This is a genomic window from Pantoea sp. X-Soil-ISGK-421 (genome assembly GCF_059730785.1).
In genome coordinates this window covers 1,436,286-1,550,019 of record NZ_AP035979.1, presented here as the reverse complement: position 1 = coordinate 1,550,019, position 113,734 = coordinate 1,436,286, and the positions used below count along the sequence as shown (strand labels likewise).

General features: G+C 53.7%; 109 protein-coding genes, 5 tRNA genes and 3 pseudogenes (2 of these 117 only partly in view). 48 read left to right on the top strand and 69 right to left on the bottom strand.

Going from position 1 to position 113,734, the window contains the following annotated elements; genetic code table 11:
- From AC6I8K_RS07185 to AC6I8K_RS07100, 18 genes are all read right to left on the bottom strand, one after another.
- Positions 1-364, bottom strand: partial view of a beta-ketoacyl-[acyl-carrier-protein] synthase family protein gene (locus tag AC6I8K_RS07185; RefSeq protein WP_497826456.1) — the start only. Its footprint begins 794 nt before the window's first position; the window shows 364 of its 1,158 coding nt (coding positions 1-364); the start codon lies at positions 362-364; the stop codon falls past the left edge of the window.
- The gene (locus tag AC6I8K_RS07180; protein WP_483817159.1) at positions 361-933 is read right to left on the bottom strand and encodes a DUF3261 domain-containing protein; all 573 of its coding nucleotides are present in this window, start codon (positions 931-933) and stop codon (positions 361-363) included. Before AC6I8K_RS07180 ends, AC6I8K_RS07185 begins: the two co-directional genes overlap by 4 nt.
- A complete protein-coding gene (locus tag AC6I8K_RS07175) occupies positions 930-3,251 on the bottom strand; it encodes an MMPL family transporter (RefSeq protein WP_497826455.1) in 2,322 nt (773 codons plus the stop codon). The genes AC6I8K_RS07180 and AC6I8K_RS07175 overlap by 4 nt, the downstream gene beginning before the upstream one ends.
- Positions 3,217-3,795, bottom strand: a complete 579-nt coding sequence (locus AC6I8K_RS07170) for an outer membrane lipoprotein carrier protein LolA (protein ID WP_483817874.1) — start codon at positions 3,793-3,795, stop codon at positions 3,217-3,219. The genes AC6I8K_RS07175 and AC6I8K_RS07170 overlap by 35 nt, the downstream gene beginning before the upstream one ends.
- Before the next feature lie 29 nt (positions 3,796-3,824).
- Complete coding sequence (locus AC6I8K_RS07165; protein ID WP_483817157.1) at positions 3,825-4,241, bottom strand: acyl-CoA thioesterase; 417 nt, start codon at positions 4,239-4,241, stop codon at positions 3,825-3,827.
- Complete coding sequence (locus AC6I8K_RS07160; protein WP_497826454.1) at positions 4,234-5,928, bottom strand: glycosyltransferase family 2 protein; 1,695 nt, start codon at positions 5,926-5,928, stop codon at positions 4,234-4,236. The genes AC6I8K_RS07165 and AC6I8K_RS07160 overlap by 8 nt, the downstream gene beginning before the upstream one ends.
- Positions 5,922-6,269: an ApeI family dehydratase gene (locus tag AC6I8K_RS07155; protein WP_064740826.1), complete on the bottom strand. Its 348-nt coding sequence runs from the start codon at positions 6,267-6,269 to the stop codon at positions 5,922-5,924. The genes AC6I8K_RS07160 and AC6I8K_RS07155 overlap by 7 nt, the downstream gene beginning before the upstream one ends.
- Positions 6,256-7,584 (bottom strand): AMP-binding protein, encoded by a 1,329-nt coding sequence (locus AC6I8K_RS07150; RefSeq protein WP_497826453.1) that lies wholly within the window; start codon positions 7,582-7,584, stop codon positions 6,256-6,258. The genes AC6I8K_RS07155 and AC6I8K_RS07150 overlap by 14 nt, the downstream gene beginning before the upstream one ends.
- Positions 7,581-8,135, bottom strand: coding sequence for a COG4648 family protein (locus AC6I8K_RS07145; RefSeq protein WP_497826452.1), 555 nt, complete (start codon positions 8,133-8,135; stop codon positions 7,581-7,583). The genes AC6I8K_RS07150 and AC6I8K_RS07145 overlap by 4 nt, the downstream gene beginning before the upstream one ends.
- Positions 8,136-8,139: 4 nt before the next feature.
- Positions 8,140-8,394, bottom strand: coding sequence for an acyl carrier protein (locus AC6I8K_RS07140; RefSeq protein WP_064740823.1), 255 nt, complete (start codon positions 8,392-8,394; stop codon positions 8,140-8,142).
- Positions 8,395-8,405: 11 nt separating this feature from the next.
- Positions 8,406-8,663: a phosphopantetheine-binding protein gene (locus AC6I8K_RS07135; RefSeq protein WP_007887282.1), complete on the bottom strand. Its 258-nt coding sequence runs from the start codon at positions 8,661-8,663 to the stop codon at positions 8,406-8,408.
- A 3-nt stretch (positions 8,664-8,666) separates the two neighbouring features.
- Positions 8,667-9,464, bottom strand: a complete 798-nt coding sequence (locus AC6I8K_RS07130; protein ID WP_497826451.1) for a lysophospholipid acyltransferase family protein — start codon at positions 9,462-9,464, stop codon at positions 8,667-8,669.
- A complete protein-coding gene (locus AC6I8K_RS07125) occupies positions 9,454-10,191 on the bottom strand; it encodes a beta-ketoacyl synthase chain length factor (RefSeq protein ID WP_483817153.1) in 738 nt (245 codons plus the stop codon). The genes AC6I8K_RS07130 and AC6I8K_RS07125 overlap by 11 nt, the downstream gene beginning before the upstream one ends.
- A 189-nt stretch (positions 10,192-10,380) precedes the next feature.
- Complete coding sequence (locus AC6I8K_RS07120) at positions 10,381-10,770, bottom strand: hypothetical protein (RefSeq protein ID WP_497827227.1); 390 nt, start codon at positions 10,768-10,770, stop codon at positions 10,381-10,383.
- A 234-nt stretch (positions 10,771-11,004) separates the two neighbouring features.
- Complete coding sequence (locus AC6I8K_RS07115) at positions 11,005-12,375, bottom strand: efflux transporter outer membrane subunit (RefSeq protein ID WP_483817152.1); 1,371 nt, start codon at positions 12,373-12,375, stop codon at positions 11,005-11,007.
- Positions 12,372-13,463 (bottom strand): HlyD family secretion protein, encoded by a 1,092-nt coding sequence (locus tag AC6I8K_RS07110; protein WP_064740818.1) that lies wholly within the window; start codon positions 13,461-13,463, stop codon positions 12,372-12,374. The genes AC6I8K_RS07115 and AC6I8K_RS07110 overlap by 4 nt, the downstream gene beginning before the upstream one ends.
- Complete coding sequence (locus AC6I8K_RS07105) at positions 13,460-15,130, bottom strand: MFS transporter (protein ID WP_483817150.1); 1,671 nt, start codon at positions 15,128-15,130, stop codon at positions 13,460-13,462. The genes AC6I8K_RS07110 and AC6I8K_RS07105 overlap by 4 nt, the downstream gene beginning before the upstream one ends.
- 2 nt (positions 15,131-15,132) lie before the next feature.
- Positions 15,133-15,564, bottom strand: coding sequence for a MarR family winged helix-turn-helix transcriptional regulator (locus AC6I8K_RS07100; protein ID WP_064740816.1), 432 nt, complete (start codon positions 15,562-15,564; stop codon positions 15,133-15,135).
- A gap of 485 nt (positions 15,565-16,049) precedes the next feature.
- On the opposite strand from AC6I8K_RS07100, the gene AC6I8K_RS07095 reads away from it, so the two are divergent.
- From AC6I8K_RS07095 to AC6I8K_RS07080, 4 genes are all read left to right on the top strand, one after another.
- Positions 16,050-16,307: a biofilm/acid-resistance regulator YmgB/AriR gene (locus tag AC6I8K_RS07095; protein WP_483817149.1), complete on the top strand. Its 258-nt coding sequence runs from the start codon at positions 16,050-16,052 to the stop codon at positions 16,305-16,307.
- Between the two features lie 152 nt (positions 16,308-16,459).
- Entirely contained in the window at positions 16,460-17,959 is a 1,500-nt protein-coding gene (locus AC6I8K_RS07090; protein WP_497826450.1) for a SulP family inorganic anion transporter, read from the top strand.
- Between the two features lie 166 nt (positions 17,960-18,125).
- Entirely contained in the window at positions 18,126-18,296 is a 171-nt protein-coding gene (locus tag AC6I8K_RS07085; RefSeq protein WP_196762369.1) for a hypothetical protein, read from the top strand.
- Between the two features lie 354 nt (positions 18,297-18,650).
- Positions 18,651-19,406: a DUF6602 domain-containing protein gene (locus AC6I8K_RS07080; protein WP_497826449.1), complete on the top strand. Its 756-nt coding sequence runs from the start codon at positions 18,651-18,653 to the stop codon at positions 19,404-19,406.
- 76 nt (positions 19,407-19,482) lie between these two features.
- Here the strand turns inward: AC6I8K_RS07080 and AC6I8K_RS07075 are convergent, their stop codons facing one another.
- The 3 genes and pseudogenes from AC6I8K_RS07075 to umuC all read right to left on the bottom strand — a co-directional run.
- The gene (locus AC6I8K_RS07075; protein ID WP_497826448.1) at positions 19,483-19,623 is read right to left on the bottom strand and encodes a hypothetical protein; all 141 of its coding nucleotides are present in this window, start codon (positions 19,621-19,623) and stop codon (positions 19,483-19,485) included.
- A 3-nt stretch (positions 19,624-19,626) separates the two neighbouring features.
- Entirely contained in the window at positions 19,627-19,773 is a 147-nt protein-coding gene (locus tag AC6I8K_RS07070) for a hypothetical protein (RefSeq protein WP_497826447.1), read from the bottom strand.
- 5 nt (positions 19,774-19,778) lie between these two features.
- A pseudogene (gene umuC / locus AC6I8K_RS07065) lies at positions 19,779-20,597 on the bottom strand (translesion error-prone DNA polymerase V subunit UmuC); the annotation flags it as partial.
- Between umuC and AC6I8K_RS07060 the strand changes: the two are divergent.
- The 5 genes from AC6I8K_RS07060 to AC6I8K_RS07040 all read left to right on the top strand — a co-directional run bounded on the left by AC6I8K_RS07060 (position 20,589) and on the right by AC6I8K_RS07040 (position 23,542).
- Complete coding sequence (locus AC6I8K_RS07060; protein ID WP_497826446.1) at positions 20,589-21,131, top strand: replication protein P; 543 nt, start codon at positions 20,589-20,591, stop codon at positions 21,129-21,131. The pseudogene umuC and the gene AC6I8K_RS07060 sit on opposite strands and share 9 nt — an antisense overlap.
- Before the next feature lie 542 nt (positions 21,132-21,673).
- The gene (locus AC6I8K_RS07055) at positions 21,674-21,811 is read left to right on the top strand and encodes a hypothetical protein (RefSeq protein WP_196762332.1); all 138 of its coding nucleotides are present in this window, start codon (positions 21,674-21,676) and stop codon (positions 21,809-21,811) included.
- A 55-nt stretch (positions 21,812-21,866) separates the two neighbouring features.
- Complete coding sequence (locus AC6I8K_RS07050; protein WP_497826445.1) at positions 21,867-22,325, top strand: YbcN family protein; 459 nt, start codon at positions 21,867-21,869, stop codon at positions 22,323-22,325.
- Between the two features lie 185 nt (positions 22,326-22,510).
- The gene (locus AC6I8K_RS07045; RefSeq protein ID WP_497826444.1) at positions 22,511-22,819 is read left to right on the top strand and encodes a transcriptional antitermination N peptide; all 309 of its coding nucleotides are present in this window, start codon (positions 22,511-22,513) and stop codon (positions 22,817-22,819) included.
- A gap of 138 nt (positions 22,820-22,957) precedes the next feature.
- Positions 22,958-23,542 (top strand): hypothetical protein, encoded by a 585-nt coding sequence (locus tag AC6I8K_RS07040; protein WP_497826443.1) that lies wholly within the window; start codon positions 22,958-22,960, stop codon positions 23,540-23,542.
- Positions 23,543-23,650: 108 nt separating this feature from the next.
- On the opposite strand, the gene AC6I8K_RS07035 is transcribed toward AC6I8K_RS07040, so the two are convergent.
- Together AC6I8K_RS07035 and AC6I8K_RS07030 are read right to left on the bottom strand one after the other, a co-directional pair.
- Positions 23,651-23,776 carry a DUF2256 domain-containing protein gene (locus AC6I8K_RS07035; protein ID WP_497826442.1) on the bottom strand — a complete coding sequence of 42 codons (126 nt, stop codon included), beginning with the start codon at positions 23,774-23,776 and terminating at the stop codon, positions 23,651-23,653.
- A gap of 123 nt (positions 23,777-23,899) precedes the next feature.
- Positions 23,900-24,166 (bottom strand): hypothetical protein, encoded by a 267-nt coding sequence (locus tag AC6I8K_RS07030; RefSeq protein WP_497826441.1) that lies wholly within the window; start codon positions 24,164-24,166, stop codon positions 23,900-23,902.
- 119 nt (positions 24,167-24,285) lie between these two features.
- Here AC6I8K_RS07030 and AC6I8K_RS07025 point away from each other — a divergent pair.
- The 3 genes and pseudogenes from AC6I8K_RS07025 to AC6I8K_RS07015 form a co-directional block, all read left to right on the top strand.
- Positions 24,286-25,289 (top strand): annotated as a pseudogene (locus AC6I8K_RS07025) (hypothetical protein).
- A 33-nt stretch (positions 25,290-25,322) separates the two neighbouring features.
- The gene (locus AC6I8K_RS07020; protein ID WP_497826440.1) at positions 25,323-25,463 is read left to right on the top strand and encodes a protease FtsH-inhibitory lysogeny factor CIII; all 141 of its coding nucleotides are present in this window, start codon (positions 25,323-25,325) and stop codon (positions 25,461-25,463) included.
- Positions 25,464-25,718: 255 nt separating this feature from the next.
- Positions 25,719-26,366: pseudogene (locus tag AC6I8K_RS07015) on the top strand (tyrosine-type recombinase/integrase); the annotation flags it as partial.
- Positions 26,367-26,467: 101 nt separating this feature from the next.
- Here AC6I8K_RS07015 and AC6I8K_RS07010 read toward each other — a convergent pair.
- The 6 genes from AC6I8K_RS07010 to uvrY all read right to left on the bottom strand — a co-directional run bounded on the left by AC6I8K_RS07010 (position 26,468) and on the right by uvrY (position 30,129).
- Positions 26,468-26,553, bottom strand: a tRNA-Leu gene (locus AC6I8K_RS07010).
- Positions 26,554-26,564: 11 nt separating this feature from the next.
- Positions 26,565-26,638 (bottom strand) — tRNA-Cys (locus tag AC6I8K_RS07005).
- Between the two features lie 42 nt (positions 26,639-26,680).
- Positions 26,681-26,756 (bottom strand) — tRNA-Gly (locus AC6I8K_RS07000).
- 271 nt (positions 26,757-27,027) lie between these two features.
- On the bottom strand, positions 27,028-27,576 hold the full coding sequence (gene pgsA / locus AC6I8K_RS06995) for a CDP-diacylglycerol--glycerol-3-phosphate 3-phosphatidyltransferase (RefSeq protein WP_008102316.1): 549 nt from the start codon (positions 27,574-27,576) through the stop codon (positions 27,028-27,030).
- A gap of 68 nt (positions 27,577-27,644) precedes the next feature.
- On the bottom strand, positions 27,645-29,477 hold the full coding sequence (uvrC, locus tag AC6I8K_RS06990; protein ID WP_497826439.1) for an excinuclease ABC subunit UvrC: 1,833 nt from the start codon (positions 29,475-29,477) through the stop codon (positions 27,645-27,647).
- Positions 29,470-30,129 carry a UvrY/SirA/GacA family response regulator transcription factor gene (gene uvrY, locus AC6I8K_RS06985; protein ID WP_064740812.1) on the bottom strand — a complete coding sequence of 220 codons (660 nt, stop codon included), beginning with the start codon at positions 30,127-30,129 and terminating at the stop codon, positions 29,470-29,472. Before uvrY ends, uvrC begins: the two co-directional genes overlap by 8 nt.
- A 430-nt stretch (positions 30,130-30,559) precedes the next feature.
- Here uvrY and AC6I8K_RS06980 point away from each other — a divergent pair, with 430 nt between their 5' ends.
- Complete coding sequence (locus AC6I8K_RS06980; RefSeq protein ID WP_007887303.1) at positions 30,560-30,787, top strand: DUF2594 family protein; 228 nt, start codon at positions 30,560-30,562, stop codon at positions 30,785-30,787.
- A gap of 32 nt (positions 30,788-30,819) precedes the next feature.
- Here the strand turns inward: AC6I8K_RS06980 and AC6I8K_RS06975 are convergent, their stop codons facing one another.
- Both AC6I8K_RS06975 and AC6I8K_RS06970 read right to left on the bottom strand, forming a co-directional pair.
- Entirely contained in the window at positions 30,820-31,431 is a 612-nt protein-coding gene (locus AC6I8K_RS06975; RefSeq protein ID WP_483817872.1) for an acyl-homoserine-lactone synthase, read from the bottom strand.
- Positions 31,432-31,552: 121 nt separating this feature from the next.
- Positions 31,553-32,275 carry an autoinducer binding domain-containing protein gene (locus tag AC6I8K_RS06970; protein WP_497826438.1) on the bottom strand — a complete coding sequence of 241 codons (723 nt, stop codon included), beginning with the start codon at positions 32,273-32,275 and terminating at the stop codon, positions 31,553-31,555.
- 564 nt (positions 32,276-32,839) lie between these two features.
- On the opposite strand from AC6I8K_RS06970, the gene AC6I8K_RS06965 reads away from it, so the two are divergent.
- Positions 32,840-33,514: a DUF4396 domain-containing protein gene (locus AC6I8K_RS06965; protein WP_483817145.1), complete on the top strand. Its 675-nt coding sequence runs from the start codon at positions 32,840-32,842 to the stop codon at positions 33,512-33,514.
- Here AC6I8K_RS06965 and AC6I8K_RS06960 read toward each other — a convergent pair whose 3' ends face one another.
- The gene (locus AC6I8K_RS06960; RefSeq protein ID WP_497826437.1) at positions 33,515-34,213 is read right to left on the bottom strand and encodes an extensin-like domain-containing protein; all 699 of its coding nucleotides are present in this window, start codon (positions 34,211-34,213) and stop codon (positions 33,515-33,517) included.
- 285 nt (positions 34,214-34,498) lie between these two features.
- Between AC6I8K_RS06960 and cycA the strand changes: the two genes are divergently transcribed.
- Complete coding sequence (gene cycA, locus AC6I8K_RS06955; RefSeq protein ID WP_064740807.1) at positions 34,499-35,890, top strand: D-serine/D-alanine/glycine transporter; 1,392 nt, start codon at positions 34,499-34,501, stop codon at positions 35,888-35,890.
- A gap of 37 nt (positions 35,891-35,927) precedes the next feature.
- Here the strand turns inward: cycA and AC6I8K_RS06950 are convergent, their stop codons facing one another.
- Together AC6I8K_RS06950 and rutR are read right to left on the bottom strand one after the other, a co-directional pair.
- Positions 35,928-36,902, bottom strand: a complete 975-nt coding sequence (locus AC6I8K_RS06950; RefSeq protein ID WP_483817144.1) for a metal-dependent hydrolase — start codon at positions 36,900-36,902, stop codon at positions 35,928-35,930.
- Between the two features lie 24 nt (positions 36,903-36,926).
- Positions 36,927-37,562 (bottom strand): HTH-type transcriptional regulator RutR, encoded by a 636-nt coding sequence (rutR, locus tag AC6I8K_RS06945; RefSeq protein ID WP_064740805.1) that lies wholly within the window; start codon positions 37,560-37,562, stop codon positions 36,927-36,929.
- Between the two features lie 307 nt (positions 37,563-37,869).
- On the opposite strand from rutR, the gene rutA reads away from it, so the two are divergent.
- From rutA to rutG, 6 genes are read left to right on the top strand one after another with little or no spacing between them, the layout of a single operon-like run.
- Positions 37,870-38,961, top strand: a complete 1,092-nt coding sequence (rutA, locus tag AC6I8K_RS06940; protein WP_064741207.1) for a pyrimidine utilization protein A — start codon at positions 37,870-37,872, stop codon at positions 38,959-38,961.
- On the top strand, positions 38,961-39,671 hold the full coding sequence (gene rutB / locus AC6I8K_RS06935) for a pyrimidine utilization protein B (RefSeq protein ID WP_064740804.1): 711 nt from the start codon (positions 38,961-38,963) through the stop codon (positions 39,669-39,671). Before rutA ends, rutB begins: the two co-directional genes overlap by 1 nt.
- 41 nt (positions 39,672-39,712) lie before the next feature.
- Complete coding sequence (gene rutC / locus AC6I8K_RS06930) at positions 39,713-40,108, top strand: pyrimidine utilization protein C (protein ID WP_483817143.1); 396 nt, start codon at positions 39,713-39,715, stop codon at positions 40,106-40,108.
- A complete protein-coding gene (rutD, locus tag AC6I8K_RS06925; protein ID WP_483817142.1) occupies positions 40,108-40,911 on the top strand; it encodes a pyrimidine utilization protein D in 804 nt (267 codons plus the stop codon). Before rutC ends, rutD begins: the two co-directional genes overlap by 1 nt.
- A gap of 15 nt (positions 40,912-40,926) precedes the next feature.
- Positions 40,927-41,448 carry an NADH-dependent FMN reductase RutF gene (gene rutF / locus AC6I8K_RS06920; RefSeq protein ID WP_483817141.1) on the top strand — a complete coding sequence of 174 codons (522 nt, stop codon included), beginning with the start codon at positions 40,927-40,929 and terminating at the stop codon, positions 41,446-41,448.
- A 45-nt stretch (positions 41,449-41,493) separates the two neighbouring features.
- Positions 41,494-42,819: a pyrimidine utilization transport protein G gene (gene rutG / locus AC6I8K_RS06915; protein WP_064740800.1), complete on the top strand. Its 1,326-nt coding sequence runs from the start codon at positions 41,494-41,496 to the stop codon at positions 42,817-42,819.
- Here rutG and AC6I8K_RS06910 read toward each other — a convergent pair.
- Together AC6I8K_RS06910 and AC6I8K_RS06905 are read right to left on the bottom strand one after the other, a co-directional pair.
- Positions 42,816-43,730 (bottom strand): DMT family transporter, encoded by a 915-nt coding sequence (locus AC6I8K_RS06910; RefSeq protein ID WP_497826436.1) that lies wholly within the window; start codon positions 43,728-43,730, stop codon positions 42,816-42,818. The two genes, rutG and AC6I8K_RS06910, sit on opposite strands and share 4 nt — an antisense overlap.
- 110 nt (positions 43,731-43,840) lie before the next feature.
- Positions 43,841-44,005, bottom strand: a complete 165-nt coding sequence (locus AC6I8K_RS06905; RefSeq protein WP_071845623.1) for a con-10 family general stress protein — start codon at positions 44,003-44,005, stop codon at positions 43,841-43,843.
- 298 nt (positions 44,006-44,303) lie between these two features.
- Between AC6I8K_RS06905 and wrbA the strand changes: the two genes are divergently transcribed.
- The 4 genes from wrbA (at position 44,304) to AC6I8K_RS06885 (ending at position 50,475) form a co-directional block, all read left to right on the top strand.
- Positions 44,304-44,903 carry an NAD(P)H:quinone oxidoreductase gene (gene wrbA / locus AC6I8K_RS06900; RefSeq protein WP_064740798.1) on the top strand — a complete coding sequence of 200 codons (600 nt, stop codon included), beginning with the start codon at positions 44,304-44,306 and terminating at the stop codon, positions 44,901-44,903.
- 21 nt (positions 44,904-44,924) lie between these two features.
- On the top strand, positions 44,925-45,155 hold the full coding sequence (locus tag AC6I8K_RS06895) for a YccJ family protein (protein WP_007887329.1): 231 nt from the start codon (positions 44,925-44,927) through the stop codon (positions 45,153-45,155).
- Positions 45,156-45,210: 55 nt separating this feature from the next.
- Positions 45,211-46,584: an NAD-dependent succinate-semialdehyde dehydrogenase gene (locus tag AC6I8K_RS06890; protein WP_497826435.1), complete on the top strand. Its 1,374-nt coding sequence runs from the start codon at positions 45,211-45,213 to the stop codon at positions 46,582-46,584.
- 345 nt (positions 46,585-46,929) lie between these two features.
- Positions 46,930-50,475, top strand: a complete 3,546-nt coding sequence (locus tag AC6I8K_RS06885; RefSeq protein WP_497826434.1) for an Ig-like domain-containing protein — start codon at positions 46,930-46,932, stop codon at positions 50,473-50,475.
- A gap of 135 nt (positions 50,476-50,610) precedes the next feature.
- Here the strand turns inward: AC6I8K_RS06885 and agp are convergent, their stop codons facing one another.
- From agp to AC6I8K_RS06870, 3 genes are all read right to left on the bottom strand, one after another.
- Entirely contained in the window at positions 50,611-52,227 is a 1,617-nt protein-coding gene (gene agp, locus AC6I8K_RS06880) for a bifunctional glucose-1-phosphatase/inositol phosphatase (protein ID WP_497826433.1), read from the bottom strand.
- A 256-nt stretch (positions 52,228-52,483) separates the two neighbouring features.
- Positions 52,484-52,571 (bottom strand) — tRNA-Ser (locus tag AC6I8K_RS06875).
- Between the two features lie 35 nt (positions 52,572-52,606).
- Positions 52,607-52,694: transfer RNA gene (locus tag AC6I8K_RS06870), tRNA-Ser, on the bottom strand.
- 222 nt (positions 52,695-52,916) lie between these two features.
- Here AC6I8K_RS06870 and yccA point away from each other — a divergent pair.
- A complete protein-coding gene (gene yccA, locus AC6I8K_RS06865; RefSeq protein WP_007887332.1) occupies positions 52,917-53,570 on the top strand; it encodes an FtsH protease modulator YccA in 654 nt (217 codons plus the stop codon).
- A gap of 98 nt (positions 53,571-53,668) precedes the next feature.
- Positions 53,669-53,995 carry a sulfurtransferase TusE gene (gene tusE / locus AC6I8K_RS06860; protein WP_483817136.1) on the top strand — a complete coding sequence of 109 codons (327 nt, stop codon included), beginning with the start codon at positions 53,669-53,671 and terminating at the stop codon, positions 53,993-53,995.
- Here the strand turns inward: tusE and yccX are convergent, their stop codons facing one another.
- The gene (gene yccX / locus AC6I8K_RS06855; RefSeq protein WP_483817135.1) at positions 53,996-54,274 is read right to left on the bottom strand and encodes an acylphosphatase; all 279 of its coding nucleotides are present in this window, start codon (positions 54,272-54,274) and stop codon (positions 53,996-53,998) included.
- An 85-nt stretch (positions 54,275-54,359) separates the two neighbouring features.
- Here yccX and rlmI point away from each other — a divergent pair, with 85 nt between their 5' ends.
- Both rlmI and hspQ read left to right on the top strand, forming a co-directional pair.
- Positions 54,360-55,550, top strand: coding sequence for a 23S rRNA (cytosine(1962)-C(5))-methyltransferase RlmI (rlmI, locus tag AC6I8K_RS06850; RefSeq protein WP_064740791.1), 1,191 nt, complete (start codon positions 54,360-54,362; stop codon positions 55,548-55,550).
- Positions 55,551-55,609: 59 nt separating this feature from the next.
- On the top strand, positions 55,610-55,927 hold the full coding sequence (gene hspQ / locus AC6I8K_RS06845; protein WP_064740790.1) for a heat shock protein HspQ: 318 nt from the start codon (positions 55,610-55,612) through the stop codon (positions 55,925-55,927).
- Between the two features lie 32 nt (positions 55,928-55,959).
- Here the strand turns inward: hspQ and AC6I8K_RS06840 are convergent, their stop codons facing one another.
- Positions 55,960-56,373, bottom strand: coding sequence for a CoA-binding protein (locus AC6I8K_RS06840; protein ID WP_064740789.1), 414 nt, complete (start codon positions 56,371-56,373; stop codon positions 55,960-55,962).
- Between the two features lie 177 nt (positions 56,374-56,550).
- Between AC6I8K_RS06840 and AC6I8K_RS06835 the strand changes: the two genes are divergently transcribed.
- Both AC6I8K_RS06835 and AC6I8K_RS06830 read left to right on the top strand, forming a co-directional pair.
- Positions 56,551-57,177, top strand: a complete 627-nt coding sequence (locus AC6I8K_RS06835; RefSeq protein WP_497826432.1) for a YccT family protein — start codon at positions 56,551-56,553, stop codon at positions 57,175-57,177.
- A 68-nt stretch (positions 57,178-57,245) separates the two neighbouring features.
- A complete protein-coding gene (locus AC6I8K_RS06830; RefSeq protein WP_497826431.1) occupies positions 57,246-57,707 on the top strand; it encodes a methylglyoxal synthase in 462 nt (153 codons plus the stop codon).
- A gap of 3 nt (positions 57,708-57,710) precedes the next feature.
- On the opposite strand, the gene helD is transcribed toward AC6I8K_RS06830, so the two are convergent.
- Positions 57,711-59,765 carry a DNA helicase IV gene (gene helD / locus AC6I8K_RS06825; protein WP_497826430.1) on the bottom strand — a complete coding sequence of 685 codons (2,055 nt, stop codon included), beginning with the start codon at positions 59,763-59,765 and terminating at the stop codon, positions 57,711-57,713.
- 123 nt (positions 59,766-59,888) lie between these two features.
- Between helD and AC6I8K_RS06820 the strand changes: the two genes are divergently transcribed.
- Both AC6I8K_RS06820 and yccS read left to right on the top strand, forming a co-directional pair.
- The gene (locus AC6I8K_RS06820; protein WP_064740785.1) at positions 59,889-60,332 is read left to right on the top strand and encodes a YccF domain-containing protein; all 444 of its coding nucleotides are present in this window, start codon (positions 59,889-59,891) and stop codon (positions 60,330-60,332) included.
- A 9-nt stretch (positions 60,333-60,341) separates the two neighbouring features.
- Complete coding sequence (yccS, locus tag AC6I8K_RS06815) at positions 60,342-62,480, top strand: YccS family putative transporter (RefSeq protein ID WP_497826429.1); 2,139 nt, start codon at positions 60,342-60,344, stop codon at positions 62,478-62,480.
- Here the strand turns inward: yccS and AC6I8K_RS06810 are convergent.
- Positions 62,477-63,106 carry a TfoX/Sxy family DNA transformation protein gene (locus AC6I8K_RS06810; protein WP_064740783.1) on the bottom strand — a complete coding sequence of 210 codons (630 nt, stop codon included), beginning with the start codon at positions 63,104-63,106 and terminating at the stop codon, positions 62,477-62,479. The genes yccS and AC6I8K_RS06810 overlap by 4 nt on opposite strands.
- Positions 63,107-63,328: 222 nt before the next feature.
- On the opposite strand from AC6I8K_RS06810, the gene sulA reads away from it, so the two are divergent.
- Positions 63,329-63,820 (top strand): SOS-induced cell division inhibitor SulA, encoded by a 492-nt coding sequence (gene sulA / locus AC6I8K_RS06805; protein ID WP_064740782.1) that lies wholly within the window; start codon positions 63,329-63,331, stop codon positions 63,818-63,820.
- Between the two features lie 349 nt (positions 63,821-64,169).
- Positions 64,170-65,237 carry a porin OmpA gene (ompA, locus tag AC6I8K_RS06800; protein WP_064740781.1) on the top strand — a complete coding sequence of 356 codons (1,068 nt, stop codon included), beginning with the start codon at positions 64,170-64,172 and terminating at the stop codon, positions 65,235-65,237.
- A gap of 73 nt (positions 65,238-65,310) precedes the next feature.
- On the opposite strand, the gene matP is transcribed toward ompA, so the two are convergent.
- Complete coding sequence (gene matP, locus AC6I8K_RS06795; RefSeq protein ID WP_155726421.1) at positions 65,311-65,778, bottom strand: macrodomain Ter protein MatP; 468 nt, start codon at positions 65,776-65,778, stop codon at positions 65,311-65,313.
- A gap of 53 nt (positions 65,779-65,831) precedes the next feature.
- Here matP and AC6I8K_RS06790 point away from each other — a divergent pair, with 53 nt between their 5' ends.
- The gene (locus tag AC6I8K_RS06790) at positions 65,832-67,694 is read left to right on the top strand and encodes an AAA family ATPase (protein WP_497826428.1); all 1,863 of its coding nucleotides are present in this window, start codon (positions 65,832-65,834) and stop codon (positions 67,692-67,694) included.
- Positions 67,695-67,761: 67 nt separating this feature from the next.
- Positions 67,762-68,280, top strand: coding sequence for a bifunctional 3-hydroxydecanoyl-ACP dehydratase/trans-2-decenoyl-ACP isomerase (gene fabA, locus AC6I8K_RS06785; protein WP_007887361.1), 519 nt, complete (start codon positions 67,762-67,764; stop codon positions 68,278-68,280).
- A gap of 66 nt (positions 68,281-68,346) precedes the next feature.
- On the opposite strand, the gene rmf is transcribed toward fabA, so the two are convergent.
- The 6 genes from rmf to rlmKL form a co-directional block, all read right to left on the bottom strand.
- Positions 68,347-68,514 (bottom strand): ribosome modulation factor, encoded by a 168-nt coding sequence (gene rmf / locus AC6I8K_RS06780; protein WP_007887362.1) that lies wholly within the window; start codon positions 68,512-68,514, stop codon positions 68,347-68,349.
- 269 nt (positions 68,515-68,783) lie between these two features.
- Positions 68,784-69,350: a membrane integrity-associated transporter subunit PqiC gene (gene pqiC, locus AC6I8K_RS06775; RefSeq protein WP_064740778.1), complete on the bottom strand. Its 567-nt coding sequence runs from the start codon at positions 69,348-69,350 to the stop codon at positions 68,784-68,786.
- Complete coding sequence (pqiB, locus tag AC6I8K_RS06770) at positions 69,347-70,990, bottom strand: intermembrane transport protein PqiB (protein ID WP_064740777.1); 1,644 nt, start codon at positions 70,988-70,990, stop codon at positions 69,347-69,349. Before pqiB ends, pqiC begins: the two co-directional genes overlap by 4 nt.
- Complete coding sequence (gene pqiA, locus AC6I8K_RS06765) at positions 70,962-72,245, bottom strand: membrane integrity-associated transporter subunit PqiA (protein WP_064740776.1); 1,284 nt, start codon at positions 72,243-72,245, stop codon at positions 70,962-70,964. The genes pqiB and pqiA overlap by 29 nt, the downstream gene beginning before the upstream one ends.
- 16 nt (positions 72,246-72,261) lie before the next feature.
- The gene (locus tag AC6I8K_RS06760; RefSeq protein WP_483817129.1) at positions 72,262-74,172 is read right to left on the bottom strand and encodes an ABC transporter ATP-binding protein; all 1,911 of its coding nucleotides are present in this window, start codon (positions 74,170-74,172) and stop codon (positions 72,262-72,264) included.
- Between the two features lie 5 nt (positions 74,173-74,177).
- Positions 74,178-76,295 (bottom strand): bifunctional 23S rRNA (guanine(2069)-N(7))-methyltransferase RlmK/23S rRNA (guanine(2445)-N(2))-methyltransferase RlmL, encoded by a 2,118-nt coding sequence (gene rlmKL / locus AC6I8K_RS06755; protein ID WP_497826427.1) that lies wholly within the window; start codon positions 76,293-76,295, stop codon positions 74,178-74,180.
- A gap of 108 nt (positions 76,296-76,403) precedes the next feature.
- On the opposite strand from rlmKL, the gene AC6I8K_RS06750 reads away from it, so the two are divergent.
- Positions 76,404-77,513, top strand: coding sequence for a YcbX family protein (locus tag AC6I8K_RS06750; protein ID WP_064740773.1), 1,110 nt, complete (start codon positions 76,404-76,406; stop codon positions 77,511-77,513).
- A 5-nt stretch (positions 77,514-77,518) separates the two neighbouring features.
- On the opposite strand, the gene AC6I8K_RS06745 is transcribed toward AC6I8K_RS06750, so the two are convergent.
- The 5 genes from AC6I8K_RS06745 to AC6I8K_RS06725 all read right to left on the bottom strand — a co-directional run bounded on the left by AC6I8K_RS06745 (position 77,519) and on the right by AC6I8K_RS06725 (position 82,838).
- A complete protein-coding gene (locus tag AC6I8K_RS06745; RefSeq protein WP_064740772.1) occupies positions 77,519-78,061 on the bottom strand; it encodes a cell division protein ZapC in 543 nt (180 codons plus the stop codon).
- 148 nt (positions 78,062-78,209) lie between these two features.
- Complete coding sequence (gene pyrD / locus AC6I8K_RS06740) at positions 78,210-79,220, bottom strand: quinone-dependent dihydroorotate dehydrogenase (RefSeq protein WP_064740771.1); 1,011 nt, start codon at positions 79,218-79,220, stop codon at positions 78,210-78,212.
- Between the two features lie 119 nt (positions 79,221-79,339).
- On the bottom strand, positions 79,340-80,341 hold the full coding sequence (locus AC6I8K_RS06735) for a glycosyltransferase family 2 protein (protein ID WP_497826426.1): 1,002 nt from the start codon (positions 80,339-80,341) through the stop codon (positions 79,340-79,342).
- 2 nt (positions 80,342-80,343) lie between these two features.
- Positions 80,344-81,861, bottom strand: a complete 1,518-nt coding sequence (locus tag AC6I8K_RS06730) for a lipopolysaccharide biosynthesis protein (RefSeq protein ID WP_483817126.1) — start codon at positions 81,859-81,861, stop codon at positions 80,344-80,346.
- A gap of 98 nt (positions 81,862-81,959) precedes the next feature.
- Positions 81,960-82,838 carry a hypothetical protein gene (locus AC6I8K_RS06725; RefSeq protein ID WP_497826425.1) on the bottom strand — a complete coding sequence of 293 codons (879 nt, stop codon included), beginning with the start codon at positions 82,836-82,838 and terminating at the stop codon, positions 81,960-81,962.
- Positions 82,839-83,542: 704 nt separating this feature from the next.
- On the opposite strand from AC6I8K_RS06725, the gene ssuE reads away from it, so the two are divergent.
- Genes ssuE through ssuB form a run of 5 tightly spaced genes read left to right on the top strand, consistent with a single transcriptional unit; the run spans position 83,543 to position 87,809 of the window.
- Positions 83,543-84,094: an NADPH-dependent FMN reductase gene (gene ssuE, locus AC6I8K_RS06720; RefSeq protein WP_497826424.1), complete on the top strand. Its 552-nt coding sequence runs from the start codon at positions 83,543-83,545 to the stop codon at positions 84,092-84,094.
- Between the two features lie 55 nt (positions 84,095-84,149).
- The gene (locus tag AC6I8K_RS06715) at positions 84,150-85,073 is read left to right on the top strand and encodes a sulfonate ABC transporter substrate-binding protein (RefSeq protein ID WP_483817870.1); all 924 of its coding nucleotides are present in this window, start codon (positions 84,150-84,152) and stop codon (positions 85,071-85,073) included.
- Between the two features lie 2 nt (positions 85,074-85,075).
- Complete coding sequence (ssuD, locus tag AC6I8K_RS06710) at positions 85,076-86,221, top strand: FMNH2-dependent alkanesulfonate monooxygenase (protein ID WP_497826423.1); 1,146 nt, start codon at positions 85,076-85,078, stop codon at positions 86,219-86,221.
- 11 nt (positions 86,222-86,232) lie between these two features.
- The gene (gene ssuC, locus AC6I8K_RS06705; RefSeq protein ID WP_064740765.1) at positions 86,233-87,021 is read left to right on the top strand and encodes an aliphatic sulfonate ABC transporter permease SsuC; all 789 of its coding nucleotides are present in this window, start codon (positions 86,233-86,235) and stop codon (positions 87,019-87,021) included.
- Entirely contained in the window at positions 87,018-87,809 is a 792-nt protein-coding gene (gene ssuB, locus AC6I8K_RS06700) for an aliphatic sulfonates ABC transporter ATP-binding protein (RefSeq protein WP_064740764.1), read from the top strand. Before ssuC ends, ssuB begins: the two co-directional genes overlap by 4 nt.
- Positions 87,810-87,877: 68 nt before the next feature.
- Here the strand turns inward: ssuB and pepN are convergent, their stop codons facing one another.
- A complete protein-coding gene (gene pepN, locus AC6I8K_RS06695; RefSeq protein WP_497826422.1) occupies positions 87,878-90,493 on the bottom strand; it encodes an aminopeptidase N in 2,616 nt (871 codons plus the stop codon).
- 253 nt (positions 90,494-90,746) lie between these two features.
- Here pepN and pncB point away from each other — a divergent pair, with 253 nt between their 5' ends.
- From pncB to AC6I8K_RS06675, 4 genes are all read left to right on the top strand, one after another.
- The gene (pncB, locus tag AC6I8K_RS06690; RefSeq protein WP_064741206.1) at positions 90,747-91,952 is read left to right on the top strand and encodes a nicotinate phosphoribosyltransferase; all 1,206 of its coding nucleotides are present in this window, start codon (positions 90,747-90,749) and stop codon (positions 91,950-91,952) included.
- Positions 91,953-92,099: 147 nt separating this feature from the next.
- Positions 92,100-93,500: an asparagine--tRNA ligase gene (gene asnS, locus AC6I8K_RS06685; RefSeq protein ID WP_497826421.1), complete on the top strand. Its 1,401-nt coding sequence runs from the start codon at positions 92,100-92,102 to the stop codon at positions 93,498-93,500.
- Between the two features lie 299 nt (positions 93,501-93,799).
- Positions 93,800-94,900, top strand: coding sequence for a porin OmpC (gene ompC, locus AC6I8K_RS06680; RefSeq protein WP_497826420.1), 1,101 nt, complete (start codon positions 93,800-93,802; stop codon positions 94,898-94,900).
- 199 nt (positions 94,901-95,099) lie between these two features.
- Positions 95,100-96,290: an amino acid aminotransferase gene (locus AC6I8K_RS06675; RefSeq protein ID WP_497826419.1), complete on the top strand. Its 1,191-nt coding sequence runs from the start codon at positions 95,100-95,102 to the stop codon at positions 96,288-96,290.
- Positions 96,291-96,333: 43 nt separating this feature from the next.
- On the opposite strand, the gene AC6I8K_RS06670 is transcribed toward AC6I8K_RS06675, so the two are convergent.
- The 7 genes from AC6I8K_RS06670 to cmoM all read right to left on the bottom strand — a co-directional run bounded on the left by AC6I8K_RS06670 (position 96,334) and on the right by cmoM (position 107,007).
- Entirely contained in the window at positions 96,334-96,966 is a 633-nt protein-coding gene (locus AC6I8K_RS06670) for an MBL fold metallo-hydrolase (protein ID WP_497826418.1), read from the bottom strand.
- A gap of 36 nt (positions 96,967-97,002) precedes the next feature.
- Positions 97,003-97,554 carry a peptidoglycan L,D-endopeptidase MepK gene (mepK, locus tag AC6I8K_RS06665; protein WP_008102370.1) on the bottom strand — a complete coding sequence of 184 codons (552 nt, stop codon included), beginning with the start codon at positions 97,552-97,554 and terminating at the stop codon, positions 97,003-97,005.
- A 187-nt stretch (positions 97,555-97,741) separates the two neighbouring features.
- Entirely contained in the window at positions 97,742-99,568 is a 1,827-nt protein-coding gene (gene ldtD, locus AC6I8K_RS06660) for a L,D-transpeptidase (RefSeq protein ID WP_483817120.1), read from the bottom strand.
- A 156-nt stretch (positions 99,569-99,724) separates the two neighbouring features.
- Positions 99,725-104,191, bottom strand: a complete 4,467-nt coding sequence (gene mukB / locus AC6I8K_RS06655) for a chromosome partition protein MukB (protein WP_497826417.1) — start codon at positions 104,189-104,191, stop codon at positions 99,725-99,727.
- A complete protein-coding gene (gene mukE, locus AC6I8K_RS06650) occupies positions 104,188-104,922 on the bottom strand; it encodes a chromosome partition protein MukE (RefSeq protein WP_483817118.1) in 735 nt (244 codons plus the stop codon). The genes mukB and mukE overlap by 4 nt, the downstream gene beginning before the upstream one ends.
- Positions 104,903-106,225 carry a chromosome partition protein MukF gene (gene mukF, locus AC6I8K_RS06645; RefSeq protein ID WP_064740755.1) on the bottom strand — a complete coding sequence of 441 codons (1,323 nt, stop codon included), beginning with the start codon at positions 106,223-106,225 and terminating at the stop codon, positions 104,903-104,905. Before mukF ends, mukE begins: the two co-directional genes overlap by 20 nt.
- On the bottom strand, positions 106,222-107,007 hold the full coding sequence (cmoM, locus tag AC6I8K_RS06640; RefSeq protein ID WP_483817117.1) for a tRNA uridine 5-oxyacetic acid(34) methyltransferase CmoM: 786 nt from the start codon (positions 107,005-107,007) through the stop codon (positions 106,222-106,224). Before cmoM ends, mukF begins: the two co-directional genes overlap by 4 nt.
- 124 nt (positions 107,008-107,131) lie before the next feature.
- Here cmoM and elyC point away from each other — a divergent pair, with 124 nt between their 5' ends.
- The gene (elyC, locus tag AC6I8K_RS06635; protein WP_483817116.1) at positions 107,132-107,917 is read left to right on the top strand and encodes an envelope biogenesis factor ElyC; all 786 of its coding nucleotides are present in this window, start codon (positions 107,132-107,134) and stop codon (positions 107,915-107,917) included.
- Here elyC and AC6I8K_RS06630 read toward each other — a convergent pair.
- The 6 genes from AC6I8K_RS06630 to msbA form a co-directional block, all read right to left on the bottom strand.
- Positions 107,897-108,790, bottom strand: coding sequence for a YcbJ family phosphotransferase (locus AC6I8K_RS06630; RefSeq protein WP_064740752.1), 894 nt, complete (start codon positions 108,788-108,790; stop codon positions 107,897-107,899). The two genes, elyC and AC6I8K_RS06630, sit on opposite strands and share 21 nt — an antisense overlap.
- 105 nt (positions 108,791-108,895) lie before the next feature.
- Positions 108,896-109,645: a 3-deoxy-manno-octulosonate cytidylyltransferase gene (kdsB, locus tag AC6I8K_RS06625; RefSeq protein ID WP_049851021.1), complete on the bottom strand. Its 750-nt coding sequence runs from the start codon at positions 109,643-109,645 to the stop codon at positions 108,896-108,898.
- On the bottom strand, positions 109,642-109,824 hold the full coding sequence (locus AC6I8K_RS06620; protein WP_007887424.1) for a Trm112 family protein: 183 nt from the start codon (positions 109,822-109,824) through the stop codon (positions 109,642-109,644). The genes kdsB and AC6I8K_RS06620 overlap by 4 nt, the downstream gene beginning before the upstream one ends.
- A gap of 90 nt (positions 109,825-109,914) precedes the next feature.
- Entirely contained in the window at positions 109,915-111,132 is a 1,218-nt protein-coding gene (locus tag AC6I8K_RS06615) for a winged helix-turn-helix domain-containing protein (RefSeq protein WP_483817114.1), read from the bottom strand.
- A 22-nt stretch (positions 111,133-111,154) separates the two neighbouring features.
- A complete protein-coding gene (gene lpxK, locus AC6I8K_RS06610; protein WP_483817113.1) occupies positions 111,155-112,156 on the bottom strand; it encodes a tetraacyldisaccharide 4'-kinase in 1,002 nt (333 codons plus the stop codon).
- On the bottom strand, positions 112,153-113,734 hold the 3' portion of the coding sequence (gene msbA, locus AC6I8K_RS06605) for a lipid A ABC transporter ATP-binding protein/permease MsbA (protein WP_064740748.1). Its footprint extends 167 nt past the window's final position; 1,582 of the gene's 1,749 nt are visible here — the last part of the coding sequence; the start codon falls outside the window, past its right edge; its stop codon occupies positions 112,153-112,155. The genes lpxK and msbA overlap by 4 nt, the downstream gene beginning before the upstream one ends.

Sequence of the window (113,734 nt, the reverse complement as noted above, 5' to 3'; positions counted from 1 at the left end):
AATCGTAACCCGGTAGATCGCCGTCCACCTGACGATCGCCTTCATCAACGCCGGACGTGCTGGTGCCGAGCACAATTGCCACCCGCTCACGCCCATATTGGGCGATGGCCGCATCCAGGGCCGGGCGCATCTGCGCCAGCGCGGCCAGCAGTAGCTGATTATTGCGCGTGTTATGCGCCGCCAGCGCGGCAGGAATCACCGGTAATTCACCCAGTACCTCGCCCAGCCAGCAGCGTTTGCCGTCTTGCAGCCAGCCCTCGCGCGGCTGCATACCGGGCGCGTGACCCGCTTGCAGCTGCGTGGCAATGTGCGCCAGATTGTTGCCCAGCGCATTCACCATGCCAAAGGCGGAAATGTAAATCATGATGACGCATCCAGATGTTGGATTTGAATCTGATAGCCAAAGGCGCGTTGATCGATGCTGATCGGTTCACGCCGTTCGCCGCGCTGCAGATAGCGAATCAGCGTTATTACCTTGCCGGACGGATCGCGCAGCTCTCGGCGATCCTCGATGTCGGTCAGCGTCCAGCCACGCGGCAGCTGCGGCTGCCACGCGCTGATCGGCCAGTGGCTCAGCATCACATCAGCCAGCACCTGACTGACTGGCGGCATTTCCGGCAGCGCCATCATCTGCTGTGTGTGAATGCCGGTGTTATCATAGGTGACGCGGAACAGGCGAATGCCAAGCGATGACAAACCGGCGAGACTCAGCTGTTGCGAATCGGCGCTCAACAGCACCAGCAGCGACTGGGTTTTGCCTTTAGCGTGACCGGTCAGCAACTGCTGTTGCTGAAACGCGGGCGAGATGCCCGGTGCCGGCAACGTGACGCGCACGCCGGGTTTCAACCACGCGCTCGGCCGGTTGAGGTCACTGTCATGCTGCGCGCAGCCGCCCACGAGCAGGCTCAACAGCAGCAAAATACCCCTTTTCATCGTTGCTTCCTTTTCCCCGGGGCCAGCGCCAGCGGCGCCAGCAAGAATGCACAAAAAATCCCGCTGCACAGCACGGTACCAAAACCGCTGATGGCGGCGGTACTGCTGAACACCAGCATGCCGAGCGTTAACAGCGTGGTCATCATCGCCAGCGTCACCGCCAGCATCGAGGTTAACGGCGTGCCGCGCGGATTGCTGAAGAACAGCGTGTAGTTGATGCCGATGCCCAGCACCAGAATCAGCGCCAACAGGGCAAACAGATTAAGGCTGGCGCCGATCCAGCCCAGCGTCGCCAGCGCCGCCGCCAGCGAAAGCCACGACGGCAGCGCGCTGCGCATCCCGGCTTTCACGCCGAGCCGCAGCATGTAGCTGGCGGTAATCAGCAGTAGCGCCAGCGCCAGCAATCCGCTCAGCAACGTGCGCCAGAAGCGGAACAGTTCATCATAGCTGGCCTTACGATCAACCCAACTGACGCCCGCCTGCTGGGATGCCAGCTGTTGCAGCGCGGCGCTGTTTTTTACGCCACCGATTGGCACCAGTACGCTGCTACGCCCGTCCGGTAGCGACAGCCAAAGCAGCCGCCAGCCTTCACTGAGCGGGCTCGCCAGCCAGTCGCCGACGGTGACCGGCATGGCGCTGAGATCCGCCTTCGCCACCGTGATGCCCGCCTGCTTCAATCGCTCCAGAATAGTCGGCGCAGCCTGTTGCAGTAGCGCCACATCCTGCTGCTGCTGCGCCAGTGAACTGAGCGGCAGCACGCGATAATGAGCAAACCATCCTTGCTGCTGCGCCTGTTGCAGCGTCGGCGTGAGCGCGCTGAGCCGCTGCAGCGCCTGCTGTTCATCATCGCCCCACACCACAAACCAGGTTTGATCGGCCTGCTGACCGGTAAGCTGCGCTAACTGGCGGTCCTGCGCTAATAATTTCGCTGGGGCACTTTGCAGATGGGCAATATCGTCATCGACATGCAACTGCAGCATGCCGCTAACCGCATAGATCGCTACCAGCGCCGGTAATCCGCGCTTCAACCAATTATTGCGACGCCACGCGGCTAGCCAGCGCGCCAGCCACACCATGGCCGGAATCGGACGTACCGGTAAGCCGCGCACCAGCCACGGATAAAAGCAGATCACCGTCAGGCAGGACGCGCTCAATCCACTGGCGGCAAACACCGCTAACTGGCGTAAACCGGGGAACGGCGCCAGCAACATCAGCAGCCAGGCTATCGCCGTGGTGCCCAATGCCAGTAGCAGCGTGCCGCGCACCTTGTGCAGGCTTTGCCACGGCGTCGCGTCTTCGCCGTGCACCATGCGTTCCGTTAGGTAGTACAGGGTATAATCGGCCGAGATCCCGACAATGCTGAGGCTCATGACTAAAGTAGTGAGATGCAGCTCACCAAAACAGAGCAATGTCAGTACCGTGCCCGCCATCGCGCCGATGGCGACCGACAGCGCACACAGCGCCAGCGGTCGCAGCGAACGGAAGACCAGCCACACCAGCAGCAGCAATCCCGCTAAGGTGACGCTGCCGAGGGTTTCGACATCATGCTGCGCACGCTGGCTGGCATCGTCGCTAAACAACACCGTGCCACGCGTCAGCAGTTGCGCATCTGGCCAGCGGGTTTTGAACTGTAATTCCAGCTGGTTGAGCGCGGTCACCAGCTGATGGCTCTCTTTAATACTGAAAGCATTGCTCGCCAGTTCTCCGTGCAGGAAATACCAGCGGCGCTGCTGCGCATCGTTTACCGTCAGCCAGCCGTTATGCAGCAGCATCTTGTTGGCGTTTTGCTGTAATGCCAGCTGCGCGCCACGCACCAACAGCAGCGGATCGTTGCCGATCTCTTTGCTGCCCACGCCGGCAAATGCTGAGAACAGCTGCGCCAGAATCCAGTCGGCCTGTGCGCCGCCGCCGTTTTGCAAGCGTGCGCGCGTCGCCGCATCGATCAAGCCGTTACGATGCTGAAATGCGTACGCGCCCCAGCGCTGCATCTGATCGTCATTCAGCTCGCCGCTCACCTGTTTCAACATCGGCAAAGCGTGCAGTTGCGCTTGCCACCAGGCTGCGGCCGCCTCGCCCTCTTGATCGTTGGCGCTTACCAGCCACACCAACTGGCGATCGAGGCGCTGCATAAACCCGTGCTGAATTTCCGCCGGTGCCTGGCCGAGGTTCTGCTGGGGTAACAACGCCAGTACGCTGCTGTTCAGCTGGCTGCGCGGCAGCAACACCGCCAGTGCCACCGCTAACGCCAGGCACACCGCCAGCCACAGCAGCGCAACGGTTTTTTCACTGCGCTGGGGCAAAACGGGCTCGCTCTTCATCAGTTAACTGTGTAGGTTCGGTTCGGGTATCGCTTAGCGTGATCTCGGTTTTATCGCCCTGCTTGTCGTCTAGCGTGATGCGATTGAGAAACGCATCGCCCTGCAGATCGATACGGCTAAAAATTCTATTCAGCGGCGCGGCTTTCGGCGTCAGGCCAAGCTGCCAGCGGTTGTTGCCGCGATCGTGGAAATCGAGCTCAAAATTCTCACGCAGCACTTTTTCATCCGCCTGGAACAGCGCGCGCAGCAGATGGTTGAACTGGAACATCTGCGGATTGCTCTCGGCGGTGATCACCTGCGGCGGCTGGCCGCTCATGCTCTGCACCATGCGCTTATCGTCGAGGATGAGCATCAGCGGAAACGGCGTGACTTGCTGCCACCACAAGCCCTGCTGCTGGGCAATGAGCAACTGACCGCGCGACACCAGCGGTTGCGCCATACCTTCAATAGTGCGCACCTGGACAAAATTGGCGCGGATCACCGGTTGGCTGGCAAAGCGCTGCTGCAACTGTTCGAGCGTGACCGCGCTGGCGTTGGCACACATCACCAGCAGTAACAGACAAAGGGTTCTGATCACGGTTTCACTCCGAGGCGTTCAAACAGAATGTCAGGCGAGACAAAACACATCTCCTGCGTGGCGGCATTCACCGCGACCTGCAGCGTGTGCGCTTTGGTGGTTACCTGCCCCGCCGCGTTGCGAATCACGTAATCGATACGCAAACGGTTTTCATATTCGCTAATGCTGGCGGCAATACGCACCACCTCTTCACAGCGCAGCGGCTGGCGATATTTCACGTGGGTATCCACTACCGGCCAAACGTAGCCGCTGGCAGCCATTTCGCCGTAGCTGTAATTGACGCTGCGCAGCAAGGCTTCGCGCGCCACTTCAAAAAAGCGGAAATAGTTGCCGTGCCACACCACGCCCATTGGATCGCAGTCGTGAAACGACACCGTAATCTCCACCTCAGCGCGGTAGATGCTTTCACTCATCGCGGCTTTTCTCCTCGGACAACGTCCAGAAATCGTAAAAGTTAAACCAGTCGAGCGGCGCCAGTAACGCATGCTGTTGTAGTCGTTCGGCGTAGCGATCCACGGTGTCCTGCAACGCCTGCTGGCGCTGCGCACGTGGCAGCAGCAGCGGATCGGCAAAGGCTTCGCAATGCACGCTCAGCTTGCCCTGCTCGCGCAGCGCGAACATCAGCAGTACCGGACAGCGTAACGCCGCCGCCAGCACAAATGGCCCCTGCGGAAACGGCGCAGGATGGCCCATAAATTCGCTCCACACCACTCGCCGTTCGCCGCCACGTTGGCGATGAACGGCGGTGCGATCGCCGACAATCGCCACCCATTCGCCGGCATCGAGTTTTTGCTGCAGCAGAATGGCCGTATCGGGCCCGATATCGGTGACCGGCATCAGATTGACGCCCGCCTGCGGCGCAATGCTCTCCAGCACCTCGCGAAAGCGTTGTGCATTATCGGTAAACACCAGCGCGTTAATCACCAGACCGCTGACCTGTTTCGCCATCGCACGGCAGGCTTCGATATCACCCAGATGCGACGCCAGAATCAGATGGCCTTGCCCTTCGGCGGCGCGAACGGTGGCTTCGGCACCGGGCGCAAAATCGATATCGCGTCCCCATTGCAGGTCGCCACGCCAGCTGGCGACTTTATCCAGCATGCTGTAGCCGAAACGCAGGAAGTGACGATAGCTGTTCACCGGCGCAGGCAGCGCGATATTTTGCTGTTGCGCCACCGTTTGCACCCGCGTCAGCCACTGCTGCGAGGCAGCGCGCGCGGTGCGGCCCGTGAGCCAATAGACAGCCACTACCGGCCACAGTAACAGCACAAACGGCAAGCGTCCGGCGCGGCGATAGAGCCACAGCATAAAGCGCAAACCGCTCTGCCCGCGACGTTCCGGCGTGGCAGACCAGTGTTGCGCATCGCCACGCTGGCGCAGCAATTGCGGTATGCGCGGCAGCATGCCGAAGAACAGGCGCGTGTGCATCCATGAGATGCGCAGGTTGTCACGCAGCGCGTCAAAATGCGATACACCGCTTTCCGGATAGGTCACACGCGTGGCGAGAAAGCGGCTTGGCGTGCCCTGCCAATAGAGGCGCACCATGATTTCGGTGTCGAAATCCATGCGCTGACCAATCGGATGCCGATCGCACAACGTCAGTGAAGGCGCGAGTGGATAGACGCGGAAGCCGCACATGCTGTCTGTCAGCGAGAACGAAAGGGTTTCGACCCATACCCAAAAATGGGTGATGTAACGACCATACAGGCGCGATTTGGGAATGGATGCGTCGTAAAGCGGCCGACCGGAGATCAGGCAATGCGGATAACGCTGCGCTTCGGCCAGCATGCGAGGCGTGTCTTCCACCTGATGCTGGCCATCGGCATCGAGTTGTAGCGCGTGGGTATAACCCGCCGCCGCCGCCGCGCGCATGCCGGCAATCACCGCCGCGCCTTTGCCCTGATTGTAGGCCAGCGTGAGTACCTGCAACTGCGGCGCATTCAGCGCCGCAATCTGCTGTTTAGTCGTTGCATCGCTGCCGTCATCCACCAGGATTACCGGCAAATTGAACGGTGCCAGTCGCGCCAGTACCGACGCCAGCATCGCGCCGTGGTTATAGCAGGGAATCAATACGCAGGGCGTGAAGTGAGCGTTCAACACAAGCGGATCTTCCCGCTGCTGGCCACCGTCGCCAGCGCGCCATTGATCACGCTGTAGCTGAAACTGAGCAGCGATTTTTCTGCCTGCCAGTGCAGTTGCAATTCGAGTTCGGCATCCGGCGGTACCGGCTGCTGGAACTTGATATTGTCAATCGCGGCGAAGGATTTACCGATGGCTAAACGCGTCAGGCCGTAATGCAGTGCCCAATCGAGTTGCGCTACACCGGGCAGAATCGGCAACGTCGGGAAATGGCCGCGGAACCAAAGCAGATCGGCGGCGGCGCGCAGGCGCAATGTTAGAGCATCGCCCTGCTGCTGGGCATGCAATTCAACCGGCAACATCAAACAACTCCTCAATTTGTGGCCAGGCGCGCTTGCTTTGTGCCGTGACCGGAATCGACGTCACCACGCGCCAGTAGCGCGGCATCGCCAACGGCTCCAGCCAGGGTTGCAGCGCGCGTTTCCACGCAATTTTTAGCTGGTGCAGCGTAACCGCATCCACCCTGTCGGGCAGCGCCAGCACCACGCCAATGGCGTGTCGGCTGTGACGCTGAATCACCAGCGCGGCGGCATCTTCCACGCCGGGCAACGCCAGCAAGCGGCGTTCAATTTCACTCAGCGAGACGCGCTTATCTTCAATCTTCACCACGCGATCCTGGCGACCCGCCAGCTGAAATTGGCCCGACGACTGCAGCACAATGCGATCGTCGAGCGCGCAACCGTCATCGGTTTCCAGCAGGGCGGAAAATACCCGCCAGCGCCCAGCGTCTTCCTCGCACAAGGTGATATGCGGAAAACCGTGCCACAGCGCGTTCTCTTCTGTGGCGCAGCGCCAGCCAATCACGCCAGTTTCGGTGCTGCCATAAATTTCATCGACGGTGCAGCTCAGCGCCTGTTGTGCATGCTGCGCGGCTGTCCACGGCAACGCGCCACCGGCGGACACAATCAGTTCACAGCGCGGTCCGGTCAGCGCAGGATCCAGCCGACGCAGAAACGCCGGGCTGCTGATAAAGACGTAGCGACGATCGGCCGATTGGTCGGCCAGCTGTTCGCTGTAGAAAATTTGCTGCGCGGCAAAGGGTAACCCGAGCGCCATCGGCAAGATGATGCGGAAACTCAGGCCATACAGATGTTGATGGCTGACGGAGGCAATCACATGGCAATCGCGTAATCGTGCGCCCCACAAGGTATTGAGCCAGCAGGCTTCAAGTTCCAGCGCGCGCAGCGACTTCACCACGCGACGCGGCGTGCCGGTCGAACCGGAGGTGAACAGCACCAGCGTGGCGTCGGCGGCGATCGCGGGCAACGTTCCGCTCGCCATGGCGCCATCCCAGCGCAGCTGCGTCAGAGATAGCGCCAGCGGCATATCGCTGATTACCCCATCGAGACTGTCGGCCATCTCTTCCAGCTGGGCCGCGCGGCAATGTCCAGGCATTACCGGCGTTTTTCCGGCGTGCCACAGCGCCAGCAGCGCGGCTGTAAACGCATAGCTATTGTCAAAACACAGCGCCCAATGTTGGCCCGGCTGGTGTTGCAGCCGATCGACCAGCGCCTGCACCTGCTGACGCAAGGTGTGCAGCGTATATTGCTGCTGGCCATGCCAGGCAACAATGCGATCTGGCGCGGTGAGCCACTCGCGGAGGCTATGTGGGTTCATGCCTGTTTCCTTATGCGCTGACGCAGCAGCCATTCGCCAGCCATCAGCGTCCCCATCAGCAGATAGCTGATGCCCCCATTCCAGAGGGTCCAAAGCGTGACATCATTGAGCAGACAGGTGACAAGCGCCACGCTGCCATTGAAGATGAAAAAGCCGCACCACACTTGCGTCACGCGACGGGTATAACGCACCGCGCGCGGCGGCAGATGCGGTTCGCGCAGCCGCGCCAGCCTTTCCACCAGTGGCATGGGGCTCCACAACGACGCAGCAAACAGCAGCAGCATCAGTGCGTTGACCACCAGCGGATACCACAACAGCAGATGTTGCGATCGCAGCAGCAGGCTGGCGAGACATAACGCGGTGCCCACCACCGCCAGCAGCAGCATCACGCGCCCCATCGGGCCGGCTGCACGACGTAAACGCCAGACGCGCAGCACAAACAGCAGCGCCAGCAAGCCCGTCACAGCGCGCCACTGTGGCTGGGTGATGGTCAGCCACACCAGAAACGGCCACGCCAGCAGCGCCAGTCCATTTAACAGCCGCAACAGCATGCGATCAGGCTTCGTCGCGCATCAGCTGGTCGACGGCGTCAACCACGTCCTGCACGGTTCGCACCGCGCGAAAGGTTTCCGGCTTGATCTTACGACCGGTACGCTTTTGCAGGTGCACCACCATATCGACCGCATCGATGCTATCCAGCTCAAGGTCTTCATAGAGGCGAGCCTCGGGATGAATATCCTGCGGCTCAATTTCAAACAGCGAGGTGAGCAGCGAAGCCACTTCCTGGTAAATTTCAGTTTTGTTCATCATGTTGACTGCTCTCAGGCTTGCTGTTGTTCAACAAACGCGGCCAGTGTTGCCACGGAAAAAAAGTGCGCGCGCAGCGTTTCGCTCTCGGCAGAGAGCTGTACGCCGAAGCGATTTTTCACCGCCAGTCCCAGTTCCAGCGCATCGATTGAATCGAGGCCTAGCCCCTCGCCAAACAGCGGCGCGTCGGTTTCAATGTCGTCAGGGCTGATATCTTCCAGATTCAGCGTGTCGATAATCATCTGTTTGATGTCGTTAATCAGTACTTGCATAACTTAGTTGGTCTCGTCAGGCACCAGCGCCTGTTGCAGATGTCGCGTCAGGCGACGTGCGGCCAGCGGCTGCGCATCCTCTTCCGCTTCACTAAAGGCGTGGCTAGCAATTCGCGATTGGACGCGTACAGTAAAAATCGGTTTAACCAGCGGAATCTGATACCAACGGCTTTGCTTATCGAGCATGCGCTCGGTGCAGCTGATATGCACCACACGCAAATCGCATCCAGCACGCACCGCAATATTCGCGGCACCGCGCTGCAGCTTGAGCGGTTCACCATAGCGCGTGCGCGTGCCTTCCGGGAAAATCAGGAGGGTATCGCCGCGCGCCAGCCGCTGTTGGCTATCCGGCAGCAGCGTATCGGCTTCGCTGTTAATCAGGTAATCGGCGGCGCGAATCACGCCACGAAAGAAAATATTGTGCTGCAGCTCGGCTTTGACCAGACAATCCATCTCCGGCAGCACTGAAGCAATCATCACGTAATCGATTAACGACGGATGATTGGCGACGATGAGACAGCCGCGATCCTGACGCAGCTGTTCAGCGCCAATAATCTGGTAATCGTACACACCGACAAAACGGCAGAATCGCAGGAAGCAGCGGAAACTCCAGGCAATGCTACTGCGGGCGATTTGGCGACGGCGCAGGCCATCGCGCTGCACTAAAAGCAGCAAATTGAACCAGATTAGCGACAGCAACAGACCGCCCACGCTGAACAGCGTAAAGCTGACGCCAGTCATCACCAGTCGCCAGTAATAGTTGAAACCGGGACGCGCCTCGGTTAGCGAATTATCCACCATCGTTACGCTCCCAGATCCACTGATGGCGCTCGCCGGCAATGCTAAAGCCTGGCGTGTCACGCAGTACGGCCGCGAGAAGTTGCAGACTTTGCGGCAGATCGTTGTGCGGCTCTGCGGGTTTGCCGGCCCGCGCCTCGCAGCACCACTCATCGCCAGCACGCAGCAGCAGCGCCACCGCATACGGCGCATTGAAGCGATCGATTTCCGGCAGCCAGGGACGATAGTAATCTGGCACCACGCCGTCAAAATCCACCAGCAACACCTGCGCGTATCCCGCCTGTTGCAGCGCCGCCACTTCAATCAGTCCTTGCTGGAAACTATCGATGCCGGCCGAAATCGAGGATGACACCAGCGGCTGACGCGCAGCGATGGTTAAGCTACCCACTGCAGAGTTGTGAACCGACATGGCGAAATCGGTTGGCGACAGCGCTTGCTGTTCCGCCAGCGCGGTGAGAATGCGCAGGTTACGTTCCAACTCGCCGTGGCGACTGGTGAAGACGATGGCATCCACGCGTTGCCGCGCCAGCAGCGCCAGCCCGCACTCAACGGCAGCACGGCTACCGGCGCTGAGACGACGCGCGGTCATCATCGGCAAAAATTGGGGTTTCGCGATAGGTTGCGTGGCATCCAACGCCGGCGCCTGTTGCGCCCAGCGTTGCCACTGTTCTGCGGTGCTGTTGCCCGGCGCGATGGCGTGCCAGTCAACAAGGGAGTAAGCGAGTTTCATACCTGTATTCTTTCTTCAGCCTCAGGGATGGTCAGATTTTCGCTGCACGGCATCCCTTCCTTGCTCTCTTTACCCGTCATCCCATGCGGATGTCGCCGATTAACAAGGCGGGCACAAGGCCCGCCTGTTTCTATTTCGGCAGCGTTGCGGCTAACTTTACAACATTATGTCAGCCATCTCGCTTCGCGCTTATTTAACGGCTTCAACCGCGAGGCGCGTTTGGATGCCCTGGCTCAGGTTCTGAATCCAGCGGTTGTAGTTGCGGTGAATCTGACCGCTACCTGCTTTCAGATTCTGGCTGCTGACATACTGAATTTGATAGCTGTTCGCAGTGTAGTTCACACGGATATCCGCCGTGTGACCGCGCTCGGCCAGGTGACCATTCATCACGCCGGGACCTGCTGGCGTCATCACCCAATGGTTAGCGGCACCCGCCTGCACGATCGCTTGCTTCATTTGATCATCTGAGTAGCCTTGACCTACGGTCTGGCTAACATTCTGGATGGGTGCCGTACGCGGTGCGCAGCCGGTTAACAGGGCCGCTGTTACCCACAACGCTAAACCGATTTTTTTGTTCATCATTTCCTTTTCTTCCCCTGTCTCTGCAAGCCGCTTAGGCTTACGACCGCGCCGGTAAACTTACCAACACTGTTCCGTTCAGACTGTGTAAAGCGGGCGGATAATAACATTATTTGTAAAGACAAGTAAAAAGAAGCATGAATCACTTAATAACGATTTACGTCCGATTTAAAACCAGCTGCAGACCGATATACGGCGGAACTTCTACCGAAAAATGGCCTTGTAGCATGATGTTTAACCCTGCCAGCCGCCGCCGAGTGAGCGGTAGAGATCAATCTGGGCTAACAGCAGCGTATTTTTTACTGACACAATATTTAGCTGGGTGCTGAATAGCGTGCGCTGCGCGTCCAGCTCATCCAGATAAGATGCGTAGCCGTTTTGATAGCGGTTATGCGCAATGCGATAGGCTTCCGCCACATAACTCTCCTGCTTCTGCAACTCCGTCAGCTGCTCCTGACTGCGGCGAATCGCATCCAGCGCGTTATCCACATCGGAAAAGGCATTACGCACCACTTTCTCATAACCGTACAGCGCCTGATTCCGCGTCGCCATTGCCACATCCACCTGAGCCGTGAGCGCTTCACGATTCAGCAGCGGAGCCAAAATGCTGCCGCCAATGCTCCACAAGCGGAACGGATTATCTAACAGCTGATGCAGTTCGCTGCTTTGCAAGGTGCCGCTGGCGGTGAGATTCAGCGATGGCAACAGTTTGGCCTGCGTTGACGCCAGCGAAGCATCGGCAGCCAGCAGCTGGCGCTGTGCCTGCACGATATCCGGCCGGCGATTCAGCAACTGCGACGGTAGCAGCGAGGGCAATGTCTGCGGCTTGATATGATCAAACTGGCTACTGCGCGCAATTTCACGCGGATTCATGCCCACCAGCACGCTGAGCGCGTTCTCCTGCTGCTCGATTTGATGCTGCAACTGCGGGATCTGCGCTTTAGCGGTTTGGTATTCCGATGCTGCCTGCATCCACTCGAGGCGCGAGGTGTAGCCGGTTTCAAACTGACGTTGTGCGAGGTTGAGGGCGTTCTCACGCGTCGCCAGTGTGGCTTCGGTGACGCGCAGTTGTTCGTCCAGCGCGCACAGGCTGAGATAGCCCGAGGCCACCGAACTGGCAACGGTTAACTCGGCGGCAGAGGCGGCGGCACGCTGCGCATCCAGCGAAGCTTCTGCGGCGCGAATGCTGTTACTGCGGCTGCCCCATAAATCCACTTCATAGTTGGCCTGCAGCAATCCCTGAAATACCGCGCTTTCATACGGTTGACCGGTCGCCGCCGACAGCGCACGCTGATGCGTGGCCGCCACGCCCGCGGACAGCGTGGGGAAATTATCACCCTGCGCAGCACGCAACTCGGCGCGATATTGATCCACACGCGAACGCGCCGTGAGGACATCGCTGTTGTGCTGCAATGCCTGATTAACGAGGCGATTGAGCTGCGTATCGCCAAAGTTCTGCCACCACTGCGCTTCAGGTGCCGCGCTCGGTCCCACCTGCTGACGCCAGCTGTCTGGAATCGGCAAAGAGGATGGCGCTTTTTCCACTTCTGTTGCACAGCCGCTCACCATTAGTGCCACGCAGGTGGCTAGCAGTAAGCGCTTCATGGCGCATCCTTGTGTGGTTCAGCAGCAGTATCAATGTGCACCTCCACCGACATGCCTGGGCGCAGGGCCTGCAGATCGTCGTTGAGAATTTTGATACGCACTGGAATGCGCTGGGCAATTTTCACAAAGTTGCCGGTGGCGTTATCCGGTGAAATAGCGCTGAATTCGGAACCGGCGGCTGGCGATATAAACTCCACCCGGCCGTCGTAATGCTTACCGTCGAGCGCATCGACGCGAATGCTTACCGGCAAGCCGGGACGCACGCGAGCCAGCTGAGTTTCTTTCAGGTTGGCGATGATCCATTTATTCTCCGGCACCACCGAGGTTAACCGCGTGCCAGCGGTGACATAAGTGCCTTTACGCACTGACAGCTGGCCGAGCTGACCGCTGTCCGGCGCGATGATGCGCGTATTCGCCAGATCAATGTTTGCCAGTTCTAGCGCTGCCTGCGCGCTGGCGACATCGCCTTGCAGTGACGCGCGATTTACCACCACGGTTTGCAGGTTTTGTTGTGAAACGGCAACCTGCGCATCCGCCTGACGCAATTGCGCTTGTGCCTGTGCATTAGCCGCACGCGACGCGTCACGTTCACGCACCGACAGCGAACCGTCGGCCGCCAGATTCTCCACACGCTTCAGGTCGAGGCTGCTTTTCAGCGCCTGGGCTTTGGCATTCTCCAGCGCCGCTTTGTTGCTGAGAATATTGGCTTCGGCACTTTTGCGCTGCTGCTGGTTATTGTTCTGCGCGGCGATTTTCATATCCAGCTGCGCCTGCGCCTGATGCACTCGCTGACGATAGATACGATCGTCGATGGTCATCAGCAACTGGCCTTTGGTCACTGGCTGCAGATCAACGACGTTAACCTCAGTGAGATAGCCATTGACCTGCGGGCTGATAAAGGTGACCTGACCGCGCACGTAGGCATTTTCCGTCGATTGTATGGTGCTGGTGAACGGCCACAACTGCCAGGCATACAAAATAACCAGTACACCGACGATAACAATGCCGCTGCCGGCGGCGATCGAAAGAATGCGTCGGCGGTTAGTGCGCTCGCGCTCTGCAGCCTGAATGTCGTCCTGTTGGCTCATGAATTCTCCGTCGGGGTTACTGGGGGTTGTGCCGCATTCATTTTAGTCTGTCGCCAGGTGAGATAACGTAAACGCGTCAGGCGATACAGCACCCAAATTAAGGTGACGAACGCCAGCGCGGCGGTAAGAAGATAGGTGTCGTTATAGGCCAGCACGTTGGCCTGCAGCGTGGCCACCGTTTGCAGCTGTGCGCTGCTTTGCGCGCTGAGCAACAGGTTATCGGGCAGCTGACTGCTAAATAATGAACTGTATTGGCTAAGTCGTTCAGTGACGTTGGGATCGAGCTGCGACAGCTGGTCCCCCAGCAGGCTGGAGTGATACTTTTCGCGCCACGTCTGGAAGGTACCGAGAATCGCTGCGCCGATCAGTCCGCCTAAGTTCTGGCTCATGCCGAACAGCACGGAGAAGCTGACGAGGTTCTTCGGCTGCGTTACCACCCCACCAATTCCCAGTAGCATGGCCGGCCCAAGGAAGAAGGCGCTGCCGAACCCGAGTAAAAACTGGCTGAAATAGAGATTGTGGGCACGCGTCAGCGGGTTGGATTGCGCATCCATCAGCGAGGCGACGATCATTACCACCAGCGAGGCAACAATCGGCCAGCTCAGATGCGTCGGTTTAATCGTTAAGGCACTGGCAATCATGCCGCAAATCACCCCAGCAATGATGGCTAACGCCAGGCCGCGCATTTGATCGTTAAGTAAGCCCAGCTGCTGCAGGAATCCCACCGCGCCGGTGTTTTGTTCCGCCAGCAGGATGCGCATCATAATCATCACAATGCCCAGCCGCACAATCATGCCATTGCTGAGCCAGCGCGTGTTGAGCAACGGATTCTTGCGATTGTGCTCCACCACTATCGCCGCCACGATCAATACCAACGCCAGCGCCAGAGCCACCCCGAGCCAGGGCGTGCTGAACCACCATTCGATGCGTCCCAGCGACAAGACCGCGCACAGCAACGCCATGCCTGGGGCCATAAGCATAAAGGTGAGGAAATCCATTTTTTCAAACGCTTTGATGCGATCGCCGGGCGGCAACTTCACGACCAGTACGCAGCCTAACGCAATCAGCGCCAGGCCGAGTTCAAACAGATAGAGGCCGCGCCACGCTTCAAGTTGCAACAGTTCGGTGGAAAATAAACGCGCCAGCGGGATCGCCAATTGCGAGGCGGTAATACCGATAACCAGTGCCTTAAGGCGGTGCTTCGCAGGCCATGCCTGAATCTGGTAATAGATGCCGAGCGAACTGAGCGCCGCCCCCACCATGCCATGTGCGGTACGCACGATAATCGCCGAGCTGAGATCGTTGGCGAGGAGATGGAAAAACGCCACGATCACGTACAGCACCAGAAACGCTTCGGTAAAGAGCCGTAGGCCAAACTGCTGTCGAAACTTCACCAGCAGCAGGTTGATCGAAATATTGCCCATCACATACACCGCGGGCAGCCAGGCGATCTCATTGCTGTATGCGCCGAAAGTGCCTTGCAGATTGGTGAGGTTGGCAGAGACCAGCGCATTACTCAGTGCGCCGGTGATGGAAATCAGCAGACCGATGATGCCAAAGGCGATGCGCTTCGACGGCGAGTGCAGCGGGGTTGAAGGCGAACCCGGCAGCATCGGTTTTTCGTGAGGCAGCCATTCGCGTTGAGCATAAGGATTACGTTTTGCCACGATTAGACGCTTCCCAGACGCGTAAGCAGTTGTTGCAGCACTTTTTCTGTCACGGCCAGCGATGCGGGATCGATATCCGCCAGCAACTGTGCACGCAGCGCATCCGCTTGAGTTTTGACTTCAGCAAATGCCACGCGACCTTGATCCGTCAAAATGAGCAGACGTTTGCGGCGGTCTTCCGGCGGCTGAACGCGTGCCAGCAGTTGCTGCTTAACTAATCGATCCACCAAGGGCACCACGCTGGCCTCTTCTAAACCGAGCATCTGGGCCAGGGCTTTTTGCGTTGGCGGCTCAGCCGCGGTCGCTACGCTAGTAATCGCCATCCAGCTGCTCATACTCAGTCCGCTCTCTTTAAGACGACGATCTACGGCCAAACGCCACGCGTGCGCGGTCAGATGCAGCAAACGAGAAAAGGGTTGGGGACAGTCGCTCAAAACGTAGTGGCCTAATGGTTAGGTATCTAACTAAATGGGAGCGTTATTATATGCGAAGCCGCCCGCCAATGAAAATGTTGCTTACCTCAGCAAACGTAGCTGGCGCGGCAAAGAATCTCCAGCTTTCTTTATGAGTTGTACAACTGGCGCTGAATTTTGGCTGAAATGCCGGTATCTGTATAGCTTTTAGAAAACATTACAAATTATAACTCATTGTTTAATAATGATTAGCACAAATTGCTCAAAATCCTGATTGTACAAGTTACACTAGATTGTATAAGTTTACGTCCCGTGAGCCAGCTGATGGCTCCGTAACGAATGATGCACTTTGCGTCGCCTCTGAAGGTGTTGTGGATTTCCACCTTCAGAGGTGTCTTTTTGCGTTGGTTGATGGTTTGGGTCTTGCGCGCCTGTCCGCGTGCGAGTTTTTTTCATCATGGAGCTGAAGGCACATTGCCATCAGGCCGATCTTAAGGGCTTCACACATGCAAAACGTCGCCACCAGTAATAACGCCCTCGCAGACTTTTTCAAACTTGCCGGTAACAGCGATAGCACCGAGATGGAAGTTTTCGGGCAGATCATTGCCGAAATCCTGCAAGCCGGTATGCCGGTTTCCAATAAAGCAATTATTTCCTCTCTGATTAACCGTCTGGAGATGGAAAGCGATGTGATTCAGCTAGATATTTATCGCCATCTGCTTGAATTGGTCGTGAATAAGACACCTGACGATCTCGCGGTCTAAAGCCGGATTCCAGGGATGGAATCACTCTCACCCACCCCATCATGCTAGCGTCTCATCCTTTTGCCCGGTAACATCCTTCCTCGGAAAATTCTAACTGATTACTGCCTTACCGCGACGGTAGGCGCACATTACTATAAGAGCCTGCATAATCTATGAGCCAACCAACTGAGCGCACCACTGCGGTGGAGAGCGATATCACCGTGGGCCGCGTGTTACGTTCGCCCGCCCTGTTAACCCGTGAGTGTCTGGCGGGAATGATTACCGCGCTGGCGCTGATCCCTGAAGTTATCTCCTTCTCCGTCATTGCGGGTGTCGACCCCAAAGTCAGCCTCATTGCCTCGGTGGTATTATGTCTGACGCTGTCGATTCTCGGTGGGCGTCCGGCGATGGTCACCGCCGCAGCCGGTTCGGTAGCGCTGGTGATTGGCCCGATGGTGCATGCACACGGCGTTGAATACATCCTGCCGGCGGTAATTATGGCCGGCGTTATCCAGATTATCTTTGGGCTTGCCGGGTTATCGCGCATGATGCGCTATATCCCGCGCTCAGTGATGATAGGCTTCGTTAACGCCCTTGGTATCTTGATCTTCTTTGCGCAGGTCCCGCATGTATGGGGACAATCCGGTTTGGTGTGGGTGCTGTTCGCTGTCACGCTGGCGATTGTGCTGCTGCTGCCGAAAGTGCTGAAAAGCGTACCCTCACCACTGGTAGCCATTGTGGTGGTGACGGCTGTGGCGTTGCTGCTGGGCTATCGCGTGCCGAATGTTGCGGATGAAGGCCCAATGACCGCGGGTCTGCCAGGCTTCACTACGCTGCTGGTGCCGATCAATCTGCACACGCTGCACATTATCTGGCCGACCGCCCTGAGCATCGCCTTCGTTGGCCTGATGGAGTCGCTGCTGACCGCCAAGCTGGTGGATGACATTACCGATACGCCGTCTGGTAAACGCCGTGAATCCTGGGCGCTTGGCGTCGGCAACATTCTGGCGGGCTTTTATGGCGGCATCGCCGGTTGCGCCATGATTGGCCAAACCATCGTAAATGTCGAATTAGGCAAAGCTCGTACGCGTGTTTCAACAGTCGCGGCGGGTATCGTGCTGCTGTTACTGGTTACTGGATTGAGCCACGTTATGGCGCAGATCCCGATGGTGGTGCTGGCGGGGATTATGATGGTGGTGGCAGTGAAAACGGTGAACTGGCATAGCCTGCAACCGGCAACGTTGAAACGCATGCCGTGGTCCGAAACATTTGTGATGGTGCTGACCGTTGCCGTCACTGTGTGGACTGGCAATCTGGCGATTGGCGTGCTGATAGGTGTGATCCTGGCGATGATGCTGTTTGCGCGCCGCATCGCCCACGTGATTCACGCTGAACGTCAGTTGAGTGACGACGGTGAACAGGTTAACTACATCGTACGCGGTCCACTGTTCTTCGGCAGTAGCAATGATTTGTTTGAACACTTCAATTACGGCCACGATCCTAAAACTGTTACCATCGATTTGACGCACGCGCAGATTTGGGATGCTTCCAGCGTGGCGGCTCTCGATGCCATCGAGTATCGCTATCACCGCCACGGCGCGAACGTCACCTTCATCGGGCTGGATAACCGCAGTAGCGATTTTCGCGATCGACTGAGTGGGAACCTAGGATAGGTTGTTTTAGGATTGAGATGAAAAACGCCGGAAATCCGGCGTTTTTTATTATTCTCGCCGCGTTTCGCTTGCGTAAATCGCTGCTACTGCCTTTGCTTACCTCACGGTCAATCCTTTGATCTCTTTGAGATTGGTAACGCAATCGATTTTTAAACTGGAGAAGCAGATGCAGATTTTAACAAAAGCAGTGTTGGTGACGTTAACCTTGGTATCGCTTTCCGGCTGTATGCACAAAAGCGATGCGGTCGGCGGTGATGGACGTCCACATGCACCAAGCAACCAACCGGTGCCGGGCGCAAGCGAAGGTGCTGGACCGGTGGGACAACCGCAATCGTAATGATTTGCCCGGCATTGCCGGGTTTTTTATTGCGCAGCATGAAGGGACAAAAACAAAAAAACCGCCCTTGGGCGGTTACGACATTACTGCTTATTGTATTGCTTTTATAAGGTTTTTTTACTACTTCGAATATGGTGCCCGGGGCGGGACTTGAACCCGCACAGCCATAAGCCGAGGGATTTTAAATCAGGTTTTTTATTATTAATTATCAATCATTTAACCATAATAATCATAATATAAATAAATCTACTCAACTAGATTTATCATGGACTTAGCCTTTGAACTTCCATTATATTAGGATTAGAAACAGCCCCCTTTTAATTCCAGCAACTCATCAAAATCTTTGAGGGTAAAATGCTTGACAAAATAATTAATATTGCAACAGATAATCTTATTAAGAAAAGTTCTTTAATTTCAACTTTACATCATCCATTAGAGAAGGGCGTATTTAGAGAGTTTTTTATATCTGAAATATTGTCTCCCCTACTTCCTCATCACTACGATATTTCTTCAGGAATTATTGTGGATTGTAAAGGAAAGCAGAGCCCGCAAATGGACGTAATCATTTACGATAAACGTAAATTTCCACCCTTGATGTTAAGAGCAGGCGCAGGAATTATTCCTCTAGATAGCGTCATGTGCGTCATAGAAGTTAAAAGTGAGCTTAATGCAACTGATTTAAGAAGCTCTCTACATTCAGCCACAACTCTGAACCCCAATTACATTGATCATCTTGAAATGGCAAAAAGTTCTCAAGCTTCAATTTACCCTCTTTATGCTGTATTCGCATATAAATCAAGCACTCAACTTAAGGAAGAAGACGATAGAGCAAACGAAGAATATATTTCCGAAAAGATTCAAAATAAATTCAAACCACATTCTACTAGCACTGCCAAGCCTATAGGCGATCAACTTTTAAAATTAATATGTATTCTTGATAAAGGAGTATGGTCAAAAATAAATGCAGGGGAACATACAATTCCTTTCAGAAGAAGGTTATCTCCAACCGAAAATATGAGGAATTTTGTATGGTTATTGCTTTCTCAAATTGAGGAAACTGCGCATACGCGTGGGGGTTTTGACATCAAAGAATGGATGCAGCTTTCATAATTAAGTTAATATTGATCTTGTAATAAATGCTAAAAAAATCATTCTCCGTCATTATAGTTGTTAGAGAATGATTTTTTTAAATCGGCGAACCATCCTGCTCTTGCACTGATGTAACCTCATGCGTAACTACACCGACGACCGCCACGTCTTCCAGCAGGTCATCCGTAATAAATAATCCATCGTCTGTAATAATCCGCCGCGGTGTAATCATGATCATCGCCTACTCATACATGCCGGACATATCCAGCAATACGGTATCACCGTTCTGTGGCCGCCTCTTCTCATCAACGATGCAGCTACGGCCCTTCAATTCCACCAGGTAGCAGCTCTTGCTGGTTGGGATGAGATGCTGCAGTGGTTGAAGCAAAAACGTTACTTCGCCACGGGCAGGTCTGACAGTCTGGTTGTGTATGCCGGCGACAACATTTTGCGCTTCATCTCCCATGATTTCTGGATACCCTGTCCTGCAAACCATAATTTACCCTTCCCGCTCTGGTTGAGACCGTCAACAACGCGCATAAGCGCCTCGCTGTTGGCCTGTGGTTTGAATTCGTCAAAGAGATTGAGCTGAGAGACGCCTTGGCTGTAAAAGTCGCCCAGCATCACGCCTGCTTTCATATATCGGCAACCATCGCGCCATATATGGTCGAGCCCCTGCATGGCAACCCGAATGATGTCGCGCGTATCGTTGCTCGGAGTTCTCAGCTTGCCCATTGCCTGATTGCCGTAGAACACCTCGCCTTCAGCGTGCGGACTGGTTCGGACGAACACGGCTACCTGACTGCAATACTGGCGCTCCCTTCTAAGCTTCTCCGCGGCTCGTTCTGCATACGAGCAAACTGCCTGCCTCATGTCTTCGTATTCAGTAATGCGGGTGCCAAACGAACGTGAGCAGACTATCTGTTGCTTAGTCGGCGCGAACTCTTCCAATTCGAAACAGGGCTCGCCGCGCAGCTCCCGGATGGTTCTTTCCATTATGACAGTGAAGTTATCGCGCATCAGCTTGATGGTGCTGTTAGCTAAGTCCAGAGCTGTGTTGATGCCCATAATTTTTAAGCGTTTGGAAATCCGCCTTCCCACGCCCCACACATCCTCAACGTCTATCAGCGCCATAAGTTTTCGCTGACGCTCCACGTCCGACAGGTCAAGCACGCCGCCGGTCTTCGTCCACTTTTTAGCAGCATGGTCAGCACCGCCTGGAGACGACCGGAAGACGAGGCTGCATCTAAGCGTCAGTGGATCGCTGCATTCGCTGAGAACGGAATCCACAGCAAGCAGCAGCTGTCAGCAGGCATGAAGCACGCACGCGCCAGCGGCTCTCCATTCCTGCCATCACCGGGCCAGTTCATTGAGTGGTGCAAAGAGGCGTCATTCAGCGCTGTTGGCCTGCCGAATGAAGACAGCCTGTATTTAATGGTGATGACCTACTGCGCCAAACGTGGTGATTACGAGACCGCTGAGCTTTATCCGTGGAAGACCAACGCCGATTACTGGATGGTCACCGGCCTGTACAGCATGATGCGCGCAGGGAACCTGAGCGAGGCAGAACTGCGTGTTAAGTGCCGGTCCGAGCTCCGTAAGATGGCTCAGCGCATTGAATCAGGCGAGGAAATCCCTGAACCGCGCAAGCAGCTGCTGAAGCTCTCCATCCCATCAACCAGCGAGAAAGCACTCGAAGGCGTTGCCATGCTCCGCGCAAAACTGAAATCAGCGAGGTCATCATGAGCGAAGGGGTACGCATCAGGTTTAGCGCCTCTACCGTAGCGTGCACGGCGATAAGCATGACCTGCGCAGGACGTACATGGAATATCGCGATGCTGTTGTCGATCGCGCGTTTTTCTTCTGGCTGGAAGTCGCAGAACAGCGCATGTGGACACGTAAATGCTCTCGTCAGAAAAGGTTACTTGAACCGTCTTCGTGGTGTGAGCCGCAGCCTGGTTCTGCCAGATTAAGGGAGTGTGTCTCTGCCGGAAGTAAGCGACAGCGAATATTGATTTGAGGGTGTTTTTCAGCACCGCTGTTACGAAAGGGATGTGGTGAAAGCTGTTCAGGCAGCCGGCATGAAAGTTACATATCCGTCCTGAGCTAATTCACCAGCCACAGAAGTAGCAGATATGATTGACTCAAAAGTGGAGGTGAATTTTCGCATCGCAAAAAATCAATAAATTCTGCTTTATGTTTCACAGCGTGAATTTGACTTGCGCCTTACCGGTAACATCTTATTTCAGATGGAGAGTTTAATACACCCAAACTAAAGAGGGATATTTATGGCTAAGCATCACTTCATAAAAACACTTGAAATATCAGCAATTGTTATTTTTGCGCTGGTTTTGGCTTATCTGGCTGTAACCGGAATCCTTTCATCTGCGGGCATAGACCACTCCTGGCCGTATCCGAATAAGTAAAAAGGCATTACACCAGGGAAATAAGCACCGCTTAAATATAAACATAATAAATCACATGACCGATATCTCTATAAATGGGGTTCGGTTACACAAATCGAACTTCATCGCCATCGGGCAACAGCTTCTTCCTCTGCTCGAATCTGGCGAAAGCTACCGGCTAATCGTTAAGCCGTGGAAAGAAAAACGCAGCATCAACCAGAACTCCTTATCCCATATGTGGTACGGCGAAATCAGCGCCTATCTGATTAAGTCCGGCCGTGCCGACGCCAGGCCTGAATGGGTAAAGCGAAACCTCAAGCGCACCTATCTTGGATGCGAAGAAATCACCTACACCGACTTCGTTACCGGCGAGAAGGTCACCACCTACGAACCCCGACACACATCCAGCCTAGATACCGGAGAGATGCATTTCTTTCTGAATCAGGTTGAGCGGTGGTGTGCGCAGTTCGGTCTGGCGCTGACAATCCCGCACGATAGCGAATACCAAAAGCTGAAGGAAAAACAAAATGCCTAAGAAGACGTGGAGTGAAAAAGACCTGGCATACATCGAGCGAGTGGCCTGAAAAGTGCCGGTTACCTTCATGGCGTTCCGCATCAGGCGGATGTCGTTCGACCAGGCTGGCTACTTCGGGATGGTCTCAGCAATAGCTGGTCCACGATGCCACCACAACGCCAAAGCTAACTGACAGGAGAATGACCATGAATGCACAAGAAAAACGCCGTGCAGCTCGTGCTGAGAAACAATCAGCATGGAAGCAAGCCAACCCCCTGTTGGTTGGCGTGAAAGCTTCGCCAACGTGCCGCCCTATCCTCACGCTGAACCGTAAACGGGCTGATCGTGTAGTGAAGGCAGTCGACACCGAGACGGAGTATCACAAGCAGATTCTGACGGGTGCTTCGAAGTATATGGGTAGCGAAATAGAGAGCGGGATGTGTATCCCCCAGGTTGCGTTATATCAGGCCGGTCATCGAAAGGTGCGTAAAGACGCGGTTCACATAGTTAAGTGATGTCCATCCAATAAACCATAAAAATTCTTTTAGCAAAAAGGGTTAAATAAGCTGTTTAATTGATTCTAATCGAGTGTTTAGACCTCATACATAGAAGTAGAATTGGTCGGTACAACTTTGAGAGCAAGGATTGATAGCATGACCAATAAAATCACAGGAATTTCTTTAATTGCTGCATCAGTTATTCTGGGCACATCGATATTTACCGCTGCAATGGTGAATAGTGGGCTTCTATTACAGAAGGAACATGTGCAACCTAGAGAAAACATTCTTACCACCACGGTAGGTCATGTAAATCTTGGCAAGGTTTACAGTGAGAGCCGTGGCATGGATATAACTCTGGTTAATTCAACAAATAAATCACCAGCAGCCATAAATTTAATCGATGTTGATCCTAGTAACTTTTCAAAAGATCTTCATGAGGCTTTAGTTAAAATTGCAAAAGATGTCAATGAAAGCCAAAATCTCACTGGCGATAAAGCGATTAAAGCAGAGAATTTATCGGGTACAGTTGCATTTAAGTTAAAAATCAAAACTTACATGAAATATACATCTGAACACATGCCGATGTTTACGCTAATGATTCAAGACAAAGAATTGATTATTGATAAGAACGAAAACTTAGAAAGTCGCATTACCACTGAAGCTCAAAATGTGTCTAAAGACAGCTTACCCGCATTTTCATCAAGTAGTTTTATAAGTAGCCCATCACTAAAGCAATAATTTAACTGAGATTATAAATGCCCTTATGGCCGCCTGATGCGGCCTTTTTTACGGCAACTGTTCATCAAACATTGTGGGCAAAGCAGGCATCTCCTGCGCAATGCCTATCTACCTGCGCCGGCACCGCTCCGAGCACTTACGCACTTCATCCCAGCATTTCTCCCACTTTTTCCGCCAGGTGAAAGGCCTTCCACACATGGTGCAGACTTTGGTTGGGAGCTCACTTTTCTTCATAACGCACCTCATGCGCATAGTGTCACAGAGTCAATATGCTATACGAATTCATTAGGCCGCCAGCCCTTGCCGAGCAAGCCAGATATTATGCACGTGGTTATGAATAGACCGCAATAAGCGGGACTATTTTTGAGAAACCTCTTCATGAGGTTTGGCCTCAACAAGAATCAGCGGGCATTTTCTCACCTTACATGCCTGTGAATACGCTAGCTCACATACATCACAAATGCTCCTGACCTCTGTCTGATATTCGTACTCCATGTAATAACGGAAATTTCCACCGCACGTTTCAGTTCTCCAGAAACGTAACGGTTCGAGCACTTCATCAAGTTGCCTGAAAGTCAGGCCTGTTGGGTTATGAAAACCCACTCTTACACGGTATGTAGTCATGATTTGATAATCCCTAACCCTCTGATTCTTTACAAGCCAGTTATGAATCTTGCTGTGATAGGGATTTCCTAAATAAACCCGCCTATGTGCGGGTATTTTTTTGCCCGCAGGAGAAGGAAATGAGTGAAACAACGGATTTAGCAGTACTGGAAATTAAGCCAGAACAAGCGCCAGCGTTGTATGTGCCGAACGGACTTGATGGTTATCTGGAGCAGATTCGCCAGCTGGCATCAGAAGTTCCTGACGTAAGCACCAAAAAGGGACGCGAGCGAATTGGCTCTCTGGCTCGCATGGTCGGTTCAAGCAAGAAAGCCATAGAGGAGCCCGGGCGGGTTTATCTCAAGCACCTCAAAGAGACAGTTAAGCCGGCAGAGGAAGAGCTTCGCCGTTTCACCCGTGAGTGCGACACCATCCGAGACAAGATTTTAGCGCCGCGCACTGAGTGGGATGCTGAGCAAGACCGCATTGCTGCTGAAGAACAGATGATCGCCTGGCATGTTGAAGCGCTGGAAATGAACGAAGCGCATGACAAGGCTGCAGCTGAGAAATTTGAAGCTGACCACGAAGTAGCCCTACTCCTGAATGAGAAATTTGACCGGGACGCAGCAGAAGCGAAAGCCGAAGCTGAACGCCAGCGCATTGCCCACGATGAAGAGATTAAGCGTCAGGCTGTCGAGCAGGCACGCATTGAGGCTGAGCAGAAAGCGCAGCAGGAACGCGTAGCAGCAGCACAGCGTGAGCGTGATTTGCAGGCCAAAGCAGAGCAATCCGAACGTGACCGCATCGCCTCACAGGAACGCGCTGAGCGCGAAGCCAAAGAGGCGCAGGATCGCACTGCAAAACTGGCGCAGGAAGCGCGTGAACAGGCTGAACGAGAGAAGCAGGCAGCGATTGCAGAGGAGCAGCGTAAAGCCAAAGCAGTGGAAGATGCTCGTCTCGCTGAAGAGAAGCGCATCGCCGACGAAGCCGCAGCGCGTGCTGCAAATGAAGCGCATCGCAAGAAGATTGGCACTGAAGTTGTCACCGCTCTTTTGGCCGTACAAGCTTAAACCGCGAGCAGGCAATTGAAGTTCTGGTAGCGCTGAAAGTCAACCAAATCCCTCACACCCGCATCACCTACTGATTTAACCAATTTACCAACACCAAGGAATCACCCATGCAGACTTACGCCGTCGCTGGGGCCACCCACATGGGTGACTTCGGCTATAACACGTCACAACTTGATCGTCTCGTTCGCCGCCTCCGTTCTGGCTGGCGCTCCCTTATCGACACATTAAACCAGCCGGGGAAGCCATGAAGAAAAATCACTTCAGAAAGGCACAGGAGCTTTCCCGTGAAGCTGTCCTGTATAGCAGCGCCGCTAAGTGGGCGGTGGCGATGAATCTGTTGAGGAGTGCGCTGGCATGAAGATGAAAATCGAATGCGGGGAAATTGAAACCCGCGCCGGACAACGCCCCGGAATGATGATCGCCGAAATAACAGAGGTGTCTCTGCTGGATTTCGACGGCAGGAAGGTTCTCAACCAGCTGGACATCAAGGATGTCATGGAGTGGCTAACCGCGAGAAAGCTTTTATGTCACGCATGTACCGCTGGGGATATGAGCGCGGCATGGTTAAAGGGAATCCTACTAAAGGCGTTAAAAAGTTCAGGGAAGAATCCCGAGATCGGTACGTTACCGACGCTGAATATAAAGCTCTTTATTCATGTGCTCCAGACATCGTTAAAATTGCAATGGAGTTAGCGTATCTATGCTGCGCCAGACAGGCAGATGTTTTGTCTATGAAAAAGAGCCAGATTATGGAAGAGGGTATTCTGATCAAGCAGAGTAAAACTAGTGTTGCACAAATAAAAGGCTGGTCCCCTCGCCTTACAGAAGTCATCGGAATGTCTTCACAACTTCCACTTAAGCTTGGAATGAGCAGCGTTTTTATAATCCACCAGCCAAACGGTTCAGGATATACGCGTGATGGTTTCAACAGCCGCTGGAGTTCAGCGCGTGAAGAAGCGCGTAATAAATTTCCTGAGTTACTTTTCGATTTCACATTCCATGATTTGAAAGCCAAAGGAGTATCTAACTTGGAAGGTGATCTTTATGAGAAGAGAGCTATAACTGGTCATAAAAATGTTGAACAAACTGCAGCATACGATCGCAAGATCGTCGTCGTTCCAGTGGTTGGCGGCCAGAAGAAGAGCGTTTGATATTAGGAAGGAAGCAACGGCCACAAAAAAACCGCCCTTGGGCGGTTACGACATTACTGCTTATTGTATTGCTTTTATTAGGTTTTTTCAGACTTCAAATATGGTGCCCGGGGCGGGACTTGAACCCGCACAGCCATAAGCCGAGGGATTTTAAATCCCTTGTGTCTACCGATTTCACCACCCGGGCAGGGTGTAAATTGGAGGCGCGTCCCGGAGTCGAACCGAGGTAGACGGATTTGCAATCCGTTGCATGGCCACTCTGCCAACGCGCCTTTAATCTGAGATGTAATTCGTTGAATACGAACCACTAAATTTGGAGCGGGAAACGAGACTCGAACTCGCGACCCCGACCTTGGCAAGGTCGTGCTCTACCAACTGAGCTATTCCCGCATAACCATCGTATTTGAGTTTGCCACTGCGTTGGCTTCCTTCACTCACCCAGGTCACTTACCAATGTAAGCTCCCAGGGATTCGTTCAGTTGCCGCCTTGTTGCCAACTCAACTACTCGGTTCTGGTATTTCTTCATCGAACTTACTGATTTAACTCAGCTTCTTGCAGACTCGCTGCCGTTCGATGCGATGCATTCTACTTATCTGACGCAATGAGTCAATAGAATTATCCACACACTGCGTCCGTTTGCTGCTTTTTAAATCGCATCGATCAGCTATCGAGCAAATCGCCGCGTGCCGCGCTCAAATACTGGAACATTGACCAAAACGTCAACACTGCCGCAATGTACAGCGCAACAACACCCACACCGACAACTGTCGCTTCGGGACGCCACAGCAAAGCAAACAGCGAGAACATCTGCGCGGTGGTTTTCACCTTGCCGATCCATGACACCGCTACGCTGCTACGTTTACCAATCTCCGCCATCCACTCACGCAGCGCAGAGATAATGATTTCACGAGCGATCATGGTGGCAGCTGGCAGCGTAATCCACCAGGCGTGGAAATGTTCCGCCACTAGCACCAGCGCAATCGCCACCAGCACTTTGTCAGCTACTGGATCGAGAAACGCGCCAAAACGCGTGGTCTGCTTCCAGCGACGTGCTAAAAAACCATCAAACCAGTCAGTGACCGCAGCAATCACAAAGATCAGTGCAGTCGCAAAGGGAGCCCATTGAAATGGCAGATAAAACGCCAGGACAAAAAAGGGAATAAGTACGACTCGAAACAGGGTAAGACACGTCGGAATGTTAAATTGCATATGCCAGTAACTGTCTGGTGTGAGTAGGGTTTCATGTATGTTCCTACATTGCCCCCCCTCTTTCAACGTTAGTGTTTAAGTGAGTAGTAGATTTTTTCCGCCAGCGCAGTGGAAATCCCCGGCACTTTCGCAATCTCATCAACGCTGGCATTCATCAGCGGTTGCAGGCCGCCCATATACTTGAGCAGCTGTTGACGCCGTTTTGGCCCTACGCCTTCAATGCTTTCAATCGCGCTGGTGTTCTTCACCTTGGCACGTTTTTTCCGGTGACCTGAAATCGCATGATTGTGAGAGTCGTCACGAATATGTTGGATCACATGCAGTGCTGGCGAGTCCGGCGGTAAGGAAACGCCCTCACCTTCCGCTTCAAAGAACAACGTTTCCAGGCCAGCTTTACGATCGCTGCCTTTCGCCACGCCGAGTAGAATCGGACGATCTTTATCCCACGGCACATTCAGTTCGGCGAACACCTGCTTTGCCTGCGCTAACTGACCTTTACCGCCATCGATAATGATCACGTCAGGGATTTTGTCCTCTTCCAACGCTTTGCCATAACGGCGGCGCAGCACCTGATTCATCGCCGCATAATCATCGCCCGGCGTAATGCCTTCAATGTTGTAGCGACGATAATCGGAACGCAGTGGGCCATCGCGATTAAACACCACACAGGACGCGATGGTCTGCTCGCCCATGGTGTGGCTGATATCAAAGCACTCCATGCGATTGATGGTATCGAGTTCGAGGAACGTCGCTAACGCCGCCAGACGCTGCTGGATGGTTGAGTGCTGTGAAAGCTTGGTGGTCAGCGCGGTTGCCGCGTTGGTACGCGCCAGCTTCAGGTAGCGCGCACGGTCGCCACGCGGCTTGCTTTGAATATTCACCTTGCGTCCAGCTAATGCGCTGAGTGATTCGGCCAGCAGCTCACGTTCGGGCAGATTGAAGTCCAGCAGGATTTCTGCCGGCAAGGTGCGCGCTTCGCTGCCTTGCAGATAGAACTGCCCGACAAAGGTCTGCACCACTTCGGTCAGTTCAGTATCCGCGGGCACTTTAGGGAAATAGCTGCGGCTGCCGAGCACTTTACCCTGACGGATAAACAGCACGTGTAAACAGGCCATCCCGGCATCAAAGGCGACGCCCATTACATCCAGATCTTCACCCTGATTAGAGACAAACTGCCGCTCAGTTACGCGCCTTACCGCTTGAATCTGATCGCGTAACATCCCCGCTTCTTCGAAACGGAGCTCCTCACTGGCCTTTTCCATGCGCTTAACCAGCTGATTGATAACCTGATCATCTTTCCCTGCGAGGAAAAGACGCACGTAATCGGTTTGCTGCGCATACTCCTCTTCGCTTACTAAACCCGCAACGCACGGGCCAAGGCAGCGGCCAATCTGATATTGCAAACAGGGGCGCGAACGGTTGCGATACACGCTATTTTCACATTGGCGAATCGGAAACACCTTTTGCAGCAGCGCCAGAGTTTCACGCACCGCATAACCGTTTGGAAACGGCCCAAAGTATTCGCCTTTGGCATGCTTCGCACCACGATGCATCGCCAGGCGCGGATGACTATCGCTGCTGAGGAAAATATAAGGATAGGATTTGTCATCACGCAGCAGCACGTTATAGCGCGGCTGGTAGAGCTTGATGTAGTTATGCTCCAGCAGCAGCGCTTCCGTTTCGGTGTGCGTCACGGTGACGTCGATATTCTGGATGTTGCTGACCAGCACTTCCGTTTTGCGACTGCCCACCTGCGTACGGAAGTAGCTGGTCAGGCGCTTTTTGAGGTCTTTGGCTTTACCAACATAGATCACCGTGCCGGCCATATCGTACATACGATAGACGCCGGGTTGGCTGGTCACGGTGCTGAGAAAGGCTTTGGAATTGAAAACGTCACTCACTACTGATTAATGGCTCCGCATTGAACAGGCCATGTCGAATGGCCAAATGCGTTAACTCGACGTCGCCACTGATATTCAACTTACTGAACATGCGATAGCGGTAACTGTTAACGGTTTTCGGGCTGAGACTAAGCTGTTCGGAGATTTCCGTCACCTTCTGCCCGCGCGTAATCATCAGCATAATCTGCAATTCCCTTTCCGACAAACAGCTGAACGGTGATTCTGCTTTTTGCGGTTCAATCTGGCTGAGTGCCATTTGCTGGGCAATATCCGAGGCGATGTAGCGTTGCCCCGAATGCACCGAACGAATCGCACTCACCACTTCCTGCGGCGCGGCACCTTTGCTGAGATAACCCGCTGCGCCCGCCTGCATCACTTTCGCCGGCAGTGGATTTTCGGTATGAATGGTCAGCATGATGATGCGGATATCCGGGTTAAAGCGCACAATTTTGCGTGTCGCTTCCAGGCCGCCGATGCCGGGCATATTCATATCCATCAGCACCACGTCGACCGGATGACTACGACACCATTTTACCGCGTCTTCACCACAGGCAGCTTCACCGGCTATGACAAGTCCTTTCATATCTTCCAGAATGCGACGAATACCGGCGCGTACCAGTTCATGGTCATCAACAAGAAGCAAGCTGATCAACGGGAAGTACTCCGCAAGTTAAGAAAGGGAAATATATTTCAAGTGGCCATCTTACCGGTTTTCAGGTGGAAAAAACATCTATCGGCACAGATAAATCTCAAACGAAATGATGTAAATCAATAACATTCATTTGATCATGCTTTTGCAGCGAAGCTGCGATAACATGCAAAACTAGACAAGTAAAACAATCAATAATATCATTAAGTTATAATTTATAGCTCAATTTTATTGCTGCATTATGTTTGCTCAATAAATAAGGTCTAAACGCCTAATTCATTTGCTGATAAATAGCGCAAAGAGCAATTAAATCGTCGTGTGGCTTTTACCGCTTCGGCTGCATTAAATTCGACTGACAACCATATGATATACTCTCTTTTTTACGCACAAGATGAATGTGTCTACATTGAGTAACACCACCAAGGAGTCAAATATGAGTGATGAAGATTTCGCAACTTCACGAGACACGCAGGCGCTGGCAGACGAAGTGGCCTGTCTAAAAATGATGGTGACGCTGATTCTGAAAGGAATGGGTCAAGCCGACGCCGGTAAGGTGATCATCAACATGGAGCGTTATGTGCAGGCATCGCTAGGCGATAAGCCGCAGGCGGAAGTGTTTAACAATACCATTCGCCAGATCAAAACCGCGTATCGTCAATAAACAATGTGCCCCGCGCGTGATGCGCGGGGTAGTTAACTGTGTGACTGCCAGTTCACCGATACACCTAACGATGGCAGCACTTCCTCCGGACTAAAGCGTCGCGTTCCACGATACTTCTCTGCCAGCGCCGGTTGATTTACCGGAATGCGAATGGCAAACAGATTGTCTTCAGATTGGATCAAGCCCGGTGAAAGAGGTTCGTAGACCACCTGATGTTGTTCAAACATTTTTTCCAGCATCGGCGTAGCTGAACTGATCAAATACTCCATGCCACTCAGTTCGGCTAATTGCACTGAGTGCCACAAAATAGTGAGCGGCAACTCCGCATCCACTTCAAGGCGTGCCGAGAAGCGCGACATTTCCCACACTTTCTCCTGATCGAAAGGCAGTACAAAGCCCTCCGGCACTTCCGGTTCGTGCCATGGCAGCAGACGTGCGCAACCGCAAATCCCCTGACGTGCATTCCAGGCTATCAGCCAGGTAACATCCGAGCGATCAAAACGATCGTACTCTTGCCCAGGCGTACTTAATCGCGGGGGAATTGACCATCCTTCACCCCGCGCAAATACGCTATAGCGATACGTTCCCAATTCTGCCAACAGTGAGGACGGCATATCCTTAAGCTGTGTTTGAATTACTTTCATCATGCGCCCCTGACATCCCCATGTATGCAATGATTTCTTTGAGCCAGCCTGGCAACGTTGCGCGCAGGGTAGACAACTGACACTGGAGAAGGAACTACTAAAATTAGTAGTTGCGTTTTCGCTAAATCAAGCCAGTCGCTGCGGCATAACAGGCAATCTGCGTTTTATTGGAAACATTAAAACGCTTTTGCATATTCTTTTGGTGAAAGTTCACCGTATGTTCAGATATGGCTAAAATAAGTGAAATTTCCGCAGAAGTTTTTCCTTCAGCCGTCCATTTCAGAATTTCTAATTCACGCTGACTAAAATCGTTAGATAAAACGACCATTGAATCGTCATTCAGACGTTCTAACACGCGCAGACTCAGTTCCGCCAGAAGATGCAGTTTCACCTCTAACTCTATGCGTAAGTGCTGCGTCTGACTGTTAAGCGTCGATGCAATAGATAATATACCAATGGTACGATTTGGTGCCATTGCCGAGCAGGAAAAGCCGCTCAATAATCCTGCTGCATTAGCTTCTGCCCATAAATTACCCGCGCCGGTAAACAAATCGCGCGTCCATTCCACACCGCGTCCAGGCCGCTGACAGAGTAATAGCACGGGATCAACCGCATAATAGTTCTCACTTTCGTAACGCTTTACCCAGCTTTCTGGGTAAGTACTGAACAAAAACAGGCGCGGCCGGGTAAAAGGCACCGGGTGTTGAACCAAAAAAGCAAAGTAATCAAAACCCAGTTTTTCAATCTGTTGTTGCAATAGTGATTTCAATTGCGCCGCTTCTGTCAGCGCCATAAATTCATTTTCCATTTCGCCTCGCCAGACGAAATAATTATCGGTCGTCATTATTGCCCTAGCGCTATTTCACGCTTTACATTCTGAAATTAGTTAGTGTTAACGCAAAAAAAATAAATTAGCCTGACAAAAATTATTGATTGAAAAGAGAGCAAATTCGTAAAAACGTTCACAACTCCAATAATGTCAATACGTTAACGTAAAGGGAATGTGTAGGTTGACGTTATTTGTTAACAGATTCACAACGTTAATTCCTCAGCTGATTAGAATAGGATTTTTCTGAAGTAGTTTCAATCATCCGATTGATTGAAAATGATCGTTAGATTGATAAATTTTTAGCATCGTCATTAACTAAAATTAACCTATAGCAGAGCAGATTCTTTTGCATTGAGAGGGGTATGTACGGTGAATGCGTTTTGGCAACATCTTAATTCCACCCCTTTCTGCGGTTAAGATAATTCCTCAAGTAATGAGGTAATTTCTCTCGGGCTGATTTACGGCTACGCTTACTTCTTACGGAGAAAAAAATTTAGGGTAAATGGGTAATGGGAGACAGTGCTCCAACACGGCTCAGGCGCATTGTCGCAGGTAGGTGGGAAAACAGCGGAATTGACTATGTTGAACCAATTTGCATTACCTTTCCTTGTTTTAGGCGGCTGCACAGCCCTGATGATTTTAAAAGATCTTTTTCGCCATCCGCATCCTGTTGCGGTAATGAATATCATCTGGCCAATAACAGGGTTGTATCTGCCCTTTATTGGTTGGATCGCCTGGTGGTACTTGGGTCGTAAACCATCACAACAGCAAAAGCTTGCTTTATTGGTTCCACAAAAAATACGCAGTAATGCCAGCTGGCAAACTATCTTTATTTCCACATCATTATCTGCAGCAGCTTGTATATTCGGCGACATAATGACAATCCCGATAGTCACCTTACTAAAACACTTTGCCATTAATCCGACATTATGGATGCAAGCGCTTATTTGCGTTATCGCTTCATTGTTTATGGGATTACTTTTTCAATTTCTGGCTATTCGCCAACGTGAAAAACATTCATTTGGCAGCGCCTTATTATTAGCAATGAAAACCGAGGTTTTCCCCCTACTGATTTATCAGTTAGGTATTTTTATCTTTATGGCATTGGCTCTAAAGTTTGTGCTGAACGGGCAGGTCAATCCGCTGCTGGTGGCATTCTGGTTTATGCTGCAACTAGCAATAATGATTGGCTTTCTTTTCTCCTGGCCAGCTAATCATTTCCTGATAAAACGAGGACTTAATCCTGCGGCTTAGCTAGCGACAGTAACCCGATCCACGTATGCCGAGATGAAAATGGCTGGCATGCGCGGCGTTGTAATCCGGCCCCAACGCATTTCCGAAAGTGGCGCAACCATTGCGCCATAGCGCGTGCAGTCCTGCCGCCGCATCTTCTGGCTGTTGCCAGTTCTTTCCTACCTGTAACCAGCGCCCATTCGCCAGTTGAAATCCGGTAATATCCCAGGCATCGGCGCTAGCGTGCTCACTCAAACGCCCTTCCTGACGATGATAAATATTGCGACAAGCATAGCTGCCGACATGGGCAATGCGTTTCAACGGGCTAATGAAACCCACCTGACGTAATGCGCTGTCGCTGTTAATCACGAACATGGTGCTGGTCACTGCCATCGGACAGCTGGCAAGAAAACTGCTGCTCAGGGTGACGTCACCGTAGCCGCTGATCCGCAGCGGCTGGTCAATCGGGCAATCACCTTGCATCGGGGGCACCACGCGAAATTGCACCAGCCGCTGTTCGCTGGCTTGCCGCATCACCGCCATGCAGGCAGCCGGATCGCCACTCAATTTTTTTAGCTTGTAGCGCGTCATCCAACCCGGCGGATCGGTGACGTTAAGCGGCGTAAAGGGATTCCACTGAGGCGGTAGATGCGTTTTTAACCACGGCAAACTGAGCCAGCCGCAAACAGCCAGCAACGCGATGGCGAACAGAGCGCGCACAATGCCTCACTTTTACTGATGAAATGAACTAACAAGTGTAGAAGTCATACGCGCGAAAAGTGACGTAAATCGCTTAATTGTTGAAGATTTACGCAAAATGACTGCACTTTAAACTCTGTAAATAATTACTGACACAGCTAAGTGCGTAAAAGGTCACTCAGGGGGAAAAACCATTACCGAAACTGCCTGCCTTTCCTCTATCTTATGCCCCTTGCCTGGATAAAGGCACATACCTCATCAGCCAATAGAGCTGACACAACATCCCCCGACAGGAAAGAAAAATTTATGGTTGATCAATCAAAAGAGGCGCTCATAGAGGCCGAACAGCCGGATAAACTCCAGCGTAACCTGCACAATCGTCATATTCAGCTGATTGCTATCGGCGGCGCCATCGGCACCGGGCTGTTTATGGGTTCGGGTAAAACCATCAGCCTCGCGGGCCCATCGATCATTTTCGTCTACATGATCATTGGCTTTATGCTGTTCTTCGTCATGCGCGCCATGGGCGAACTGCTGTTATCTAACCTCGAATATAAATCCTTTAGCGATTTTGCCGCCGATTTACTCGGTCCGTGGGCGGGCTATTTTACCGGCTGGACTTACTGGTTCTGTTGGGTGGTAACCGGCATTGCCGATGTGGTCGCCATCAGCGCCTATTTCCAGCTGTGGTTCCCCGACTTCTCCATCTGGATGAGCGCCCTGCTGTGCGTCTTTGTTTTCCTGGCATTGAACATCGCCACGGTGAAGCTGTTTGGTGAGATGGAATTCTGGTTCGCGATTATCAAAATCGTCGCTATTGTGGCGCTGATCATCACCGGTATTGTGCTGGTGAGCCTGCATTATCCGTCACCCAACGGTGGCACCGCGGCATTAAGCAATATCTGGGATCACGGCGGCATGTTCCCGAAAGGGTTGAGCGGCTTCTTTGCCGGCTTCCAGATTGCGGTTTTCGCCTTTGTCGGCATTGAGTTGGTGGGCACCGCAGCAGCAGAAACCAAAGATCCGCACAAAGTTCTGCCACGGGCGATTAACGCCATTCCGCTGCGCATCATTATGTTTTACGTTCTGGCGCTGATGGTGATCATGGCGGTAACGCCGTGGAATCAGGTGCTGCCAAACCGCAGTCCGTTCGTTGAGATGTTTGTGTTGATTGGCTTGCCTGCCGCCGCCAGCATCGTCAACTTCGTGGTGCTGACGTCCGCTGCTTCTTCCGCTAACAGCGGCATCTTCTCTACCAGCCGTATGCTGTATGGCCTGGCGGAACAAGGCGTGGCACATAAATCCTTTGGTCGCCTCTCGTCGCGTGCGGTGCCAACAACTGGCCTGTTCTTCTCCTGCCTGTGTCTGCTGGCTGGCGTGGCGCTGATTTACCTGATCCCGGATGTGATGACGGTGTTCACCATGGTGACCACGGTGTCGGCGATTCTGTTTATGTTCGTCTGGACCATCATCCTGTGCAGCTATCTGGCGTACCGCAAGCAGCATCCACAGCGTCATGCTGAATCAACATTTAAGATGCCGCTGGGCAAGATTATGTGCTGGGTATGTATGGCATTCTTCGCCTTTGTACTGGTACTGCTGACGCTGCAGGAAGATACCCGCCAGGCGTTGATGGTGACGCCGCTGTGGTTCGTGATGCTGACCATGGGTTGGTTATTGCGTCGTCGCAAAGCGTAAAACGTTATGGGTCGCCAGAAATGGCGACCCTACGCAATCAGAGTCGCTCGCGTAATTTGTGCCATGCTTGCGCCAGCGAAGGACGCACCGAAGGTTCACGCTGTGGCGCTATCTCCGGTGACTGCGGCGCTCCCAGATTAAAGGTGAAGGTGTAATTCGGCTCTTCACCCATCCGCAAATCACTGATCAAAGTCCGCTCGCCCTGCTGCTTCATCGCGTAAAAACCGTGACTAAACCACGCCACACGCTCGGCATGCCATTGACCTTTAAACGGCGCTAACAGCGCGGGCTGACGATCGTGCCAGCTGATCTGCAGCGGACGCCCCGGTGACAACAGCGACCAATAAGCTTCGCCATAACGATCCGGCGTCATAATCACCGTACGCCACACCAGCGTGTTAAATGCGGTCGGCGTCACCAGCAATTGCTCAGGTTGCACCGCTTGCTGCGTCAAATCTTGCTCAATGTGCTGCGTGGCGATGCTTTGTGCCACCATGCTCCAGCCGAGATACAGTGTACTCACTAATAATCCCACCTGATTCCAGCGCAAGCCCACAGCATCTCGTCGCCACAGGGCGACCAGCAGCGCAATCAACAACGGCAAAGTATAGAGCGGATCGATGATGTACATGCTGCCAATGGCATAGGGGAAATCAGTGAGCGGCAGGCCCAACTGCGTACCGTAAACGGTGGTGAGATCCAGCAGCGGATGCGTGACCAGCGCCAACCACATCGCCAGCGTCCAGCCGCGCCAGTGCGATCGACTGCGCGTTGCTCCGGCCACCAGCCAGCCAAGCAGCGCTGCAATTAAAGTGAGAAATATCAGCGCATGACTTTCGGTGCGATGCAGCGTCATGTTGCGGATGGCATCGCCATGATCGATAAACACGTCGAGATCCGGCAAAGTCCCTGCCACCGCGCCTACCAGCGCCGCTTGCCACAGCGGAACGCGTTTGCCCATTACCGCAACGGTAACCGCCGCGCCTAATGTCAGTTGCGATAACGAATCCATCCACTCTCCTTGAAAAAAGCGGGATCAGCGCACGCGGATCCCTTCAATAATCATGCGCTGTACATTTTCCAGCGTCTGTTCAAAGAACGCAGGATCGTTCAACGTCTGGCCGGTAATCGCCTCCACCTGAGAAGCGAAATCGGCATAGTGTTGCGTGGTGGCCCACAGCAGGAAAAACAGATGCTGCGGCTGCACGCCCGCCAGCCGCCCTTCGGCGATCCACTGCTCGATAATCGCCGCCTTCTCATCCACCAGCGCTTTTAAATCACCCGCGAGTTCACCTTTCAACAGCGGCGCGCCCTGCAGCATCTCAAGGCAAAACAAACGCGACGCTTGTGGATGGTCGCGCGAGACTTCCAGTTTCAGGCGAATGTATTTACCAATCGCCGTCAACGGATCGTGATCGTGCTGCAGCGCGCGCAGCGGCGCCAGCCACACATCGAGAATCTCTTTTAAAACGGCTATATACAGCACTTCTTTCGACGGATAGTAATACAGCAGATTGGTTTTAGAGACATCCGCCCGCTCCGCCACTTTATCCAGGCTGGTGCCGTGAATGCCGTATTGCGAGAAGAAGGTTAACGCCGCTTCCAGAATGGCTGCCCGCTTTGCGGCGACCGCACGCGAACGACGCCCCGGTTTTTTTTCATCGCTTTTCACACTGTTACCTCTTCCGTCCTGCCTGAACGCATCATAACAAAGGCCCTCTTTCCTGCCTAATGGCTCGCCTGCACCTTTTTTGACCATACCGCGCATGAAAAACGTGCAGAACGTTTTGACCAAACGGTCTGAATTGGACCAATTACTCCAGATTAGAGCAGGCGAAGATTTTAACATCTTGTTATCTAAGTCTTTTAAAAATGTGGCACAGGCTTTGCACTTTTGTGATGGAGCGCCGCCCGCAGGACGCGTGCAGGAAGCAGCGCAGCGCGTGAAGCAGTCCCCGTCTAATGCAGAGAGGTTTCACATGAAAATTGGCGTCTTTATCCCGATTGGTAATAACGGCTGGCTGATCTCCACCCATGCCCCGCAGTACAAGCCGACCTTTGAACTCAACAAAGCGATCGTACTGAAAGCGGAGCATTATCACTTCGACTTTGCCCTTTCGATGATCAAGCTGCGTGGCTTTGGCGGTAAAACCGAATTCTGGGATCACAACCTCGAATCCTTCACGCTGATGGCAGGACTCGCGGCGGTGACCTCACGTATTGAGATCTACGCCACCGCCGCCACGCTGACCTTACCGCCCGCGATTGTGGCGCGCATGGCATCAACCATTGATTCCATCTCTAATGGCCGCTTTGGCGTCAATCTCGTGACCGGCTGGCAGAAACCGGAGTACGAGCAGATGGGCTTGTGGCCCGGCGATGCTTACTTCTCCAGCCGCTACCAATATCTGACCGAATACGTCACCGTGTTGCGCGATTTGTGGGGCACCGGCCAGAGCGATTTCAAAGGCGAATTCTTTACCATGAACGATTGTCGCGTCAGCCCGCAGCCGCAAAAACCGATGAAGGTGATTTGCGCCGGACAGAGCGATGCCGGCATGGCGTTCTCGGCGCAGCACGCCGATTACAACTTCTGTTTCGGTAAAGGCGTTAACACACCAACCGCCTTCGCGCCAACCGCCGCGCGCATGAAGCAAGCTGCCGATAAAGCGGGCCGCGACGTCGGTTCCTATGTGCTGTTTATGATTATCGCCGCTGAGAGCGACGAAGCCGCTCGCGCCAAATGGGAGCACTACAAAGCCGGAGCCGATGAAGAAGCGCTCGCCTGGCTCACCACACAAAGTCAGCAGGACACCAAATCCGGCAGCGACACTAACGTGCGCCAGATGGCCGATCCGACTTCAGCGGTCAACATCAATATGGGCACGCTAGTGGGTTCTTACGCCAATGTGGCACGAATGTTGGATGAAGTTGCTTTAGTCGATGGCACGCAAGGCGTGTTGCTGACCTTCGACGACTTCCTGCAAGGCATCGAAGATTTCGGTGAACGGATTCAGCCCTTAATGCAGTGTCGCCACGATTTAATTGCATCCCAGCAGGAGGTTGCCTGATGAGTACCGTTGTTTGCGCCCATACCTCAAGTTTACCGAACGTCACCTTACCGGCGCGTCCGGAAGCTATCGCGCTGCCGCCCAAGCAAAGTGCGCTGATTGTGGTGGATATGCAGAACGCCTATGCCACCCAAGGCGGCTATCTCGATTTGGCTGGCTTTGATGTCTCCGCCACCAAACCGGTGATTGCCAAAATTCATCAGGCGGTGACCGCGGCGCGTGCCGCCGGAATGCAGATTATCTGGTTCCAGAATGGCTGGGATGACCAATACGTTGAAGCCGGTGACGCGGGTTCGCCGAATTTCCATAAATCCAACGCGCTGAAAACCATGCGCAAACGTCCTGAATTGCAAGGCACATTATTGTCGAAAGGCGGCTGGGATTATGCGCTGGTCGATGAACTTGTGCCGCAGGAAGGCGATATCGTACTGCCGAAACCGCGCTACAGCGGCTTCTTCAACACTTCACTCGACAGCATGCTGCGCAGCCGAGGCATCCGCCATCTGGTGTTTACCGGCATTGCCACCAACGTCTGCGTGGAATCGACGCTGCGCGACGGCTTCTTTCTGGAATATTTCGGCGTGGTACTGGAAGACGCAACCTATCAGGCGGGTCCAGCGTTTGCGCAGCAGGCAGCCATTTTTAATATCGAAACGTTTTTTGGCTGGGTCAGCGATACCGACACCTTCTGCGAAACGCTGAAAAGCTAACACCCCGTTTCATCTGCAACCCATAAGAAGAGGATTTCGCCATGCCTAAACGTGTGATTATTCCGCCCGGCAGCGGTACGCCGATCGCGCCATTCGTGCCCGGCACTTTAGCTGACGGCGTCGTCTACGTCTCCGGCACCTTGCCGTTTGATGCCAACAACAATGTGGTACACGTTGGTGATGCCGCTGCGCAAACGCGTCACGTGCTGGAGACCATCAAAAAGGTCATCGAAACCGCCGGCGGCACAATGGACGATGTGACGTTTAACTCGATTTTTCTCACCGACTGGAGCAACTACGCGGCAATAAACCAAATTTACGCCGAATACTTCCCCGGCGATAAACCGGCCCGCTTCTGCATTCAGTGCGGGCTGGTGAAACCGGATGCGCTGATCGAAATCGCCACCATTGCCCATATCGGCAAGCAGGAGGCGTGATGCAGCTCGAGATTCAAGGTTTAACCGCAGAGGATGCGCCGACGCTGGTGCTGGCGTCTGGCTTGGGTGGCGTAGCCGGTTTCTGGCAGCCGCAGCTGGCGGCGCTGACGCCACATTATCGCGTGGTGACCTACGACCAGCGCGGCACCGGCCGCAGCGCCGATACGCTGCCGGATGGCTACAGCATGGCGATGATGGCGGCGGAACTGGCGCACGCGCTGGAACAGCACGGCATTCAGCATTACGCCATCATCGGCCATGCGCTGGGCGGCTTAATCGGCCTGCAGCTGGCGCTGGACTTCCCGCAGCGCGTGGATCGCGTGGTGGTGATCAACGGCTGGCTTTCGCTGGATGCGCACACCCAGCGCTGCTTCCAGGTGCGTCAGGATCTGTTGATGAACGTTGGCGTTGAAGCCTTTGTGCGCGCGCAGCCGCTGTTCCTCTATCCCGCTGAATGGCTGGCACGCAATCAGGAGCGCATTAACGCGGAAGATGCGCATCATGTCGCCCATTTTCAGGGCATGGAAAATCTGCTGCGCCGCTTGCATGCGCTGAAAAGCGCGGATTTCCGGCCACATGTCGCGCGCATCACCCAGCCGGTGTTAGCGATTTGCAGTCAGGACGATCTGCTGGTGCCGTGGAGCTGCTCACCGCAGCTGGCACAGGCGCTGCCCAACGGTAGCCTGATTGAGATGGCCTGGGGCGGGCACGCCATGAGCGTCACCGATGCCGACAACTTTAACGCGCTGCTGCTGCGCTGGCTGGCCGATACGGCTGCGCCTGCGCAACGTGCGGCCAGCTAATCACAGGAGCAACCGATGAGCGTGCATGAACTGCCTGTTATACCCCTTGTGGAGCGCGATGCGTTTCGTAATGCGATGGCGTGCTTAGGGGCGGCGGTGAATATCATCACCACCGATGGCCCAGCCGGTCGCGCCGGTTTTACCGCCTCTGCAGTGTGCAGCGTGACCGATACGCCGCCAACGCTGCTGGTGTGTCTCAATCGTTCGGCATCGGTGTGGCCGATATTTCGCGACAACGGTTATCTGTGTGTCAACACGCTGGCCGCCGGACATGAAAATCTTTCGACGCTGTTTGGCGGCAAAACGCCGATGGCCGAACGCTTCGCTGCCGCGGAGTGGCAAACGCTTGCCAGCGGTTCTCCGCTGTTAGACGGCGCGCTGGTGTCGTTTGATTGCAAAGTGGCCCAAGTGGTCAGCGTCGGGACACACGACATCCTGTTTTGCGAAGTGCTGGCGCTGGTGCGCAATGATGAAACGCACGGCCTGGCGTGGTTTGACCGTGGATATCATCACCTTTTACGGCAGGACGCCCGCTAACGCCGCCCTGCGCGGCTCGCTTTCACTGACACCCTGGAGATGACAATGGCGAGTTCCTGGTTCCCCCGCTGGCAGAAAAAGTCAGCCTTGACCGATAATGGGCTGATTGCGCCGGACGAAACGCTGCCGTTTGCGCAGACGGTGGTCCTTGGCCTGCAGCATGCTGTGGCAATGTTTGGCGCAACGGTATTGATGCCGTTGTTGATGGGACTGGACCCCAATCTGGCGATTCTGGTTTCTGGCATCGGTACGCTACTGTTCTTCCTGGTCACCGGCGGACGCGTACCCAGCTATCTCGGCTCCAGCGCGGCATTTGTCGGGGTGATCATTGCGGTAACCGGCTTTAACGGTCAGGGACTCAATCCCAATCTGGCGCTGGCGTTGGGCGGCGTCATCGCCTGCGGCGCGCTTTACACGGTGATTGGTCTGATCGTGATGAAAGTGGGCACCGGCTGGATTGAGCGCCTGATGCCGCCGGTAGTGACGGGTGCGGTGGTGATGGCGATTGGTCTGAATCTGGCACCGATAGCGGTGCACGGCGTGTCTGGCTCGATGTTTGACAGCTGGATGGCAGTGATGACGGTGCTGTGCATCGGCCTTGTCGCGGTGTTCACGCGCGGTATGATCCAGCGCTTGTTGATTCTGGTAGGACTGATTGTGTCGTGGGCAATTTACGCGCTGCTGACCAACGTGCTGGGCTTTGGCAAACCGGTGGACTTCAGCGGTCTCGCCAATGCGCCGTGGTTTGGTCTGCCGCACACCACCGCGCCGATCTTTGATATGCAGGCCATTGTGATGATTGCACCGGTGGCGATCATTCTGGTGGCGGAAAATCTCGGTCACATCAAAGCCGTGGCAGGTATGACCGGGCGTAATCTCGACCCATGGATGGGACGCGCCTTTGTCGGCGACGGATTAGCAACCATGCTATCCGGTTCGATTGGCGGCAGTGGCGTCACCACTTATGCGGAAAATATTGGCGTGATGGCGGTCACCAAAGTCTATTCAACGCTGGCCTTCGTTGCCGCCGCGGTCATTGCCCTGGTGCTCGGCTTCTCACCGAAGTTTGGCGCGCTGATCCACACCATTCCTGGTCCGGTGATTGGTGGTGCTTCAATTGTGGTATTTGGCTTGATTGCGGTGGCAGGTGCGCGTATCTGGGTGCAGAACCATGTGGATTTCAATCAGAACGGGAATCTCATCATGGTGGCGACCACGCTGGTGCTGGGTGCGGGAGATTTTGCCCTGAAAATCGGCAGCTTCACCCTCGGCGGGATCGGAACAGCGACCTTTGGTGCCATCATTCTTAACGCGATTCTGCAACGCCGCGGTGCCGCGCTGGCAAACCAGGCGGCCCGGCAGCATCCTTAAGGTTCAAGCGGTGTCTGTTCGGGCACCGCTTTCTTACGACGAATCCGCAGTTCGCTGACAATCACACCACACACGATCAGCGCCGCACCCAATAGCGCAGCGGCCGGTAAACGCTCACCTGCTATGCGCCCCACAACGCCCGCCCACACCGGTTCACCGGCATAAATAACCGTAGCCCGCGTTGGTGAGACGCTGCGCTGCGCCCAGTTCATGGTGACCTGAATTAAGGCACTGGCCGCGCCTAACCCTAAGGCGCTGAGCAGCAGCGGCGTCGACATTACCGGAACCGATTCGCCATTCGGGATCATTAAAACGAAGGCACACGCCGAGGCTACCATTAGCTGAATCAGCGTCACGCGGCGCACATCCACCTGCCCGGCATAGCGGCTAATCAAAATGATCTCGGCCGCAATCGCCAGCGTGCTGAGCAAGGTGGCAATCTCACCGGCGTTGAGCGTCAGGCTGCCATCCTGCGGACCGGCCACCAGCACCAAACCGGTAAAGGCCAGCAGAATGCCTAACCACGCCATCAATCCTGGTGGACGCCGCAGAAATAGCCATTGCAGCAGTGGTACTACCGGCACATAAAGCGCGGTAAGAAACGCCGACTGACTGCTGGAAATGGTTTGCATGCCCCAGGTTTGCAGGCCATAACCTCCAGCAATCGACAAGCCAATTAAGGCCCCGGCTTTAATTTCCAGCCAGGTGACCTGCTTGAGATAGCGACGGAAGAAAAACGCCAGCAGAAGCGAGGCCGTGGCAAACCGCAGTCCCACGAAGAAAAACGGACCGGAGTGCGCCATCGCCCGATGCACCACCAAAAAGGTGCCGCCCCAAACCATGGTGATAAAGATGAGAACCATTTCCTGACGTGAAATACGCAGGCTAAGACGCGAGGATGAACCGGACATAACGCACCAAAATAATCAATTGGTGGTCAGTTTGCTCAGAGAGCGGAGAAATTGCAATGCTTGTTACCGCCGGGTGAACCCGGCGGCCGGGAGATTAACCAGCAGCGACTCTATTTCTTGCTGCGGCTACGCCCCCCTTTTTCACCGGCTTCAGAAGCGCGTTGCGGGTCATTTCTGAAATTCCCGCCGCTGTTTTTGCCACCTTTGCGACCTGCTTCGGCGGCCCTTTCACGATCCTCTGCGAAATTGCCTGATCCTCCACGATGTTGTGCCATCATTTCCTCCAGGGATTGAGCATCCAGGTTGAGGGCTAATCACGTTACTGCCGTGAGAAGCGTGGTGACGGATGTTCCGCCCACCTGGATAAATAATAGACAACCCGCGCTAAAAACTCCGGTTCGCATTCATACTTTGAAACAGATAATTCACTCATTTATCAGCGAAAAAGCAAATTAACCGCCGCGTTACAAGCAGTTAGCTGCAGGTTTATAGCAGCTGCTTAACCTCTGTACAGCAGCCTGCTCAGGCTCTTCTATACTTCTGAATACTCATCACCCCAGCAGGATGAAAACTATGGCAAAGATTTTGGTGCTCTATTATTCGATGTACGGACATATTGAAACCATGGCGCAAGCTGTGGCCGAAGGTGCAAAGAGTGTTAGCGGTGCAGAGGTCACGATTCTGCGCGTGCCGGAAAGCATGGATGCGGAACGTTTTGCGCAGGTTGGCGGCAAAGTAAATCAGGCTGCGGCGGAAGCGAAACCGGAAGATTTGCCGCAGTACGATGCCATTATCGTCGGCACGCCGACGCGCTTCGGTAACATGGCCGGTCAGATGCGCAACTTCTGGGATCGCACCGGCGGACTTTGGGCCTCAGGTGCGCTGTACGGCAAAATTGCCAGCGTGTTTGCTTCCACTGGCACCGGCGGCGGCCAGGAGCAAACCATCACCTCCGTCTGGACCACCCTCGCCCACCACGGCATGGTGATTGTTCCCATCGGATACGGCACGAAAGAACTTTTCGACATCTCCCACGTACGCGGTGGCACGCCTTATGGTGCAACGACCCTTGCGGGCGGAGACGGATCGCGTCAACCCTCGGCGGAAGAGCTGGATATTGCCCGTTTTCAGGGCCAACACGTCGCGGGTTTGGCAGTAAAGCTGAAAGGATAAAATCCACAACAGGAGATCTTCATGACAACAGAACAGTCGAAAGAGCATCACGTCGGTGAATGGGCTTCGTTACGCCACACCTCACGCGAAATCGCTGAAGCCATTTTTGAGGTCGCTAACTACGACGAACGTTTAGCAGAGCAGATCTGGAGTCAGCAAGGCAGTGATGAAGTGCTGATTCGCGCATTTAAAAAGACCGACCAGGATGTTCTGACCTGGGACGATAAAACCGTCGAGCGCAAAAACGTTTAAGTTGCAGGCGGGCAATGTCCCGCCTTTGTTATTTTACATCGCCAAGGAGCCTTGTATGTCAGCCTATCAAAGTATCAATCCAGCCAATAACCAACTGCTAAAAGCGTGGGATGAGCACGATGATGCCTATGCACAACAAGCACTGAAAACCGCGGATGAGCTTTATCATTCCGCGTGGAGTAAAGGCGATATTCAGCCGCGTCTGCAGGTGTTGCACCGTTTAGCCGACTTAATCGACCAACGGGCCGAAGAGTTGGCAACCATCGCCAGTAAAGAGATGGGCAAGTTAATTGGGCAAAGCCGCGGTGAAGTGAAAATTTGTTCACAGATTGCCCGCTATTACGCTGAACATGCTGCCACCTTTTTGCAGCCGCAACCTTATGCCAGCGACGTAGGCGACGCCTGGCTTGAATATCACCCGATTGGTGTGATCGTCGCGGTTGAACCGTGGAATTTCCCTTACTATCAGCTGATGCGCGTGCTGGCGCCAAACCTGGCGCTGGGCAATCCGGTACTGGCTAAACACGCTAACATCGTGCCACACTGCGCGGATGTGTTTGAAAAGCTGGTGTCAGAAGCCGGTGCACCTAAAGGTGCGTGGACCAATCTGTTTATCTCCACCGATCAGGTGGCGGATTTGATTGCCGATTCGCGCGTGCAAGGTGTGGCGCTGACCGGTTCAGAACGTGCCGGCAGCGCGGTAGCGGAACAGGCCGGTAAGCATCTGAAAAAATCGACGCTGGAACTGGGCGGCAATGATGTGTTTGTGGTGCTCGACGATGCCGATATTGATGAAGCGGTACGCCAGGGCGCGCAAGGTCGACTCAGCAACTGCGGCCAGGTGTGTACCGCCGCTAAGCGCTTCGTTTTGCATGAGAAGATTGCCGATAAGTTTATGGCGAAATTCAGCGCCGCCCTGCAATCTGCCGTTCCCGGCGATCCCCTGGATGAGAAAACCACGCTCGGCCCGTTGTCATCCAAAGATGCTCGCGATCGTTTAGTGAAGCAGGTTGATGAAGCCGTGAAAAATGGCGCGCGTGTAGAGTTTGGCGGGCGCGCCATTGAGGGCGTTGGCTGCTATTACCAGCCAACGGTGCTGACTGGTTTGACCCCAGAGAATCCTGCTTACTATCAAGAGTTCTTTGGCCCGGTGGCACAAGTGTATGTGGTGGCGGACGACAACGCCGCCGTAGCGCTGGCCAATGATTCCCATTACGGACTTGGCGGATCGGTCTGGACCAAAGACATTGCGCGCGGCCGAAAGATGGCCTCACAGATTGAAACCGGCATGGTTTTCATTAATTCCCAAAGCGACACTTCGGCCGAGCTGCCCTTTGGTGGCGTGAAGCGTTCGGGCTATGGCCGCGAATTGTCGGACCTGGGTATTAAAGAGTTCGCCAACCAGAAATTGGTGGTCGTGGCCGGCTAATCATCGACATTCAGATTAGTTAAGTACATGTATGAGGCTGCAATGGTTAACATTGCAGCCCTTTTTTTACCAAAACATCGCTTTAAACCGATTTATAACAAAACGTTTTAGTTTAAGCCCTAACATTAAACTTCTGTATTTGTTGAAATTATTTTGAATTGGTTTTAATCAATCCGGTTGACTGCGGGGATTGAGACAAGTCGGATCATCTTTTTTTTATGCATCTCCGATTATGCGCGCATCGCTACGTATGGTGCGTGGCCTTCAAAAGAGATCAAATCGATGTCTAAATCGACGACTAGTAACCTCTCGCGCAGCAGAAGCGAGACTTCACACTCATCTGCAATGAGCAGCACAACCGCCGCGGCAACCTCTTTAAATAACGTATTGTCATCCGTTGATGCGCCGATCAAAGCCAACGAAGCCATCATTGATGCCATTCATTCTGAAAGCTACGGCAATACTTTACAGCCGGGCGAATTAGCAAGTAGCAATGTGCTGGTCTTTGAAGGCCGCGCGCAACCTAACAGCAGCGTGTTCCTGTACGACAACGGCAGAATCATTGCGCAAATTCGCACCTCCGCTAGCGGCAAATGGGTCTATTCAGACAATAAGTTCGTGCCGGGCGCGCATGATTTCAAAGTGCAGATTGTAAGCTACAGCACAGTGAATCCGCTGTCTGACAGCTTTGAAGTATCGGTGCCGCAGGCCGCCGCGAAGCCGATTGAGGTCTTTGGTGCCATTGACGATGCCAGCGAATATGCGCATTACATTCAGTCTGGCGCAACATCTAACGATACCACGCCGCAATTCCGTGGCCAGGCCGCTGCAAATGTGCTGGTACGCGTATATGACAATAATCAGGAAATTGGCTCGGTGATGACCGATCGTGACGGTCGTTGGGTCTTCAACGCCAACCTGAACGGCGGCAATCACAATGTCGTGTTCAAAGGCAACGATGGATCGGAGAGCAAAGCGTTTGCGCTGACCATCCAGACGCCCGATGCTAAACCCGTTTCCGTGTATGGTGCCATTGATGATGCGGGACAGTACGCGCATTACATTCAGTCTGGCGCCACCACCAACGACACCACGCCACAGTTCCGCGGCGAAGCCGGTCCGAAAACGCTGGTGCGCATTTATGACAACGGCAAAGAGATCGGTTCTGTCATGAGCGGCAGCGACGGTCGTTGGGTTTACGATGCGAAACTTGATGGCGGCAACCACAGCCTGGTGTTTAAAGCCGGTGTCGGTACGGACAGCCAGCCATTTGTATTGAATATTCAGTCGCCTGACACTAAACCGGTCGAAATTTCCTATGTAGTTGATGATGCAGGCCAATACCCGCGTGCCATCGGATCTGGTTCAACCACCAATGACACCACGCCACAGTTCAACGGTAAAGCCGGCCCGAACGTATTGGTTCGCGTGTATGACCACGGTAAAGAGATCGGTTCAGTAATGTCTGCCAGCGATGGTCGCTGGGTGTATAACGCTAAACTGACTGGCGGCAATCACAGCCTGGTATTCAAAGCCGGTGCAGGTTCAGAAAGCCAGCCGTTTACACTGAATATCGTTTCCAACGAAAGCCAGCCAATTGAGATCTATGATGTCAAAGATGACAGCAACGGTTCATGGCGTTCGGTCACACCGGGAGGGAGCACCGAAGATACAACCCCTACTTTTGCTGGCCAGGCGGGAAAAAACGTTGTGCTGTATGCGTTTAATGGCGATGCGTTGATCGGCTCTTTCACCACCAACAGCTCGGGTTTTTGGTTCTACGAGCCTACGCTCGACGTGGGAAGCTACAATCTGATCTTCAAAACCAGTGCTGGTACAGAAAGCACACCGTTTAGTTTCACCATCACCGCGCCAGAACCTGAAGTGCCGGTTGACCCTGAACCTGAAGTCCCTGTCGATCCTGAGCCTGAAGTACCGGTTGACCCGGAACCTGAAGTCCCTGTCGATCCTGAGCCTGAAGTGCCGGTTGACCCGGAACCTGAAGTCCCTGTTGATCCTGAGCCTGAAGTGCCGCAAACGCCGGTTATCGATTACATTCGTGATGACAAAGGCGTGGGTCGTCTGGTGGGTGAAAACGAAACGATTGATGACGATACCCCAACTCTGTTTGGTACTGCAGAGCCCGGCTCTTTGGTGGAAATTTGGGATAACGACGTCAAAATTGGTGAACGCCGCGTGGGTGCAAGCGGTTCATGGGAGTTCACACCTGTAAGGCCAGCCTGGCTGGAAAACGGCAAACACAGCTTTGTGATCAAATCCAGCAATGGCACTGAAACGGCACCGTTTGACATCATCATTCACGTTCCTGTCACCATAGATTTGGTCAGCAGCAATGAGGGTCACAAAGGCGAAGGCCCGAACGAAACGGCAGATACCACACCAAGCCTGTTTGGTACCGGACCAAAAGGCGTAATTGTCCGTCTGTATGAAGGCGATGTAGAGATTGGCTCTGCGGTAACCAACAGTGGTAACGGCAACTGGGTGATCGTGCTGACGCAACCGTTGAGTGCGGGTGCCCACGCGGTTGTCGCTAAATTTGGTGATGAGAATGTCAGCAATGAGTACGCTTTCACTATTACCAGCCAGGATAGCGTTGAACCTGAAGTGCCTGTCACACCAGTTGAACCTGAAGTGCCGGTTGAGCCTGAACCTGAAGTTCCCGTCACGCCGGTGGAACCTGAAGTGCCGGTTGAACCTGAACCTGAAGTTCCCGTCACGCCGGTGGAACCTGAAGTGCCGGTTGAACCCGCGCCAGTGTTTCGTATCAGTCAGGTTACAGATAATTTCTTCAATACGGGTATGCTCAATGCCAATGGTTTGACTGACGACAATCAGCCACTGTTCAGAGGTTCTGCACCAGCGAATACCTTGGTGCGTATTTACGACAATGGCATTGAGATTGCGTCTGTTACTGCCAACAGCAATGGCCTTTGGACATTTAAGCCTACCAGTGCATTGGCCTTGGGTGAACATGCGTTCACTGCGGGTGAAAATGCGGCCAACACCAGTCAGGCGTTTAATTTCACAGTGACACCAGCCGATGCGGTGCGCGGTATCGTGCTGGAAGGTATTGATAACCATGATGCGGTGAATCAGTCCATCGGTTATTTCAGCAAAAATGACAGCACCAGCGACAACACCCCAGGTTTCTCCGGCGTGGCTATCGCCAACTCCATCGTTACCATTAATATCGATGGTCGCGATGTCGGCACCACTATGTCAGATGCTTACGGTCGCTGGAGCTTCCAAACTACCGAAGCCTTAGATTCTGGTCGTCATGTCGTTATGGCAAATGACACTGGCAGCCTGCCGGGTGTACCGTTCGAGTTCTCGGTCAAACACCCAAGCGACATCCGCATCGATTTCCGCGTGTTCAGTGACGACGACGGTGAAAGCGTAGTGACCTACGGTGCTACCACCGACGATGCCACTCCGCTGCTGCGCGGTGTGGCGGGACAAAATATCGTGCTGCAAATCTTCGACAACGATAATTTGGTGGGGAGCGTGCTGACAGCCGCCGATGGCCGCTGGTCCTTTACGCTGGACGCGCAGAACGGCGATCATTCGATCGTGGTTAAAGGTGAATATCTGGAGAGCTTTGCCTGGACGTTTACCGTTGCTGCTGAATCTAGCGGAGAATTAATCCAGACATCGGCTCTTGATGCAATGAACATTATGGGTATAGGTGTCAGCGATCTGCTGGGTGACGCGGAGAAAACGTTGCTGACTAATGGCGAAACGCAGGAGCCTGAAGCAATTGCGTTGCAAATCACGTCTGAAGATTTGTCGGTTACTACAGCGCATGGTATTGCAGCACAATTCAACGCCACACTGCCTGCCATTAACGATGATGAGTATCACGTTATCTAAAATGAAACAGTCGGGAAGTTAAACCAAACGGATGGTTCTCCATCCGTTTTTTTGCCCAGTTAATGGGTGTAAAAAAAAGGCCGCAACGTTAACCGCTGCGGCCTTTTTATCATGCACTATCCTACGAAGGGGATTTTAGTTGCTGCTAGCCGGTTTTGTTGGCTCTTCCGGCTTGGCTGGCGTGGCATCCGCCTGCGCTTTTTGCGCAGTAGCAGCATCCGCTTTCGCTTTGTCATCCGCTGCTTTTTGGGCTGAGGCTTTCTCTGCTTTCGCCTTTTCATCAGCAGCTTTCTGCGCGGCCGCTTTATCCGCTTTCACTTTCTCTTCAGCGGCCTTCGCCTCTGCTGCTTTCTGAGCGGCAGCTTTATCTGCTACTGCTTTGTCTGCTGACGCTTTATCGGCAGCAGCCTGATCGGCTTTCTGATTGGCATCGTCACTGGCTGGGGCCGCGGCGGCAGGCGCCGGCTGTGCGGCAGGCGCTGGAGCAGCGGCAGGCTGCAATGGCGTACCCTGCAATGCACCGTTTAACGCACCAGTGAACTGATCCCAGCTGCAGTAGCCATTGGCATCGGTATCACAACCCGCCAGCTGCAGCGTGACGCGCTTTGGAGGATTCTTCAGGCTCAACACATCGGCATCGCGCAGCTGATCCGCAGTTTGGTATACATATTCCACCTTCAGCAGATCTTTGTTGTTCTTCACATCGTGCCAGCGTTCGAATACCACCTGACCACCGATCGGCGTTTTCTCGTCGTTGCCCGGTAATTCATACGGCTTGACCTGTAACGCGCTGAGTAACGAAGCGATGTTGGAATCATGGCCAACCATCAGCGTCACTTTTGGCGCGTTAGCTTTGTCCTGATCGACTAACTGGCTGCGGATATAATCCACCAGCGGTGCGGCCACTTCGCGCGCCACTTCAGGAGAAGCAAACAGCGCATCCTGATAACCGTTTTTGATCGACGCCAACGCTTTCCACTGCTCAGGCGTTTTGATCTGGCCCCACGCGACCTGATCGGCTGGGAAACCTTCGTAATATTGCAGCGTGAATGCATCGACCAATGAGTTGCCGATTTTCAGCGGACCGCTTACGTTAGGTTCTTTACCGTTATCCGCGCTGAAGGTGTTATCACCGCTGCTCAAATCACACTGCTTTTTGCCGTTACAGGCCGGTGCAGATTTGTAATCAACAATTTTTTCCAGATGCTGGAAGGCCGGCTTCAGCGCCAGTTTTTCGTTGGCGGCGGTCATGGCAGCCAACGCTTTTTTGTTGAATTCATCGCTGCCGTCGGTGACGACGGGATTGAAGATCGGGTCCATGGTGCCCATCGCATCCTGATGGGTTACCGCAATGTCACAGCCTGGGAATGCGCCAGTGATAAAGTACTGCGCGGTTGCCACGGTGCGCTGCAGGCTGTTGGCGTAAACAAAGATGTTGCTGCTGTCCGGACATGTCCCGTTCTGGACTAAGCCCTGCTGTGCCAGCCACTGACGGGTGTAATTACCCATATAGACTTCCAGCACGCCACCTTTGGTGGTCAACTCGCCACCCGCGACATCCCACTGCGGCCAGCTCTTTTTAGTGGATTGCTCCAGCACGCTGCCATTATTGGCAAGCGGCGCACGCAGATTATGACGGCTTAACATCAGCACCTGCTGGAGTTGCATATCTCCGTCCGCAGCGTATGCGGACATGCCCATCGGGAGCGCAGCGATGACTGACAACGCGCAAAGACTCAGTTTCTTGATCATTGTGCCTATTCCATAATTCATCAGTGAAACACTCTGGCTTTCAAACGATTAGCCCGCCAAAGAGCGAATTACCGCACAGTGTAACTCAGCTTGCATCGGAAAATCGCCAGATGTTTGCAAAAACCGTGATTGGAATATAGCAGTAAACGCGCGCGGCGTTGCTGAACGGCAGCAGATTGAAAAGCAACGCGATGTTTTTCGGAATCTGTGAATGCAGAAAAGCAAAAAGCCCGCATTTCTGCGGGCTTCTTTAATATGGCGGAGGAACAGAGATTCGAACTCTGGGATGGTTTCCCATCGACGGTTTTCAAGACCGTTGCCTTAAGCCACTCGGCCATCCCTCCGGGGATTTCTTGTTGCGTCACTCTGCGAGAGTGAATGGCGGAGGAGGAGAGATTCGAACTCTCGGATGGTTTCCCATCGACGGTTTTCAAGACCGTTGCCTTAAGCCACTCGGCCACCCCTCCGCAATGAGGCGCACTATAAACATCCCCCATAACGATGTAAAGCCTGCAATGAATCGTTCGGCTGAAAAACAGCCAAATTTTATTTTTTTGGCGTCAAATTCACCATTCTGCTCAGTGAAACAGCAATTTATCGCGTAAAGATGGGTAAAACGCCTTTTCTGTCTCTCAGTCGCTGCGTATCCTCGTGACATATTTGGTGTTTCTCTCTTTAAGGAGCGCATGATGGAAAGAATTTTTAGCTCGTCGCAGCAATCGTTAGTCAGCACCCACAAAGTGCTGCGCAATACCTATTTGTTACTTGGCTTTACGCTGGCCTTCTCAGCGGTCACAGCCACACTCAGCACGGTATTTGCCTTGCCTTCACCGGGCCTGATTCTGATGCTGGTTGGCTTTTATGGTTTGATGTTCCTGACACATAAACTGGCTAACAGCCCGGCAGGTATTCTGGCTGCCTTCGCCTTTACCGGTTTCCTCGGCTACTGCCTTGGCCCAATACTCAGCTCATTCCTCACTGCAGGCATGGGTGATGTGATCGCCATGGCGCTGGGCGGCACCGCATTGGTGTTCTTCGGTTGCTCGGCCTATGTGCTGACCACGCGCCGTGATATGTCATTCCTGAGCGGCATGATGATGGCCGGCTTTGTCGTATTGCTGGTGGCGGTGGTTGCGAATATCTTCCTGCAACTGCCTGCGCTGCATCTGGCGATTAGCGCCCTGTTCATCCTGTTCTCTGCCGGTGCTATCCTGTGGGAAACCAGCAACATCATTCACGGCGGCGAAACCAACTACATTCGTGCAACCGTGAGCCTGTACGTATCGCTGTATAACATCTTTGTTAGCCTGTTGAGCCTGCTGGGCTTCGCTAATCGCGATTAAGTTACCGCAACAGCAATTAAACCCCGCTTCGGCGGGGTTTTTGCTTTTTGGGGCCGAGCGAATTTACAATGTATGAATTAACATCATGAGGAATAACTGTGATTTTTGCCGGTAATGAAATAGCCACCGATGCGGAAGGCTATTTGAAAAATAGCGCGGACTGGAGCGAGCCACTGGCTGCGGCTATCGCAGAACAAGAAGCAATAGTAATGAGCGAAGCACACTGGGAAGTGGTGCTCTTTGTGCGTGCGTTTTACCAGGAGTTTAATACCTCACCAGCGGTGCGTATGCTGGTGAAAGCGATGGCGCAAAAATATGGCGAGGAGAAAGGTAACAGCCGTTATCTGTTCCGCCTGTTCCCGGAAGGCCCGGCGAAACAAGCCACCAAAATTGCCGGATTGCCAAAGCCGGCTAAGTGTTTGTGATTAGCCCGTGGTGAATCGGGTGGGCATTTCCGCTGGCTGATGCGGCTCCACCAGCACCTTATCCACCCGCGCACTGCGCGGCCCGCCAGCTTTCAACCAGCTGATTAATTCATCGACCTGTTGTGCTTCGCCGGACGCCAGCACTTCAACGCTGCCGTCGGCCAGATTGTGCGCATAACCGTTAAGATTCAGCTCTCTGGCCTGCGCTTGCGTGTGGTAGCGAAATCCCACGCCCTGCACCATGCCATGCACCCAGATTTTGCAGCATGTGGTTGCCATTGCGTTCTCCCCTCACCTTGCGTTGCAATTTGTCGCCATCCGCCGGAAAATGGCGCCTCATTTTTTCAGGTAAGCATAGCAAACTATGACCGTTCGATTGATTCTCGCAAAGGGACGTGAAAAATCCCTGCTCCGCCGCCATCCGTGGGTGTTCTCTGGTGCCGTTGCACGTATGGAAGGTAAAGCCCAGTCTGGTGAAACCATTGATGTCTGCGACAGCAATGGCAAATGGCTGGCTCGCGCCGCGTATTCTCCGCAATCCCAAATTCGCGCACGCGTCTGGAGCTGGCAACAGGATGAGTCAATCGACATCACCTTCTTCGTGCGCCGCTTAGAGCAAGCACAATTATGGCGTGACTGGCTGGCAAAACGTGATGGGCTGGATAGCTATCGCCTGATTGCCGGTGAGTCAGATGGCATGCCGGGCGTTACCATCGATCGTTTTGGCAACTTCCTCGTACTGCAACTGTTGTCTGCGGGTGCGGAGTATCAGCGTCCGGCCATCGTCTCAGCACTGCAACAATGCTTCCCGGAGTGCGCTATTTACGATCGCTCAGACGTCGCGGTGCGTAAAAAAGAGGGACTGGAGCTGGCTCAGGGTCCAGTTTCAGGTGAACTGCCGCCTTCGCTGCTGCCGATCACTGAACATGGCATGAAGCTGCTGGTAGACATTCAGGGCGGCCATAAAACCGGTTATTACCTTGACCAGCGTGACAGCCGATTTGCCACGCGTGGCTACTCAAAAAATGCGCGCGTGCTGAACTGCTTCTCCTACACCGGTGGTTTTGCGGTTTCTGCATTGATGGGGGGTTGCCGTGAAGTCATTAGCGTTGATACCTCGCAGGATGCGCTCGACGTGGCGAAACAGAACGTTGAGCTTAATGGTTTAGATGTGTCACGCGCGCAGTTCGTACGTGACGACGTGTTCAAACTGTTGCGCCGTTATCGCGACAGCGGCGAGAAGTTCGATGTGATCGTGATGGATCCGCCGAAATTCGTCGAGAACAAGAACCAGCTGATGGGTGCCTGCCGCGGCTATAAAGATATCAATATGCTGGCGATTCAGCTGTTGAATCCCGGCGGCGTGTTGCTGACCTACTCTTGTTCCGGCCTGATGCCGACCGATTTGTTCCAGAAAATCATCGCTGACGCCGCCGTTGATGCGGGTCGTGATGTACAATTTATAGAGCAGTTCCGTCAGGCAGCCGACCATCCGGTGATCGCCAGCTATCCTGAAGGGCTTTATCTGAAAGGTTTTGCCTGCCGCGTGCTGTGACTTGAAAACACTGTTCCTGCCTCCATATCGGTAGCAGGGCAGTCTTTTGGGAGGTCACAATGATTACGACTAAATTTGGAATTGGACAGCAGGTCCGACATCGTCTCTCCGGGGTGCTCGGCGTTATCGTGGATGTCGATCCGGAGTTTTCGCTTGATGAGCCAGAGGTTGATGATGTCGCTGCTAGCGAAACGCTACGCGCCGCGCCCTGGTATCATGTGGTGATGGAAGATGAAGAAGGCGATCAGGTCCACACCTACGTGGCTGAAATTCAGCTGGCAGGTGAAACCTCATTCGAGCATCCTGAACAACCTTCGATGGATGAGCTTGCTGCTACAATCCGGCAACAGCTGCAGGCGCCAAGCCTGCGACACTAATGACAACGGCGACGCAGGTCGCCGCTTCTGTTTTACTGTGTGATGCCCAGTCGTGGGATTTCAATCTTTGGACAACGGTCCATTATTACGGTCATACCGGCATCTTGCGCCAAGACCGCCGCCTGCTCATTAATCACGCCAAGTTGTAACCACAATGTCTCCGCACCAATGGCGATCGCTTCCTGCGCCACGCCCCACGCCGCTTCGGCATTGCGAAATACATCCACCATATCCACTTTTCCCGGCACATCCGCCAACGTGGCATAAGCCGTTTGGCCGAGAAGCTGTTGTCCTGCCAGTTTAGGACTGACCGGAATCACCTCGTATCCTTGATCAAGCAAATATTTCATGACGCCATAGCTCGCGCGGTCGGGACGATCGCTGGCACCCACTAATGCGATACGTTTGGTTTTGGTCAGTACATCGCGAATTGTTTGATCATTCATCTTTTTTCTCCGGGTTCATTCGCTTAAGTGTAGATGGCATTGCGTTTCACACTGCAACTGTTAAGCATGAGAACTTTGCGCGTCAGCACGAATAAATATGTAAAAATGTAAATTTACTGCCATAATGTAATACTTTGCTACACATAATCGATTTACCCCCTTTTGCCGGGAGTTGAAATGAAGCTGTCCTTAACTGCTACGGGTTTACTGATGTTGCTCGTATCAGCCTCCTGCCACGCCATCACTCTCAAACTTGATCCCGAGATCGAACTGCTGGTGCTGGACGGGCGTAAAATCTCTGGTTCGCTGCTGAAAGGTGCTGGCAGTCTTGAGTTGGAACGGGGGCAGCATCAATTTCTATTTCGTGTGGAAAAACCTGGCGCTGACACCTCGCACTTTCAATCCGTGCCGATGATTGTCACTTTTAACGCCAACGCCCATTCAGTAGCTATCCGTTTGCCCGCGCTAAATAATCGTCGCGAACGTACGACCTTTAATAAAACACTCAACTTTCAGCTGATTGATGAACGTGGCATGGAGATCACCAGCCTGCGCGACCAGTTGCCGAAGGAGAGTGATCATGATTTTGAAAAGGCGATGGTGAATTACAACCGCGATGCGCATGCCGCGTCTGTACCGCGTTTCGCCTTGCATTCGCTTAGTGCCAGCGAGGCGCAGCTGAATCTGGATTACGCCTGGCAGGACGTCAGCGATCTCCCCTCTTTACAAGGCTGGTTCAAGCGTTTTGATGCCGCCACACGTTTGCGTTTTATTAGCTGGATGAAAACTTTACGCACAAGTTGATAGTGATGAAATGCCAGGGGTAAACTCCTGCATTAATAAATAATGCATGAGAAGAAACAGGAAGCCCTATGGAGCAGACCGTTCGTACCCTTCAAGTTCAAAAACATGTCGCCCTCGTTGCGCACGATCACTGTAAAGCCTCGCTGTTAGAGTGGGTGCAAATCAACCAAAGCACGCTCCAGCAGCATGTGCTTTACGCCACCGGCACCACCGGTAATCTTATTAATCGTCATACCGGATTGGATGTAAATGCCATGCTGAGCGGCCCAATGGGTGGCGATCAGCAAGTGGGCGCATTGATTTCGGAAGGGAAAATTGATGTGCTGATTTTCTTCTGGGATCCGCTAAATGCAGTACCGCACGATCCGGATGTGAAAGCGTTGCTGCGTTTGGCCACGGTGTGGAATATCCCGGTGGCCAATAACCGCACCACCGCAGATTTTATTATCCAGTCACCGAAATTTGCACAGCAGATTGAGATTCAGATTCCAGACTATCAGCGTTATCTCGCCGATCGTCTGAAACCCTAATCATCAGGCCTTACGGCTTTGCGGCACACCCAACTCGCGCAGGTGTTCGACAAATACCGAAGGCCGGTCTTTATCGAACATTAGCCACACCTGCTGACGTGCGCGCGTCATCGCCACATACGCCAGACGTCGCTCCTCCGCATCCGGGAAATCTTCCGGCTGCGGCAGCAAACCCTCTTCCATAATTGATTCACGCGCTTCAGCCGGGAAACCATCGCGTCCCTGATACAGGCCAAGCACAATGACAAAATCCGCCTGTTGACCTTTGCTGGCATGTATCGTCATAAAATCCAGCTGCAGTTTCGGCCAGCGCGTTTTGGCTTTATCGAGGATTGATGGACGTAAATGGTGGTACCGCGCCAACAGCAGCACGCGCTCATCGGGTTTGGCATAACCACTTAACTTATCCAACAACGGCTCCAGCTGCTCCTGCGGCAGCAACGTCACCGATTTTTTGTTGCCCTTGCTCAAACTATTCAGCGGCTTGCGCAGCTGATGCGGGTTTTGCTGCACAAAGCGATTGGCAATCTCACCAATGCGATCGTTAAAGCGATATGTGGTATCGAGCACGCAGCGATCGCCATCGCCGAAATAGTGATGGAACGCGGTGGTCAGGCTCATTTCAGCACCGCTAAAGCGATAGATTGCCTGCCAGTCATCGCCCACCGCGTAAAGACTCGTGCGTTTGTTTTGCTGGCGCAGCGCCGTCAGCAGTGCGGCTCGCTGCGGTGAGATATCCTGAAATTCATCGACCAGAATATGCTTCCAGGGGCTGATAAAACGCCCTTTTTCCAGAACAGCAATCGCCTGATGAATCAGACCGGAAAAATCGACCGCGCCCTCCTCTTTTAGCGCGCTTTTCCACGCTTTGAGCAGTGGTGCCATCAGTTTGACGCGCTTGCTAAAGTTATCGCGCTGCGCTTCTGCAACATCCGCAATCATCGCCGCCTGCGCGCCACCGTGCATACGCATCAAACCCAGCCAGCGCTCCATGCGTGAGGCGATACGCTGCGCCAGTTTGTCATCCTGCCAAAACGGACCTTCGGGGATCTCCCACTCCAGCTCCTCCTGCAACCACTGACGCCAGCCGCTTGCCTGCGCTTTCTTGCTGTTGCACTGCTCACGCCAGGTCGCAATCAGCAGTTGTCGGCGCGCCTTGCTGTCGCTTTCCAGTTTGCTGATCACCGGCTGTTTGTTACTGCCTTCACGGATGATATGCAGCGCCAGCGCATGGAACGTACGCGCCTGAATCGCGCTCTCGCCAAGACGCGTTTGAATACGGTCATTCATCTCTTCTGCCGCCTGACGACCAAACGCCAGCAGCAAAATTTGATCCGGTTGCGCCAGCTTGCGTTGCAGCAACCAACCCGCGCGCGCCACCAGCACCGAGGTTTTGCCACTGCCGGCACCCGCCAGCACCAGCAGGGCATCTTCGCCATTCACCACGGCTTCACATTGCGATGGGTTAAGCGGTGTCGTTTCAACCGTGGAGAAGAATTCGTGATAATCGCTGAGGATCTTACGGGTCCATTCGCGATTGCGTTGGCGAATGGCCGTTTCACCCTGCTCTAGCCATTGCTGGCAGAATTCCCAGCGTTCACGGCAGTTGTCGAACTCGGCAATGCGAGCCAGGGGCAACGGCAATGCGGAAAACTGACGCGTAATACTCTCTTTTACCGTGCTCAGTTCGCTGCGTTTTAGCCAGCGGTCCTGCTGCGTGAAGGCGAGGATTTCCTGCTCCAGCGCGACGAGCACTTCAGCGCTCACCTCGCTCATCTCCAGGCTCCACTGCTGCCAGGCGTGTTGTAAGTAGTGGAAAAAACGCTGAGTTTCCTGCCATTCAGTGCCATGCAAACGCACCACTTTCTCGCCAGGCAGCAAAAACTCCAGTTCGCCCCACACCATGCCGCGTTTGCAGGCAATGTTGAGTAACTGGTTAAACGGAATCAGATATTCATGGCGATCACCACTGACTTCCACGCCGGCGGCCAGCAAACGCACCCGATTATAGGGATGCTGTGCCAGACGTTTGCCCATCGATGTTGCTTTCAGTTCCATGTCCGCACCGTCATGTGGAATTCTTTATCGCGCAGTTTACCTGTCAGACTCTTGGCGCTCCAGCCTTAAAACAGGCTAAACTTGGCGCCACATATTGCGGATTGCAAAAGGAAAATCGCGTTTATGCGTACCGTACTTAATATTCTGAACTTCATTCTTGGCGGCTTTTTCACCACCCTCAGCTGGCTGTTTGCCACGCTGGTCAGCATCGTGTTGATTTTTACGCTGCCCTTGACGCGCTCCTGCTGGGAAATCACCAAACTTTCTCTGCTGCCCTTTGGCAACGAAGCCGTGCATGTGGATGTGCTGCGTCCCGATAGCAAAAGCCATGTGATGAACACTGGCGGAACCTTCCTCAACATCTTCTGGCTGGTGCTGTTCGGCTGGTGGCTATGTCTGGCGCATATCTCGGCCGGTATTGTGCAGTGCCTGACGATCATTGGCATCCCTGTAGGCATCGCTAACTTCAAAATTGCCGCGATTGCGCTGTGGCCAGTAGGCCGCCGCGTGGTCTCGGTGGAAGAAGCTCAGGCTGCGCGTGAAGCCAATGCGCGTCGCCGTTACTGAGGCCGTTCAATGATCCATAACGCTTTGCCAGGCTGGCGACGTTACTTGTTTAACAGCAGTTTGCGCTATCTGCTCCGCATCTTCTTTGCTTTAACCGGATGTGCGGCGGTGCCGTGGTGGCTGCATCAGATTGAGTGGACCATTCCGCTGACGCTTGGCGTGGTCGCCGCGGCGCTGGCCGATCTCGACGACCGCTGGATTGGGCGCGTGCGCAATCTCGCGATCACACTGGTGTGTTTCTGTATCGCTTCGGTGTCAGTTGAACTGCTGTTCCCACATCCGTGGGCATTCGGACTGGGCCTGGCGCTTTCCAGCTGGGGCTTTATTTTGCTCGGTGCACTGGGACAGCGTTATGCCACTATCGCTTTCGGTGCGCTGCTGATTGCGGTTTACACCATGCTGGGCATCGGCCTGTTCCCACAATGGTGGATGCAGCCATCGCTGCTGTTGATCGGCGCCCTTTGGTACAACTTGCTGACCTTCATCGGCCATTTGATGTTCCCGGTACGTCCGGTACAGGAGCAATTGGCGGGAAGCTTTTCTCAGCTCGCGCGCTATCTCGAAGCCAAAGCAAACCTGTTTGATCCCGATGGCGACGAGCAGGATGATGCCACGCTGGTGGCCACGGCGATGGTTAACAGTCAGTTGGTGGCACAGTTAAATCTGACTAAAAGCACCATTCAAAGTCGCCTGCGTGGCGATCGCGGTTCACGCAGCACGCGTCGCAGCCTGCATTACTATTTTGTTGCGCAGGATATTCATGAACGTGCCAGCTCCTCGCATCTGCAATACCACCTACTGCGCGACAATTGGCGCTATAACGAGGTGCTGTTCCGCTTCCAGCGTTTGATGAATATGCAGGCGCGGGCCTGCCGGCAACTGGCTGAGACTCTTTTGCTACGCCAGCCGTGGCATCACGATAGCCATTTTGAACGCACCTTTGAACGACTGGAAACCGCGCTGCAACGGCTTCAGCAAAATGAGCCGCAGGATCCCCATATTCATGCGCTCTTTTGGTTGCTGCGCAATCTGCGCGCCATTGATGCGCAGCTAGCATCAATTGAGTCGGAGCAGATGCTGGCAGAACCGTCACCGCACAGCGATCACCATCTATCGCGTGAAGGGCTTAGCGGCTGGGCGGATATCCGCTTGCGCCTGAGTCGCCATCTCAGCCCCAACTCTGCCCTCTTTCGCCATGCAGTGCGAATGTCACTGGTACTGTGCGTTGGCTATGCCTTCATTCAAATCACTGGTGTCGATCGCGGTTACTGGATCTTACTGACCAGCCTGTTTGTCTGCCAGCCCAATTACAACGCCACCCGACGACGCCTCGCGTTGCGAATTGGTGGCACGTTAGCCGGCATCGCCATCGGCCTGCCGGTATTGTGGCTGGTGCCATCGATTGAAGGTCAGCTGGTGCTGATTGTTTTGAGCGGTGTGCTGTTCTTTGCTTTCCGTCAGATTCAATATGCGCAAGCCACGTTGTTTATCACCTTACTCGTTCTGCTGTGCTTCAATTTGCTGGGCGAAGGGTTTGAAGTGGCGTTGCCGCGCGTGGTGGATACCTTGCTGGGCTGCGGTCTGGCATGGCTCGCCGTCGCCTTTGTTTGGCCAGATTGGCGTTTCCGCAAAATTACTGCCGTCGCCGATCGTACGCTGGATGCTAACTGCCGCTATCTTGATGCCATTATGGAGCAGTATCATCAGGGGAAAGACAATCGCCTCGCTTATCGCGTAGCTCGTCGCGATGCACATAACGCCGATGCTGAGCTGGCATCCGTGGTGTCCAATATCAGTGGTGAACTCAAGCTGCAACAACCGCTGCGTGAGAATGCGTTTCGGCTGCTATGCCTCAACCACTCCTTTCTCAGCTATATCTCCGCATTGGGAGCGCACCGCGAGCGTCTCGCGGATAGCACCTTACTTACCTTACTGGATGATGCGGTGTGCTTCATTGAAGATGTGCTACAAATCGAACGTGTCACGGATGCACAAGCTGCAGACATGCAGCAGGTGCTTATGCAACGCATGAGCGAAATGAAGATTAGCCCGGATGCACGCGCACCGTTAGTCATTCAGCAATTGGGATTGTTGGTTGCGCTGATGCCCGAAATTGCACGTCTGCGTCGTAGCCTCGTAAATAACTAAGGTTGTAAATGCTCCGCCGCGGCATGTTGGCGGAGCATTTTGAGATACCAGGCGTATAACTCCTGCCTGATTGCGCCGGGTAATGCCGCTTCATGATGTCCAGAAATTGCACCTTCCAATGCCAGCAACGTTTTTAGCCCTATATGCTTATTCACCGCGCGCAATTTCAACCAGCATTGCCGCGATCCTGTTTCACACAGCAGCTGCACCGAACTGATCCCCACCTTATGTAGCATCAACTCCAAACGCAGGCTCAGATTTGGCAGGTCTTTCAAACGTAGCGAGACAAGTCTGGTCGCAATTTCATCCTGCGCAGCACGAAGAGAGCTGGCTGATAAATGCAGTAATTGCTCTGGATCTTGCCACAGCTGTTTGTCGACCTTGAAGTAGCTTAAGGTCACCGGCACGCCACGCTTACGGTATACCAGCGGTTCCAAAGAGCGCTGCGCGTTGTAGACGTGAAGCGCCTCGCTGGCGCGCAGATAGAGTGCATCCTCATTGATGTAAGCAAAAATCACCCTCTCAACAGTCAGCGCGTAACCCCCAAATTGCGTACGCGATTCGATTTTGCCTAGTGCAGCCAACTGCGTTTTTGATTGCTCAACTACTGGGTTATATCTCTTCATAATGCCCCCTTCATTGGATTCCATGCACGGGAAATTTCCTATAAAAGCTCGCAGATTCATCTGGTTAGAAGATAAAAAAAACGATTTAGCTGTTCAATGAATAAAAGCATGTGGGACAGAACTTGTGCAGAAATTGCGAGGCGTTTTCAGAAATTGAGGTTGATCTTTATCCAGGAAGCCATTACTGTATATTCATACAGTTCATTACTGAGTGATTAAATTATGCGTACTCATTTCTCTGGCCCTGCTGATCGTTCTCATCGTTTCGCTTCACCAAGCTTAACGCAACCTTCGCTGGGTGGAATCACTGAACTGCGCTCCAGCGAACAACCAGAAATGATGCAACTTATGCTGCTACCGGTACTAAAACAGCTGAGCGAGCAATCACGCTGGCAGTTGTGGCTCACGCCGGCTCATAAGCTGAATCGCAGTTGGATGCAGCAGTCGGGATTGCCGTTAGACAAGAGTATGCATATCACCGAATCTGAGCGTTTTAACACCGTTGAAAGTATGGTTAAGGCGTTACGTACAGGCAATTACAGCGTCGTGCTTGCCTGGATTCCGTACGAATTGAGCGATGAAGAGCGTTTAGAATTGGAACAAGCTGCAGCAGAAGGTGAAGCGCTCGGTTTGATTTTGCGTCCGCAAGGACGTCAATTTGCTCATTCCAGACAACCTAACCCAACAAAAATTCCCTCAGATTTGTTTCATTAAGTAAATCCAGGAATTTTCTCAGCATTTTTTTTGCAAAAGTTGCATCTAAGCTACTGATTCTTTTCCCGCCAGCTATGACAATGGCTTAGACGCTTTTTTGTTTTCTAATACCGAAGATTTTGCCATGTGATTTGTTAAAATGTGTGTATAAATCCCTGTTTTTTTGCTGCGCAGCGTCACATCATACTTGTAAGTTTCCAATCTCGTTGTAGACTTTAGCTCGCCAGGGTGCTCAATAACCTCCGTTTTTTCGGTAGAGTCAAAAGCGAGCGTTTAGACCCGGCGAAGGATTAACACAAAGAGCAACCTTTTTGCTCATTGCCTATTTGGATGATAACGAGGCGCAAAAATGAAAAAGACAGCTATCGCAATTGCAGTGGCACTGGCTGGCTTCGCTACCGTAGCGCAGGCCGCACCTAAAGATAACACCTGGTATACCGGTGCTAAACTGGGCTGGTCTCAGTATCACGATACTGGTTACTACGGTAACGGTTACGCGAACAACGATGGTCCAACTCACGAATCTCAGCTGGGTGCTGGTGCATTCGCAGGTTACCAGGCTAACCCGTACCTGGGCTTCGAGCTGGGTTACGACTGGTTGGGCCGTATGCCTAACAAAGGCAACCAAGTGAATGGCGCGTTCAAAGCACAAGGCGTTCAGCTGGCCGCTAAACTGAGCTACCCAATTACCGAAGACTTCGATGTCTACACCCGTCTGGGTGGTATGGTATGGCGTGCTGATTCAACTCAAAACAACAACGGCGTTCGCATCAGCGACCACGACACCGGCGTTTCTCCGCTGGCTGCTGTTGGTGTTGAATACGCACTGACCAAAAACTGGGCGACTCGCCTGGACTATCAGTGGGTTAACAACATCGGTGACGCAGGTACCGTTGGTGCACGTCCAGACAACAGCATGCTGAGCGTAGGCCTTTCTTACCGTTTCGGTCAGGATGAAGATGCAGCGCCAGTTGTAGCTCCGGCTCCAGCTCCAGCGCCAGTTGTTGAAACCAAGCGTTTCACCCTGAAGTCTGACGTTCTGTTCACCTTCAACAAAGCTTCTCTGAAGCCAGAAGGTCAGCAGGCTCTGGATCAGCTGTATAGCCAGCTGAGCTCAATGGATCCAAAAGACGGTTCTGTTGTCGTACTGGGCTTCACCGATCGCATCGGTTCAGAGCAGTACAACCAGAAGCTGTCTGAGAAACGTGCTCAGTCTGTAGTTGATTACCTGGTCTCTAAAGGTATCCCAGCTAACAAGATCTCTGCACGCGGTATGGGCGAATCTAACCCAGTTACTGGCAACACCTGTGACAGCGTGAAAGGCCGTAATGCCCTGATCGACTGCCTGGCGCCAGACCGTCGCGTTGAAATCGACGTGAAAGGTATCAAAGACGTTGTAACTCAGCCACAGGCTTAAGTTATCACGCAGTAAAAAACCCCGCTTCGGCGGGGTTTTTTTATGGCTGAATGTAATGAGAGTGAAAAGAATTTTATTCTTTTTCCGAACCGCCGTTACCCAGGATCGCTTGCAAGTCTTGCTTCAGGGTCGTCATCTGACTGGCGTACTTCTCTTTGCGCTCGGCATCTTCAATCAGCTGCACAATGGTTTCTGACAGCGTGTTACTGCGCCGCTGCGCCAATCCCGCCAAACGCTGCCACACCAGATATTCCAGATCGATAGATTTCTTGCGCGTGTGTTGATGCTCAGCATTGAAGTGACGCTTACGGCGTGCTCGTATCGTCTGCTTAAGACGATTGTCCAAATCCGGATGAATATGCTGCGCGATCCACTCATTAACCTCGACCGGGCTATTCTCCATCGAAAGCAGCGTATCGACTGCAGCTTGGGCCGCACTAAGCTCTAGATGACGAGTGATCAGTTCACCCTCCCGATGCTTTTTCACCAGGTATTTCCACTTCCATCCACTTTCAAGATTTTCGAGTTGCTGGTATTTCATCGGAATCTCATCGTGATCACGTAACAAACTAAGAATAACAGCTTTTTTCCTGGATGCAGCAAGGAAAAACATGTTGCAGCCGTCACAATCCGGGCCGGAACTCCGCCGTGATTAACCGGGTTGATTCCTGTATAATCGCGCTTTTCCTAAATCAGACTAATGCGAATATTTTGACCAGCACTCAAATTACGTGGCAAGCCCTGCAGCCGGATAGCGACCGCTACCAATCCATTTTCTCGAATGTCTCACTGGAAGATTGCGATAGTCTTGCCGCGGTTCAGCCGCGTCTGCTGAATGCGCTGGCGCATTTGCATCATCAAACGTTGGGATTCCCGCTGCTGTTATTACGCAGTCAGGAAAACAGTGATTACCTGGCTTGCATCGCCGATGCGGCACAACGCTTCCAGCCGGATGAAATTTCCCTCTATGGCGGCGACTATCATGTGATGGGCGATACCGTTAGCCTGCTGGCGCCTACCGATATCAATCGTCCGTTTACGAGCCAGGGTGGCGTGCATTTCGCGGACTGGATTGAAGCTGAACAGCTGTTCGGATGCGTACGTCAATACAAAGACCGCGTTCAACCTGAACCCGGCCTTCTGCATCGCGCCAATGGTGGCACGTTAATCCTGGCCGTCAATACCTTACTGGCGCAGCCGCTGCTGTGGTTGCGTTTGCGTAAATGCATCGAGCAAGGTCGCTTCGATTGGTATTCGCAGGATGAACGTCAACCCCTACCCGTCGCCATACCGCCGCTACCGCTGCAGCTGCGACTGGTGTTGTGCGGCGATCGTGATGCGCTGGCTGCTTTCCAGGAAATGGACGTCGAAGTTCATGAGATGGCGCTCTACAGCGAATTCGAAGAAAGTTTACAGATTCTCGACGAAGATGACATGACATCGTGGTGCCAGTGGACATTAACCCAGGCTGAACAAGCGGGTCTGGCCCAGCCTGAAGCGGATTTCTGGCCATTATTGATTACCGAAGCAGCTCGCATGACGGGCGATCAAGATACCTTGCCATTGTGTCCTCGCTGGCTTCGTCGCCAACTGCAGGAAACGGCGCTGCATGGTGACAGTATCAATGGTGAAGCGTTGAAAGAAGCGCTTGAAGCCCGGCAGTGGCGTGAAAGCTTCCTCGCAGATCGCATGCGCGATGAAATCCTGCTCAATCAGATCATGATTGAAACTGAAGGTGAAGTGGTTGGGCAAATCAACGGCCTGTCGGTGGTTGAATTCCCCGGTCATCCGCGTCCCTGGGGCGAACCCTCACGCATTACCTGCGTGGTACATCCGGGCGATGGCGAGTTCACCGATGTCGAGCGCAAAGCCGAGTTAGGGGGCAACATTCATGCAAAAGGCATGATGATTATGCAAGCCTACCTGATTGCCGAGCTGGAACTGGAGCAGCAGCTGCCCTTCTCCGCTTCACTGGTTTTTGAACAATCCTATTCGGAAGTAGATGGCGACAGCGCCTCGCTGGCTGAGTTGTGTGCATTAATCAGTGCGCTCGCTAATCAGCCAGTCAACCAGCAGATTGCGGTAACCGGTTCAGTCGATCAGTTTGGTAATGTGCAGCCGGTGGGTGGGCTGAACGAAAAAATTGAAGGTTTCTTCCACATCTGTAATTCCCGCGAGTTGACAGGCAAGCAAGGTGTGATTTTCCCTGCTAGTAATGCGCGCCATCTCAGTCTGAATCAGGATGTGGTGGAAGCGGTGAAGGCCGGACAATTCCATCTCTGGGCCATTGAGAGCGTAGATGAAGCGCTGCCGCTATTGACCGGTATTGCCTGGCAAAGTGAAAGCGGCGAATCACTGCTTAGCACCATTCAGGAACGTATTACGCAGTTGAATCAGCAGGAAGCTCGCCTGCGTCCATGGCCATTGCGTTGGCTCAACTGGTTCAACCACAGCTGATAACATTGCTCAGCGTACAACTGTTCGCTAATATTCGGGCTTCACTAAAAGAAGGCATATTGAGAACATGGTAGATAAACGCGAATCCTATAGTAAAGAAGACCTGGTTGCCTCGGGTCGCGGCGAACTGTTTGGCGAAAATGGACCGCCGCTTCCATCCAACAACATGTTGATGATGGACCGCGTGGTCAAAATGACCGAAGACGGCGGTAAATTCGACAAAGGTTTCGTAGAAGCCGAACTGGATATCCGCCCTGACCTGTGGTTCTTTGACTGCCACTTCATCGGCGATCCAGTTATGCCAGGCTGTCTCGGCCTCGACGCCATGTGGCAGTTGGTCGGTTTTTACCTCGGCTGGCTGGGCGCAGAAGGTAAAGGCCGTGCATTGGGCGTGGGCGAAGTGAAGTTCACTGGACAAGTCCTGCCTACTGCGAAGAAAGTGACCTATAAAATTCACTTCAAGCGTGTGATCAACCGTAAACTGGTGATGGGCGTGGCAGATGGCGAAGTCTTCGTAGACGGGAATCTGATTTACTCCGCGACGGATTTGAAAGTGGGTCTATTCAAAGACACTTCCGCTTTCTAATCCTTCCAAACGAAAACCTCCGCACGCAGCGGAGGTTTCTTCCTTAATGATAGACATTCAGCAGTGCTAGGCCACCGCCGACCTGTCCTCCATGGCTTGACGCCAACCTCCCAACCAGTAAGACCGCGCATCGATCATTTGATAAGGGCATATCTCTTTCGAGCGGCCCGTAATACCGGCTTGATAGCCTCGTGAATGTGCTCGTTCCAGGCGGTCTCTCTTCTGTCTCTTCATGCCTCGTTTCCCTCATTTCAGGTCTGGTGGAATCTGGGTGGAAAGAAAGAGTGGCGATATAATGTTCAACCACAGTAATGTTCTAACCCGATGCAAAAGAAAGGTCAATGCGCAAAATTCACGCCAATGTCATCAATTTGACGTCAAATTGATATGTAGAATTGTCAGTTAACTGTCTATCTGGCTGATTCAGCAATAAAAAAAGCCCTTGATTTGACTGCGATCACACTACAGTAAATCAAGGACTTATCATAAGCTTCGAACAAATCTTAATTTAGCGAAACGACACTATTTGCGATTTGTTGCGCCGTTTGCTGCCAGCCGAGAGCCAGAGTACGCACCAGCGCATCATAGCCATCTTCGGTTTGCGGCAGCGTCAGATTAAAGCCATGTTTGATTAGACGTCCTTGATGCTGCAGTAGCCATTCACCACTTACTACTACCTGCCCATCGTAGCGCCCCTGGAAACCGGTGACGTTCACTGTAAGCGTATCGTGAGTTTCACCCAGCGGCGAACCGGCTATCAGGCGGCCAGGCAGCGCTTTACTGAGATTGCTAATCAGCGTTTGCTGCAGCTGCTGATCGAGTGGGCTGGCCCACAGGTTATTCGACGCGATCACGTACTTCACATCGCTGGTCTGATAAACCAAACCGTTGCCCGCCATAAAATCCGGCACCGTCACCTGCTCGACCCAAATCATCGGTTGATCAGCGCCAGCTGCACTTTCAACACGCGCCACATTGCTGCCCGCAGGCAGCTGATAATAGGTGTTTTCAATGCTGCTGCTGCACCCTGTCAGCAGCAACAGTGCACCAATAATTAGCCCTTTTTTCACTGTTTCGCCCTCTTTGGCTGTGGATCCTGGCCCGGCTTGGCTTCAAACACCAGCGCGTTACTTTTGCTATTCAGCGTTTTCAGCACCGGCTGCAGTTCACGCAGCACCTGATCAAGCCGCTGCATATCGCCCACCAGCTTGCTGTAAGCTGGCGAACCTGGCTGCAGCCCTTTCATGCTGCGATTCAGTTCGCGCAGGGTTTGCTGCATGTCTGAAGGCAGGGTTTTCATCGCCGGATTAGCCGTGACCTGATTCAGGTTATCCAGGGTTTTCTGCAACTGCTGCAGCGTGCGCTGGCTCTCTTTCAACGTACCGGTGGCTTCGTTGAGCACAGGATTGAGTGGCAAACCGTTGATCTTATCTAGCGCCGCCATCAATTTCTGTTGAATCTGCGCCAGTCCACCGCTGACGGTTGGAATCACTTCCAGACCAGCCACTTCGTTCGGGCCTTTATAAGCGGGCGCGTTGTCGTAGAAATCGAGGTCGATAAACAGTGCGCCCGACAACAGGTTGCCAGTCTTGAGCGTCGCACGCAGTCCGCGTTTTTTGCCTTCCTGCAGATGCTGTTCAAGATTGAAATCGCCGCCTAACCGGTTAACAAAGCGATCTGGCTCAATTCGAATCAACACCGGCACACGGTAGTCGTTATTCAGCGCCTGATTCACACCCGGAATCATATAAGGCACCTGCGAAACCGTGCCCAAGCGGATGCCACGAAACTCAACCGGTGCACCGACTTGCAACCCACGAATTGAATCAGTAAAGAACAGCAGGAAATCAGTATGGCTGGTATAGAGCGAGTCCTGAATGCTGCGCTGATCGTCGAACAAATGGTATTCCGCTTTGTTCTCAGCAGCACGACCAAGTTCGGCCCCATCAGGCACATCAAAGCTCACACCACCGCTAAACAGCGTCGTAAGCGAGCCCATTTCAACACGCATGCCTGAAGCCGACATATCTACCGCAATACCGCTGTCTTTCCAGAAACGCACATTGGTGGTGATCAAGCGATCGTACGGTGCTGCGATAAATAACTGATACGTCATCATACGTTTATCAGTATCAAAGCTGCTGGTTTCGACCGAACCCACGCGATAGCCACGGAATAGCACCGGATCGCCGGCATTAAGCTGACCGGCTTTTTTACTGTCGAGCGTTACGCGAATACCTTTGGCATCCGGTGGTGCAAGGGGTGGCGCATCCAGCAATGGGTAACGCTCTGGTTTGTCACCTTTGGAACCCGGCTGCAGTTCAATATAGGCGCCTGAAAGTAAGGTGCCGAGGCCGGTAATCCCTTCACGGCCAATCTGCGGTTTTACCACCCAAAACACGCTGTCACCTTGCAGCAGTTTCTCCATACCGGAGTTAAGCCGCGCTTTGATTTCTACATGGTGAAGGTCATCAGTGAGCACCGCACTTTCCACCACACCGACGTTCACGCTGCGACTTTTAATTGTGGTTTTACCTGCCTCAATACCTTCGGCACTTTCAGTAATCAGCGTCACTTCCGGGCCTTGATGGCTGAAGTGATAAAAAAGAATCCATCCGCCGATTAACAGCGTGACGATGGGTACAATCCAGACCGGCGACCAGCGTTTAATCTGGTCGACCTTAGCAGTCCCGTGATGGTTGTCCGTCAAGACGCGGCTCCTTACGTTCAGTTTCTCGTTGTCGATCCCACAGCAGGCGCGGATCAAAGGTCATTGCGGCAAACATGGTAAGAATCACCACCATGGCAAACAGCAGCGCGCCCGGCGCAGGATACACACTCATCAATCGCCCCATCCGCACCAACGCAGAGAGAACGGCGATAACAAACACATCAATCATTGACCAGCGGCCAACGAATTCAACCACCTCATAAACCACGTGCATCTTTTCATCATCGCGCCCACCGCGTCCGCTGCCGTGCCAGCAAAGCCAGGCGATCGCCAACATTTTCAGCGAGGGCACCATAATGCTGGCGATGAAGATCACCAACGCCACCGGCCACGAACCGTCGCTCCATAGCAAAATCACCCCGGCCATAATGTTCGAGGGATATTGCGAGCCGAGCGTTTCGGTCACCATGATCGGCATGATATTCGAGGGAATGTAGAGCATCACCGAGGTAATCAGCAGCGCCAGCGTCCATTGCAAACTGTGCTTACGGCGGACATGCGCCTTCACACCGCAACGCGGGCACGCCAGTTGGTCGGCAGGCAGAATGGCGGTACAGCAGGGACAACTGCGCAAGCCTTGCTTTAAGCCGCTAATACCGGCTTGCGGCACCTTTGGCAGCGGCGGTAACGGATCGATACGTTGCCACACCCAGCGGCGGTCGACACATTGAAACGCGCGCAGATGCAGCACACAGAACAGGCACCACGGCCAGAAACTGCTGCCGAGACCAATTTCGCCATACGCCATCAGCTTTACGAAACTGACCAGCACGCCGGCCATAAAGATTTCGGCCATGCCCCAGTTGCGCAGCTGAAACAGAATGCGCGCCAATCCTAGCCGCACGTTATGCGGCATCCGTACCTGATTGACCAGCAGGATAATCGTGACCATGCAAAAGGCAGGAATGCCCTGCACAAACAGCAGGAACAGCGTGGCCAGGCTGCGGTAGTCTTCACGATCCATCACCTGCGGGATTTCGAGCAGCGATATCTGGCTGCTCAACCCGGCGACGTGCATATTGATGAAAGGAAACAGATTAGCCAGCACCAACATAAACAGTGCTGAAATGGCGTAGCCGGTCGGACGTCGACGCGGCTCCTGCCAGTTGGCTTGCAGCGTGGTGTGACAACGCGGGCAACGCGCACGGCTGCCAACCGGTACAGCGGGCAGCTTTACTGTTAAATCACACTGTGGACAAAGACTCCACTGCTGCGCCTGATCCGCTGCACACATGCTGACTCCTTCCCGATTATGCGCCGTTTTTCAGCGCTTCCAGCTCTTCCCAACGTTCAAACGCCACTTCCAGTTCCTGTTCGGTCTGCGCTAACGCATCCAGAATCGGCTGGGTTTTATCGTGTGGCTGACTAAAGAAGTCTGGATGACTCATTTTGGCCTGCAATTCACCGATGCGTGTTTCCAACTGTTCCAGCTTCTGCGGCAGCTGTTCCAGTTCACGTGCCAGGTTATAGCTTAGCTTGCTAGCCGGACGTTTGGCGGCTTCACTTTTCTCAGCGGTTTTCGCCGGTGCAGCAGATTTCGCCTGGGATGCTTTTCCTTGCTTATACGCCGCGCGCTGCAGCTGCGCATCGTGATAGCCACCCACAAAGGTGCCGATTTCGCCGTTGCCTTCGAAAATCCAGCATTCAGTCACGGTGTTGTCGACGAATTGACGATCGTGGCTCACCAGCATCACGGTGCCCTGATATCCATCCACCAGCTCTTCCAGCAACTCCAGCGTTTCAACATCGAGGTCGTTGGTCGGTTCATCAAGAATCAGCAGGTTGCTAGGTTTGAGGAACAGACGCGCCAGCAGCAGGCGGTTACGCTCACCGCCGGACAACGCGCGGACCGGCGTCATGGCGCGCTTGGGATGGAACAGGAAGTCCTGCAGATAACCGAGTACATGGCGCGGTTTACCGTTAACCATCACTTCCTGTTTACCTTCAGCAAGGTTATCCATCACGGTACGATCGGGATCCAGCTCAGCGCGGTGCTGATCGAAGTAAGCGATCTCCAGCTTAGTGCCGCAATGCACACGGCCGCTGTCCGCTTTCAGCTGATCCAGCATCAAACGCAGCAAGGTGGTTTTACCGCAACCGTTCGGGCCAATCAGGGCAATTTTATCGCCGCGCTGTACCTGAGTAGAGAAGTCTTTCACCAGGGTTTTGCCACCCACGCTGTAATTGACATCTTCCATCTCAAACACAATTTTGCCTGAACGTGCCGCTTCGCCGACCTGCATATTGGCTTTGCCCATCACTTCACGACGTGCAGAGCGCTCGTTACGCAGCGCTTTCAACGCACGTACACGGCCTTCGTTACGCGTACGACGCGCTTTGATACCCTGACGAATCCACACTTCCTCCTGCGCCAGCTTGCGGTCGAATTCGGCGTTCTGCATCTCTTCGACGCGTAACGCTTCTTCTTTACCGGTCAGGAACAGATCGTAATTGCCCGGCCAGGAAACCAGCTTACCGCGATCGAGATCGACAATGCGTGTTGCCATGTTGCGGATAAACGAACGGTCATGCGAGATGAATACAATGCTGCCGCTAAAGGTCTTGAGGAAGGTTTCCAGCCAGTCGATGGTTTCAATATCGAGGTGGTTAGTCGGTTCATCAAGCATCAGCACACGCGGGTTGCTCACCAACGCGCGACCCAATGCCGCTTTACGCAGCCAGCCGCCGGAGAGTGAAGACAACTCGGTATCGGCATCGAGGCCAATCTGCAGCAGCACATCATTGATGCGGCTATCCAGCTGCCATAGATTCTGGTGATCCAGAATGGTCTGCAGGCGGCCCATCTCGTTCAGGTTCTTCTCGCTCGGATCTTCCATCACCAGATGGGAAATGGCGTGATAAGCCTTCAGATGCTCAGCTTGCTCGGCCACGCCTTCGGCGACGAAGTCGTAAACGGAACCAGTAATGTTGCGCGGCGGATCCTGCTGCAGACGCGCGACCACTAAATCCTGCTCATAAATAATGCGGCCGTCATCCAGCGGCTGTTCGCCGTTGATGATTTTCATCAGCGTCGATTTACCGGCGCCGTTACGGCCAACCAGACAGACGCGTTCGCCCTCTTCGATATGCAGTTCGGTGTTATCCAACAGCGGCGCATCGCTGAATGAGAGGTAAGCGCCATGGATACTGATCAGTGACATAAAACTTATTCCTTACCGGCGTGGCTAACCAGCCAGCAGTTGTGAATTTGACGGTTGCGCGCGAAATCCTGCGACAGCGTTTTTTGGGTTATTTCCTGCGCCTGCAGACCGAGACGTTCTAAACCGTCGAGGTCCATTTTAAAGCCGCGCTTATTGTTGGAGAACATAATGGTGCCACCGCGACGCAGCAGACGTTTCAGATTCTGCATCAGCATCATGTGATCGCGCTGCACGTCGAAATCGTCTTCCATGCGCTTAGAGTTAGAGAACGTCGGCGGATCGATAAAGATCAAATCGAACTGTTCGTCACTCTCGCGCAGCCAGCTCAGGCAATCCGCATGCATCAGACGATGCTGACGTCCGGTCAAACCGTTCAGACGCAGGTTGCGCTCGGCCCACTCCAGATAGGTGCGTGACATATCCACGGTGGTGGTGGTTTTCGCGCCACCCAAACCGGCATGTACGCTGGCTGTGCCGGTATAAGCGAACAGGTTAAGGAAATCTTTGCCTGCACTCATTTTGCCCAGCATCTGCCGCGCGATACGGTGATCGAGGAACAAGCCAGTATCCAGATAATCGGTGAGATTCACCAGCAGGCGCGCATCAAATTCCTGCACTTCGAAGAAATCACCCTTCTCGCCCAGCTTTTGATACTGGCTTTTGCCTTTCTGGCGCTCGCGGGTTTTCATCACCAGTCGATTCGCCGGGATCTCGAGCACGCTCAGTGTCGCGCTGATCACATCGAACAGACGCTGACGCGCTTTATTGGCATCTACGGTTTTCGGCGGCGCATATTCCTGAATCACCACCCAATCGGCGTAGCGATCGACCGCCACGTTATACTCGGGCAGGTCGGCGTCATACAGGCGATAGCAGTCGATATTTGACTGCCGCGCCCACTTATCCAGCTTCTTCAGATTCTTACGCAGACGGTTAGCAAAATCTTCGGCAATCTGCGCGCCGCCTTCTGCGCTGGTCGCAGCCAGCTGATAGTTTTTCTGCACGCATTCCAGCGGGCCATTTTTAGCTTTAAACTGGCGATCGGCACGCAGTTGCAGGCAGCTCAGCAGCTCTGGCGAGGCGCTGAACAGCGACAGATTCCAACCGCCAAAATTCTGCTTCATGATGCGACCGAGCTGGCTGTGCAGCGCAATTAGCGCCGGTTCGCTTTCCAGACGCTCACCGTACGGCGGGTTACTCAATACCGTGCCGGTAATGTCCTTGCCCGCCAGTGGATTTTTCAGCTTAATAACATCCTGCTGCGCAAAGGTGAACAGCTCGAATACGCCCGCACGACGCGCGTTGGCGCGCGCGGATTCCAGCACGCGGCTGTCATTATCGTAGCCAAAGAAACGGGCGGTCGCAGCGGCGGTTCCAACGCGCGCGCGCTCTTTTGCTGCAGCGTGAACATCCTGCCACACGGCCTGATTGTGTTTCTTCCAGCGATTGAAGCCCCAATGGGTGCGCAGCAGGCCGGGCGCGCGATCGCAGGCGATCAACGCCGCTTCCAGCAGCAGCGTACCGGAACCACACATTGGATCGACCAGCGGCGTACTGCTCTGCCAACCAGAACGCATCACGATCGCCGCCGCTAAGGTTTCTTTTAACGGTGCTGCGCCGGTTTGCTGGCGATAGCCGCGCTGATGCAGAGAATCACCGCTGAGATCCAGAGCGATACTGACGCGATCTTTGTTCAGCCACGCATTAATGCGGATGCCCGGTTGCTCGCGATCGACATTTGGGCGTTCCAGATTCTGCCGGGTGAAGCTATCAACGATGGCATCTTTAATACGCAGCGCGCCGAACTGGCTGTTGCGGATCACCTCATTGGTGCCGCTAAAATGGATGGCAAAACTGGTGTTGCTGTCGAACATCTCGGTCCACGGAATACTTTGCGCACCCACGTAAAGATCGAGATCGCTCCAGACGCCAAATTCTCCCAGCGGCAGCAAAATGCGCGAAGCCAAACGGCTCCACAGCAGGCTTTGGTACATTACATGGTCGTCGGCCTGAAAGTGGACGCCGCCCTGCACCACCTGCAAATCCTGCGCACCCAGCGCGTCTAGCTCACTTTTCAACAGCTCTTCGAGCCCACGCGCCGTACTGGCAAACAGAGAATTCATATCGTCACTTTTTACTCTTGCTTAAATTGCTGCGCATTATAGCGAATCAGCGTGCTATGTCATAAAGTTAGCTTCTTTTAAACTTATGACCCTATTTTTGGAGTGGTGATGATTACGCTTTCGCGCCTTTACATCCATCCCGTTAAATCGATGCGCGGCCTGCAACTGTCGCATGCGCAGGTGCTGGAAAGCGGTCTGGGCTTTGATCGCATCTTTATGGTGACCGAACAGGACGGTACGTTCGTCACCGCCCGCCAGTTTCCGGAAATGGTGCGTTTTACCCCGGCACTGCTGCCTGATGGGCTGTTTCTGCAAGCGCCGGACGGTTCGCAGGCGCTGATCCGCTTTGCTGATTTCACGGCCGAGCAGGCACCCACCGAAGTGTGGGGCAACCATTTCACCGCGCGTATTGCACCTGAAACGATCAATAGCTGGTTAAGTACGTTTTTCCCACGTCCGGTGCAACTGCGCTGGACCGGCGTGGAGCCCACGCGCCGCGTAAAACGTTTTGATCATGTTCCCCTCAGTTTTGCCGACGGTTTCCCCTACTTACTGGTGAATATGGCGTCGTTGCAGGATCTCCAGCAGCGCTGTCCGGCCAGCGTGCGCGTGGAGCAGTTCCGCCCCAATCTGGTGGTGAGCGGCGCGGCCGCGTGGGAAGAGGACAGCTGGAAACGGCTACAAATTGGCGAGATTACCTTTGAGATGCCGAAGCCGTGTAGCCGCTGCGTGTTTACTACCGTCGGCACCGAAACGGGCCGTAAACATCCTGACGGCGAGCCGCTCACCACGTTGCAGGGTTTTCGTAGCGCGCAGGACGGCAGCGGCGATATCGATTTTGGCCTGAATTTGATCGCGCTGAATAGCGGCATTATTCGCGTTGGCGATGCGGTAACGATTCTGGAGAAACAGACGCCGCGCGCTTACGGCGCTGGCGCAGTGGTCGAAACCCTGGCGCCCACTGCCAGCAGCCACAGCGCAGTGACCATTGATTATCAGGGCGCAGCCTTTAGCGGCGACAATCAACAAGTGTTGCTGGAACAGCTGGAGATGCAAGGTTTCCGCATTCCCTACTCGTGTCGCGCCGGCATTTGCGGCAGCTGCAAAGTGACATTGGTTGCGGGGGAAGTGAAAGCACTGAAGAAAAGCGCGGTGCGTGCGGATGGCACGATCTTAAGCTGCAGCTGTATTCCGGCAGGTGATATCGAACTGGCGTAAGCCGATTACACCGCCCGCGCAAAGTGGGCGGTTTGCTCTTCCTGCTGCGGACGCAAACGATCGTTCATGATCTTAATGGCATCACCTAACTGCATACCTTTACCTGCCACGCTCAACGCGTTTTGCGCTAATAAGCACAGCGCCGCATTTTCACTGCTTTCCACTACAAAGAGCTGCGCCTGTTCACCGCTGTCGGCCAACGTCACCGCCACCATATCGCCCGCAGCAGGCTGCCAGCTGTGTGCGTGATTGGTGAAGTGCCAGCTTTTTGGCATCAAGGGTTTGAGAAAACGACTGGCTACCAACGCGTTTAAGACTAATTCGGCGCGCTGATTGCCTTTTAATCCACTCTGACGGCAACGTTCTTCAAAGGTAAAATAGAGCGCGGCATCATCAACACAAAAACCGCTGACATTAAAGGCGTCGGGTGTCAGCATTTTGCGCGAGAAGCGCGAGCGAAATAACATGCCATCCGCTAAATCCAGCATCATGCGGTCATGCTCTGCGTCAAAATACCAACGCCAATTGTCATCAGGTTTGATTTTCATGATCTGCCCTGTGGTTATTCGCTGCGCTAAATGGCGCTTAAATTAAAAAATATATTTGGGAAAAGGCTGAAAAATGCACCAGCAGGACAAAATATAAACGAGCCGAAGGGATAAATAAACCCCTCGGCGCAGTAAAGTGGGAAATGTCTTAGAGGTGAGTCACGATATCTTTAATTAAACCCGGGCCTTTATAAATAAATCCGGAGTATATCTGCACCAATGTTGCTCCCGCGGCGATTTTTTCACGCGCTGAAACCAGCGAATCAATGCCACCTACGCCAATAATCGGTACGCGCCCCTGTAGCTCTTGCGCCAGGCGGCGAATCACTTCAGTACTGCGTGACTGAACCGGACGACCACTTAATCCGCCCGCCTCTTCGGCATATTTAAGGCCAGTCACCAGTGAACGATCGAGCGTGGTATTGGTGGCAATCACACCGTCAATATTGTGGCGCACCAAACTATCAGCAACCTGAATCAATTCTTCTTCGGTAAGATCCGGTGCGATCTTCACGGCGACGGGCACATATTTAAGGTGCCGTGCTTGCAGCTCTTGCTGTTTTAATTTGATTGCAGACAGAAGCTCGTCCAGCGCGTCGCCATATTGCAGCGTGCGTAATCCCGGCGTGTTTGGCGACGAAATATTGATGGCAATATAACCGGCGTGGGCATACACCTTTTCCATGCAGATCAGATAATCGTCTTTGCCCTTCTCGACCGGCGTATCTTTATTTTTGCCAATATTGATACCGAGAATGCCTTTAAAGCGTGACTTTTTGACGTTCTCAATCAGGTGATCGACGCCATGATTATTAAACCCCATGCGGTTAATAATCCCTTCTGCAGGCACCAGGCGGAACATGCGCGGTTTATCATTTCCCGGTTGTGCCAGCGGCGTTACCGTTCCCACTTCGACAAAACCAAAGCCCATGGCACCGAAGGCATCAATGCACTCAGCATTTTTGTCGAGGCCGGCCGCTAAGCCGAGCGCATTCGGAAAGGTCAATCCCATACAGGTTACCGGACGGGATGGCAGCGACTGGCGAATCAGCCCTTCCAGCGGCGTACCGCTGATAAAACGCAGTTGTTGAAAGGTGAGTTCGTGCGCACGCTCAGGATCAAGCTTAAACAGCGCCGGCCGGACGATAGGATATAACATGCACTCTCCTCAATGACGAAAACCAGGGAAGTCGGGGTGCACGGGAAATTGTGCGCCAGAATGGTAAGGTGCTCTGGCGCAAAAGTAAATTGTTCTACTGCATCACAATTTGATCGGTATCAGCGTCGCGCAGAATAGCGGCCAAGTTGTTCACGACACGCCTGCAGGCCACTGTAAATCGTCGGGCAGTACCACATCAGCTTCAGACGCGCGCTCTGCTGCAACACATTGCGCACCAGTTGATTCACCTGCGGCTGCCAATCCGCTGGGATCACCATATGATTTTTGCGCATCTGCGACAGGCAGCTGTGCATCACCGTTTGGTAATAGCTGTCCAGCAAGGCCGCATCCACCGGCAGTTGCTGGTCGCGTAAGAACTGTTCGCTGCTTTCACGCGCTATGAAGTAGTTTTTCACATAGGAGAAATCGCGCGTGCTCTGTGACAGCGAGGTCAGCATAAAGCGTTTGTAATAATAGCTTTGGCTGGTGCAGTAAATGTTACGCGCCTGCAGATAGAGCGCAAACATATAGGGCGCATCTTCATGGTTTTGGATTGGCAGAAACTGCAGCGCCAGTTGGTCAATCAAGCGACGGGAAATAATGCTGCTCCACACGACGCGATGCGCGGATTGGTGCTGCATTAGCGTACGCAAGCTGGTGCTGCCGCCAGGCAGTAATCCGCTGACATGACGCTGATGAATGGTTTGATAGTGACGCTGCGCGGCGGGCAGATCGAAGAACATTTTCGCGCCAAAGCAGAACAGATCGATATCTTCATGGCGCGCCTGCACGCGACGGAAGTCGGCAAACAAGTCAGTGGAGACAAAATCGTCTGCATCCATGAAATAAACAAAATCCCCGCTAGCCACCGAGAGACCTTTCATACGCGCGGCACTGACGCCGCCGCGCTCGCCACTCAGCAACACCACCTGCGGGTGCTGCTCAGCGAATGCGGTTAACCAGGCAACGCTGTTATCACTGGATCCATCGTCAATAACAATGATCTGTTCCGGCGGCGATGACTGGCGCAGCAATGACCCCAGCGCTTCTGGCAACCAGGGCGCGCAATTCCAGTTCGGAATGATGACCGAAACCGAAGGGATACGGTGAGATGACATCATGCTCATCCTCTTTCCTCAACGTTAAATAATGGAATTCTGAGACGCTTCAACACCACGCTATGCAGCAGGCAGCAGAAGCCGAGATTGAACGCACCAATCAAGCCCAACCACAGCAGGTTTATCCAGCGATTCTGATTCCACTCGATAGGCAGCAATGTGCTCAACCAGGCGATAGCGGCTGAAACCGCCCAAATCAGCATTACGTCACGGGTTAACCAGGTGAAATGGATGCCCGGCGCAAAGCGGCGATGCACCAGCCACGCCCAGCCCACCAGATAGAAGATATTCTGTCCCAGCCACAGCCAACCGGTGCCCAACGCGCCATAGTGAATGGCGCACCAGATGTTGAGCGGCACCAGCAGCACGGCAAAGCAGGTGAAGCCTTTCATGTGCAGCTTGAGGTTGCCGTTGATGTACTGCAGGTGATAGAGCAAGCCACAGATTGCCTGAATACCGCTGCCCAACGCGTACAGGCTAAGGACAAATGACATCTCATCCACAATCTGGCTCTTCTGCGTCCACGCCCATAGCAGCGGGCCGGCATAACAGGCAATGGTGATACTGAGCGGTGCCATGAAAATCGCCACGGCCTGCGTGGTGTAGCGGTAAAGTTTCAGTGACTCCGCATCACCTTCTTTACGGGTTTTCATGCCGGTCATGCGTGGCACGATGGCCTGCATAATCGGGCTGCTGAGCAGCAGAATACCCGTCGCGGCGGTCGCCACCACGGTAAAAGAACCGTATTCGCTCAGCGGCAGCGTCTTGGAAAGCACCAATCGGTCGATTTGCGAAATGAAGGTCCACACCGCACTGGAAAACGCTGCGCTGAGTGCAAAACGAATAAACGGTTTCAGCACTTCTTTCAGATCGCCGCGCTTCTCTTTGCGCGCCGCCTTGGGAATGAGCTGGCAGGATTTGTAGATACAGCAAGTCGCTTCGGCAATCGACACCAGCAACTGCCAGACAAAGAACGCCAATACCGGATTAGAGAAGAACTGTATCACCAGCACCGCACCGAAGGTGCGTAAGGTGGTGATGATCAGGTTAACGCCGTTCAGCCATACCTGATGTTCGAAGCCGACAATCACACTGCGATAGGGGCTGGTGCGCCAGCGAATCGCGGCGGTGATCACCATAATTGCCACGGCAATCACCACATCGCCTGACGGAAGATGTTTTGCATCCAGCCAGTGCGTGGCAATCCACGGTGTCGCCAGCCAGCCCAATACCACCAGCACGATAGTGGAGAACAGGAAGAATTTGGTCAGCGTGGCAAACAGCGCCGGGAACCAGACGAATTCTGCCTGATTCGCGCGATAGCGAGCCGCTTCACGCATCAAGGTGGTGGAGACACCGGCATCAAGTAATTGCAGCCAGGTTAATAAAATCGAGAAGAAGCCCACTAAACCGTAGGCTTCCATTCCTAAGTGTTGAATATAAAGAGGTACAACCAAAATACCTGACAGCGTCAGATAGATTTGACCAACATAATTGGCAATCGCGTTACGTTTTATAGACATAGGTGTTTTGGCATCTGGGGATTTATCTCAGTGGCCTTAAGCGTGACATAAATCTATTCACACGCACACCGGAGTTATTCTTAAAATTAATCCTGGTGCTAAGCGCCCAGCCTTTTTCTCATTTTCATAATGGCGAAATAGATGTCAGGTTGTTTCAACATGAGTTTTTCCATTGCACCCTGCGCGGGGAAATTTTCTGCAAAGTAGGTTAATGCATGCCGGGTATTATCTGAGAATGTTGTTGCGCCCCTTAACTCCTGCTGGACTAATTGTAATAAGCCGCTGCGTAAATAACTTTCGCGATAACGGTTTCGCTCTGGAATAAAGTGTGACAAGCGGGTGAGTTTTTCATAATCGGTAATAAATTGCTGATAGGTGAAGGGCTGAGGTGAATGAGCTTTGGTCATCAGCGATGTTTCACTGGCATAGTCAAGCACCCATGCAGTTTGCGTATGGAGTAATCCGGCGAGCATCACATCCTGAATGCGCGTCAACGGCGCACCCGCGCGGGCCAGGCCGGCACGCAAAATCACGGCAAAGGCGCCCTGCTGCCACCAGCGCTGTTCATGCAGCTGTTTAAACAACTGGGTTGACGAGTGTAATCCGCTTGCCAGCTCGCGCTTCGCCAGAGAAACAATAAAGCAGTTCAGCTCTGGACGTTGATCGCTGAGTTTCGCCACATCCTGCAACAGACTGGCAGGCAACGCGCTGCACTCCGCGCTGAACAGCAGGAAGTCATCTTCAGCAGGAGTGCTGTGCGGAAAGGTCGGTAGCAATGACGAGGCGAGTTGCGTTCCTGCAGCATCCGTTTGTAGCCAATAACACAGCAACTCTTCGTCCGTTTTAGGGGGTGCAGTGAGACGATTGAAGGGTGCAGATACAGCCTGCTGCTCAGTTAGTTCGTGAGCAAATGAGGAACTACCCATATTTATCTCCCTAAGAATAAATTGGCTTGCCGCAACGGCAGTTAACGCCACAAAGCACGGGCGTAAATTAATAAGCGAAATATCGTTATCGAGTTCTAGCGGAAATTATCTCAACCAATTATAAACAGGCGGCGAGTATTAATTCCAACCTCGATAATAAGATGCGTAATTCCTAAGCATTTAACTGTTCAGTATTTCTGTACTAACGTTGAGATTCACGATAAAAAAGTAACAGCAGTTGTTACTGTGTCATACAAGACTGATGCGCTTTTTAACCTTTACTCGTGTTTAGACATGGGTTTCATCAAATAAAAACCAGGTAATACTGGAGAAGAAGGGGATCAATCTGCGCTTATTCCGATTCCTGCTGGCCAGAATAATGGCGAATCTCAAGCTTTTTTTCATTTATTTCAATATAGCAGCGGCCCAATAATCTTCAGCCAGCTCGAATGTGTCGATATATTTCTTCGTTAGCGACTCCATTTTAGCCATGTATAACGTGCTTTAATCATTAGTCATCGCCATCAGGCTGTTCCGATTAATATAATGCTCGCCAGAATCGAACGATTTTCAGATTAAACCTAAACATCAATATAGCTCCTTTTTGACCTTCCTTTATATGCCCTCAGCTATCCCATTTTCCAACTTAGGATTACCAGATAAATCATTTAAGCCTCGCTGCCTGCTCTGACAGTATTGAACACATCAGTTCTGAATATTAGATAATCAATAACTTTTAGTTATAAGGAGTGACCATGCGGGTTATTACGCTGGCGGGTAGCCCTCGCTTCCCTTCACGCTCAACAGCGCTGCTGAGCCTGTGCCAACACGCACTGGAAGCACGCGGTGTGGAGGTGATTCCATGGAATATTCACAATTTCCAACCAGAAGATTTGCTCTATGCGCGCTTCGATTCTCCCGCATTAGCCGCTTTGAAAGCCGATTTGGCACTGGCAGATGGCGTGATTGTCGCCACGCCTATTTATAAAGCTTCGTTTTCCGGCGCACTGAAAACCTTGCTTGATTTGCTACCAGAACGCGCGCTGGAACACAAAGTGGTGTTGCCACTGGCAAGCGGCGGCAGCGCTTCGCACCTGTTAGCGGTGGATTACGCGCTGAAGCCAGTACTCAACGCGCTGAAAACGCAGGAAGTGCTGCACGGCGTGTTCGCCACTGACGGCCAGATTACTGATTACGATCGCCAGCCGCGGCTCGATCCGCTGCTGTCGCAACGCATTGATGAGGCGCTGGATACCTTTTGGCACGCGCTGCATCGCCGCCACCCACCCTACGCCCAAGCGGTATAAAGGAAGAGAGATGAAAAGGATATTGATGGGCTTACTCCTGCCAGCCGTGGCGGCGATGCTCTCGATAAGCGTGAGCGCACAGGCCGCCGGCGCTCCCGAACAGCTGCGCATCGGTTATCAGAAAGGCTCGGTGAGCATGGTGTTGGCGAAAAGCCATCAGCTGCTGGAGCAGCGTTTCCCGCACACCCAGATAAAGTGGGTGGAATTCCCAGCGGGCCCGCAAATGCTCGAAGCGCTGAACGTCGATAGCATCGATTTGGGCAGTACCGGCGATATTCCGCCGCTGTTTGCGCAGGCCGCGGGCGCCGATCTGCTGTATGTCGGCTCGGAACCTCCCAAGCCGCAGGCTGAAGTGATTCTGGTGCCGAAAGATAGCCCGATTCACAGCGTGGCCGATCTGAAAGGCCATAAAGTGGCATTCCAGAAAGGCTCTAGCTCGCACAATTTGCTGCTACGCGCGCTGGAACAGGCTGGACTGAGTTTTAACGATATTCAGCCAACCTACCTGACGCCCGCCGATGCGCGCGCCGCGTTCCAGCAAGGTGACGTTGATGCCTGGGCGATTTGGGATCCTTATTACTCTGCCGCCCTGCTGCAAGGCAACGTGCGGGTGCTGGCCGATGGCAGCAAACTCAATCAAACCGGCTCCTTCTATTTAGCCACGCGCAACTATACCGAGGCTAACGGCGACTTCGTGCAGCAGGTGCTGAATACGTTTAGCGATGCCGATGCATTAACTCGCAGCCAGCGCGACCAGAGTATTGATCTACTGGCAAATGCGATGGGCTTACCGAAGCCGGTGATTGCCAGCTATCTCGACCACCGTCCGCCGACCACCATTACGCCGGTCAGTGCCCATACCGCACAGGCCCAACAGCAAACGGCCGATCTGTTTTATGCCAATCATCTGATGCCGGTAAAAGTGAATATTGCTGACCGCATCTGGCAGCCACAATCCGCCCAGCCTAAAGGAAATTAATCATGAGCGTATCCGTATTTTGGTTTCTCCCCACTCACGGCGATGGTCACTATCTCGGCACGGCGGAAGGTTCGCGCCCGGTTGATCATGGTTATCTGCAACAGATTGCGCAGGCAGCGGATCGCCTCGGCTTCGGCGGCGTGCTGATCCCCACCGGCCGATCCTGTGAAGATGCCTGGCTGGTGGCGGCATCATTGATTCCGGTTACGCAGCGTCTGCGTTTCCTCGTCGCTCTGCGTCCGGGCGTGATTTCACCGACTCAGGCGGCACGTCAGGCCGCCACGCTGGATCGCCTGTCCAATGGACGTGCGCTGTTTAACCTGGTCACCGGCGGCGATCCGGAAGAGTTGGCAGGCGATGGCGTGTTCCTCGATCACCGGGAACGCTATGAAGAATCCGCCGAGTTTACCCGCGTCTGGCGGCGCGTTAGCGAAGGCGAAACCGTCGATTACGAAGGCAAGCATGTGAAGGTACGCGGTGCGCGTCTGATGTTTAAAGCGGTGCAGGAACCGCGTCCACCGCTGTGGTTTGGCGGTTCCTCGGATGCTGCGCAGGATCTGGCCGCCGAGCAGGTGGATGTTTATCTCACCTGGGGCGAACCGCCTGCACAGGTAAAAGAGAAAATTGAGCAGGTGCGCGCCAAAGCCGCAGCGCAGGGTCGCACCGTACGTTTTGGTATTCGTCTGCACGTCATTGTGCGCGAAACCAATGAAGAAGCATGGCAGGCAGCCGATCGCCTGATTGCCCATCTCGACGATGCCACCATTGCCAAAGCGCAGGCGGCATTTGCGCGTACCGATTCGGTGGGCCAGCAGCGCATGGCGGCGCTGCACGGTGGACGCCGCGATAAGCTGGAGATCAGTCCGAATCTGTGGGCCGGCGTAGGTTTAGTCCGTGGTGGCGCAGGTACGGCGCTGGTGGGCGATGGTCCAACCGTGGCGGCACGTATGCAGGAGTATCAGGATCTTGGCATCGAGACCTTTATTCTCTCCGGTTATCCACATCTGGAAGAGGCGTATCGCGTCGGTGAGTTGCTGTTCCCGCACCTCGATCTGGCGATCCCGGAGGTGCCAAAACCACGCGTGGTGCAAGCGCACGGTGAAGCGGTTGCCAATGATTTCACGCCGCAAAAAGTGTCGCAGAGCTAAAGGAGCCGATGATGGCGAACGTTAAAAAACAGCTGAGTAATGCCGTACTGCCTTGGGTGTTGCCGGTGGTGCTGATTACGGTATGGCAACTGGCTTCGCAGGTCGGTTGGCTGTCGACGCGCATTTTGCCGTCACCGGAAAACATTCTCATCACCTTTTGGAAACTGACGGTGAGCGGCGAACTGTGGCAAAACCTGGCGATCAGCAGCTGGCGTGCCGCCATTGGTTTCTCCATCGGCGGTTCGATTGGTTTGATTCTGGGCTTGATCACCGGGACTTCGCGCGTGGGTGAACGTTTGCTGGATACCTCGGTGCAGATGCTGCGTAACGTGCCGCATTTGGCGCTGATTCCGCTGGTGATTTTGTGGTTTGGCATTGATGAATCTGCCAAGATTTTCCTCGTGGCGCTGGGCACCTTATTCCCGATTTATCTCAACACCTATCACGGCATTCGTAACATTGACCGTGGTTTAGTCGAGATGGCGCGTAGCTACGGTTTGTCCGGTTGGAGCTTGTTCATTCAGGTGATTCTGCCGGGTGCGCTGCCATCCATTATGGTTGGCGTACGATTTGCCCTTGGTCTGATGTGGCTGACGCTGATTGTGGCCGAGACCATTTCCGCTAACTCGGGCATTGGTTATCTGGCGATGAACGCCCGTGAATTCCTGCAAACCGACGTGGTGGTGGTGGCCATCATTCTTTATGCCCTGCTCGGCAAACTGGCCGACGTTGCGGCGCAGCTGCTGGAGCGCGTCTGGCTGCGCTGGCATCCGGCCTACCAATCGAAGGAGAACGCATGAGCAACGCAACCCTAAATCCGGCGCGTTTAAATCGCGGTACGCCGGTTGGCGTCAATGGCGTCAGCAAGCAATATGGCGATCGCACCATCCTGAATAATATTGATCTGCATATTCCATCGGGGCAGTTCGTCGCGGTCGTCGGCCGCAGCGGCTGTGGGAAAAGTACCTTACTGCGTCTGCTGGCAGGTCTGGAATCGACCACGCGCGGTGCGTTGCTGGCTGGCAATGCGCCCTTATCCGAGGCGCGCGAAGATACACGTTTGATGTTCCAGGATTCACGCTTACTGCCGTGGAAGAAGGTGATTGATAACGTTGGGCTGGGACTGAAAGGCCGTGAATGGCGTGCCGCCGCGCTGGAAGCGTTGGACGCGGTCGGATTGGCGGATCGTGCCAACGAGTGGCCTGCAGCGTTGTCCGGCGGGCAGAAACAGCGTGTAGCGCTGGCGCGTGCGCTGATTCATCGCCCAGGTTTACTGCTGCTTGATGAGCCGCTTGGGGCGCTGGATGCGTTGACGCGTATCGAAATGCAGGGATTGATTGAGTCGCTGTGGCAGCAGCATAACTTTACCGTGTTGCTGGTAACGCACGATGTCAGCGAAGCGGTGGCAATCGCCGATCGCGTGCTGCTCATTGAGGAAGGTCAGATTGGGCTGGATTTGATTGTCGATCTGCCGCGCCCACGTCGTCGTGGGTCGCCACGCCTGGCCGAACTGGAAGCGGAAGTGCTGGATCGGGTGATGAAGCGCGGTTCGTCGGAGCAGCCGCTAAAGTTTGCGCAGCAGAGTTAAAAAAAGCGCGCATAAATGCGCGCTCTACGAAATCCGCGTAGGGTCGCCATTCATGGCGCCCCACATGATTACGCGTTCAGCGCCTTGGTGATCTTCTCGTACAGATCGCCAGACAGCTTATCCAGCCCTTTCAACGTTTCCAGCGCTTTACGCATCAGCGCCTGGCGATCGGCATCATAACGTTTCAGGCGAATCAGCGGCTCAATCATACGCGCAGCCACTTGCGGGTTACGCGTGTTGAGATCGGTCAACATCTCCACCAGGAACTGATAACCACTGCCATCTTTGGCGTGGAATGCCGCTGGATTACCTGACGCAAACGCACCAATCAACGAACGGATACGGTTCGGGTTGCCCATGGTGAACGAACGGTGATTTAGCAGCTCGCGCACCTTGCTCAACACATCCGCCGCTGGGCTGGTGGCTTGCAGCACAAACCATTTATCCATCACCAGACCATCCTGATGCCAGCGCTCGTCATATGCCGCCAGCAACGCATCGCGGCAAGGCAAGTTGGCTGCCACAGCCGCAGCCAACGCCGCTAACGCGTCAGTCATGTTATTCGCCTGCTGATATTGTGCCTGCACCAGCTTGTCCGCCTGTGCCTCATCGGCGAAGGCCAGATAACCAAGGCAGACGTTTTTCAGCGTGCGCTTACCGATCTCAGCGTGTTCAATTTTGTATTCGCTGCTTTGGTTGGCCAGATAGAGCGCGAAGAATTCGTCACCCAACTCTTTTGCCAGCGTACGTACCAGCGCATCACGCACCGCCGAGATCGCCAGGGGATCGATGACATCAAACAGTTCGGCGATTTCATTCTCAGACGGCAGCGACAGAATCAGCGCTTTCAGTGCCGGATCGCCCTGCTCATCCAGCAGCACCGCGCGGAACGCATCGGCAACATGCAGCGGCAGCGACAGCGGCTGGCCCTGCTGATGACGCGCCACATTCAGCCGAATGTAAGTTGCCAGCAGGCTTTGCGCCGCATCCCAACGGGCGAAATCATTGCGCGCGTGACGCATCAGGAAGGTGAGCTGCGCATCGCTCCATTTATAGTCGAGCTTCACGGGTGCAGAGAACTCACGCAGCAGCGACGGCACCGGCTGGAAGTAGACTTTATCGAAAATGAAGGTCTGGAACTCTTCGGTAACGTTCAATACGTGATGTACCGGATGACCATTATGCTGCAGCGGGATCACCTTGCCTTCGTTATCGTAAAGTTCGATATCCAGCGGAATGTGTAACGGCAACTTCTCTTTCTGCTCGGCGGTGGCTGGCGTGCGCTGGGCCACGTGCAGCGTATACTGCTCCAGCTCAGGATTGTAATCATCGCGTACCGTCAAAATAGGCGTGCCCGCCTGGCTGTACCAGCGGCGGAACTGCGAGAGATCAACATTTGAGGCATCTTCCATCGCCTGTACAAAATCATCACAGGTGGCCGCGCTGCCATCGTGACGTTCGAAGTACAGCTGCATGCCTTTCTGGAAATTCTCTTCGCCCAGCAAGGTGTGCATCATGCGGATCACTTCTGACCCTTTCTCGTACACCGTTAAGGTGTAGAAGTTGTTCATTTCGATCACCTGATCCGGACGGATCGGGTGCGCCATTGGGCTGGCGTCTTCCGCAAACTGCGCACCGCGCATCACGCGCACATTATCGATACGATTCACCGCGCGCGAGCCGAGATCGGAACTGAACTCCTGATCGCGGAACACCGTCAGACCCTCTTTCAGGCTGAGCTGGAACCAGTCGCGGCAGGTCACGCGGTTGCCGGTCCAGTTGTGGAAGTATTCGTGACCGATAACCGCCTCAATGCCGAGGTAATCTTTGTCGGTGGCGGTTTCAGCTTTCGCCAGCACGTATTTGGAGTTGAAGACGTTGAGGCCTTTGTTCTCCATCGCGCCCATATTGAAGAAATCCACCGCGACGATCATAAAGATGTCGAGGTCGTACTCCAGGTTAAAACGCTCTTCATCCCACTTCATGCTGGCTTTTAGCGAGGTCATCGCCCAATCGGCACGATCGAGATTGCCGCGATCGACAAAGATCTCCAACGCCACATCGCGGCCAGAACGCGTGGTAAAGCTATCGCGCAGTACGTCGAAATCACCGGCCACCAGCGCAAACAGGTAGCACGGTTTTGGGAATGGATCTTGCCACTTCACCCAGTGGCGACCATCTTCATGGCGGCCGCTCTCCAGCTTGTTGCCGTTCGAGAGTAAATAAGGATAGCGTGCGCCATCGGCGATAATGGTGGTGGTAAAGCGCGCCAGCACGTCTGGGCGATCAAGATACCAGGTAATGTGGCGGAAACCTTCGGCTTCACATTGGGTACACAGCGCTTCGCCAGATTGGTATAACCCTTCCAGCGCGGTGTTTTTATCCGGATGAATGTCATTGATGATGGTCAGCGTGAAGGTGTCCGGCAGCTGGCTGATGAACAACGCGCCCTCTTCTTCGCGGTAATGCGGCCACGGATTGCCATCCACCGCCAGTGATACCAGCGTGAGGTCTTCGCCATCCAGACGCAGTTCAGCATCCGCAGCGCCAAGACGCTTCACCTGGCTGACCGCAGTGACGCGCGTTGAAGCAGCATCCAGATCAAACGTCAGGTCGATATCGGTAATGGTATAATCCGGCGCACGGTAATCGTGGCGATATTTAATTTGCGGCTGTTGCGTCATGAGTCCTTCTCGCATCGTTTAATCGTTAATATGTTGACCCGTCAAAGTCTAAGCGGGTTGTGCCTCTGTTGCCACGTACAATGCGTGCGTTCGTTGAAAAGGCTACAATTCATTAACAATGGCACAAATGACCCTCGACCTGCCACCCGCAATTATGGTGTGATCACGGTCATTACTGTTTTATACTCCTGCGTCTTTATGACTTTGTTGAACACCGGGCTCTGCTCCGCGGAAGAGGATGCTGAAACGCACCATGACTGGACATGCTTCCCCGATTTTGACCACGCTGCTTGATACCGATGCGTACAAGCTCCATATGCAGCAGGCCGTCTATCATCGCTATTATGATGTCCCGGTTACGGCGGAATTTCGCTGCCGTGGCGACGAGCTGCTCGGTATTTATGCGGACGAGATCCGCGCGCAGATTGAAACCCTGCAAACGCTCACCCTGAGCGACGAGGAGTATCACTACCTCAGCGGACTGCCGTTCTTTCAAACCGATTACCTTAACTGGCTGCGCCAATTCCGCCTCGATCCTTCACAAGTCAACGTGCGTAACAATAACGGCCATCTGACCATTCAGATCAGCGGTCCGTGGCGTGAAGTGATTCTGTGGGAAGTGCCATTGCTGGCGCTGATAAGCGAAGTAGTCCATCGCCATCGTACGCCGCAAATGGGAGTGGACCAGGCGGTAGCGCACTTGCAGCACAAGCTGGTGGATTTTCGTCAGCAGGTAGGCGATTTGGATATGTCGCGCTTCCAACTGATGGATTTCGGCACCCGTCGCCGTTACTCCAAAGCGGTACAGGAAGCGATCGTCAGCACGCTAAAAGCGGAGTTTCCGTGGCTGGTTGGTACCAGCAACTACGATTTGGCGCGCCGCCTGCAGCTTAATCCGGTAGGGACTCAGGCGCATGAATGGTTCCAGGCGCACCAGCAGATCAGTCCGGTATTGGCGAATAGCCAACGTGCCGCGCTGCAATCCTGGCTGGATGAGTATGACGATCAATTAGGCATCGCCTTGACCGACTGCATCACCATGGACGCCTTCCTACGCGATTTTGGTCCCGGCTTTGCCCATCGTTACCAAGGCTTGCGCCATGATTCTGGCGATCCGGTGGAATGGGGTGAGAAAGCCATTGCGCACTATCAGCGCCTGGATATCGATCCAAAAAGCAAAACGTTGGTGTTCTCGGATAACCTCAACATGGATAAAGCACTGACGCTCTATCGTCACTTTGGCCAGCGCGCCAACGTGGTGTTTGGTATCGGAACACGTCTGTCCTGCGATATTCCTGGCGTTACACCGCTGAATATCGTGATTAAATTGGTGAGCTGCAACGGCAAACCGGTGGCAAAACTCTCCGACAGTCCCGGAAAAACCATTTGCCAGGATAAAGCCTTCGTGCGCGCTTTGCGCAAAGCCTTCGATCTGCCGCTGGTTAAAAGAGCCAGCTGATTCTTATTGCAGGGTGCTTGCACCCTGCTCCCCGTCAACAAATCTCCCTGTCGCGCGGCAATTTTGCTTGTTTCCTGTCGGCTCGCAAGTAACATAGCAAAACCCCGAAAAGGGGCTTTTATCCACTATATATATAGAGAGAACTTTATGAGCGTTGTGCCTGTAGCGGATGTACTGCACGGCCGTGTTGCGGTTGACAGCGAAGTCACCGTACGTGGTTGGGTGCGTACCCGAAGAGATTCCAAAGCTGGTCTTTCCTTTATCGCCGTTTACGACGGTTCCTGCTTTAATCCCGTTCAGGCCGTCGTCAATAATTCTCTGAATAATTATCAGGATGAAGTGCTGCGTCTGACCACCGGCTGTTCCGTGATCATTACAGGGAAAGTGGTCGAATCGCCGGGCGAAGGCCAGGCCTTCGAGTTGCAGGCGACCAAGGTTGAAGTCACTGGTTGGGTTGACGATCCGGATACCTATCCAATGGCGGCAAAACGTCACAGCATCGAATACCTACGCGAAGTGGCGCACCTGCGTCCGCGTACTAACCTGGTGGGTGCGGTGGCGCGCGTGCGTCATACGCTGGCCCAGGCGCTGCATCGCTTCTTCCACGAAAACGGCTATTTCTGGGTTTCTACCCCGCTGATTACTGCGTCTGATACCGAAGGTGCTGGCGAGATGTTCCGTGTTTCGACGCTGGACATGGAAAATCTGCCGCGCGATCCGCAGGGCAAGATCGATTTTGATAAAGACTTCTTCGGTAAAGAAGCGTTCCTGACCGTATCTGGCCAGCTCAACGCCGAAACCTATGCCTGCGCGCTGTCTAAGGTATATACCTTTGGTCCGACTTTCCGCGCCGAAAACTCCAACACCAGCCGTCACCTGGCGGAATTCTGGATGCTGGAACCGGAAGTCGCTTTTGCGACGCTGGATGATGCGGCTGCATTGGCAGAGTCCATGCTGAAATATGTGTTCCAGGCGGTGCTGAACGAGCGCGCCGATGACATGGCGTTCTTTGCTGAGCGTGTGGACAAGGACGCCGTTGCGCGCCTGGAGCGTTTTGTTCAGACCGATTTTGCGCAAGTGGATTACACCGATGCGGTCGACATCCTGCTGAAGAGCGGTCAGACCTTCGAGAACCCGGTTTCATGGGGCGTGGATCTGTCATCCGAACACGAGCGCTATCTTGCGGAGCAGCACTTTAAAGCACCGGTTGTGGTGAAAAACTATCCGAAAGACATTAAAGCCTTCTATATGCGTATGAACGACGACGGCAAAACCGTGGCGGCGATGGATGTGCTCGCGCCAGGTATTGGTGAAATCATCGGTGGTTCACAGCGTGAAGAACGTCTGGATGTGCTGGATGCACGCCTGGCAGAAATGGGCCTCAATAAAGAAGATTATTGGTGGTATCGTGACCTGCGTCGTTACGGCACCGTGCCACATGCTGGCTTCGGATTAGGTTTCGAACGATTAATCGCCTATGTCACTGGCGTACAAAATGTAAGGGATGTTATCCCCTTCCCACGTACCCCACGCAATGCGAATTTCTAAATTTAGCGATTAATTATAAGAAATTCATATATATAAAGAGGTCGGCCTAGCCGGCCTTTTTTTATTTTTGTAAATTTTGAGTTCTCTCACAAAGTTCCCTATTTTTTACAAATTGTAATACATTTTTTCCTTTTGATACTCAATTGAGAGATTTGAATCATCTTCGGGCTAGAATTAGCAACCCTGTGATGGAAAGATGCGTGCAGACACAGGAGACATCAAACTTCTTTCAAGGTTCTGTAAAGATTTCTTGGCAGCAGTGGCAGATGTCCAAATAACTCCAATGAGGGTAATAAAAAATGATGAAGCGCAACATTCTTGCAGTGGTTATCCCAGCTCTGTTAGCTGCTGGTGCAGCAAACGCAGCAGAAATTTATAACAAAGACGGCAACAAGCTGGACCTGTACGGTAAAGTTGATGCGCGCCACACTTTCTCTGATGATCCTGACAGCGATGGCGACCAAACTTATGTTCGCTTCGGTTTTAAGGGTGAAACTCAGATTACTGACCAGCTGACCGGTTACGGCCAGTGGGAATACAACGTTCAAGCGAACGTTGCAGAATCTCAGGGCACCAGCGGTTCTAAAACCCGTCTGGGCTTTGCAGGTCTGAAATTTGGTGATGCAGGTTCATTCGATTACGGCCGTAACTATGGCGTTATTTATGACGCAATGTCTTACACCGACCAATTACCGATATTTGGTGATGACACCATGTATCAGGAAAACGACAACTTCATGATTGGTCGTTCAAATGGTCTGGCTACTTACCGTAACAGCAACTTCTTTGGCCTGGTTGATGGTCTGAGCTTCGCTGCACAGTACCAAGGCAAGAACGAAGGTCGTGACGTGCTGCATGACAATGGAGACGGCTGGGGTACTTCTGTAGCCTATGACACTGGCATGGGTGTTAGCGTTGTAGGTTCATACGCTTCTTCTGACCGTACCGATCAGCAAGCACTCGATGGCAACGGCGATAAAGCTGACGCATACGGCTTCGGTCTGAAATATGACGCGAACAACGTTTACCTGGCAGCATTCTACGGCGAAGCACGTAACACCACTGCTTACGGTAATACTGCTCGTCAGACTGCTAACAAAACTCAGAACTTCGAAGTGGTTGCACAGTACCAGTTCGACTTCGGTCTGCGCCCATCCATCGCTTACCTGCAGTCTAAAGGCAAGCAGCTGAATGGTAACACCGCTAACGGTGCAACCTTCGCTGGTGGCGATGCTGACCTGGTTAAATACATCGAAGTGGGTACTTACTACTACTTCAACAAAAACATGTCTACCTATGTTGATTACAAAATCAACCTGCTGGATGACAACGATTACACCCGCGCTCAGGGCGTGAGCACCGACGACGTTGTTGGCGTTGGCTTGGTATACCAGTTCTAATCACCCGATTAGATTTGCGTAATACCTAAAAACGGAGCCTTAAGGCTCCGTTTTGCATTTCAGTGATCGGCCTCGCAATTAGCTTTTCTACTTTCAGCACCCACCCTATTTCTTTTTTATATCAGCGGTTGGCAAGTGTGCCGACTGACGTTAACCTGATAGCTCATTTCGCTAAAGTTCACCCAAACGGAACTGACTCATGTTTGAATCGATCTCTGCCGCACCTGCCGATCCAATTCTTGGACTGGCTGACCTTTTTCGTGCCGATGACCGCCCGAATAAAATCAATCTTGGCATTGGTGTTTATAAAGATGAAACCGGTAAAACGCCGGTACTCACCAGTGTTAAAAAAGCTGAGCAGTATTTGCTGGAAAATGAAACCACCAAGAACTACCTGAGCATTGATGGTCTGGTGGATTTCGCACGTTGTACTCAGGAGCTGCTGTTCGGCAAAGAGAGCGCGCTGATTTCTGCGGGTCGTGCCTGCACGGCACAAACACCAGGCGGCACCGGTGCCCTGCGCGTTGCGGCGGATTTCCTGGCAAATCAGACCAGCGTTAAGCGTGTTTGGGTGAGCAACCCAAGCTGGCCTAACCACAAAAATGTATTTAACGCCGCGGGTCTGGAAGTCTGCGATTACCATTACTATGACGAAGCCAGCCATAGCCTTGATTTCGCTGGCATGGTGGCATCACTGCAGGAAGCAAAAGCGGGCGATGTGGTGCTGTTCCACGGCTGCTGCCACAACCCAACCGGCGTTGATCCAACGGCCGATCAGTGGCAACAGCTGGCGAAGCTGTCACAAGAGAAAGGCTGGCTACCGCTGTTCGATTTCGCTTATCAGGGCTTTGCTCGCGGTCTGGATGAAGATGCGGAAGGTTTGCGTATTTTTGCCGCCTCTCACCAGGAACTGATCGTTGCCAGCTCTTACTCGAAGAACTTCGGTTTGTACAATGAGCGTGTAGGTGCATTGACGCTGGTTGCAGCAAGCAGCGACGTGGCGAAAACCGCGTTCAGCCAGGTGAAATACACCATTCGCGCTAACTACTCTAATCCACCGTCCCATGGCGCGGCTGTAGTTGCCACCATTCTCAGCAATGACGCGCTACGCACCATCTGGATACAGGAACTGACGGATATGCGTCAGCGCATCCAGCGCATGCGTCAGCTATTTGTGAACACGCTGGCGGATAAAGGCGCGAATCAAGACTTCAGCTTTATCATCAAGCAGAACGGCATGTTTTCGTTCAGCGGGCTGACCAAAGATCAAGTGGTACGTCTGCGTGAAGAGTTTGGCGTGTATGCGGTGAATTCCGGTCGCGTCAACGTGGCAGGCATGACGCCAGACAATATGTCGGCGCTGTGTGAGGCGATTGTCGCGGTTCTATAAGCCAGACGGCGAATAAAAAAATGGGCCATTTAGGCCCATTTTTTTATTCTTGAAGGAACGGATTGCTGATGCGCTCGCGACCCAACGTTGAGATAGGTCCGTGACCCGGCACGAATATAACATCATCGCCGAGCGGCAGCAGCTTGGTTTTAATCGCATTGATTAAGTCGCTGTGACTGCCCTGCGGAAAATCGGTGCGTCCAACGCCGCCGTTGAAAATCACATCGCCTGAAATAAGAAGACGCCCTGCGCGATCGAAGAACACAATGTGTCCCGGCGTGTGGCCCGGACAAAGCAGCACGTCCAAATGAACATTCCCCACCTGCACGGTCTCTCCCTCTTCCAGCCAGCGATCGGGCGTGAGCGGTGCGCATTCGGGTAGTCCAAACATGCGGCTTTGAGTTGGCAGATTATCTAACCAGAAAGCATCAAGCGGATGCGGGCCGACAATCGGCACCTGATAATGTGCCGCGAGTTCAGCGGCGGCACCGACATGATCGAGATGTCCGTGCGTGAGCAGGATTTGCGACGGCGTTAAACCACGTTCTGCCAACACGGCTTTGATGGTTTCCGCATCGCCGCCAGGATCGACTAATGCCGCTTGTTGGGTTTCGTCATCCCAAATAACTGAACAGTTCTGGGAAAAAGCGGTAACCGGGATAATTTGGTAATTCATAGCGCTCCATGACCGACACACGCAGCGCTGCCGGTATCAGGACCAGTGCCTTGCAGGCCCGGTATCAATGTGTACGAAGTTGCTGCGCGGGTAATATCCTACACCACCAGCGCGCATTGATAACGCCGCTTTGCGAACATTGCTCAACGAAATTCCCTCAATATGGAAATCCATGGCTTGTCCTTTGGTGTGGTAGCTTTTTTTCGCCACGCCCGGACCCGATTCACGCAGCATGGTGTTAGTGGCTAACGTGCGGTAACCGGAAATCAGCTGCACTGGTTTACGCGTATCAAGTAGCGTTTGCAGGCGATAAAGCTGGTCAAAAAGATGCGGATCGATGTTCTTCACCTGATTGGCGCGATAATCACGGAAGAAGTGATTTAAGCGGGCTAACTCATCCTTGTCATAACGCTTACCGTTAAAAAACTCTGTTTTAAGGGTTTCACCGGTGTGAAGGTTACTGAGTGTCAATACTCGAGGGCGGGCGGTGGAAAGCGAAGCCAGCGCGGAGCCAGGAAGCAGTGATAAACCTGCTGCTGCGCCTCCAATCAAGAGTAATCGACGACGTTGAGAATCAATATTAGCCATGAAGCGAGGTTACCTAATCTAAAGCGGATAAAATATGTGCGAAAAGTACACAAGGCCGAACAGTAACGTCCACCTAAGACTCAGTCAACCCGGAATATGATTCAGAAGGCCAAAACCAGCTCAAAATCAAATTTTCGAGACTGGTCTTGGTTAATTTAATGTAAAAGGAGAACAGTCAAATCAATCACTAGAGTAGCAATTGACCTGCTTTATTCAGCACCTGACTGCCAGATCGCGCGGGGTTATCATAATTGTAAATATCTGTACGATATTGCGGTTGCCCGTCGTCAGCAACCCAGGCGGTTAAGTAGTAAAGGTTGACCGGAATACGATGACGAATCGGTACATAGCGCGTATTCCCCTCTTTCAACGTGTCCGAAATACGTCCGTCATTCCAACCCACATCCTGTAATAGCAGATCGGCCAACTCGGAAGCTTTGTTCACGCGGACACAGCCTGAACTGAGCGCACGGATATCGCGCTGGAACAGCGTATGGTTGGGCGTATCATGCAGATAAATGGCATCTGAGCTTGGCATGTTGAATTTGTAACGGCCAAGTGAGTTCGTCGCGCCTGGCGCCTGACGAATGCGATACGGGAAGCTCGCCGCCGACACCATACGCCAGTCAATCATGGAGGGATCGATCACTTCCGCATCCGCGCTCCAGCCGGACAGCAGCGTATAACCGTGCTTGTACAGATAAGTCGGATCCTGCTTCACCTTTGGCACAATATCCTGACGCACCAATGTAGTTGGCACGTTCCACGGTGGATTAAGCACCACATTATTCAACGCGCTGCGCATCAGCGGCGTTTTGCGGTCGGGACGACCGACGATCACGCGTGATGACAAAATGGTGGCACCATTGTTGTAGTAGGTCAGCGAGTAGTTGGGAATGTTTACCATGATGCCGTTATGCATATCATCCGGCAGCAGGCGCAGACGTTGAATATTCAGTGCCAGCAGCGATGCACGCATCTGCGGAGGTACATTCAACCACTCGCGCGTGCGCGGACCAATCGCACCGTCATCGGCCAATCCCTGCCAATGCTGGAAACGCTTAACGCCCTCCACTAGCGCGGTGTCATACACATTGGGGCCGACGGCTGTCGGATTAGCGGCAACATTATTGGCCACTTCAGGTGAAGCGGCCAGAGCGGGAGCAGCATCAATATCATCAAAATTGGCGGCAGACGGACTCACTGCTACCGGTTGATCGCTTTGACTCACCGGAACCGGGGCGGTTGGCACCGCATCTTCCGCCGGCGTAGGCGTGCTGCTGTGGCTGGCGGTTAACATGCCGGTGCGTTGCAGAATTTCGCGTAACGCAGGCACATCATTGCTGATTTGTCCCGGACGCAGTGTGGTACTGTCGCGCAGTTGCGGCCACGGGCGATTATCGGTCAGCAACGTTTTCAACGCGCTGTGCATCGGTGCGTATTGAGGGTGTTGCGGCTGTAGAGAAACCACGAAAGTGCGGCTGCCGCCCGCGTTGACCGCGTTCTGCCATTGATTAATCGCCGCCAGCGTCGGCATCGTCAGCTTGTAAGGCACGTTGCTGTAGAGCCAGGTTTCACCCTGCGAAGGCACATTGGCGACAAATTGCAGATAGCCGAGCATCGCATCGCTCAGCACGATATCGCGCGCCAGACCTTTAATATTGGGATTGGTTAGACGCTCCACCCAGCGGCTGAACTGCGGCTGTACGCCAGAGAGCGCCACCTCCGCCAGCTGCTGCTGAAAAGCCTGCACCGCTTCGTGGTCTTGCCACAGCGGAGCCATATCGCGCGAAGCATAAATGCCGGCTAAGCCCGGCAGATAGAAGGGTTGTTCAGTGGCGCTAAACGCCTGCTGGATCTGTTGCTGGCTGGCAGCAACCGACATCGAACGGTGCGTGGAGTGAGGCAGCGTGGAGGTGATAGCCGCATAGCTGACCGCCAGCGGTGACAATACCAGTGACAAACCGAGTACTCCTGCAGCACGACTCATTTTGCTTTTATTGTTTAGCAACATCCCTGCCCCCTTCTCACCAATGACATAGCGCCCTGTTATCGCTATGTACAACCATACTCTTAATGTTGAGTATACGAATAAAAAACGGCATCTGCCTTTAAGTGCAGATGCCGCTTACAGATTAAACGTAGCGCTGTTTTTTAACCAGATTTAGCGCTAGCTATTTTCCGTTTCAAGACCAAGCCCGGGCGTTTCCTGTTTCACGGGTGCGGAATCCGCTGAGAAGCCGCGCAGACCCACTACATGCACATGTTCGGTGTTGTTAAACATTTTACGCACCAGCTTATAGGTGGTGCCTTTTTCCGGGCTGATGTTCTCTGGTGCTGCGATGATCAGCTGCATCTCCAGACGTTCGCACAGCTCAAACAACGTGGCGATAGAACGCGCATCCAGACGGGCCGCTTCATCGAGGAACAGCAGACGACACGGCGAAATATCTTTGCCGCGCAGACGACGCGATTCTTCTTCCCAACTCTGTACCACCATCACCAGAATCGACATCCCGGTACCGATCGCTTCACCGGTTGAAAGTGCGCCACTTTCCGCGCGCAGCCAGCCATCAGTACCACGATTGACCTCCACTTCCATCTCAAGATAGTTGCGGTAGTCGAGCAGCTCTTCACCGATGGTTTGCGGCGTGCGTTGGCCCATATCGATCTGCGGATTCAGGCGCTGATAAAGTTTCGCCAGGGCTTCCGAGAAGGTTAAGCGATTGCTGGTAAACAGATCCTGGTGCTGTTCATGCTCTTCCGACAGCGTATCCAGCAGCGTGGAGTGCGCTTCACGCACGTTCACGTTGAGGCGCACGCTGCGCACCTGACCAAAGCTCACGGCCTGCAAACCTTGGTTCAGCTGGCGAATACGGTTTTGCTCGCGCTGAATGGTTTTGCGAATAATGTTCGCGGCGCTGCGTGAACTGATCGCCAGCGTCTGTTCGCGCGCCGTTAGCTCTTCGGTCAGGCGATTCAGTTCAATCTCCATCTGCTCGATGGCTTCAACCGGATCGTCAGTACGAATGATGTCCTGACGGATACGTTCGCGCAGATGCTGGTACACCGCGATAAAGAACTGAATCTTACGCTCCGGACGTTTCGGATCTTCAGACATGCGCAGCACATCGCGCAGATGTTCATTATCCGCCACCGCCAGACGCAGCGCACCGAGCGCTTTATCCGACATGGAACGTAGCTCATCACCGCTGAGATAGGCCAGTTCGCGGCGATGCAGACGACGCTCAACACCGTTCTCTTTGACCAGACGCAGCACCGCGCACCAGCCCGCTTTAGCATTCACTACCTGCTGACGAATCTGGTGATAATCGCGTTCCAGCTTGCGCAGTTTCTTCTGCAGGCTATCCATTTCTGCTTCACAGAAGGTGATCTGTTTTTCCAACTGGTTGCGACGCGCGCGGTTGTGGCTCAGTGCGCTATACAGCTCATCCCGACGGATGCGCGCGCGCTCTTCTGCGCTGGCATCAGCATGCACGCCGATATCCTGCATCTCTTGCTGCAACTCTTTCAGCATGTCGCGTTTGGCGTCGTAAGAGCTTTTCAGCGACGCCAGCACTTGCGAATACTGCGTCAGCTGTGCCTGATGTCCACGCAGACGTTCACGTGCGCGGCTGCGTTCGCCTTCCGCCTGCTCCAGACGCTGACGCAATTTTTCATTGAGATCGCTGTTACCACCCAACATGCCAGCTGAACTTTCATAGCTGAAATGCGCCCGGCGCTGCACCACCTCGGTCAGCGCAAACGCCTGCTGACGCGCATCACGCTGCTGTTGCTGCGCCTGCTGATAATCGCGCTGCAGCTGATCGTGCTGCTGCGGATCGCTTTGCAGTACCGAAATCAACGGCTCCAGCTTGCTGAGTTTGCTGCCGTGTTGATGCAGGAAACGCGCGGCTTCCTGCGCTTCTTCTACCCGCTCGCGGATCTCTTCACAACGATCGCCGAGCGTGTCGTCGAGCAGCAGATTAACGCGCGGCAACAGGCGGTTCAGCTGGCTGACCCCCTCTTTTGCCTGCTCAAACTGTGCGCGCTGCTGCTGATTATCGTTTTCATGCTGCGCTAAAGCCCGCTCCAGCTCGCCACGGCGGCTGTTGAGCTGACGAATCTGCGCTTCCGGATCTTCATCAAACGCTACCGCTAAATGGCTACCAATAAAGCGGCTAAAGGATTGGTGCAAACGCTGGGTTTTCTGCACATCAAACGACAGCGTGGCATAACGCTCGGCCAGCTGTTCACGTTCATTGTTCAACAGTTCCAACTGATTTTCACGCGCCGCGCGGCCAAACAGCGGTACTTTGGGGAAGCGGGAGTAGCGCCACTGACGCTCAGCCACTTTTACCACTACCGCTTTTTGCAACTCTTCAACGCTAAATACGCTGTCGTCAAATGCCTGCGGATCGCCTTCAATCAGATAGAGATCTTCCGGGCACTCGTCTAAACGGTCGAGCAGTTCGCGCACCAGCGACAGATCCGGCACCACGATGGCGTGACGCGAGGGACCGTACAACGCCGAGAAGTACGGCGCATCATCCAGCGTAACGTCATCATAAATTTCTGACAGCAGCACGCCGCCAAAACGTTCCGCCAGTTGCGTCAGGCGAGCATCTTCCGCGCCGCCCGGTTGACTCAGACGTTCAATCTGCTGTTCAACTTCGCGCTTCCGCGCGGCCAGTTCGTCACGCTCAACCGTGGTTTCACGCTCACGCTCCAGCAGTTGCTGCATAAATTCGGTAATCTGCTGGCTGCTGGTCAGCTCCTGGCCGGTTTGCTCACTCAGTTGCGTGAGGATCTCCTGCGCTGCCAGCCAGTGTGGCGCGCGGGCGGTCAGCGCCGTAATGCGCTCACGCAGTTGCTCCAGCTCTTGACGCATCAACATGCGGCGTTCGCCGGCATCCGCTACGCTCTCATTCAGTTGTTCAATCTGCGCTTCGAGTTCACGCTGCAAACCGTCAAGCGCATCCGCATCGTATTGCTGGCCCTGACGTTTGCAGAAATCCGCCAGCAGACGCTCAGCATCATGTTGCTCGCGCAGACGCGTTTCCAATTCATTCAGGCGCAGACGCAGCGAGGAGAGTTGTTCGGCATGATGACGCTGATTGCTGGCATCACGCAGTAATTCACGGCCCACTTGCCACGCATCCTGACGACCGACGTCACCCGCAATGCTCGTGACTAATGTCAGCGCCTGCTCGAACTGGCTGTGTGCCGCTTCGGCGACGCTCAGTTTCTGCTCGAGACGCAGCAGACGTTCGGTCGCTTCTTCTTCACGCGCCTGGAAGGTTTCCTGCCATTCAGCGGCATTATCGATAGTTAAATCGGGCAGCTGGCACTGCGTACGCGCTTTCTCCAATGCCTGTAAGGCTTGCTGATACTGGATGGCACGCGTCTGCTGCACATCAAGCGCCTGCTGGAAGTCAGCGAGTTGGCTTTTCAGCTCATCCACCTCAACTTCAGCCGCTTCGGCGCGCGCTTCGTTCTCTTCCTGCACTTCACGCGCTTCGGCAACAACTTCGTTCTGCTCTTCAAGACGATAGGTCAGTTCTTCCAGATCGGCATCGTAGCGCTCGATCTTTTCCGCCTGGCGCATCGCAGTTTGCACCAGATTGAGATGATCGCTGGCACCCTGATAATCGCTTTCCAGATCGCTCTCGGCACCGTTGTGCTCGGACAACTCGCGCGCCATTTCGATATGTCGATACTGTTCGGAAATGAGCTGATTACGGCTGGTAAAAAGCTCATTACGCAGCTGCAACGCGCCATCAAGGTGAAGGCGACGCTCGTTAGCGTGGCGCATGTAGTCAGCGGAAACATAGCTGGTAGCTTCAGAAATCAGATGTTTAAACAGGTCGCGATCCGACTGCGTAACGCGAATGGCTTCCAGCGTCATGCGGTTTTCACGCAGCGCAGCTTCCATATCCTGGAAAGCTTTGCGCACGCCGCCGTTTTCGGGCAGCAGGTAATCGCGCAGCGATCGGGTGATGGCGCTGGAAATACCGCCATACAGCGAGGCTTCGATCAGACGATAGAATTTGCTGCGATCGCTGGCATTACGCAGACGACGTGGCACCACGCCGAGTTCAAACAGCACCGAGTGATAATCGGTTACAGAGTTGTACTGTTTGAACTGTACGCCTTCCTGCGCTTCGACACGTTCCTTCACTTCCGTCAGCGGCAAAACGCGCGCCTGACGGTTATTGAGGACTTCGGTCAGCATATCGGTAGGCTGTGAATCGCTCGGCAAGCCGTGAATACTGAATGGTTTGATATCGACTTTTTTATCGCGCCCTGCCACCTGCTGAAGACGTACACCCACTATCACGCGTTGATGGCGAGAGTTGACCACATCCAGCACCGAATAACAGACGCCAGCACGCAGTTTGCCGTGCAGGCCTTTATCACGCGAACCGGAAGTGGCACCCGCTTCGGTGGTATTACGGAAATGCAGCAGCGTTAAGTCAGGAATCATTGCCGTAACGAAAGCGGCCATGGTGGTGGATTTACCTGCACCGTTACCGCCTGACAGCGTGGTCACCAACTCATCGAGATCAAAAGTACGGGCAAAGAAGCCGTTCCAGTTGATCAGCGTTAGCGAACGAAATTTACCGCGTTCAATCATGCTTGTTCATCCTCCGCGTTGTCACTCGCGTCGCTTTCAGCGTCAATATCGTTATCTGATTCATCGGTTTCTGTCGCAGCTGGCGCGCTTTCCAGCGTCATCGCTTCACCGTCACGGATCAGGCGCAGCTGCGCTTCACGCGCATCATCACCGCTGCGCACGTCAGCACCAAAGCGGAATACCGATTCGGTGATGCGGAATTTACTGCTGTCGTTACCCATAAACCACACCATGCCAAGACGACGCAGGCGGCTCAGCGACGCGCGCATTTTTTCCTGCAGCTTGGCACGATCGAGATCGGAACCGGTGGAGCGCTGATTTACCAGCTTGAGCAGTTTGCTCTCATCGGCCAGCGACAGCAGTTCGTCGTACAGCTCTTGCTGGGTAAAAATCCCTTCATTCGCCAGACGTTCCGGGCTGAGATAGAGATAGCAAAGAATCTTGCCGACCATCATGTCCAACTCGGACAATACCGAGCGCGGGATCAAGGTGGTTGAACGCGGACGCAGATAGAAGAAGCCTTCCGGCGCGCGGATCAGCTCAACGTTATAGCGCGTGTAAAACTCTTCGAGATATTCCTGGTAATCCATCAGGAAGGCGTGATTATCCAGCTCTTCAATGCCAATGTGGCGACCCGCGCGTAACTGGCTATCGAGCGCCGGGAAAATCGGGTTTGCCAGAGCCAATGCCAGTTTGACTGGCATCACTTGTTCAATATTTGTCGATGACATGTGCCTGCACCTTGGCTCCGTAATCATTAATGGCCTGCCATTGCGCAGGCAGACCGGCTAAATCAGCTTCGGCCACGCCGAGTCGCACGGCTTGATCGATGACAATACGCGCCAAATCAAAGTGGCGCGCGCGCGGATACTGCGACAGATAGTCGCGCATCACCGTGGCAAGATGGAGTGGCTTTTGTTCCTGCTTATAAATCAGTAGCGCCTCTTCGATCATTGCGGCCAGCTGTTCGCGAATCTCATTAAACTCTTCGTATTCCATTTCCGGCGGCAGCTCGCCCATCACTTCGTCATTACGCAGCGTCATCTCTTCATCGCGCATATCGTAAAGACGATCGGCATTGGCGTAGGTCAGCGCCCACGGCTGGTCGAAATAATTTTGCACCGACAGGCGTAAACGCTGTGCAAAGACGCGGTTCTTATCCATGTCGATAGCGGTACGGATAAACTTGTGCACGTGACGGTCGTAGCCAATCCACAGGTCGATTGCCTGCTGGCCCCAACTGATGATGCGATCCAATTTGTTTTGCAGGTCGTACACCAGCTTATCGACAAAACCTAAATCCGGGCTGCTCAGCGTCGCGTCCTGAATACGCAGCAGGTTGGCCTGCAATTTATCGCCCGCCGCTTCCAGCGTATCCTGCAGCTCGCGCAGTGTACCGGAGGTTTCCGACAGCAACATTTCACAGCTGGAGATCGCCGCGCGCCAATCTTTGTTAAGCAGGTCGGCAATGTCGGTTTTCACCGCTTGCTGCTGCTCATCCATCAGACGCTGCGTCATGTCGATGCTATCGAAAATTTCTGCCACCGAATATTTCAGCGGCGCAAATACGTTGCGATGCCAGTGGAATTCGTCACCGTCTTCTTCGGCAGCATCTGCGGCACGCTTCAACTCCTGCGCCACGATCGATAACTGCATTGACAAGCGCAACGTGGAGAATTCGCGCTGGCGGATGTAATAGTCGGTAATACCGATAGCGAGCGGCGTCAGACGATAAATGGCATGCCCTTCCGTCAGTTCGCTGGTAAAGCGGTTAAGCAAGCGCTGACGCACCATGTCGTTGATGGCGTTGTTGGCACGTACCTGCACGGTTTCGTGGGTTTGTTCAAAAGCTTTGCTAACGTGACGGAACGCGTCAATTAGCTCGCCTTCACTCATCTCGCCGTCCATGCGCTCACCGTTTAAGGTGGCGATGGCCAGCAAAAAGGCCAGACGCTCTACCGGCAGCGCAAGCGAAAAATCGTTCTTGCGCGCCCATGCCACCAATTCGGGGACCGTCTGGGAAAATTCGCTCATAGTTGATCCTTCTGACTGGGTTTGCGCGCGGTCACGTGGATATAGCGCCCTAAACTTAAAAAGGGCTCCTGGCGACAGAAACGCCGTTCCATCTCAATGATTTCCTCAACGCTCTTCCCTGCGCCGGGTTGCGGCTTCATGTAATCACAGAAGACGCGAATGCCCGCACGCCGTTCAATGTCAAATCCGCAGTTTTTCAGCCAGCGCGTCACGTCATCAGGATCGCGTGGGAAATCCGGCGACAGCGTGCGCTTTTTGCGTTTGCTCATATTGGCGCGCATATAGCCGAAATTGCCGAGCGTCAGAGTGCGGAAGGTTAAGCCGTGCGCGTTGTAAAACATCAACGACAGCACACCGCCGGGCTTGAGCGTGTGCCACAGCGCTTGCAGCACTTCTTCTGGCTGCGCCACCCATTCCAACACCGCGTGAAACAATACCAGATCAACCTGCGTATCCAAATGTTCGCCCACCTGCTGAGCGCTAATTTGTTTGAATTGCATGTTGTGGCTCACACCCGCTGCGAGCGCATGGGCTTCCGCCAACTTCAGCATCTCAGCAGAAAGATCGCACAGTACAACCTGATGACCGCGCGCCGCCAGACCGCTTGAGACTTGTCCCACGCCGCCACCGGCATCCAGCACCTGTAAGGGCCCGACAGGCAATGACGGTAACAGGGCTTCCAGCTCGTCCCAGACAATCGCCTGGCGCACTTGCCCTTTGCGCGTGCCATAAATGTTCTGTGAGAATTTGTCCGCCAGATCGTCAAAGTTACGATCCTGCATGATGATGGCTCCGCTTTGCTGCATTCAACTTGTGCTATTTTGTCACAGGCTCAACAAGAATGAACCTTTCATGCCGCAGTAACCGTCTGGCTGCTGTTTTTTCGGACAAAAGAGACCCTATTCGATGTTTTTCGCATTTAAAAAAGTCATTGGCGGGATGTTGCTGCCTTTACCGCTGCTGTTATTACTGATGGCGGCAGGACTTTTGCTGCTCTGGTTCAGCCGTTGGCAAAAAAGTGGCAAAATCCTTATCTCTTCCAGTTGGCTGCTGCTGCTGGTTTTGAGCCTGCAGCCGGTTGCCGATCGCATGCTGTCACCGCTGGAAAATCATTATCCCACCTGGAACGGTAACGAGCCGGTCGATTATATCGTGGTGCTCGGCGGCGGCTATACCTTCAATCCGAATTGGGCGCCAAGTTCAAATTTGATAAACAATAGTTTGCCGCGCGTGGCAGAAGGCGTACGTCAGTGGCGGCGCTACCCGCAGGCGAAAATGATCTTTACTGGCGCAGCGGCAGGCGAAAATCCACGTAGCAGCGCCAGCGTGGCGGCAGAAGTCGCGGAGAGTCTTGGCGTGCCGCCAGAAGCGATTATTCAGTTGGATCAGCCGCGAGATACGGTTGGTGAAGCACGCGCGGTGAAGCAAACAATTGGGCAACATCCGTTCTTGCTGGTGACGTCGGCCAACCATTTGCCGCGTGCCATGCATTTCTTCCAAAGTGCCGGTATGAATCCGCTGGCCGCGCCGGCTAATCAACTGGCGGTGACATCGCCGTTGAACGGGTGGGAACGCGCCATTCCGTCATCGCTGTGGCTCGCACACAGTGAACGCGCTATCTATGAAATGCTAGGACAGGCCTGGCAAAAGCTGCGCGGTGATGATCTCACCTCAACCCAGCCAGGGGAGTAATTGTTCACGGGCGTGATCAAAGCGCGGACGGTCAAATTGCCCGCTGCTGACCAGCGTGTCGATGCAATCCCACAGCTGATACAACCAGCGTCGCCAGAGGAAACCTTCTGCCACTGGCGCACGCTGCAAATAGTGCTGTAGCAGTGATGCTTCTGCCCCGCTATCTGCCAATCGCATGAGATCGTATTCCCGCGGAGCCCAGAGAATGTTGCCTGGCTGCATCATCGCAATCAGCTGATCGCTATGGGCTTCTTTCAGCATACTGGCTAAGCGCAAATTGCCATGCATCAACACGCAAGGATCGTCAAAGCCATTAAACAGACGAGGTAAAAGCTGGCGGCTACGAAACAGAATCTGACGATCTTCTAGCGTGAAAAACGGCGGGGACAGATAACCCAGCGTTGACCACAATACTTCCACTCTTTGGCGATACCACGCGGGCCAGCTATTTTCCTGCACACTGTCTACACTGCCGACTAAGCCATGGCTGTCGATGCGATGCCAGGCCAGCACGCCTTCCACAATCTGTTCACAAAGCTGTTCCCAGCGAGCTGCGCTGCGAGCAGGCGCTTCCGCTGACACGCCGTTAAACCGCGCCATCAGCAACATCTCATGCACCGGCTTTTGCTGGCTAAGCACCAGACCAAACACCGCAGGCACGGCGACTAAGCCATCATGACCCAGCATGGTGAGCTTTTTGGCTTCCAGCGCAGCGCGTCCCTGGTGACGAAAATACTTTGCCACCAGCGGCATGGGTTTACCGGCGTTATCATAAAGCGCATACAGCCGCGTGTGCCTCTGTTCGCTGATGGTTTCAAGACGGCTGATACTTTCACCAAGCACCAACGCAAGTTCTGAACGGAGCTGTTCCATGCGATATCCTCCGATGTCAAAGGGGTATGCTGGAGGTGATGGCGACGCAAAACTTAGCGCCAGATCAAACGTTAAGGCCAGCGAGAGCCGCTGGCCGGTCGGAGATTATCCCTGCATAGCGAGGCGAACTCGCTCAAGGTCTTCCGGCGTATCCACCCCAACACTAGGGATTGTTTTTGCCACCGCGACGTGGATTTTTTCACCGTACCACAGCACGCGCAGTTGTTCGAGCAACTCAATGTGCTCCAGCGGGCAGGGTTCCCACGCAATGTAGCGGCGAATAAAACCGGCGCGATAGGCGTAAATGCCAATGTGGCGTAGCAGCGTGTCACCGATCTGCTCGCGTGAGCGGGCATAACGCTCACGATCCCACGGAATGGTGGCACGTGAGAAGTACAGCGCATAACCTTTGGCGTCCATCACCACTTTCACCGCGTTCGGGTTAAAGGCTTCTTCTGCATCGGTGATCGGCACTGCCAGCGTCGCCATACCCGCTTCGGACTGCGCCAGATTACCTGCCACCTGACGTACGATTTCCGCCGGGATCATTGGCTCGTCGCCCTGCACGTTGACGATGATAGTGTCATCAGCAAACTGATACTTCTCGATCACTTCTGCCAGACGCTCAGTACCGGATTGATGATCTACGCGCGTCATGCACACTTCGCCACCCGCCGCCGTTACCGCCGCCGCCACATCCGGATGATCGGTCGCGACAATCACACGATCGGCGCCCGATTCACGAGCGCGTTCCATCACGTGCAACACCATTGGTTTCCCCTGGATATCCACCAGCGGTTTGCCGGGCAGACGCGTTGATGCGTAACGCGCAGGAATAATGGCAACAAAACTCATGGATGAATCTCTTCAACAGACAGCGTACGCGCTTCAACTTCCAGCAGCACGGGAATACCGTCACGTACCGGGTAAGCCAGGCCATCCGGTTTACAGATCAATTCTTGCTGCTCTTTGTTGAAATACAGTTTTCCGTTGCATACCGGGCAGGCAACGATTTCGAGTAAACGGTGATCCATAATCTTCTCCTTTCAGGACCGATTCAGGCGGTTAGCATATCATAATAGCGTGTGCGTTTATGAGGCACTCAAGCCGGACATCGTGCGGCTTTACCCGCCAATCGACCAGCGATTTGACCAGACAGCCCGCAATTTAGCAGGCGCATTTTCGATAATCACTTCTTTGGCACCCTGCCACTCGGCAAAGCGATTAAGGGCTTTTTGTACATCATTGAGGAAAGCGTTACTGACGCGTGTGCCCTCTTCCAGCCAGAATGCTCGAATCACTAATTGCTGCGCCTGACGCTCCATTTTAGCGTCGATGCGCGCTTTCAATAAGCCGCGGTGCAAGACCGGCAGGACAAAGTAACCATATTTGCGTTTCTCTGCTGGGGTATAGCACTCAATGCGGTAATCAAAATTAAACAGTTCCAGCGCACGACGACGATCCCATACCAGCGGATCAAAAGGCGATAACAGCGTGGTATGCGTGGCCGAAAGCGGTTTTTCCAGCAGCGGCAATAAGGCATGGTGTAACCACATTTCGCCCAGTTGCTCAACCTCAACGCGAACAATCTCTCCGCGCGTTGCCGCATCAGCAAGCCACGGTTTGATCGGTGCGCGTTTAAGGCGATAGTAATCCGCTAACCAACTGCCCCGGAAAATGCCGAGGCTGCGCGCACTGTGACTTAACATCTTGATGACCGCATCGTGTTCACTCAGCGCATGCTGTTCATCAATCCAGTCCGGCATCACACGACTGTGCAAATCGTATACCCGCTGGAAGTTACGCCGCTCCACCACCATTAACTGACCGGCACTGAACAAGTTTTCCAGATGACGCTTATGCGGTTTCCACGCCCACCAACCCGGTTTGGTCTGTTTATCATGGCTGAAATCAGCGGCTCGCACTGGACCATGGGTGGAGATGTGTTGCAGAAGGTCAGTGATTTCCTGTTGATGTTCCTCTACCCACTGTTGATTGTACTTCCAACCCAGTCGCTGTGGCTCGAGCATGCGATGGCGCAGCAATGGATAATCTTCAAAGGGGATAAAACAGGCTTCATGTGCCCAATATTCAAATAGTGCGCCCGATGACAACGTCTCTTCCAGCCAATTAGCCGGGTAAGCACCAAGACGGCTAAATAGCACCAGATATGGACTGCGAGCCACCACATTAATGGTATCGATTTGCAGCAGGGACATCTGGCGAACAGTATCATGAATGTCGGCATAGCGCGCACGGCGGCCCAAAGGACGTAACAGTCCTTGTGCGGCCAAATGGAGATGACGAGCGGTTTGTAACGACAGGGAAGTAACGAGGTTCATGACTCATTTCCCTTTGCGAATGTTAACGCGAACGGGCGTCGCGTGCAGTCGTACAGAGTTGGATTATGTCGTCTAGCAAAGTAGCGACAGCCGTGCCTTGCAAATGCGCATCGACCGGCAAATACCACCAATTCGGGCGAGCAAAGCTGCGACATTTCACCGCATCTTTTTCCGTCATCAGCAAGCACTGTTCTGCCTGAGTCAAACGACGCAATTCGTCTTCGCTATAAGCGTGATGATCGGCGAAGGCAATTTCTGCCACCGGCTTAGCACCTTGCTGTTTGAGCGTGTTAAAGAAACGTGGCGGATGGCCGATACCCGCCATCGCTACGATCTCAGGCAGTTGCTCTAACGATGCCGTGGCACCGCTGATCAGATTCACAGCCAGACCAGGTTGTAATGTCATCGCAATTTCGCCAGCCTGCGCACTGCCGCCGTTAACGATCACCGCATTCACAGTCTGAAGTCGCGTGGCACGTTCACGCATCGGCCCAGCCGGTAACCACCAGCCGTTGCCAAAACGACGCATACCATCCACCACCACAATTTCACGATCGCGCTGCAGCGCATAATGCTGCAGGCCATCATCGGTGATGATGACATCCAGATCGTGCGCAGCGAGCAATCCTTCCACTGCCAGACGGCGTTGAGGCGCTACGGCTACCGGCACCTGAGTGCGCTGAGCGATCAATACGGGTTCATCGCCAGCCTGCGCCGTCGGCGTTTCAGCCGTAACCAGCAGCGGATAACGTTCAGCTTTCCCGCCGTACCCGCGCGATACTACGCCCACACGCATTCCGCGTTGTTGCAGCGCCTCTACCAACCAGATCACTACTGGCGTTTTACCATTCCCCCCTGCGGTGAGGTTACCCACCACAATGACAGGGCAAGGCGCACGCCAGCTTTTTCGCCAGCCACGCTGGAAACTAAAGCGTATCAGCCAGCTGATCGCCCCATAAAGCAGACTCAGCGGCCATAGCAACAGCCATAACGGCGAGCGCCCGCTCCAGATGCGTTCAATCATTGACCGAACTGCAGCTTGTGAAGTTGCGCATAGGCGCCCTTCTGTTCCAGCAGCATACTGTGAGTCCCGCGTTCGACAATTCGACCATCTTCTACCACGACGATCTCATCAGCTTTTTCAATGGTCGACAGACGGTGAGCAATGACCAATGAGGTGCGGTTTTTCTGTAACTCATCAAGTGCAGCCTGAATCGCACGTTCGGATTCGGTATCCAATGCCGATGTGGCTTCATCAAGAATCAAGATTGGGCAGTCACGCAGTAAAGCTCGCGCAATGGCGATACGTTGACGCTGGCCACCAGAAAGCAGCACACCATTCTCACCAATAACGGTATCGAGACCTTTATCCATTTTCTGGATGAAATCCATCGCATGAGCCATGGTCGCAGCCTGTTCGATTTGTTCGCGCGTGTATTGACCATTGCGGGCATACGCAATGTTATTGGCGACAGTATCGTTGAAAAGATGCACATTCTGGGAAACGAGCGCGACCTGATTACGCAGCGAACGCAGGGTATATTCACGCAGGTCGTGGCCGTCCAACAGGATTTCACCACTATCAATGTCGTAGAAGCGCGTCAACAAACTGGCCATAGTGGATTTACCCGAGCCAGAACGCCCTACCAATGCGACCGTTTTACCGGCTGGCAACGACAGGTTGATATCACGCAGCGCAGGGATATCACGACCAGGATAGGTAAAGGTCACATTACGGAATTCAACATCACCTTTAGCACGGTCCATCTCTAATTTGCCATTATCGACTTCCTGCTCACTGTCGAGAATCGAGAACAGCGTCTGACAAGCCGCCATGCCACGCTGGAACTGCGCATTCACGTTGGTCAGTGACTTCAGCGGACGCATCAGTGCAATCATGGAAGAGAACACCACGGTAATGGTACCGGCTGTTAGCGTCTCCATCACGCTTGGGAAACTAGCGGCATACAATACAAATGCCAGTGCCAGCGAGGCGATCAGCTGAATAACCGGATCAGAAATGGAAGATGCCGACACCAGTTTCATACCCTGCTGACGCATCCTGTTGCTGACCTGAGAAAAACGGTTTGCCTCAACTTCCTGGCCACCAAAGATCAGCACTTCTTTATGCCCTTTTAGCATCTGCTCGGCGCTGGTCGTAACCTGTCCCATGGTGTTCTGCATGTTTTTACTGATGCTGCGGAAGCGTTTGGAAACGGTACGAATAGCAAAGGAGACAATCGGCGCCAATACAATGAGAATCAGTGACAGCTGCCAGCTGTAATAAAACATCATAATGAACAAGCCAATGATCGAGGCCCCTTCACGCACCACAGTCACCAAAGCACTTGAAGAGGAAGAAGCAACCTGTTCAGAATCATAGGTGATGCGTGATAGCAGCGTACCCGTTGATTGCTGATCAAAGAACGTTACCGGCATGCCCATCATATGACCGAACAGACGGCGACGCATGTTCATCACCACGTTACCGGATACCCACGAGATACAGTAACTGGAGACATAGCTGGTTACGCCTCGCACCAACATCAGGCCGATAACCACCAGCGGCATCCACAGCATTACGGATCTGTCAGCTTTACCG

What these genes read in the sequence shown, in the direction of transcription:
- pepN (WP_497826422.1), bottom strand. Translation starts at nt 90,493, where the DNA reads ATGACGCAACAGCCGCAAATTAAATATCGCCACGATTACCGTGCGCCG.
- rmf (WP_007887362.1), bottom strand. Translation starts at nt 68,514, where the DNA reads ATGAAGAGACAGAAGAGAGACCGCCTGGAACGAGCACATTCACGAGGC.
- AC6I8K_RS07090 (WP_497826450.1), top strand. Translation starts at nt 16,460, where the DNA reads ATGAGCCAACCAACTGAGCGCACCACTGCGGTGGAGAGCGATATCACC.
- AC6I8K_RS07120 (WP_497827227.1), bottom strand. Translation starts at nt 10,770, where the DNA reads ATGAACAAAAAAATCGGTTTAGCGTTGTGGGTAACAGCGGCCCTGTTA.
- AC6I8K_RS06745 (WP_064740772.1), bottom strand. Translation starts at nt 78,061, where the DNA reads ATGAAAATCAAACCTGATGACAATTGGCGTTGGTATTTTGACGCAGAG.
- AC6I8K_RS07035 (WP_497826442.1), bottom strand. Translation starts at nt 23,776, where the DNA reads ATGAAGAAAAGTGAGCTCCCAACCAAAGTCTGCACCATGTGTGGAAGG.
- pgsA (WP_008102316.1), bottom strand. Translation starts at nt 27,576, where the DNA reads ATGCAATTTAACATTCCGACGTGTCTTACCCTGTTTCGAGTCGTACTT.
- ompA (WP_064740781.1), top strand. Translation starts at nt 64,170, where the DNA reads ATGAAAAAGACAGCTATCGCAATTGCAGTGGCACTGGCTGGCTTCGCT.
- matP (WP_155726421.1), bottom strand. Translation starts at nt 65,778, where the DNA reads ATGAAATACCAGCAACTCGAAAATCTTGAAAGTGGATGGAAGTGGAAA.
- AC6I8K_RS06965 (WP_483817145.1), top strand. Translation starts at nt 32,840, where the DNA reads ATGTTGAACCAATTTGCATTACCTTTCCTTGTTTTAGGCGGCTGCACA.
- AC6I8K_RS07130 (WP_497826451.1), bottom strand. Translation starts at nt 9,464, where the DNA reads ATGGTGGATAATTCGCTAACCGAGGCGCGTCCCGGTTTCAACTATTAC.
- wrbA (WP_064740798.1), top strand. Translation starts at nt 44,304, where the DNA reads ATGGCAAAGATTTTGGTGCTCTATTATTCGATGTACGGACATATTGAA.
- AC6I8K_RS07155 (WP_064740826.1), bottom strand. Translation starts at nt 6,269, where the DNA reads ATGTTGCCGGTTGAATTGCATGCCCAGCAGCAGGGCGATGCTCTAACA.
- AC6I8K_RS07175 (WP_497826455.1), bottom strand. Translation starts at nt 3,251, where the DNA reads ATGAAGAGCGAGCCCGTTTTGCCCCAGCGCAGTGAAAAAACCGTTGCG.
- pncB (WP_064741206.1), top strand. Translation starts at nt 90,747, where the DNA reads ATGACTGGACATGCTTCCCCGATTTTGACCACGCTGCTTGATACCGAT.
- AC6I8K_RS06750 (WP_064740773.1), top strand. Translation starts at nt 76,404, where the DNA reads ATGATTACGCTTTCGCGCCTTTACATCCATCCCGTTAAATCGATGCGC.
- rutG (WP_064740800.1), top strand. Translation starts at nt 41,494, where the DNA reads ATGGCGAGTTCCTGGTTCCCCCGCTGGCAGAAAAAGTCAGCCTTGACC.
- AC6I8K_RS07060 (WP_497826446.1), top strand. Translation starts at nt 20,589, where the DNA reads ATGGTCAGCACCGCCTGGAGACGACCGGAAGACGAGGCTGCATCTAAG.
- mepK (WP_008102370.1), bottom strand. Translation starts at nt 97,554, where the DNA reads ATGGCTAATATTGATTCTCAACGTCGTCGATTACTCTTGATTGGAGGC.
- AC6I8K_RS06950 (WP_483817144.1), bottom strand. Translation starts at nt 36,902, where the DNA reads ATGGATTCGTTATCGCAACTGACATTAGGCGCGGCGGTTACCGTTGCG.
- AC6I8K_RS06730 (WP_483817126.1), bottom strand. Translation starts at nt 81,861, where the DNA reads ATGTCTATAAAACGTAACGCGATTGCCAATTATGTTGGTCAAATCTAT.
- AC6I8K_RS06615 (WP_483817114.1), bottom strand. Translation starts at nt 111,132, where the DNA reads ATGAACCTCGTTACTTCCCTGTCGTTACAAACCGCTCGTCATCTCCAT.
- ssuE (WP_497826424.1), top strand. Translation starts at nt 83,543, where the DNA reads ATGCGGGTTATTACGCTGGCGGGTAGCCCTCGCTTCCCTTCACGCTCA.
- hspQ (WP_064740790.1), top strand. Translation starts at nt 55,610, where the DNA reads ATGATTACGACTAAATTTGGAATTGGACAGCAGGTCCGACATCGTCTC.
- AC6I8K_RS06885 (WP_497826434.1), top strand. Translation starts at nt 46,930, where the DNA reads ATGAGCAGCACAACCGCCGCGGCAACCTCTTTAAATAACGTATTGTCA.
- ssuC (WP_064740765.1), top strand. Translation starts at nt 86,233, where the DNA reads ATGGCGAACGTTAAAAAACAGCTGAGTAATGCCGTACTGCCTTGGGTG.
- AC6I8K_RS06675 (WP_497826419.1), top strand. Translation starts at nt 95,100, where the DNA reads ATGTTTGAATCGATCTCTGCCGCACCTGCCGATCCAATTCTTGGACTG.
- kdsB (WP_049851021.1), bottom strand. Translation starts at nt 109,645, where the DNA reads ATGAGTTTTGTTGCCATTATTCCTGCGCGTTACGCATCAACGCGTCTG.
- lpxK (WP_483817113.1), bottom strand. Translation starts at nt 112,156, where the DNA reads ATGATTGAACGCATCTGGAGCGGGCGCTCGCCGTTATGGCTGTTGCTA.
- rutA (WP_064741207.1), top strand. Translation starts at nt 37,870, where the DNA reads ATGAAAATTGGCGTCTTTATCCCGATTGGTAATAACGGCTGGCTGATC.
- mukF (WP_064740755.1), bottom strand. Translation starts at nt 106,225, where the DNA reads ATGAGCGAATTTTCCCAGACGGTCCCCGAATTGGTGGCATGGGCGCGC.
- sulA (WP_064740782.1), top strand. Translation starts at nt 63,329, where the DNA reads ATGCGTACTCATTTCTCTGGCCCTGCTGATCGTTCTCATCGTTTCGCT.
- asnS (WP_497826421.1), top strand. Translation starts at nt 92,100, where the DNA reads ATGAGCGTTGTGCCTGTAGCGGATGTACTGCACGGCCGTGTTGCGGTT.
- AC6I8K_RS06835 (WP_497826432.1), top strand. Translation starts at nt 56,551, where the DNA reads ATGAAGCTGTCCTTAACTGCTACGGGTTTACTGATGTTGCTCGTATCA.
- rutB (WP_064740804.1), top strand. Translation starts at nt 38,961, where the DNA reads ATGAGTACCGTTGTTTGCGCCCATACCTCAAGTTTACCGAACGTCACC.
- AC6I8K_RS07135 (WP_007887282.1), bottom strand. Translation starts at nt 8,663, where the DNA reads ATGCAAGTACTGATTAACGACATCAAACAGATGATTATCGACACGCTG.
- fabA (WP_007887361.1), top strand. Translation starts at nt 67,762, where the DNA reads ATGGTAGATAAACGCGAATCCTATAGTAAAGAAGACCTGGTTGCCTCG.
- AC6I8K_RS06760 (WP_483817129.1), bottom strand. Translation starts at nt 74,172, where the DNA reads ATGTCACTGATCAGTATCCATGGCGCTTACCTCTCATTCAGCGATGCG.
- yccA (WP_007887332.1), top strand. Translation starts at nt 52,917, where the DNA reads ATGGAAAGAATTTTTAGCTCGTCGCAGCAATCGTTAGTCAGCACCCAC.
- rutC (WP_483817143.1), top strand. Translation starts at nt 39,713, where the DNA reads ATGCCTAAACGTGTGATTATTCCGCCCGGCAGCGGTACGCCGATCGCG.
- rlmI (WP_064740791.1), top strand. Translation starts at nt 54,360, where the DNA reads ATGACCGTTCGATTGATTCTCGCAAAGGGACGTGAAAAATCCCTGCTC.
- AC6I8K_RS07110 (WP_064740818.1), bottom strand. Translation starts at nt 13,463, where the DNA reads ATGAGCCAACAGGACGACATTCAGGCTGCAGAGCGCGAGCGCACTAAC.
- mukE (WP_483817118.1), bottom strand. Translation starts at nt 104,922, where the DNA reads ATGTCATCGACAAATATTGAACAAGTGATGCCAGTCAAACTGGCATTG.
- AC6I8K_RS06810 (WP_064740783.1), bottom strand. Translation starts at nt 63,106, where the DNA reads ATGAAGAGATATAACCCAGTAGTTGAGCAATCAAAAACGCAGTTGGCT.
- AC6I8K_RS07145 (WP_497826452.1), bottom strand. Translation starts at nt 8,135, where the DNA reads ATGCTGTTGCGGCTGTTAAATGGACTGGCGCTGCTGGCGTGGCCGTTT.
- ldtD (WP_483817120.1), bottom strand. Translation starts at nt 99,568, where the DNA reads ATGTTGCTAAACAATAAAAGCAAAATGAGTCGTGCTGCAGGAGTACTC.
- AC6I8K_RS07055 (WP_196762332.1), top strand. Translation starts at nt 21,674, where the DNA reads ATGGCTAAGCATCACTTCATAAAAACACTTGAAATATCAGCAATTGTT.
- AC6I8K_RS06970 (WP_497826438.1), bottom strand. Translation starts at nt 32,275, where the DNA reads ATGACGACCGATAATTATTTCGTCTGGCGAGGCGAAATGGAAAATGAA.
- AC6I8K_RS06910 (WP_497826436.1), bottom strand. Translation starts at nt 43,730, where the DNA reads ATGTCCGGTTCATCCTCGCGTCTTAGCCTGCGTATTTCACGTCAGGAA.
- cycA (WP_064740807.1), top strand. Translation starts at nt 34,499, where the DNA reads ATGGTTGATCAATCAAAAGAGGCGCTCATAGAGGCCGAACAGCCGGAT.
- AC6I8K_RS07020 (WP_497826440.1), top strand. Translation starts at nt 25,323, where the DNA reads ATGCAGACTTACGCCGTCGCTGGGGCCACCCACATGGGTGACTTCGGC.
- AC6I8K_RS07165 (WP_483817157.1), bottom strand. Translation starts at nt 4,241, where the DNA reads ATGAGTGAAAGCATCTACCGCGCTGAGGTGGAGATTACGGTGTCGTTT.
- AC6I8K_RS07140 (WP_064740823.1), bottom strand. Translation starts at nt 8,394, where the DNA reads ATGATGAACAAAACTGAAATTTACCAGGAAGTGGCTTCGCTGCTCACC.
- AC6I8K_RS07040 (WP_497826443.1), top strand. Translation starts at nt 22,958, where the DNA reads ATGACCAATAAAATCACAGGAATTTCTTTAATTGCTGCATCAGTTATT.
- AC6I8K_RS06980 (WP_007887303.1), top strand. Translation starts at nt 30,560, where the DNA reads ATGAGTGATGAAGATTTCGCAACTTCACGAGACACGCAGGCGCTGGCA.
- AC6I8K_RS07045 (WP_497826444.1), top strand. Translation starts at nt 22,511, where the DNA reads ATGAATGCACAAGAAAAACGCCGTGCAGCTCGTGCTGAGAAACAATCA.
- yccX (WP_483817135.1), bottom strand. Translation starts at nt 54,274, where the DNA reads ATGGCAACCACATGCTGCAAAATCTGGGTGCATGGCATGGTGCAGGGC.
- AC6I8K_RS06715 (WP_483817870.1), top strand. Translation starts at nt 84,150, where the DNA reads ATGCTCTCGATAAGCGTGAGCGCACAGGCCGCCGGCGCTCCCGAACAG.
- rutD (WP_483817142.1), top strand. Translation starts at nt 40,108, where the DNA reads ATGCAGCTCGAGATTCAAGGTTTAACCGCAGAGGATGCGCCGACGCTG.
- AC6I8K_RS06620 (WP_007887424.1), bottom strand. Translation starts at nt 109,824, where the DNA reads ATGGATCACCGTTTACTCGAAATCGTTGCCTGCCCGGTATGCAACGGA.
- cmoM (WP_483817117.1), bottom strand. Translation starts at nt 107,007, where the DNA reads ATGCAGGATCGTAACTTTGACGATCTGGCGGACAAATTCTCACAGAAC.
- elyC (WP_483817116.1), top strand. Translation starts at nt 107,132, where the DNA reads ATGTTTTTCGCATTTAAAAAAGTCATTGGCGGGATGTTGCTGCCTTTA.
- helD (WP_497826430.1), bottom strand. Translation starts at nt 59,765, where the DNA reads ATGGAACTGAAAGCAACATCGATGGGCAAACGTCTGGCACAGCATCCC.
- ssuB (WP_064740764.1), top strand. Translation starts at nt 87,018, where the DNA reads ATGAGCAACGCAACCCTAAATCCGGCGCGTTTAAATCGCGGTACGCCG.
- AC6I8K_RS06830 (WP_497826431.1), top strand. Translation starts at nt 57,246, where the DNA reads ATGGAGCAGACCGTTCGTACCCTTCAAGTTCAAAAACATGTCGCCCTC.
- AC6I8K_RS07075 (WP_497826448.1), bottom strand. Translation starts at nt 19,623, where the DNA reads ATGATCATGATTACACCGCGGCGGATTATTACAGACGATGGATTATTT.
- rutF (WP_483817141.1), top strand. Translation starts at nt 40,927, where the DNA reads ATGAGCGTGCATGAACTGCCTGTTATACCCCTTGTGGAGCGCGATGCG.
- ssuD (WP_497826423.1), top strand. Translation starts at nt 85,076, where the DNA reads ATGAGCGTATCCGTATTTTGGTTTCTCCCCACTCACGGCGATGGTCAC.
- AC6I8K_RS06905 (WP_071845623.1), bottom strand. Translation starts at nt 44,005, where the DNA reads ATGGCACAACATCGTGGAGGATCAGGCAATTTCGCAGAGGATCGTGAA.
- mukB (WP_497826417.1), bottom strand. Translation starts at nt 104,191, where the DNA reads ATGATTGAACGCGGTAAATTTCGTTCGCTAACGCTGATCAACTGGAAC.
- AC6I8K_RS07180 (WP_483817159.1), bottom strand. Translation starts at nt 933, where the DNA reads ATGAAAAGGGGTATTTTGCTGCTGTTGAGCCTGCTCGTGGGCGGCTGC.
- AC6I8K_RS07115 (WP_483817152.1), bottom strand. Translation starts at nt 12,375, where the DNA reads ATGAAGCGCTTACTGCTAGCCACCTGCGTGGCACTAATGGTGAGCGGC.
- pqiA (WP_064740776.1), bottom strand. Translation starts at nt 72,245, where the DNA reads ATGTGTGCAGCGGATCAGGCGCAGCAGTGGAGTCTTTGTCCACAGTGT.
- AC6I8K_RS06975 (WP_483817872.1), bottom strand. Translation starts at nt 31,431, where the DNA reads ATGAAAGTAATTCAAACACAGCTTAAGGATATGCCGTCCTCACTGTTG.
- AC6I8K_RS06840 (WP_064740789.1), bottom strand. Translation starts at nt 56,373, where the DNA reads ATGAATGATCAAACAATTCGCGATGTACTGACCAAAACCAAACGTATC.
- pyrD (WP_064740771.1), bottom strand. Translation starts at nt 79,220, where the DNA reads ATGTTATATCCTATCGTCCGGCCGGCGCTGTTTAAGCTTGATCCTGAG.
- AC6I8K_RS06820 (WP_064740785.1), top strand. Translation starts at nt 59,889, where the DNA reads ATGCGTACCGTACTTAATATTCTGAACTTCATTCTTGGCGGCTTTTTC.
- AC6I8K_RS07150 (WP_497826453.1), bottom strand. Translation starts at nt 7,584, where the DNA reads ATGAACCCACATAGCCTCCGCGAGTGGCTCACCGCGCCAGATCGCATT.
- AC6I8K_RS06670 (WP_497826418.1), bottom strand. Translation starts at nt 96,966, where the DNA reads ATGAATTACCAAATTATCCCGGTTACCGCTTTTTCCCAGAACTGTTCA.
- ompC (WP_497826420.1), top strand. Translation starts at nt 93,800, where the DNA reads ATGATGAAGCGCAACATTCTTGCAGTGGTTATCCCAGCTCTGTTAGCT.
- AC6I8K_RS07080 (WP_497826449.1), top strand. Translation starts at nt 18,651, where the DNA reads ATGCTTGACAAAATAATTAATATTGCAACAGATAATCTTATTAAGAAA.
- rlmKL (WP_497826427.1), bottom strand. Translation starts at nt 76,295, where the DNA reads ATGAATTCTCTGTTTGCCAGTACGGCGCGTGGGCTCGAAGAGCTGTTG.
- AC6I8K_RS06630 (WP_064740752.1), bottom strand. Translation starts at nt 108,790, where the DNA reads ATGGAACAGCTCCGTTCAGAACTTGCGTTGGTGCTTGGTGAAAGTATC.
- AC6I8K_RS06895 (WP_007887329.1), top strand. Translation starts at nt 44,925, where the DNA reads ATGACAACAGAACAGTCGAAAGAGCATCACGTCGGTGAATGGGCTTCG.
- AC6I8K_RS06790 (WP_497826428.1), top strand. Translation starts at nt 65,832, where the DNA reads ATGCAGCAAGGAAAAACATGTTGCAGCCGTCACAATCCGGGCCGGAAC.
- AC6I8K_RS06890 (WP_497826435.1), top strand. Translation starts at nt 45,211, where the DNA reads ATGTCAGCCTATCAAAGTATCAATCCAGCCAATAACCAACTGCTAAAA.
- AC6I8K_RS07170 (WP_483817874.1), bottom strand. Translation starts at nt 3,795, where the DNA reads ATGTGTGCCAACGCCAGCGCGGTCACGCTCGAACAGTTGCAGCAGCGC.
- AC6I8K_RS07095 (WP_483817149.1), top strand. Translation starts at nt 16,050, where the DNA reads ATGCAAAACGTCGCCACCAGTAATAACGCCCTCGCAGACTTTTTCAAA.
- AC6I8K_RS07050 (WP_497826445.1), top strand. Translation starts at nt 21,867, where the DNA reads ATGACCGATATCTCTATAAATGGGGTTCGGTTACACAAATCGAACTTC.
- yccS (WP_497826429.1), top strand. Translation starts at nt 60,342, where the DNA reads ATGATCCATAACGCTTTGCCAGGCTGGCGACGTTACTTGTTTAACAGC.
- agp (WP_497826433.1), bottom strand. Translation starts at nt 52,227, where the DNA reads ATGATCAAGAAACTGAGTCTTTGCGCGTTGTCAGTCATCGCTGCGCTC.
- AC6I8K_RS07030 (WP_497826441.1), bottom strand. Translation starts at nt 24,166, where the DNA reads ATGACTACATACCGTGTAAGAGTGGGTTTTCATAACCCAACAGGCCTG.
- AC6I8K_RS07085 (WP_196762369.1), top strand. Translation starts at nt 18,126, where the DNA reads ATGCAGATTTTAACAAAAGCAGTGTTGGTGACGTTAACCTTGGTATCG.
- AC6I8K_RS06735 (WP_497826426.1), bottom strand. Translation starts at nt 80,341, where the DNA reads ATGATGTCATCTCACCGTATCCCTTCGGTTTCGGTCATCATTCCGAAC.
- AC6I8K_RS07125 (WP_483817153.1), bottom strand. Translation starts at nt 10,191, where the DNA reads ATGAAACTCGCTTACTCCCTTGTTGACTGGCACGCCATCGCGCCGGGC.